Genomic DNA, 114,067 nt, shown 5'->3' with positions numbered 1-114,067 from the left:
GCCATGCGCTCTGGACGACGCTTGCGCAGCGCATCGACGCACTCGCCGCGCAGGACGATATTGCGGGAATCGTCGTCACGCATGGCACCGATACGCTCGAAGAAACCGCGTATCTGCTGCATCTGACGGTGAAGACCGCGAAGCCGGTCGTGCTGACCGCCGCGATGCGTCCGTCGAGCGCGCTTTCCGCCGATGGTCCGTTGAACCTGCTCAATGCGGTGACGGTCGCGGCTTGCGCGCAGGCGAAGGGGCAAGGCGTGCTCGTCGCGTTCAATAACCAGATTCACAGCGCACGCGATGTCACCAAGACGAGCACCTACGCCGTCGATGCGTTTCGCTCGCCGGAAGTCGGCGTGCTCGGCTTCGTTCAGGACGGACGCGTGGAGTTCCAGCGCGCGGTGACGAAGCCGCATACGCTGGCAAGCGAATTCGCGCTCGGCGCTCAATGGCCGATGGTCGAGATCGTGACGAGCTATGCGGGCGTATCGCGGGTGGCGGTGGATGCGCTCGTCGCGGCCGGCGTGAAGGGCATCGTCGTGGCGGGGACGGGAAATGGCTCGATCCACGCAAGCATGACGCAGGCGCTCGTCGATGCGGTGAAGGCAGGCGTCGCGGTCGTGCGGGCATCGCGCGTGGGTTCGGGACATGTCATGCGAAACGGCGCTGCATCGGATGATGCGCTCGGCAGCGTTAGCGCGGGCACGCTCAATCCGTATAAGGCGCGCGTGTTGCTGATGCTGGCGCTCGCCGCGGGAGTGGAGGAGGCGGGGGCGTTGCAGAGGGTGTTCGAGCGGTATTAATCGACACCCGTATCAAGCATGCGCCTGAAGCCATCCTTACTCCTCCTCTGCGGCGTCATTGCCATTATTAGTCCTGCTCTCGCACAACGGCTTCCCGACTTTCAGGACTGCCCTCGCGCCGTACAGTCAATCGAAAAAACACCCCGCCTCAACTTCCCGGATGCGCAAACCCGCAAATATCGCAGCGTTCTGCGCGATGCCGCAAACGGCCCCGTCGGCTTCGCCGGCCATTTTGTACTGGCGGAATCGGGCTGCGGCGCCGGGTGTGTCATGGCGGCAGCAATAGACAAACAGTCGGGGCGCATTGTGCCGCTGCCTTTCACCGTTTCCGACTGGCCGCTCGATGTGGACGAACCGATCGAATACCGTGCGAATAGCTGCATGGTGATCGTCAAGGGAAGCCGCAACGAGAGCAACGAACACGGCACTTACTACTACGCGTTCGACGGCACATCATTCCACTTGCGTGCGACCGCCCCTCGCCAATAGGCAAAACGCGAACCGGAGTTCGCGTTTCTCTTTCATTCACAAGCGGCAAAAGCAATCAGTTAGCCGGCGGAATGCGCAGCACCTGTCCCGGATAGATCTTGTCCGGGCTCTTGAGCATCGGCTTGTTGGCTTCCAAGATGAGATCGTTCTTCGCACCGCTGCCGTAGTATTTCTCCGCGATCTTCCACAGATTGTCACCCGATGCGACCGTGTGATATCGCGACTCAGGCGCAGCGTTAGGCACAGTCAACTGATCATCCACCTTGTCGACGTGCTGCACGTTCCCCGCCGCGACCAGAATCTTTTCCTTCGTGGCCTGATCGGGCGCCTGGCCCGAGACCGTGACCGTATGGGACGCGCCGTCATACTTGACCTGCAGGTTGTCTGCATTCAGTCCTTGCGAGCGGATATACGTCGCAATGGCTTCGCCGGCCTTCTGATTGAGCGTGGCAACATCGACAGGCGCACTCGCCGGCGCAGCCTGCGCCGATGGCGTCGTTGCACCGAACAGCTTTTCGCCTGCTTCCTTGATGAAACTGAGGATTCCCATTGTTCAACTCCTTGAAGAACCAAGTTGGCGCCGCTTGCGAAGTAGAGCCACGTTAGTCGCGCCCGGCATCGAATAGTTCTGAAGTTCAACAAGGGATTACGCCGCACGCTGCACGCGGCATCGATGGAAACGTCTCATGCAGCAATCCGACGCGGACACCCGACGGCAAACCGTCTGACCGACCAAGGCTTACCCGGCAACCGCCGGATGCCGCTCTCGGACCCCACTTGCCGCCCTCAGCCCAGAGCGGCATTTGTCCCGCGTGCCCATACGCGGGACGCCCCACGGTTCAGGCGGGAAGCATCACGCAGCTTTCGCTTGCTGCGGCTCTTCCGCCACCTGCCAGTTCGACATGATCTCGAGCGCACGCACGAGCGCCGAGTGATCCCAGGCTTTGCCGCCATTCGCCGCGCACACGCTGAACAACTGTTGCGCGCTCGCGGTATGAGGCAGGGCAAGGCCCATCTTGCGCGCGCCATCGAGCGCAAGATTCAGGTCTTTTTGATGCAGTTCGATACGGAAGCCCGGATTGAACGTGCGCTTCGTCATGCGCTCGCCATGCACTTCCAGAATGCGCGACGAGGCGAAACCGCCCATCAGCGCCTTGCGCACACGCTCGGGATCGGCGCCCGAACGCGATGCGAACAGCAGTGCTTCCGCGACCGCTTCGATGTTCAGCGCGACGATGATTTGATTCGCGACCTTGGTCGTCTGCCCCGCGCCGTTGTCGCCGATGAGCGAGATGTTCTTGCCCATCAGTTCGAAGAGCGGCTTCGCGATGTCGAACGACTTCTGCGGGCCGCCGACCATGATCGTCAGCTTGGCTTCGCGTGCGCCGACTTCGCCGCCGGACACCGGCGCATCGAGATAATCGCAGCCGAGCGCGTTGATCTTCTTCGCGAACTCCTGCGTATCGAGCGGACTGATCGAACTCATGTCGATCACGAGCTTGCCCCTGGTCAGGCCGTGCGCGACGCCATCGTCGGCGAACAGTACGTTGGCGACATCGGGCGTGTCGGGCACCATCGTGATGACGATCTCGCTGGCTTGCGCGACGGCCGCCGAGTCCGCGACGACTTGCGTTTGTCCACGGATATCGTCGGGGACCGGATACTTGCCGTTCACGACGAGCGTGTGGCCGCCCTTGAGAAGATTGCGCGCCATGTGCGCGCCCATGATGCCAAGCCCGATGAAACCGATCGTTGCCATACTGTGTGCTCCTCCTTTATTCAAGCGGTAACGGCAGCTTCGACACCGCCGATGTTTTGCAGCCAGCCCAGGCCCGCTTCGGTGCCATTGAGCGGCTTGTATTCGCAGCCGACCCATCCTTCGTAGCCGATCGAATCGAGCAGCCCGAACAGGAACGGGTAGTTGATTTCGCCCGTGCCCGGCTCGTTGCGGCCGGGGTTGTCGGCAAGCTGAATGTGCCCGATCGACGGCAGATTCTTCCTGATGGTCGCGGCCAGTTCGCCTTCCATGCGCTGGATGTGATAGATGTCGTACTGCAGGAACAGATTGTCTGATCCAACCGCGCGAATCACATCGAGTCCTTCCTGCGACCGGTTCAGCGCGAAGCCGGGAATGTCGTACGCATTGCACGGTTCGACGAGCAGCCTGATGCCTTCTCGCTTCAGCGCATCGGCGGCGAAGCGCAGGTTCTCGATGATCGTCGCGCGCGCCTGATCCGGCGATACGCCCGCCGCCGGAATCCCGACGAGGCAGTTCAGTTGCGGCACCTTCAGCGCCTTTGCATATTCGATCGCGCGCGGCACGCCTTCGCGAAACTCGGCGACGCGATCGGGCAGGCACGCGATGCCGCGCTCGCCCGCATCCCAGTTGCCTGCGGGAAGGTTGTGCAGGACGATTTGAAGGTCGTTGTCCTTGAGGCGCGTCTGAATGTCGCTGATCGAGAAGCCGTAGGGGAACAGGAACTCGACCGCTTTGAAGCCCGCGTTCGCGGCCGCGGCGAAGCGGTCGAGGAAGGGGACCTCAGTGAAAAGCATCGTCAGATTCGCGGCAAATTTCGGCATGTGTTGTCCTGATTGTCTTGCTGATGGTCGGTCAGTGGCGTAGCGCGTTCAATCGAGCGGCATCACGGCGGTTGGTGCATCGGCCTTGCTTTCGGCGAGTTCCTCGAACTCGTTGATCGCGTCGATCTCGGTGCCCATCGCAATGTTCGTCACGCGTTCGAGAATCATCTCGACGACGACCGGCACCTGATGCTCGGCTGCCATTGCCTGCGCCTGCTTCAGCGCCCCGGCGATGTCCTCCGGCTTGAACACGCGCAGCGCCTTGCAGCCGAGGCCTTCGGCGACCGCGACGTGATCCACGCCATAACCGTCGAGTTCGGGCGCGTTGATGTTGTCGAACGCGAGCTGCACGCAGTAGTCCATATCGAAGCCGCGCTGCGCCTGACGAATCAGGCCCAGATACGAGTTATTCACGACGACATGCACATAAGGCAGCTTGAACTGCGCGCCCACGGCCAGTTCTTCGATCATGAACTGGAAGTCGTAGTCGCCGGACAGCGCGACGATCTTGCGCTGCGGGTCCGCCGCACGCACGCCGAGCGCAGCCGGAATCGTCCAGCCGAGCGGGCCCGCCTGTCCGCAATTGATCCAGTTGCGCGCCTTGAACACGTGCAGGAACTGCGCACCGGCGATCTGCGAAAGGCCGATCGTCGTCACGAAGCAGGTGTCGCGATCGAACGCGAGATTCATCTCTTCGTAGACGCGCTGCGGCTTCATCGGCACGTTGTCGAAGTGCGTCTTGCGCAGCATCGTGCGCTTGCGCTGCTGGCAATCGGCGACCCACGCGCTGCGGTCCTTGAGCTTGCCCGCGGCCTTCCATTCCTTCGCCACTTCGACGAAGAGTTCGAGCGCCGCCTTCGCATCCGACACGATGCCGAGGTCCGGTCCGAACACGCGGCCGATCTGCGTCGGCTCGATATCCACGTGCACGAACTTCCGGCCCTTCGTATAGACCTCGACACTGCCCGTATGACGGTTCGCCCAGCGATTGCCGATGCCGAGCACGAAGTCCGACGCCAGCATCGTTGCGTTGCCGTATCGATGCGATGTTTGCAGGCCGACCATGCCGGCCATCAGCGGGTGATCGTCGGGAATCGCGCCCCAGGACATCAGCGTCGGGATGACCGGCACGCCGAGCGTCTCCGCGAACGTCACGAGCAGGTCTTCCGCGGCCGCGTTGAGCACGCCGCCGCCCGAGACGATGAGCGGCTTCTCGGCGTCGTTGAGCATCGTGAGCGCCTTTTCGACCTGCGCGCGCGTCGCCTTCGGCTTGTAGACCGGCAGCGGCTCGTAAGTCTCGATATCGAATTCGATTTCGGCGAGCTGAACGTCGATCGGCAGATCCACCAGCACCGGACCCGGACGGCCCGAGCGCATCAGATGGAACGCCTGCTGGAACACGCGCGGCACGAGCGCCGGTTCGCGCACGGTGACGGCCCACTTCGTGACCGGCTTCGCGATCGATTCGATATCGACCGCCTGGAAGTCTTCCTTGTACAGACGCGCGCGGGGCGCCTGGCCGGTGATCGCGAGAATCGGGATGGAATCGGCGGAAGCAGAGTAGAGACCCGTGATCATGTCCGTGCCCGCCGGCCCCGACGTGCCGATGCATACCCCGATGTTGCCGGGCGCGGCGCGCGTATAGCCTTCTGCCATGTGCGACGCGCCTTCGACGTGGCGCGCGAGCACGTGGCTGATGCTGCCCGAGCGCTTCATCGCCGAGTAGAACGGGTTGATCGCGGCGCCCGGCACGCCGAACGCGGTGTCGATGCCTTCTTTCTCCAGCACGAGAACGGCTGCGTCGACGGCTCTCATCTTGGCCATGATTGTCTCCTTCGTTTGTCTCTATCCGTGAATGCTGTCTGCATCGAAGCAGGGTTCCGTTACACTTTAGAACTGTGAAAAAGGTTTGATAAGATCAGCACGAGTCGCTTTTTCCCAAACTAAAAGTATCGAATGCAGATACTGTGCGGCTCGCTTCGGGGCCAGGAGACACGGAAATGGACCGCTTCAAGCAGATCGAAACCTTCGTGCGCGTTGCTGAGGCGGGCAGCCTCGCGGCTGCGGCGCTGGAAGAGGGCGTGTCGCCGGTGATTCTCGGGCGGCGCATCGACGCGCTCGAGAAGCGTCTCGGCGTCAAGCTGATGTATCGCTCGACGCGGCGTCTGGTGGTGAGCGAAGAGGGCGCCGCGTTTCTCGACCGCTGCAAGAATCTGCTCGCGGAGTGGGATCAGGCGGAGAACGAACTCGCGGCGGGGCGTCGCGCCGTGGGCGGGCATCTGATCGTGTCGGCGCCGGCGGCGTTCGGGCGCATGCACGTCGCGCCGCACGCGCCCGCGTTCATCGCCGACAAGCCCGAATTGCAGATGTCGTTCAATCTGACCGATCGCGTCGTCGATCTGGTGCGCGAGGGCTATGACCTGTCGATTCGCATCGGCGGAGCGGTCGATCCGAACTTCGTCGCGGTGAAGCTGGCGGGCAACCGGCGCGTCGTCTGCGGCACGCCGGCGTACTTCAGGAAGCACGGCAAACCGAAGACGCTCGACGACTTACCGAATCACAACTGCCTCGCGTTCAACCTGCAGGGCGGGCAGAACCGCGGCTGGTACTTTCAGCGCAATGGCAAGCTCGTGACCGTGCGCGTGGCCGGCAACCTCGATTGCAACGACGGCGAACTGCTGCATCGCTGGGTATCGGAAGGGCTCGGACTCGGCTGGCGATCCACATGGGAAATCCAGCGGCAACTGGAAGCGGGGGAACTGGAAACCGTGCTCGACGACTTCGAATTGCCCGCTTACGACATCCTCGCGGTCTACCCGCAACAGCGCTACGTGCCGGCGCGCGTGCGCTACTTCATTGATTATCTGAAGGAAATCTACGCGCAGCCCGGATACTGGAGCCGTCGCCTGACCCTGCCCGGCGAGCCGCAGCCGCTCTACGCCCAGTCAAGCTAACTGCTTGAAAAGGCGTTCGAAATCGCATTTGCGTGAGCGCATACAAAAAGCTATAATCTTCGGCTTCTCACTTGCCGCACCGGTCCGACGCCCGGGTGGCTTCTATCCACAAGGAGTGAATCTATGCGTCATTACGAAATCGTCTTCATCGTGCATCCGGATCAGAGCGAGCAAGTGCCCGCCATGATCGAGCGCTACAAGACCACGATCACGTCGCACGGTGGCCAGATCCACCGCGTCGAGGACTGGGGCCGCCGCCAACTGGCCTACATGATCGAGAAACTCGCGAAAGCTCACTACGTCTGCATGAACATCGAATGCGACCAGGCGACGCTCGAAGAACTGGAACACGCGTTCAAGTTCAACGACGCCGTTCTGCGCCATCTGATCGTCAAGATGAAGAAGGCCGAAACCGGCCCGTCGCCGATGATGAAGGAAGTGCAGCGCGAAGAAGCCAAGAAGGCGGCTGCTCAGCCGACCGAAGCGCAGGCTTAACGACAGCTCATCACTGTCAAGCCACCAGGAAACCAAAACGCTCTCGTGAACCGGCTGCAACTGACAGCAAGCGTCGTGGAACGCGAACCGGTGCGGTACACGCCCGCCGGCATCCCGATCGCAAGCTGCACGTTGCAACACGCAGCGGAAGTCGTCGAAGCGGGCATCGTCCGCAAGATCGAACTGACCCTGCAGGCGGTCGCGGCCGGCGAAGCGAGCGGCAAGCTGGAAAGCTGTCCGATGGGCGTCGAAACACGCTTCACCGGCTTTCTGGCGAAACGAAGCCGTAACGCGCGGACCCTGGTGTTTCACATCACAGAATTGCAGGACATTGGAAAGGACTGAACATGCCCCGCCCGACTGGTAAGAAATTCGACAAGCGTCGTCAGCAACAAAACCCGCTCTTCAAGCGCAAGAAGTTCTGCCGTTTCACGGCAGCCGGTGTCGAGTACATCGACTACAAGGACACGGAAACGCTGAAGGACTTCATCGGCGAAAACGGCAAGATCACGCCGGCTCGTCTGACTGGCACGAAGGCGCACTATCAGCGCCAGCTCGACACGGCAATCAAGCGCGCGCGTTTCCTGGCGCTCCTGCCGTACACCGACCTGCACAAGGCCTAATCAGACGACGCACTAAGGAAAGCCAAAAATGCAAATCATTCTTTTGGAAAAGGTCGTCAACCTGGGCAACCTGGGCGATATCGTCAAGGTCAAGGACGGCTACGCACGTAACTTCCTGATCCCCGGCAAGAAGGCTCGCCGCGCAACGAAGGACGCAATCGCCGAATTCGAAGTTCGCCGCGCCGAACTGGAAAAGAACGCCGGTGAAAAGCTGGCTGCTGCGCAAGCACAAGGCGAAAAGCTGAACGGTTTCACCGTGCAGATTTCGCAGAAGGCTGGCGTCGACGGCCGTCTGTTCGGTTCGGTCACGAACGCGGACATCGCTCAAGCGCTGAAGAAGCAAGGCTTCGCTGAAGTGGAAAAGGCGCAAGTGCGCCTGCCGCAAGGCCCGCTGAAGATGGTCGGCGACCATCCGATTCAAGTGGCGCTGCATACGGACGTCCTCGTCGACGTGACCGTGTCGGTGCTCGGCGAGCACGCGTAAGTCATCGTCGAGGCTTCGTGCCTCGCGAGCAGGAAAGAAGGGCAGGAACCTCCATTGGTTCCTGCCTTTTTTGTTGTCTGATTGAAGCACCGGCCGTCTGATTTCGTCGATAATTCCACCCCATGAACGCACCGTCAAAAGATCCGCAACTCGACGCGCTGAAGGTTCCGCCGCACTCCATCGAAGCCGAGCAATCGGTGATCGGGGGCCTGCTCCTGGACAATGCGGCATGGGACCGAATCGCCGACGTGATGGCGCAAAGCGACTTCTATCGCTATGACCATCGCATCATCTTTGAGCATATCGGCAAGCTGATCGCGGCGACGCGTCCGGCAGACGTCATCACCGTCTACGAATCGCTCAACATGGCCGGCAAGGCCGAGGAAGTCGGCGGGCTCGCGTATCTGAACGCGCTCGCGCAGAACACGCCGAGCGCGGCGAACATCCGGCGCTATGCCGAAATCGTGCGCGACCGCGCGGTACTGCGCCGCCTCGTTTCCGTCGCCGATGAAATCTCCGCCGACGCCTTCAATCCGCAAGGCAAGGAAGTCCGGCAGATCCTGGACGAGGCCGAATCGCGCGTGTTCTCCATCGCCGAGGACGGCGCGCGCGGCACGCAGGGCTTCCTTGAAATCGGCCCGCTCCTGACGCAAGTGGTCGAGCGCATCGACACGCTTTATCACACGGCCAATCCGAGCGATGTAACCGGCACGCCGACAGGCTTCGTCGACCTCGACCGCATGACCTCGGGCATGCACGGCGGCGAACTGATCATCGTCGCGGGACGTCCGTCGATGGGTAAGACCGCGTTCTCGATGAACATCGGTGAATACGTGGCGGTGGAGTATGGCCTGCCCGTCGCCGTGTTCTCGATGGAAATGCCCGGCACGCAACTGACGATGCGTATGCTTGGCTCGGTCGGCCGCCTCGACCAGCATCGCATGCGTACAGGCCGCCTCACCGACGAGGACTGGCCGAAGCTCACGCACGCGGTGCAGAAAATGAGCGAGGCGCAGCTTTTCATCGATGAAACCGGCGGTCTCAACCCGATGGAGCTGCGCTCACGCGCCCGCCGTCTGTCGCGGCAGTGCGGCAAGCTCGGGCTCATCATCGTCGATTATCTGCAGCTGATGTCCGGTTCCGGCAGCGGCGGCGAAAACCGCGCCACTGAAATCTCCGAAATCTCGCGTTCGCTCAAGAGTCTCGCAAAGGAACTCGATGTTCCCGTGATCGCGTTGTCGCAGTTGAACCGTGGTCTCGAACAGCGCCCGAACAAGCGTCCGATCATGTCGGACTTGCGCGAATCCGGCGCTATCGAGCAGGACGCGGACGTCATTCTCTTCATCTATCGCGACGAGGTCTACAATCCCGACAGCCCGGACAAAGGGACCGCCGAAATCATCATCGGCAAGCAGCGTAACGGTCCGATCGGGCCGGTGCGCCTGACCTTCCACGGGCAGTACACGAAGTTCGACAACTTCGCGGGCGTGCAGAACTTCTACGGCGGCGAGTAAGGCCCATCGGCCTTCCTTCGCTGCAAACTGTCAGACCGTTACGACACCTCGTTCGCGCGTCTCCATGGCGCGGTGCGCCGGCTGCACCGCGCGGGTACAATACGACGGTTTGATGACAGCCTCATTGACCCATCTATCGGGATTTTCATGTTCGGTCGTTTCATGCCCACCGAGGGCAAATTCTTCGAGATTTTCAACGCCCATGCGAAATGCATGGTCGACGCCAGCCGCGAGCTCGAACTGCTGATAGACAACCTCCCCGAAGCCGAGGTCCACAAGCAGAACGTCCAGGCGAACGAGAAGCGTGCTGACAAGCTCACGCACGAAACCATCGACCTGCTGCACAAGACGTTTATCACGCCGCTCGACCGCGACGAAATTCACAAGCTCATCACGACGATGGACGACATCCTCGATCTGATGGAGGACGTCGCCACGGCCATTTCGCTTTACGACGTGCGCGCGGTGACGTCGGAGGCGAGCCAGCTTGCGCATATCTGCACGGCCACCTGCTTGCGCGTGCAGACCGCGGTCAGCCTGCTCGAGGACATGAAGCGCGCGAGCGAGATCCTCAAGATCTGCGAAGAGATCGACCGTCTGGAGTCGGACGCGGACCGCGTGCTGCGCTCGGCCATGTCCAAGCTCTTCCGCGAGGAAGACGACGTGAAGACGCTCATCAAGCTCAAGGCGATCTACGAGCTTCTGGAGACGATCACCGACAAGTGCGAGGACGTCGCCAACATCATCGAAGGCATCGTGCTGGAAAACGCCTGATCATGCCGCCCGAGCCCGCATGCGCAAGCTGAAATTGCGCGGCGGGTCCTGACGACACAGACAGGCCCGTATTTGAGGCCAGTCAAAACAACACCAACTGATGCATTCGATTCAACTCGCCCTCTGGGCTGTCGCTACGCTCGTCATAGTCGCACTCGTGTTCGACTTCATGAACGGCTTCCACGACGCTGCCAACTCAATTGCGACGGTCGTATCGACCGGCGTGCTCAAGCCCCAGCAAGCCGTCGCGTTCGCGGCCGCGTTCAACGTTATTGCTTATTTCATTTTCCACCTGAAGGTCGCCGCGACTGTGGGCAAGGGGACGATCGACCCGAACATCGTCGATCACTACGTCATCTTCGGGGCGCTCGTCGGGGCCATCGGCTGGAACATCGTGACTTGGGTGTACGGCATTCCTTCGAGTTCGTCGCACGCGCTGATCGGCGGGCTGGTCGGCGCGGCGCTCGCCAAGTCGGGCTGGGGGTCGCTGAACTGGGACGGGCTGCTGAAGACCGTTGCGTTCATCTTCATTTCGCCGGTGCTCGGCTTCGTGCTCGGCTCCTTCTTCATGCTGCTCGTGTCGTGGATGTACTTCCGCACGCCGCCTTCGAAGGTCGACCGGCGCTTCCGCCGCCTGCAGCTCGTCTCGGCGGGCCTGTATTCGCTCGGTCACGGCGGCAACGATGCGCAGAAGACCATCGGCATCATCTGGATGCTGCTTATCGCCACCGGCTACTCCTCTGTCGGAGCCGACGCACCGCCGATATGGGTGATCGCGCTCTGTTACCTGTCGATGGGCCTCGGCACACTGTTCGGCGGCTGGCGTATCGTCCGCACGATGGGGCAGAAGATCACGAAGCTCAAGCCGGTCGGCGGCTTCTGCGCGGAGACGGGCGGGGCAATCACGCTGTTCGTCGCGTCGATGCTGGGTATTCCCGTTTCCACGACGCATACGATCACCGGCGCGATCGTCGGCGTCGGCGCGACGCAGAAGTTCAGCGCGGTGCGCTGGGGCGTCGCGGGCAACATCGTGTGGGCGTGGGTGCTGACCATTCCCGCGTCCGCCGCGCTTGCCGCTGCGGGCTGGTGGGTCGGCCATCACATTTTCTAGGCACCTGCTCTGCATTCGCCTGCGGCCCGGTCGTTCCGGGCCGCAGCGCATCAAATGATCGGCGACGAGACCCCGTCCATCGGGATGATCGCGCCCGACACATAGCTCGCGCGGCGGCTCGCCAGAAATAGCGCGACGTCGGCGATTTCCTCCGGTTTCGCGTAACGCCCGAGCGGCACTTTGGCCTGACTGTCGGCCAGCACCTGATCCCGCGTGACGCCTTGTCGCTGCGCCTCCAGTTCGAGCGCCTCTTCGACGCGCTCGGTGAGCGTCGCGCCCGGATTGATCGCGTTGATGCGGATGCCGAGCTTCGCGTAGTGATGCGCGAGGCCGACAGTGTTCAGCATCAGCGCCGCGTTGGCCGCGCCGCCCGCGATATGAATGTCCGTCGCGATCTTGCCGCCCATCCCGACGATATTGACGATCGCGCCAGGCTCCGCGTCCGGCTCGTTACGCACGCGCTCGGCCATGCGCTTCAGCACGACTTGCTGCGGATACACGTAGGAGAAGTATTTCGCGTCCATCGCGGCTTTGTAGGCGGCGGCATCGAGCGAATCGGGATCGTAGCGGCGGGCGGCGCCGGCGCTGTTGATCAGGACGTCGATGGGGCCGAGCGCTGCGCTCGCTTCCTCGACGACGTCCTCCGCGCTGTGCGCTTCGTGCAGATCCGCGCGGGCGAGATGGACGTGATGGCCGTCGGCGGCGAGCTGCTCGCGCGCCCGGGCGAGGTTGGCGGCGTCACGCGAGACAATCGCGACTTTGGCGCCTTCACGCGCGAATGCTTTCGCGCAGGCAAAGCCGATGCCCTTGCTGCCGCCCGTGATCAGGACGACCTTGCCAGCAAGACCCAGATCCATGGTGATTCGCTCCTGTCGGTTCTTTCGTGCCGCTGTTGAAGATGAACCGGAACACGATAGCAGAGAGGCGCGGCGGGCGTCAGTCGCTGCCGGCCGCGAAGCGGGCGATGGGGTCGTCGCTCTGGGCCGGACGCGCCGGGGCGAGCGAGCCGGTCGACGCGCGCATCACGCGGACTGGCGGCTCGGCGGGTTCGGCCGGAACGGTCGCTGTTGCGGTGGCCTGAGCCGCGCGAGCCTGCTGGCGTGCGGCGCGCGAGGTGGGCGGCGGCGGCTCGAAGGCGTCGGCGGCAGCCTGGATCGGATCGGGCGCGGCGTCGATGGCGACCGCGGCTTGCGCCTGTCGCCTGGCTGCGCTCGACGATGACGGCGGCGGCTCGAAAGCGTCGGCGCTGGCGGGTTGACGAGCGTACGAAGAAGCCGCTGTCGACGTTGTAACCGGACTCGGCGACGCCGATGGCGGCTCGAACGGGTCGACGGCAGCCGTTTGCCGCGCCGGTGCAGAAGCCGAAGCCGCCGCGACAGATTGACTTCGCGCCGCGCTCGACGACGAGGGCAGCGGCTCGAACGCATCGGCGCGAGCGGCGATCGGGGAGGGTATCGGGCTAGACGCCGGAGCCGCCTGTGACCGCGCCCCCGGCTGAGGTTGCGACGCGATATAAGTCGGCTGATCGAACGGCGTCGGCGCTGTTTTCGCCGGCGCGACACGGCGAATTCCGTCGAAACGCTTCGCCCAGTAGGGATTCGTCAGGTAATCGAGCCGCACGGTGCCGCCCGTCGAAGGCGCGTTCACGAACCGCAGCTTGCCCACGTAGATGCCGACATGGGAATGCGGCCGGCCTGTCGTGTTGAAGAAAATCAGATCGCCGGGCGCGACCTCGTCGGGTTGAATCGACTCGCCGCGTCCGCTCATCTCGGCGGTCGTGCGCGGCAGATTCACGGACGCGGCCCGATCGACGACATAGCGCACGAGCCCGCTGCAATCGAAGCCCGCGTCCGGCGTATTGCCGCCCCAGCGATACGGCACGCCGACGAGCGACATCGCCTGAATGGAAATTTCCTCGCGCCCGACGCTGTGATCGACGAAAGTGGGAAAGCCGGGCGGCGGCGCATAGGACCGGGACGCGGCGCCGCTGCTGGTGCCGCTCCCGGCCGTGGCAGGCTTGCGCGCAGCCTGCTGCGGCGCGGTTCCACACGCGGCAAGCATAACGGTGACGATGAGCGGCAGCCAGATTCGACGCATTTCGAGCATGCGGCGAGCCATGCTCGCCGGAACAAATCAATCCGCCGATACTAGCCCGCCGCACGGCCGTGCCGCAACAGGTCGTGACATTTCACTTTAAGTTTCCGCCCTAACTGTTGCGGCTTCGGGACGTTCGGCCGAAAAAAAGCCCGGTGGATTGCTCCACCGGGCTTTTGCAGCGAACGCGGTTCGACCGCTTAAAGAATATCCGAAGCGTAGTCCGCGAGACGCGAGCGCTCGCCGCGTGCCAGCGTCACGTGACCGCTATGCGTCCATCCCTTGAAGCGATCGACGACATAGGTAAGCCCGGAACTGCCTTCGGTCAAATACGGCGTGTCGATCTGCGCGATGTTCCCGAGGCAAACGATCTTCGTCCCCGGACCCGCGCGCGTGACGAGCGTTTTCATCTGCTTTGGCGTCAGGTTCTGCGCTTCGTCGATGATCACGTACTTGTCCACGAACGTGCGGCCACGCATGAAGTTCATGCTCTTCACCTTGAGGCGCGAGCGGATTAGTTCCTGCGTCGCGGCGCGGCCCCATTCGCCAGCGGCATCGTCGGTCTTTTGCAGGACTTCGAGGTTGTCGTCGAATGCGCCCATCCACGGCTGCATCTTCTCTTCCTCGGTGCCCGGCAGGAAGCCGATGTCTTCGCCGACCGGCACCGTCGCGCGCGTCACGATGATCTCGTTGTAGCGCTTGTCGTCGAGCACTTGCGCGAGGCCGGCGGCGAGCGCCATCAGCGTCTTGCCAGTGCCGGCCTGACCGAGCAGCGTGACGAAATCGACTTCCGGGTTCATCAGCAGGTTCAGCGCGAAGTTCTGCTCGCGATTGCGCGCCGTGATGCCCCACACGTTGTTCTTATGATGCCCGTAGTCACGCAGCGTCTGCAGGAGCGCGGTCTTGCCGTTCAACTCGCGCACGACCGCGTGGAACGACGGCTCGCCGTTCTGCGGCTCCAGATAGACGAACTCGTTGACGAGCATCGACGAGCAGAGCGGCCCGGTCACACGGTAATACGTGGTGCCGGTCTTGGTGTCCTGCCAGCTTTCCATGCCCTTCGCGTGCTTCGTCCAGAAGTCCTGCGGCAGCGGCCGGACGCCGGAGTAGAGCAGGTCCTTGTCTTCCAGAACCTGATCGTTGAAGTAGTCCTCAGCCGGCAGGCCGAGCGCATGCGCCTTGATGCGCATGTTGATGTCTTTCGACACCAGCACGACCTGACGATCCGGCCGCTCCTTCTGCAGCGCCCGCACGACGCCCAGAATCTGGTTGTCCGCCTTGCCGACGGGCAAACCCTCGACCGGCTCGATATCGGTGAGCGTCGTCTGGAAGTACAGGCGGCCGAGCGCGTCGCGATTGCCTTGCGCGGCAAGCGGGATGCCTTCGGACATCTGCCCGCCGTTGGCCACGAGACCATCGAGCGTGCGGCTCACCTGACGCGCGTTGCGCGCCACTTCCGACATGCCCTTCTTGTGATTGTCGAGTTCCTCCAGCGTCATCATCGGCAGATAGATGTCGTGTTCCTCGAAGCGGAACAGGGAACTCGGGTCGTGCATCAGCACGTTGGTATCGAGCACGAAAAGCTTGCGCAGTTCGTCCTCGACCGCGCCGCGCTGGCGGCGCCGGGTCTGCGTGCGGGAATCTTTCGCGGGTGCGGCGCTCGGGGCGGCAGGCGTCGTCGCGGGCTCTTCCGTGCGCGCTTCGCGTCTGGCGCGAGGCGCTTCGTTGCCGGCGTCGTCCGCCTGGCCGGCTTTGTCAGCCTCGTCGTTTTTCGCGCGCGCGTCCGGCACGCGCTGCAGCAGCGCGGCAGTCTGTTTCGTGCGGCGTCCGCGCGCAGCCGGCGCGGGCGTTTGCGTCGACGGTTCCGGCGCCGTCTGCGTCAGCACGTCGCTCGCGATGGCGCGCAGCGTATGCGCCGCATTGGCTGCCTGGGGACGCTCGCTGGCGACGGTCTCGACGGAGCCGTTGGCGTCGTCATCGCTCGTCGCGCCTTTTTTTACTTGCTTCGATGGCCGGGCTTTGGCCTTGTACTCGTCGGCCGGAAGGAGATGGCCGAGCTTGGCCGGGGCGGTAGGCAAAGGCATGGTGTTCCCTCAGAAGGAATCGGGTCATGTATCGTGCGCCGCCTGTCGCATCCTGCTCGTTCGCCCATCTAGCGTTTAGCGCTAAGTGTCCCGCAGTTTGCGCCTGGTGGCGCGCTTCGTTGTCGAAAACGCCGGTCGCCTAGGTTTCGATCTGCTCCTCGGTGCGTGACTCGCGACGCACAGGCCGCCGATCCACCCGGCCGCCGCGCGACGCCAATAAAAAAGCCGCCGTCCGTGTTACCGGAACCAGCGGCTGACTTCTCTTTCGGAGCGCCTGCGCCGTGCCCGTCCCACGTAGCCCGGGTCCATGCCGACGGCGCCGGAAGGCGCGCTGCGGCAGGCGCGAAGGCGAAGGGAATGGGGTGGACAGGCGCTCATTGCAAACCAATATAACGTGCCTCAAATCGCTTGTACAGCCTCGACGATAGCCTCTACGTGCCCCGGCACCTTGATGCCGCGAAACTCGCGGCGCAGCACACCTTCCGCGTCCACGAGAAACGTCGAACGCTCGATGCCGCGCACTTCCTTGCCATACATCTTCTTCATCTTGACGACGTCAAAGAGCGAGCAGATTGCCTCGTCGGAATCGGAGACGAGCGTGTACGGCAGCTCGAGCTTCGCCTTGAAGTTGTCGTGCGACTTCACGCTGTCGCGCGAGATGCCGACGATTTCCGCCCCTGCGGCCTTGAATTGCTCGTAGTGGTCGCGAAAGCCGAGACTTTCCGTCGTGCAGCCGGGCGTATTGTCCTTCGGATAGAAAAACAGCACGACCTTCTGGCCGCGCAGGCGCGAAAGCGTGAACTCGCCGCCCGTCGCGGGCGCGGTGAAGTCGGGAACGGGCTGGTCGACTGCGACTGGCACGTAGGTTTCTCCTGTTGTCGTTGATTCTTGTTGAGCGGGCGGGCGCGCGGCGCGATTTCGCTGTGCTTCGTTCAGCCGGGCTGGACGATCAGTTCGCCCGCACGGCCGGGAATCTCGCCCCACGTCACCGGATACGACGGCAGCGTGGCGCGATCCAGCGTCGCATGATAGTCGCCCATCGTGGCGAAGCTGTGTCCCTGCGCGCGCCAGCCGGCGAGCAATTGCTCGAACACCGGCGCGAGTTTCTGGCCTTCGAGTTCCGCATGCAGCGTGAACACCTGATCATGCGGGTTGTTCATCGTATGCCGCAAGACATGCGCCGCGACGTTGCTCACGTCGACGCCATCCACGCCCAGCACCTCGTCGAGCGTCGGGAGTGTGGTCGGCATCTGGATGTGATCGAGCGTGCGGCCATCCAGCACGGGAATATACGGCGTGTGCCCGCGTCCATCGGATGCATACCGCATGCCCCATGCGTCGATCTGCTCGAACGCATAGCCGTTCATCTGCCAGCCGGCCGCGCCGTGGGTGACGGGCGGTGCACCGAAAATCTCGATGAAACGCGCATGGCTCTGCTGCATCTGCGCGACGGTCCACGCACGGTCGCGCGCGCGCACGTTGTCCTGCCAGTAGACGTGATCCCACGTGTGGATGCCGCATTCGAAGCCGGCTTCGTGGATTGCGCGCATCTCCGATACCGCGTGCCTGCCGATGTCCGGCCCCGGCAGCAGCACGCCATACATGAGCGTCTTGATGCCGTAGTGCTCGACCACCGACGTGCGCGACACCTTCTTGAGAAAGCCCGGCCGGAACACGCGGCGCAGCGCCCAGCCGGTGTGATCCGGACCGAGGCTGAACAGGAAGGTCGCGCGGGCGCTGTATTTGTCGAGCAGACGCCCGAGATTGGGCACGCCTTCGCGGGTTCCGCGCAGCGTATCGACGTCGATCTTCAGGACGATGCGAGCCACCCGTCGTCCCTCAGTTCTGGTCGGCCTGTTCGACCAGCTTGCGGGCCTCGCCCACGATCCCGCGATACGCTTCGAAAATCTTGCGCAGCGCGTCGTCCATGGTGGCGTGCGGGGCCCAGCCGAGTTCCTGCATCGTGTTGTCGATCTTCGGCACGCGGTTCTGCACGTCCTGATAACCCGCGCCGTAGTACGCGCCCGACGATGTCTCGACGAGTTGCACCTGCTTCGCGGTCTCGGCGTATTCGGGGAACTCGTTTGCGAGCGTCAGCATCTTGTTCGCAAGCTCGCGCACCGAGAAGTTGTTTTTCGGATTGCCGATGTTATAGATCTTGCCCGTCGCGACGCCGCCCTTGTTCTCGATGATCTTCATCAGCGCGCCGATGCCGTCGTCGATGTCCGTAAAGGCACGCTTTTGCGCGCCGCCATCGACTAGACTGATGTTCTCGCCGCGCACGATGTGGCCGAGAAACTGCGTGACCACGCGCGACGAACCTTCCTTCGGCGTGTAGATGGAGTCGAGGCCCGGGCCGATCCAGTTGAACGGACGGAACAGCGTGAAGTTGAGGCCTTCCATGCCGTAGCCCCAGATCACGCGGTCCATCAACTGCTTCGAGCACGCATAAATCCAGCGCGGCTTGTTGATCGGGCCGTAGGAGAGCGTGGAGTTTTCCGGGTCGAACTGCTCGTCGGTGCACATGCCGTAGACCTCGGAGGTCGACGGAAACACCAGATGCTTGCCGTACTTCACGGCCGAACGGACGATCGGCAGGTTCGCCTCGAAGTCCAGCTCGAACACGCGCAGCGGCTGCTTCACGTAGGTCGCGGGCGTGGCGATGGCGACGAGCGGCAGGATCACGTCGCACTTCTTCACGTGATACTCGACCCACTCCTTGTTGATCGTGATGTCGCCTTCGAAGAAGTGCATCCGCTCGTGATTCGCGAGCTCGCCCAGGCGATCGGTTTGCATGTCCATCCCAAAGACTTCCCAGTCGGTGGTTTCGAGGATGCGCTTGGACAGGTGATGGCCGATGAAGCCGTTGACACCCAGGATGAGGACTTTTTTCATGAATGACGATTGGATTGAATGAGTCGGCCGTATTCGGCGGGATCGACGGCGCGTTCTTCGCCTAAGGGATGCGAAGCGGCGTCGAGCAGCCGATGGCGCAGTTCGTGCACGGCGATCACGCGGCCGTCGCCGCAGACGCCAAACAGCGCATTATCCGTCACCCTTAGGCCTGGCGGCAAACTCCGCAGTTCGGCGAGCTTCTGCGGCGGTGTGCCTGGCGCGCCGGTTTCGGGCACGAGGCGCGCGCGCGCGACGATGAAGCGATGCTCGCCGATATCCGTGAAAGCGCCGGGATAGGGCGGGGCGACGGCGCGAATCAGGTTGTAGACGCGCTGCGCCGGCTGCGTCCAGTCGATGCGCCCGTCTTCCGGCTTGCGCCCGCCGTAGTAGCTGCCGGCGGCGAGATCGTTCGGCAGATGCGGCGCTTCGCCGGCGAGCAACGCGGGCAGCACGCGCCAGAGCGTCTGCTCGGCGGCGACGACGGTTTTGTCGAAGACCTGGGCGGCCGTATCGTCGGGGAGGATAGGCACGGGCGTCTGCGCGACGATCGCGCCGGCGTCGGGCTTGGCCGCCATTTCGTGCAGCGTCGCGCCGGTCTCGGTCTCGCCGTTGATCACCGCCCAGTTGGTCGGCACGCGGCCGCGATACTTCGGCAGCAGCGAGCCATGCATGTTGTAAGCGCCGCATCTGGCGAGCGCGAGCAGCGCGACCGGCAGCATGTGCCGGTAATAGAACGAGAAGATGAAATCGGGCGCGGCTTTCGCGACGGCGTCGTGCACGTCGGGCGACTTGGGATCGGCGGGCGTGATGACGTCGATGCCATGCTCCGCCGCGACCTGCGCGACGCTGCCGAACCAGATGTTCTCGCTCGCGCTGTCCTCGTGCGTGACGACGAGCGCGACATCGACGCCACGCGCGAGCAGCACTTGCAGGCAGCGCACGCCGACGTTGTGATAGGCGAAGACGACGGCGCGCGGCTTCATCGGCCATTGTCCTCGCGGCTGACGACGGCGGCGATCGGCTGCATCACGTTTTGCATCGGCCTTTCCGCGACCGGCAAGCCGTCGCGCTGCTCGAGGATCGTCTGCACGAGATAGCGCGGCCGTGCGCGCACTTGCTGATAAATGCGGCCGATGTACTCGCCGAGCAGCCCGAGCGCGAAGATGATCACGCCGAGCATGAAAAACGTAATGGCGAACAGCGTGAACACGCCCTGGACTTCCGCGCCGAACATGAAGCGGCGAATCAGCAGCAGCACGAAGAGGCCCGCCGAGCCGACCGACAGGATCACGCCGATGAACGACAGCCATTGCAGCGGCACCACCGAGAAGCCGGTGACGAGATCGAAGTTGAGCCGGATCAGGCTGTAGAGCGAATACTTCGATTCGCCCGCAAAGCGCTCCTCGTGCGCCACGTCCACTTCGATCGGATTCTGCGCGAAGGTGTACGCGAGCGCGGGAATGAACGTGTTGATCTCGCCGCACCGGTTGATCGTGTCGATGATGTGCCGGCTATAGGCGCGCAACATGCAGCCCTGATCGGTCATCTTGATCTTCGTGATGCGCTCGCGCAGGCGATTCATCGCGCGCGACGCCTTCTTGCGCCACAGGCTGTCCTGACGCTGCTGACGGATCGTGCCGACGTAGTCGTAGCCTTCGCGCATCTTGGCGACGAGCTTGCCGATTTCTTCGGGCGGATTCTGCAGGTCGGCATCGAGCGTCACGACGATGTCCCCGCGCGATTGCTCGAAACCCGCGAGAATCGCCATGTGCTGCCCATAGTTGCCGTTGAGCAGGATCACGCGCGTGGTATCGGGACGCAAGTGGAACTGCTGCGCGAGCAGCGCGGCCGACTTGTCGCGGCTGCCGTCGTTGATGAAGATGACTTCATACGACGTGCCGAGCGCATCGAGCGCCGGGTAGAGGCGCTCGAACAGCGCGGCGAGGCCGTCCGCCTCGTTGTACACCGGAATGATGACCGAGACTTCGGGCGAATTCGCCGGAAAATCCGAATGACTCATGTGGCTGTGCATTTCGTTAACGGTTGAGGCCAAACTGTTCGCAGATTTCATCGACCGACTTCACGACGTGCGCGACATCGTCCTCGCTCATCAGCGTGAAGAGCGGCAGCGTGACCGTCGATGCGCCGTATCGCTCGGCGTGCGGGAACATGCCTTCCGCGAAGCCGCGTGCGCGATACAGCGAAAACAGATGCAGCGCCGGATAGTGCACGCCCGCGCCGACGCCGCGCTCCTTCAGCTGTTCCATGAATTGCGCGCGCGTCAGTTGCAGCTTGTCGAGCGGCAGCGCGATCTGGAACATGTGCCAGTTGCTGTCGGTGAAGTTGCGCGGCGGCAGTCCGACGCCGAGCCGCACCGCCGCGCCGCCTTCGAACGCGTCGAAGTAGGCGCGCGCCAGTTCGCGGCGCTTTTGGGTGAAACGTTCCACTTGCCGCAACTGCCCGAGACCGACGCGCGCCGCGACATCGGTCAGGTTGTACTTGCCGCCGAGCACGTCGCAGTCCATGCCGTCGAAGCCCGTGCGCGTGATGCCTTGCAGCCGGTACTTGCGCGCCAGTTCCGCTTCGTCCTCGTTGTTCATGATGAGCGCGCCGCCTTCGATCGACGTCACGTTCTTGTTCGCGTGAAAGCTGATCGACACCAGATCGCCGAACGAGCCAATCCGCTTGCCCTTCCACGTCGAGCCGAACGCCTGCGCCGCGTCTTCGATCACGCGCAGCTTGTGCTCGCGCGCAATCTCGTAGAGCCGGTCCATATCCACCGGCAAGCCCGCGAGATAGACCGGCATGACCGCTTTCGTGCGCGGCGTGATGGCCTTTTCTAGCAAGTTCAGGTCCATGTTGCGCGTGACCGGATCGATATCGACGAACACCGGCGTCGCGCCGACTTCAAGGATCACGTTCGCGGTCGAGACCCACGTCATCGGCGTGGTGATGACTTCGTCGCCCGCGCCGACGCCCGCGATGCGCAGCGCGATTTCCATCGTGCAGGTCCCGGAATTGAACGCGCGCACGGGGCGCCCGCCGAAATACGCCGACAACTCGGCTTCGAATTGCTGATTCTGCGGACCGGTCGTGATCCAGCCGGAACGCAGCACGTCGACGACGCCCTGAATGGTTTCCTCGTCGATCTCAGGCTTGACGAAGGGCAGGAACGGCCGCGAGGTCTGAGTCATGGAATGTTTGCTTAACAAAAAGGGAGTGAAACGGGAATCAGCCGCGCGCGAGCACGGCCACGCCGACGAGAATGATGCCGATACCGATGAGCCGCTGCACCGACAGCACTTCGCCGAACAGATACCACGCCGCGAATGCGTTGACGACGTAGCCGAGCGAGAGCATCGGATACGCGACCGACACATCGACCCGCGACAACCCGACGATCCACACGACGACGCTGACCACGTAGCACGCGAGCCCGCCGATGATGGGCCATTGCGTCGCGATCCGGAAACCGACGGGCAGAATGTTCGCCGGGGTCATATCGAAATGGCCGACGGCGTTGACGCCTGCCTTGAGCAGCAACTGGGCGCACGCGTTCAACAATACGCCGATGACGATGCAAGTGAAGGAAATCGGATTCATCGATTGGACAATAAGGATACTCGGTTCATTGGCGGATGCCGGCGTCATCGACGCGCGCCGTCACGGCTGCGGCTTCTCGACGATCACGCGCCGCGCATCGCGGGCGATGACCTGCATCGGCACCCCGCGCGCGAGCATTTCGTCGTAGCGCCCCGGCGGCAGCAGCGCCAGCGCGTAACGATCGGCGTTCCAGCGCCGCACCCAGTCGTCGATGGTCGGCAGCCACTTCTGCGGTTCCGTCGTGACGCCGAATCTCAGTTCGTCGGATTCCTGCACCATCGTCATCGTGCGGCCGAGGTAGAAGGGCATCGTGTGGTCGAGCTTCGCGATCGAATAGAAGGGCGTGTCGGGCGGCAGCTTGGTCATCGCGGCCTTGACGGCCGGCACCAGCTTCACGCCGGAACTTTCGGTGCCGAAGACATCGTGCCCCGTGCCGGCGATCGTGCCGAGCAGCAGCCACGCCGCGCCGAGTCCCGCCGCGCCCGCCAGCACGCTGCGGCGGTTTAGCCACAGCGCGAAGATGGTCACCACGAACGCCACCGCAAGGCCCGCATACACCCAGACCTGGAACGCGCGATACAACGCGTTCGGCGTGCCCGCGCTTCCCGCCCGGCCGAGGAAGATCGCGCCGAACGCCGCCGCGATCAGCAACACCGCGTAGCCGATCAGATGCCTGCGGTACTGGCTCTTCGTGAGCGACGGCAGATAGAGGCCGAGCACGAGCGCGATGGCCGGCGCGATCGGCAGCACGTACGACAGCAGCTTCGAATGCGACGCGCTGAAGAACAGGAAGATGAACGCCGACCAGACGAGCAGCATCGTGACGGGCGCGAAGCCGTTGGGCTGGCGCGGCGTCTGCACGCCGTGGCGCACGCTCTGCACCACGATCGACAGCCACGGCAGGAAGCCCACGATCAGCACGGGCACGAAGTAATAGAACGGCCCCGGACGGTTCTGCTCGGGCGTCAGATAGCGCTTGAACTGCTGCACGATGAAGAAGAAATCGAAGAACTCGGGGTTCTTCATCTGCACGAGCACGAACCACGGCGCGGCGACGATGAGAAACACGATCAGCCCGCTGCCGATATAAAGGCGCTTCCACAGCGCCCAGTCGCGCGACACGATCGAATAGATGACGAGCACCGCGCCCGGCAGGATAAGGCCGACGAGCCCTTTCGAGAGCACGGCGGCGGCCATCGCGGCCCAGCAGAGCCACATCCAGAGGCGCACCTGACGCGCGGGCAGGCCGGGGCGCTGGGCGAGCAGCAGGGCGCAGAGCGTGAGCTCCATCCAGAACGACAGGCCCATGTCCAGCGCGTTGAAGTGGCCCATCAGATTCCAGTAGGGGCACGTCGCGAGGATGACGGCGGCCGCGAAGCCCGTCATCGCGTTGAACACGCGCTTGCCGGTGAAGCCGATGAGCAGCACGCCGGCGAAGCCCGTCAGCGCCGTATAGAGGCGCGCCTGCCATTCGCCGATGCCGAACCACGCGAAGGTGAGCGCGTTGGCCCACGTCTGCAGCGGCGGCTTCTCGAAATACTTGTAGCCGTTGTAGCGCGGCGTGATCCAGTCGCCGGTGACGAACATTTCTCGCGCCATTTCGGCGTAGCGGCCTTCGTCGCTCGGAACGAGATGGCGCAGACCGAGCGGCGCGAACCAGATGATCGCGAGCGCGAGGACGAGAAGCGTGAGCGAAAGGCGTGTGAGCGGTAGCCGCGAAGGCGTATCGTTCATGAAGTCGACCTGTCCGATGCCGCGATGCGGCGCTAGTGAATCAAGAAGGGCTTTGACGTTGTCGTGCTGTCGTGCTGTCGTGCTGCCGCGCCCGCGTGCCGGGGCGCGACTGCGCGCGTTCCGCATCCTCAGGCATGAAAATACGGCGCAAGTTCTCGCGCACGCTGCTCGAAGTGGGAAACCCAACGGAAAGCCCGATGAAAGGGCATGGCGCCGCCGCGCATGAGGCCTCGGCGCGAGCGCGACGGACGCCGGGCGGGAGTGTATCGCACGGCCGCCCCGATTCGTCATTTTGGCGCACGGCTGCCACTGGGCGGCGTCCGGCCGCGCCGCGCGAGTGTCGCCGATGCTGGCTTAACGGACGCTTATCGGCGGCGAGTCGACGCTCACGCCTCGATCAGCAACGCGGCCGCGACGCGCCGGCCTTCGGACATCAGGATGTTGTAGGTCCGGCAGGCCGCGCCGAAGTCCATCGTTTCCACGCCGATGCGGTGCTTCGCGAGTTGCGCGACGAGGCGCGGATGCGGAAAGCGCAGCTTCGTGCCGCTGCCGAAAATCACGACTTCGGGCGCGGCCTCGACGAGGGCCTCGAAGTGTTCGGGGGTGAGCGCGTCGAACGACGAGACCGGCCAGTTCGTCACGGGCGCGTCGGGCATCACGAGGACGCTGCCTTCGTGCCGTTGCAGATTGATCGCGACGAAACCGTCTCCGTAACTCGTGATCGTATTGAGTGCGCCGCTCGATTCCTGATGAAGTTTCAAAACGAAGTTCCGGCAAGAGAAGAAGGGCGGACGCGGCTCCGAGGCAAGGCTGCGCGGCTAAGTTCGCGGCGCGCTTTGGTGCATTGCGGAACCGGGCCATAATCGGTAAATTATAACTTTCCGGCCGCACGGTCTGCTTGCGCGGCAACCGTTGCGCTCGCCTGCCGCCACAAGCCGCCATCGACACGCAATCCGGCCGGCAGCGCCCGCGCCCTATCTGGCGGGGCGTCATCCGCAGCGCCGGAAGGCGTGAAATCCTGGCCGTGTCGGTTCCGCACAACCCCGTATCACCCGCTTTCGTCGATACTTCCAAGCGGTGCGCCGGCGTCCGCGCGTATCGCCGCGGCGAGCCGCGCCGCAAAAACCGCAAGCACGCCGCAAGAACCGCACCGTATTTGTCCATCATCAGAGCCGCCCGCCGTGAAACCGATCCTCAAATCCAATAAGCTGCAAAACGTCTGTTACGACATTCGCGGACCCGTGCTCGAACACGCGAAGCGCCTCGAGGAAGAAGGGCATCGCATTATCAAGCTCAACATCGGCAATCTCGCGCCGTTCGGCTTCGAAGCGCCGGACGAGATCATTCAGGACATGATCCGCAATCTGCCGGGCTCGTCGGGCTATTCGGATTCGAAGGGCGTCTTCGCCGCGCGCAAGGCGATCATGCATTACACGCAGCAAAAGGGCGTGACGGGCGTGGAGCTGGACGATATCTACATCGGCAATGGCGCGTCCGAACTGATCGTGATGGCCATGCAGGCGCTCCTGAACGACGGCGACGAAGTGCTGCTGCCCGCGCCGGACTATCCGCTGTGGACGGCGGCCGTGAGCCTTTCGTCGGGAACGCCGCGCCATTACATGTGCGACGAGAGCAACGGCTGGATGCCCGATCTCGACGACATTCGCGCGAAGATCACGCCGAACACGAAGGCGCTCGTCGTCATCAACCCGAACAATCCGACCGGCGCGCTGTATTCGGACGAACTGCTGCAAGAACTGATCGGCATCGCGCGGGAGCACGGGCTCATCGTTTTCGCCGATGAGGTCTACGACAAGATCGTGTACGACGGCAAGACGCACACGTCGATGGCCGCGCTCTCGGAAGACGTCATCACGGTGACGTTCAACAGCCTGTCGAAGAGCTATCGCTCGTGCGGGTATCGCGCGGGCTGGATGGCGATTTCCGGGCTGATCGAAGAAAATCGCCGCCGCGCGAAGGACTATCTGGAAGGTCTCGGCATTCTGGCGTCGATGCGCCTGTGCCCGAACGTTCCCGGTCAATATGCCATTCAGACGGCGCTCGGCGGCTATCAGAGCATCAACGACCTGATTGTGCCGGGCGGGCGTCTTTTCAAGCAGCGCGACCTCGCGTACGACATGCTGACCGCCATTCCGGGCGTCACCTGCGTGAAGCCGCAGGCCGCGCTCTACATGTTTCCGAAGCTCGACCCGAAGATGTACCCCATCGCCGACGACCAGCAGTTCATCACCGACCTGCTGCTCGAAGAGCGCGTCCTGCTCGTGCAGGGCACGGGCTTCAACTGGCCGACGCCGGACCACTTCCGCGTGGTCTTCCTGCCGAACGTCGACGACCTGGCCGATTCGATCAATCGCATCGCGCGCTTCCTCGACGGCTATCGCAAACGGCACTCCGCTTAATCTCTCTATAAAGACTCGCGCAGTATGGAACCGATCAAAGTAGGACTCTTGGGCTTCGGCACGGTTGGCAGCGGCACGTTCACGGTGCTCAAGCGCAATCAGGAAGAAATCAAACGGCGCGCGGGACGCGGCATCGAAATCACGCGCGTTGCCGTGCGCACGCCGGCGAAGGCGCAGGCCGCAGAGGGCGTCGCGATTACCGATGACTTCCGCGCGGTCGTCGACGATCCTTCGATCGACATCGTGTGCGAAATGATCGGCGGAACCGGCTTTGCGCGCGAACTGGTGTTGCGCGCGATCGCCAACGGCAAGCATGTCGTGACGGCGAACAAGGCGCTGCTCGCGGTCCACGGCACGGAGATCTTCGAGGCGGCGCGCGCGAAAGGCGTGATGGTCGCGTTCGAAGCGGCGGTGGCGGGCGGCATTCCGATCATCAAGGCGCTGCGCGAAGGGCTGACGGCCAATCGCATCGAAGCCATCGCGGGCATCATCAACGGCACGACGAACTACATCCTGTCGGAGATGCGCGACCGGGGCATCAACTTCGCGACCGCGCTCAAGGGGGCACAGGAACTCGGCTACGCCGAAGCCGATCCGACCTTCGACATCGAAGGCGTCGACGCCGCGCACAAGGTCACGATCATGAGCGCGATCGCGTTCGGCGTGCCGGTGCAGTTCGATCGCGCGCACGTCGAGGGCATCAGCAAGCTTGCGGCCATCGACATCCGCTATGCGGGCGAGCTCGGCTATCGCATCAAGCTGCTCGGCATCGCGCGGCGCACGGAGAAGGGCATCGAGTTGCGCACGCATCCGACGCTGGTGCCGGAGAAGCTGCTGCTCGCCAACGTCGAAGGGGCGATGAACGCGGTCGTCGTCCAGGGCGATGCGGTCGGCACGACGCTCTACTACGGCAAGGGCGCGGGCGCGGAGCCGACGGCGTCGGCGGTGGTCGCGGATCTCGTCGACGTGACGCGCCTGCATACCGCCGATCCGGAGCATCGCGTGCCGCATCTCGCCTTCCAGCCGGATAGCCTGTCGAATACGCCGATCCTGCCGATCGAGGACATCACGAGCGGCTATTACCTGCGCCTGCGCGTGGCCGATGTGACCGGCGTGCTCGCCGACATCACGCGCATTCTCGCGCACAAGGGCATCTCCATCGACGCGCTCCTGCAGAAGGAATCCGAGCAGGTCGACGGCGGCAACAAGGGCGAGACGGACATCATCCTCATCACGCACGAGACGGTGGAAAAGAACGCGAACGCGGCGATCGCGGAGATCGAAGCGTTGTCCACGGTCGTCTCGAAGGTTACGAAACTGCGCATGGCAGTGCTGCACTAAACAGGTACGCGACATGAACTACATTTCGACGCGCGGCGCCGGCACGAACGAGCGCCACACGTTCTCGGACATTCTGCTGGGCGGCCTCGCGAAAGACGGCGGCCTCTATCTGCCGGCCGAGTATCCCCGCGTATCCGCCGATGAACTCGCGCGCTGGCGCACGCTGTCGTACGCGGACCTCGCGTTCGAAGTGCTGTCGAAGTTCAGCGACGACATTCCCGCCGACGACCTGCGCTCGCTCACGCGCAAGACGTACACCGCGCAGGTCTACAGCAATGTGCGCCACGAAGAAGCCGCCGTGCAGATCACGCCGCTGAAGACGCTGGGCGTCGAGAATGGTGCGCCGCTGTCGCTGCTGGAGTTGTCCAACGGGCCGACGCTCGCCTTCAAGGACATGGCGATGCAACTGCTTGGCAATCTCTTCGAGTACGCGCTGGCCAAGCACGGCGAGTCGCTGAATATTCTCGGCGCAACCTCGGGCGATACCGGCAGCGCCGCCGAATACGCGATGCGCGGCAAGACCGGCGTGCGCGTCTTCATGCTGTCGCCCCACAAGAAGATGAGCGCGTTCCAGACGGCGCAGATGTTCTCGCTGCAAGACCCGAACATCTTCAACCTGGCCGTGGAAGGCAACTTCGACCAGTGCCAGGACATTGTGAAAGCCGTCTCGAACGACCACGCGTTCAAGGCGAAGCACAAGATCGGCACGGTCAATTCGATCAACTGGGCGCGCGTCGTCGCGCAGGTCGTCTATTACTTCAAGGGCTATTTCGCCGCGACGAAGACCAATGACGAGCGCGTGTCCTTCACGGTGCCGTCGGGCAACTTCGGCAACGTGTGCGCGGGGCATATCGCGCGCATGATGGGGCTGCCGATCGAGCAGTTGGTCGTCGCGACCAACGAAAACGACGTGCTCGACGAGTTCTTCCGCACGGGCGTGTATCGCGTGCGGGGCGCGGCGGAGACGTATCACACCACGTCGCCGAGCATGGACATCTCGAAGGCGTCGAACTTCGAGCGTTTCGTGTACGACCTGCTCGGCCGCGATCCGGCGCGCGTGTTGCAGCTTTTTCGCGACGTCGAAGAGAAGGGCGGCTTCGATCTGGCGGCAAGCGGCGACTTTGCGCGCGTGAAGGAATTCGGCTTCGTGTCGGGCAAGAGCGGTCACGACGATCGCGTGCAAACCATCCGCGACGTCTTCGAGCGCTACGACACCATGATCGACACGCACACCGCCGACGGCGTGAAGGTGGCGCGCGAAAACCTCAAACCCGGCGTGCCGATGATCGTGCTCGAAACTGCGCAGCCGATCAAATTCGGCGAGACGATCCGCGAGGCGCTCAATCGGGAGCCGGAGCGTCCGGCGGCATTCGTGGGACTTGAAAAACTGCCACAAAGGTTCGATATCGTTCCGGCAGACGCAGCCGTCGTGAAGGCGTTCATCGCCGAGCGCACCTGAGTTTCCAGATTCGCCGCTGTGACGCGCGGGGCGCGGTCCGGAAAGGGCCGCGCCCCGCGCTGCTTTTATCGCGGCGCTGACGCTCTGTCTGCCGCGTGCGCGGTCCGGGCCGCCGCCCCGCTTGCGCCGCAACGCCGGAAAGCCCGGCTAAAAGCTGCTAAACTCTTAGGTTTTTCGTCGTACACCATTCAAAAGGACGCGCCGTGCTGTCTACCGCCAATATCACCATGCAATTCGGGCCGAAGCCTCTCTTCGAGAACATTTCGGTCAAGTTCGGCGAAGGGAACCGCTACGGCCTGATCGGGGCGAACGGCTGCGGCAAGTCGACCTTCATGAAGATCCTCGGCGGCGACCTGGAGCCGAGCTCCGGCAACGTCATGCTCGAGCCGAACGTGCGCCTCGGCAAGTTGCGCCAGGACCAGTTCGCGTACGAAGACATGCGCGTGCTCGACGTGGTGATGATGGGCCACACAGAAATGTGGGCCGCGATGACCGAGCGCGACGCGATCTACGCGAACCCCGACGCCACCGACGACGACTACATGCGCGCCGCCGAGCTGGAAGCGAAGTTTGCCGAATACGACGGCTACACGGCCGAAGCGCGTGCGGGCGAACTGCTGCTGGGCATCGGCATCAATATCGCCGATCACACCGGGCCGATGAGCAACGTCGCGCCGGGCTGGAAACTGCGCGTGCTGCTCGCGCAGGCGCTGTTCTCGAAGCCGGACGTGCTGCTGCTCGACGAGCCGACCAACAACCTCGACATCAACTCGATCCGTTGGCTGGAAGACGTGCTGAACCAGTACAACTCGACGATGATCATCATCTCGCACGATCGACACTTCCTGAACCAGGTCTGCACGCACATGGCGGACATGGATTACGGCACGCTGAAGGTCTATCCGGGCAATTACGACGACTACATGCTCGCCAGCACGCAGGCGCGCGAGCGTCAGCAGGCGGCGAACGCGAAGGCGAAGGAACGCGTGGCCGACCTTCAGGACTTCGTGCGCCGCTTCTCGGCGAACAAGTCGAAGGCGCGTCAGGCGACCAGCCGCCTGAAGATGATCGACAAGATCAAGATCGAAGAATTCAAGCCGTCGTCGCGGCAGAATCCGTTCATCCGTTTCGACTTCGAGAAGAAGCTGCATAACATCGCGGTCGTGGCCGATGGCATCACCAAGAAATACGACCGGACGATCTTCGAGAACTTCAGCCTGAGCGTGCAGCCGGGCGAGCGCATTGCGATCATCGGTGAAAACGGCGCGGGCAAGACGACGCTCCTCAAGTCGCTGAAGGGCGCCGTGGAACTGGACGGCGGCTCGGTCAAGTGGGCTGAGAACGCGAACGTCGGCTACATGCCGCAGGACACGTACGAAGAGTTTCCGAAGGACGAGACGCTGACCGAGTGGATCGACCAGTATCGTCAGGAAGGCGACGACGACCAGATGGTGCGCGGCACGCTCGGCCGGCTGCTGTTCAACGCGGACGACATCCGGAAGAACGTGAAGGTGCTGTCGGGCGGCGAGAAGGGCCGCATGATCTGGGGCAAGCTGATGCTCGGCCGCCACAACGTGCTGCTGATGGACGAGCCGACCAATCACATGGACATGGAGTCCATCGAATCGCTGCAGATCGCGCTGGACAAGTACGAGGGCACGCTGGTCTTCGTGTCGCACGACCGCGAGTTCGTGAGCGGGCTGGCGAACCGCATCATCGAAGTGCGCACGGATGGCACGCTGCGCGACTTCGGCGGCAATTACGAAGATTTCCTGACGAGCCAGGGCATTCAGTAAGAATCCGCAGGTTAAGACGCAGAATCGAAAAAAGCCGCTTGCGCGGCTTTTTTCGTTTGGAGCGCGGGTTTTGTCGTTGCCGGCAAGCCCGCAACTGCGCGTTCACTCCACCGAAAGGCGTCTCAAAGCTTGTCGTTTCTGAAGCGCATTGCCGTTCCCTCGCGCGTGATCCGCTCCCAGATCGCGCGCTTCTCTTCATCGTTCAGAAAGACCCAGTTCGATACTTCGCCGGCCGTGCGGCCGCAGCCTTTGCAGACGTCGTCGAAAAGCGTGGAGCAAACGCCGATGCACGGGCTGTCGGGGAGGTCGTGGAGAATCGAAGCCATGAGCGTAGAGGTCGGGAAAAAAAAGAATCAGCGGGCAATACTGTAGCCTATCCGCGCGATCCAGTGATGGCGCTGGTTGTAATCCAGAATGTCCTCGCCATAGCCGTTGAAGTAGCTGACGAACACGTATCCGCCCCAGGCGCTGCCGATCAGCTTGGCGAGCGGATATGTCACGTTCGAATCGATGCTGCCGTACCAGTGCTTCGTGCCCTTGCGCAGCGTGGTGGCGAGTTGCCAGCCGTCGGGGCTGCCGTATTTCACGAGAAAATCGACGTAGCCGCGATAGTCGGCGATATCCTCGTTGCCGCTCTTCGACAGGTAGTAATAGAACTTCGGCGACAGCGTCAGGTGATTGCTTGCGATATCGCCGAAGTCCCACGTCGGGCGCACGAACGCGATGTTGATCGCACGCGACTCGTCACCGCTCTTGCCATTCGATTCATGCCCGATGCCCGCCGCCACGCCCATGCGCGTGAAGAGCGGGCTTTTCCAGCCGGTGTCGTCGACGGAATAGAAGACTTGAGGTTGATAGCTCGTGTCGCGAAACGGAGCGGACGGCGCGGACAGGTTCCAGATGGACGTCTGCGTGTATGCGAAATAGAGGTTGTCGAGAAAGCCCCGCGAGCGCGGATCGTCGGGCAGATGCAGCCGGTACTTGAAGCTGAACTGGAACTTGGCGAGGTTGTCGCCGTTCTTGCCATCGGCGAAGTAGATCGGATCGAAGGTCGAGAAGCGGCCCGCGAGCATCGTATCGACGGTGGCCGGCGTCGTGTCGACCTGCGCAGCGGCGCTCGCCAGTTGCGCGGGCGTCGCCGCTTGCGCTTCGCGTTTTTCGGCCGCAACGACCTGCGTCTGGTTCTCGCCCCGGTTCAGCGTGACGAGCATCGGCGATACGTCGAATCCGACCGGATCGATCTTGACCGTGCCGCGCGCCGACTCGGGCCACGGCGCCGAATAACGCACCCGGCGATACTGCCCCGGCGCCAGGCGCAGACGATCGGGCGTCGCCGCATCGCGGGTCAGCGCGAGCGGCGCGGGCGGCAAATCGCCGTTCGTCAGTTGCACGGTGAGTTGTTTCGGCAGGTCGACGGTGAGCGGCTTTTTGTCGTCGTCGGTGTAGAGCAGCGTCAGCTCGAGCGGTTGCGAGGCAGCCGCTTCGCGCGGCGGTTGCAGCACTGCGACTGTCGCTTGCGCGTTGGTCGCCATTACGAGAAGCGCGAATGCGAGACGCGCGTGGCGTCGAACAGGCGGGAACGGGAGCATCGGTGAATCCAAAGCCATCAGGCGGGCATCCTTTGTCGAAGAGCGACGGTGCGCGACGAGCGTCATCGTAACTGCGCGTCGCGAAACCTGCCTGTTACAGCGCAAACGTCATTACCCGACCGCGGCCTGCCACAACATCGAGGCATTGAGCACCACGATGAGCCCCGCGCACGTCCACGCGAGCGCGAGCGGCACCCGCGCGACGCGCCAGCGGCCCATCAGACCCGCATCGGAGGCGAAGCGCACGAGCGGAATCACCGCGAGCGGCAATTGCAGGCTCAACACTACCTGCGTGGCGACCAGCAGCGCGTTCGAGCCGTGCTGGCCGAAGCTCGCCACAGCCGCGAGCGCCGGGCCGATCGCCAGTCCGCGCGTGAGCAGCGCCCGCGCCCAGCGAGCCATCTTCAGTTCGAGGAAGCCCTCCATCACCGCCTGGCCCGCGAGCGTGCCGGTGACGGTCGCGTTGAGTCCGCACGCGAGCAGGGCCGTCGCGAACGCGATGCCCGCCCAATGACTGCCGACGAGCGGCGCAATGAGCCGATGCGCGTCCGCCAGATCGTCGACCTGCGAATAGCCGGACGTATGGAACACCGCCGCCGCGACGATCAGCAGCGACGCATTGACGATGAACGCAATCGCGAGCGAGGCAAACGTGTCGATGTTCACGCCGGTGAGCGCATCGCCGATGGTCTCGTCGTCCCGCTGCGGCGCATGGTGCTTCACCAGCGACGAGTGCAGATACAGGTTATGCGGCATCACCGTCGCGCCGAGCACGCCGGCTGCGAGCCAGAGCATGCCGGCATCGCGCAGCAGCGCCGGCGGCGGCGCAAAGCCCATGAGCGCGTCGTGCCAGACGGGATGCGCGAGAACAAGCTGAACCACGAAGCAGAAGCTCACGAACAGAATCAGCGCGGTCACGGCGCGTTGCAGAGGCCGCTTGCCGCCGCGTTGCAGCGCGAGCATCGCGAAGGTGCCGACGGCAGAGCACAGCACGCCTGCCGTCAGCGAGAGTCCGAACAGCATCTGCAACGCGACCGCGCTGCCGACGACTTCGGCTACATCGCACGCAATGATCGCGACTTCGCACGCGAGCCACAAGACGACGGTCGTGCGCCGGCTATAGCGCTCGCGGCAAAGCTGGGCGAGGTCGCGCCCGGTGACGACGCCCACGCGCGACGCGACCCACTGCAGCAGCATGCCCATCAGGCTCGCGAGCAGGACGACGAAGAGCAGTTGATACCCGTAGCGCGCGCCGCTCGACAGCGCCGTCGCCCAGTTGCCGGGGTCCATGTAGCCCACGGCGACGAGCGAGCCTGCGCCGGCAAACGAGTACCAGCGGCCGCGTGCACGGCGAGGCCGGTCGTCGCGCGCGCCAGAGGCCGGCGACGGCGCGCCGGACTTGGCGTTGGATAGCTGGGCAAGCGCGGACGGATTGGTGTTCATGCGGACGTTGGCCTCGAATAGCGGTGCAACGGCGCACTCGGGCGGCGGCGGGAACGCCGTGCCACGGTAGCGTGCGTTGCGGGTGATGGCGACGCTTTTCGCGACGCACGTCGAAATGGCTAGCAACGACTGTTCCGCTGGCTATTCGTCAGGCTTGCGCGTTCCCTTTATTCGCGATGCCGGCGAGCGGCGCGGCACAGGAACGGCCGTCACGAATAATGACATCGCAGAGCGTCCGCACACTGTCGTTCCACTTGAGCAAAGTGGTTTTATCGGGTGCCGCACGGCGGGATTAGGGGCTAAAATGCGCGCACTTTCCGTGGGCGGCAACGGCCAGGCGCAGCGCGAGGAGCGCTCGCTTCGTGTGCTTTGCGCGACAGGCGGCGCATTATTTTTTGTCGGCCTTCGGTTTAATGGTAGTTTTCGGGTTTTTAGGGGCGCTGCGAGCGGCACGCGCACGACAGAATCGCGCGGCGACGTCGTCGACCAAGTCGGACAAGGGAGAAAAGAGATGAACGGAAAACTGGCGGCTTGCGCTTCGAAGCGAGTCAGGCTGGGACAACTCGCGGGTGCGCTCGCCTGCGCGGCGATGCTGCTTCCGCTCGCGGCATCGGCGAAAGACACGCAGCTCAACGTGTACAACTGGTCGGACTACATCGCCAAGGACACCATCCCCAACTTCACCAAGCAGACCGGCGTCAAGGTGAAGTACGACAACTACGACAGCGACGATACCCTGCAGGCCAAGCTGCTGACCGGCAATTCCGGCTACGACATCGTCGTGCCGACGAGCAATTACGCCGGCAAGCAAATCGCCGCGAACATCTTCTCGCCGCTCGACAAGTCGAAGCTGCCGAACCTGAAGTATCTCGATGCCGAACTGATGAAGCTCGTCGCGGGCGCGGACCCGGGCAACCAGTACTCGGTGCCCTGGGCTTACGGCACGACCGGCCTCGGCTATAACGTCGACAAGGCCAAACAGATTCTCGGCGCGAACACCGCGCTCAACAACTGGGACGTCCTCTTCAAGCCCGAGAACATCTCGAAGCTGAAGGCGTGCGGCGTCTCGGTGCTGGATGCGCCCGACCAGATGTTCGCGGCGGCGCTGCACTACCTCGGCAAGGATCCGATGAGCACGAATCCGGCCGATTATCGCGAAGCGCTCGCGATGCTCAAGAAGATTCGCCCGTACATCACGCAGTTCAACTCGTCCGGCTATATCAACGACATGGTCGGCGGCGATATCTGCTTCGCATACGGCTGGTCGGGCGACGTGGTGATCGCCAAGCATCGCGCGATCGAAGCGAAGAAGCCGTTCAAGATCGAGTACTACATTCCGAAGGGCGGCGCGCCCGTGTGGTTCGACGTGATGGCGATCCCCAAGGACGCGAAGAACAAGGAAGCCGCGCACGAGTGGATCAACTACATCGAGACGCCGCAGGTTCATGCCGCGATCACCAACGCGGTGTATTACCCGAGCGCGAACCTCGAAGCGCGCAAGTACGTGGACAAGGACGTGGCGAACGATCCGGCGGTGTATCCGCCGCAGGACGTCATCAAGACCTTGTTCCTGCTCAAGCCGTTGCCGCCGGAAATCCAGCGTCTGCAAACGCGGCTGTGGACCGAATTCAAGTCCGGCCGCTGAGTTGAAACAGCCGGTTATTCATTGAAATGACGAAGCCCTCGGACCTCCGGGGGCTTTGTTCGTGATCCGTCGAACGCCGGCGGAGTCGCGGACGACAGATGCAGGAGTCGAACAGGCAATCATGAGTGAGCAGTCGAGCGCGTTGAAGGCAGCGCCACAGTCGGGAAGCGCGTCATCCGGTCAGAGCACGGGCGACGACTTCGTGAGGATCGTCGATGTCGTGAAGAGGTTCGACGAAACAGTGGCCGTGAAGGGCGTGAATCTGTCGGTGAGAAAGGGCGAGCTATTCGCGCTGCTCGGCAGTTCGGGCTGTGGCAAGTCGACGCTTCTGCGCATGCTCGCGGGCCTCGAGTCCGTGACCGAAGGGCAGATTCTGATCGATGGCGAAGACCTCGCGAGCATGCCGCCGTATCGCCGGCCGGTGAACATGATGTTCCAGTCGTATGCGCTTTTTCCGCATATGAGCGTGGAGTCGAATGTCGCGTTCGGACTGAAGCAGGAGGGCGTGAAGGGCGGCGAGTTGAAAGACCGCGTGCACAACGCGCTGCAGCTCGTGCAGATGGCGCAGTATGCGAAGCGCAAGCCGCACCAGCTTTCCGGCGGACAGCAGCAGCGCGTCGCGCTCGCGCGCAGCCTCGTCAAGCGCCCGAAGCTGTTGCTCCTCGACGAACCGATGTCCGCGCTCGACAAACAGATTCGCCAGCGCACGCAGATCGAGCTCGTCAACATTCTCGATCAGGTGGGCGTCACGTGCATCATGGTGACGCACGACCAGGAAGAGGCCATGACGATGGCCAATCGCATCGCCGTGATGAGCGAAGGCCGGATCGTGCAGCTCGGCACCCCGCACGAAGTCTATGAGTATCCGAACAGCCGCTTCTCGGCGCAGTTCATCGGCTCGACGAATCTATTCGATGGGAACGTCGTCGAGGACGAGCCGGATCATATCTTCATCGAATCGCCGGAACTGCCCGTGCGCCTCTATGTGAGCCACGGCATCACCGGGCCGCTCGGCATGCCGGTGACCATCTCGGTGCGGCCGGAGCGCATCGCGCTCACGCGCAAGCCGCCCGAGGGCGCGTTCAACTGGGGCCGCGGCAAGGTGACGAACATCGCGTATATGGGCGGCTATTCGCTCTATCACGTGATGCTCGAAAGCGGCAAGACGGTGGTCGCGAACGTGACGAGCCTCGCGCTCGGCGAGATCGATTCGCCTACCTTCGACGACGAAGTCTACGTGCGATGGAGCGCGCAGGCGGGCGTGGTGCTGACATCATGAAGATCGCCGAGCGTCTGGGTCTGTCGGGCCGCACCGCGGTCATCGCCGGGCCGTACCTGTGGCTGCTGCTGCTGTTTTTCGTGCCGTTCCTGCTGGTCGTGAAGATCAGTTTCGCGGACAGCCAGCTCGGCATTCCGCCGTACACGGAACTGCTGACGATGAAAGAGGGCGTGATGAACATCGCGCTCGATTTCTCGCACTACGCGTTTCTGCTGACCGACAGCCTGTACTTCGCGACGTACATGAATTCGCTGCTGGTCGCGGCGGTATCGACGGTGCTGTGCCTGCTGATCGGCTATCCGATGGCGTATTACATTGCGCGGTCGAATCCGGAAACGCGCAATCTGTTGATGATGGCCGTGATGCTGCCGTTCTGGACGTCGTTTCTCATTCGCGTGTATGCGTGGATCGGCATTCTGAAAAACAACGGATTGCTAAACAATTTCCTGATGTCGATCGGTCTGATTCATTCGCCGATCGAGCTGTATCACACGAACATCGCGGTGTATATCGGCATGGTGTACTCGTATCTGCCGTTTCTCGTGATGCCGCTTTACGCGCATCTCGTCAAAATGGACCTGACCTTGCTCGAGGCCGCCTACGATCTCGGCGCGAAGCCGTGGAAGGCGTTCTTGCAGATCACGCTGCCGCTGTCGAAGAACGGCATCATCGCGGGCTGTCTGCTCGTGTTCATCCCGGCGGTGGGCGAGTACGTGATTCCCGAACTGCTCGGCGGCGCGGATACGCTAATGATCGGCCGGGTCATGTGGAACGAGTTCTTCGATAACGCCGACTGGCCGATGGCCTCCGCCGTCACCTGCGCGATGGTGCTGTTGCTGCTCGTGCCGATGGCGCTCTTTCAGCACTTCCAGGCGAAGCAACTGGAGGAGAAGCGATGATCAAGCCGAGCCGTTCGCTGCAGGTCACCTCACTCGGGATCGGGTTCGCGTTCCTGTATATCCCGATCATCAGCCTGATCGTCTATTCGTTCAACGATTCGCCGCTCGTCACGGTGTGGACGGAGCCTTCGTTGAAGTGGTATCGCGCATTGTGGACCGACGAGGAACTCATCAACGCGGCGTGGCTGTCGCTGCGAATCGCGTTTCTGACGGCGTGCGCGTCGGTCGTGATCGGCACCTGGGCGGGCTTCGTGCTCGCGCGCATGGGGCGGTTTCGCGGCTTCACGCTGTACACGGGCATGATCAACGCGCCGCTCGTGATTCCCGAAGTCATTCAGGGCATTTCGCTCCTGCTGCTGTTCGTCGAAATGGCGAAGCTGATCGGCTGGCCGGCGGGACGCGGACTGTTCACGATCTGGGTCGGGCACGTGATGCTGTGCATTTCCTACGTGGCGATCATCGTGGAATCGCGGGTGCGGGAGTTGAATCCGTCGCTGGAAGAAGCGGCGCTCGACCTCGGCGCAACGCCGCTGCGCGTGTTCTTTTCGATCACGCTGCCGCTGATTTCGCAGGCGCTCGTCGCGGGCTGGCTCTTGTCGTTCACGCTGTCGATCGACGATCTCGTGCTATCGGCGTTCCTGTCCGGACCCGGCTCGACGACGCTGCCGCTCGTCGTGTTCTCGCGTGTGCGTCTCGGGCTGAATCCGGAGATGAATGCGCTCGCGACGTTGTTTATCGCGCTGGTCACGGCGGGCGTGATCGCGGCGAATTACTTCATGCAGCGAAGTGAGAGAAGGCGGCTCGCAGCGGTGATGTGATCGCGAAGCGGCCCCTTCATGACGGGCCGCTTCGTCTCGTGGCGATCAGGCGTGGGCCAGGTGCCGTCCGAAGGTCGCGGCATCGGTGTTGGTCCCGCACAGCAGCACGCCGACGCGCTTGCCTTGCAGGCGTTCACGCAACGGGCCGAGCAGGGCGGCCGTGGCCGCCGCGCACGCCGGTTCCACCGCGAGCTTCAACTCGTTGAACAACTGCTGCATCCCGTGCCGCAATGCGTCGTCCGACACGGTGACGACTTCATCGATATGGCGCCGGCACAACTCGTAGCTGTACTGCTCGGTATGCGGCGCCATCAGCGAATCGGCAATGCTGTGCATCGCGCCCATCTTCACCGTATGGTTGGCGGCGAAGCTGCGGCTCATCGCGTCCGAACCTTCCGGCTCGACGCCGTACACATGCAGCGACGGATTGGCGAGACGCATTGCCGTCGATACCCCCGCAGCCAGCCCGCCACCGCCGATCGGCAGAATCACCGCTTCGAGATCCGGCGCCTGTGACGTCCATTCATAGCCGAGCGTCGCCGTGCCCAGCACCGTGCGATAACCATTGAACGGATGCACGAAGAAGCGTCCTTCTTCGGCTTCGATGCGCCGCACGATCTCGAACGCTTCGGCGACGTTATCCGCAAACACGACGTCCGCGCCGAAGCGGCGGCATAGCGCGACGCGCGCCGGGCTCGCGTTCTTCGTGATGACGACCTTAGCGCTCACTTCCATGCGTTGCGCCGCATACGCGACCGCGACCGCATGATTCCCCGCTGATACGCAGGTCACGCCGGCAGTGCGCTCGTCGCTGTCGAGTGCAAGGAGGTTCGAAAACGCGCCGCGCGCCTTGAAGGTGCCGCTCGCCTGCAGCAGTTCGAATTTGAACGTGACCGGCGTGCCTTCGAGCGTCGGAAAGTCGTGACGTTCGAAGACAGGCGTGCGCGCGACCCAGGGCATGAGCGCCATGTGCTGCTCGGCGATGTCGTCGAGCGTTGGGATGGGCGTGCCGTCGATCGTATTGTCGGAATGCTGCGTGGCTGTGGACATGGCTCTTGTTGATCCGAAGATTCAGCGCGCCTGCGCTTCCACCGACATGCTGTGAATGAACTTGCCGAGGAACGCTTCGCACGCGGCAAGCTGCTCGAGCGAGACGTACTCGTTCGCCTTGTGAGCCTGTTCGATGTTGCCCGGCCCGCACACGATGCTCGGCACGCCGGCGAGCGCGAAGAGTCCCGCTTCGGTGCCATAGGCGACCTTGCGCTTCTCCTGATTCTCGGTGAGCGCGCGCACGAGTTGGGTGATGGCGGCCTGCTCGGTCGCGTCGAGTCCGGGCGCGGATGCGATCTTCGAGAATTCGATGGCCGCGTTGCCGTTCTCCTTGAGCATCGTCGGCACGAGTGTCTCGCGTGCATACGATTCGATGCGGGCGAAGATGCGCTCGGGGTCCATCGTCGGCAAGTTGCGGAATTCGAAGTCGAAACTGCATTCGGCGGGCACGGTGTTGATCGCGTTGCCGCCCTTGATCGTGCTCGTTTGCGCGGTGGTGAAGGGCACGTCGTAGAGTTCGTCGAACGGGCCTTGGGCGCGGAATTCGTCGGCCACATCGCGAATGAAGCAGATCAGCCGCGCGGCGTATTCGATTGCGTTCAGGCCTTTCGGCGTCAGCGACGAATGCGCTGCCGCGCCGCGCACGCAGCATCGGAATGCGTTGATGCCTTTGTGCGCGATGATGGGGCGCATCGACGTGGGTTCTCCGACGATGCAGCCGTCGGGCCGCACGCCACGCTTTTGCAGGTCCGCGATCATCAGCGGGGCGCCGGCGCAGCCGATTTCTTCGTCGAAGGAGAGTGCGAAGTGGATGGGCTTGGCGAGTCTGGTTGCCTGCATCGTCGGGAGCATGGCGAGGGACGCGCCGATGAAGCCTTTCATGTCGCACGAGCCGCGTCCGTAGAGCAGGCCGTCGCGCACTTCGGGCTTGAAGGGATCGCTCGCCCAGTCCTGTCCGTCGACGGGCACGACATCCGTATGACCTGAGAGCACGATGCCGCCGTTCGTCTCGCCGTCATGCGCCGGCACGGTCGCGAAGAGGTTGGCCCACTTGCCGCGCGGATCGGTCGTGATCGTCGATTCGATGCCCGCGGCTCGCAGTTCGTCGCGCACGGTTTCGATCAGGCCGAGGTTGGGATTGCGGCTCACCGTGTCGAAGGAGATCAGCCGTTTTGTCCACGGCAGGGATTTCAGGTCTTGCGAATCGGAGGCTTCGAGATGCGCCGAGGCAGCGATCTGTGACATTTTTTTACTCCTGCGGGTAGGGGTTGATCATAGCGCAAAGTTTTGGTGCTGGCCTGTATAGGGGGCTTTGGGCGTGGGCGTTTTTTTGCGTGGCGGTTCTTCTTATCTGTGAACTTGTATTCGTGTCGGTCTATTAGTGCGCCCCTCCCCGGGGCGGGGGTCACTTTCTTTGCTGCTGCAAAGAAAGTAACCAAAGAAAGCAGCTTTTTTCTGAACCGCCCAATGCACTGACCTGCGTGGCCACTTCGTAGAACATCGGTGGCACTCAGCTTGTAGACAGCCTTGAATCACCTTCCGCGCCCGCTGAGCACCACGTCCTCCGAGCCCCTTGGCTCGTCAACACCAACGTACGCAACACGCCACACATTAAAAGACGCCTAGAACGCAATTCCAAACCCAAAAAGTACAAACCTAAAATCACAAGCCACAAGCCAGAAGCCACCGCAAGGCCAACGGTCACAAGAAAGCGGCAGGCACCCGTGAGCAAGAAGCAGATTCGCTTTGCGCCAGCGAGTGCCTGATGGCGCAAGAGTCTTTATTGACGATGAATGTCCGCGTAGCGGGTGGGTTCCGCCTGATGCCCAGCGTCCTGCTGGTTCAAACGAGCCAAGGGGCTCGGAGGACGTGGCGCTCAGCGCGCGTGGAAGATATTCAAGTCTGCTAATTAATTCGAGTGCCACCAACGTTCTACGGAGTGGGCACGCAAGTTAGTGCATTGGGCGGTTCAGAAAAAAGCTGCCTTCTTTGGTTACTTTCCTTGCATGGGACCCGAGTAAGGCGCTAAAGCGCCAACTCTGGTCCACAGCACAGAAAGTGACCCCCGCCCCGCGGAGGGGCGCACTAACAGACCGACACGAAAAACCGAAGACCGAAAAACCTCACCGCGTAGCGACAACCGCAGCCTGCCGAACCGGCGCCCCCAACGCGCGCAGCGTCTCCTTAACCGTAGAAATCCTCACAGCAAGATCCGGACTGCGAGATTCGATCCGCAACTTGTCCTGCCCAGCGAGCTTGATGTGCTTATGCTTCTGCACCATCTCGATGATCCGCATCGCATCGATCGGCGGATTCGGCACGAACTGCATCGAAATAGAAAGCTCCGCCGCATCGATCTTCGATATGCCAAGCGGCTTCGCCGCAAGCCGCAACCGATGCGTCTCCACCAGCGCATGCGCCTGCGCCGGCAGCTTGCCGAAGCGGTCCACGAGCTCTTCGAGAATGCCATCGATCGCATCGCTCGATTCGCAATTCGCCAGCCGCTTGTACAACGACAAGCGCTCCTGCACATCGCCACAGTAATCAGCAGGAAGAATCGCCGGCGCGTGAAGATTGATCTCCGTCGTCGCAGCCAGCGGCGCATTGAGATCAGGCTCGCGGCCATCCTTCAGCGCGCGCACCGCATCGTTGAGCATGTCCGTATAAAGCTGGAAGCCAATCTCGTGAATCTCGCCCGATTGCTTGTCGCCCAGCACTTCGCCCGTGCCGCGAATCTCGAGGTCGTGCATCGCCAGATAGAAGCCCGAGCCGAGTTCCTCCATCTGCTGGATCGCCTCCAGACGACGCTGCGCCTGCTTCGTCAGCGATTGCGGATCATGCACCAGCAAATACGCATACGCCTGGTGATGCGATCGTCCAACGCGCCCGCGCAACTGATGCAACTGCGCAAGACCGAACTTGTCCGCGCGATGCATGAGAATCGTGTTCGCACTCGGCACGTCGATGCCCGTCTCGATGATCGTCGTGCACAACAGCACGTTCGCGCGCTGCCCGACGAAATCGCGCATCACGCGCTCGAGTTCGCGCTCGTGCATCTGTCCATGCGCCACCGCAATACGTGCCTCGGGCACCAGCGCTTCGAGCATCGCGCGCCGGTTCTCGATCGTCTCGACTTCGTTGTGCAGGAAGTACACCTGTCCGCCGCGCTTCAGTTCGCGCAGCATCGCCTCGCGAATCACGCCATCGTCCTCGCGCCGCACGAAAGTCTTGATCGCAAGGCGCTTTTGCGGCGCAGTCGCGATCACGGAGAAATCGCGCAGGCCCTCGAGCGCCATGCCGAGCGTGCGGGGAATCGGCGTGGCGGTGAGCGTCAGTACATCGACTTCGGCGCGCAACGCCTTGAGCGCCTCCTTCTGACGTACGCCAAAGCGATGCTCCTCGTCGATGATCACGAGCCCCAGCCGCTTGAACTTCACATCGCTCGACAAGAGCTTGTGCGTGCCGATGACGATATCGACGGTTCCTTCGTTGATCTGCTGCACCGCCGTCGACACTTCCTTGCTGCTCCGGAAACGCGATAGCTCCGCGATACGCACCGGCCAGTCGGAGAAGCGGTCCGTGAACGTCTGCGTGTGCTGTTCGGCAAGCAGCGTCGTGGGCGAAAGTATCGCTACCTGCTTGCCGCCCATCACCGCGATGAACGCCGCGCGCAACGCAACCTCCGTCTTGCCGAAGCCCACATCGCCGCAGACGAGGCGATCCATCGGCTTGCCGCTCGTCATGTCGGCAATCACGGATGCGATCGCCGCCGCCTGGTCGGGCGTCTCCTCGAAGCCGAAGCTCTCCGCGAACTTCGTGTAGTCGCGCGGTTCGAGCTTGAACGCAAAGCCTTGGCGCGACGCCCGGCGCGCATACAGGTTGAGCAGTTCGGCGGCCGTGTCGCGAATCTGCTGCGCAGCCTTGCGCTTGGCTTTGTCCCACTGACCCGAACCTAGCTGATGCAGCGGCGCGCTATCCGGATCGGCGCCGCTGTAGCGCGAAATCACATGCAGTTGCGCGACCGGCACATACAGCTTCGATTCGTTCTGGTACTCGAGATGTAGAAACTCAGTCTCGCCTTCGCCGAGATCCATCGACACGAGTCCCATGTACCGGCCGATGCCATGCTGGGCATGCACGACCGGATCGCCGACCTTGAGTTCGGCGAGGTCGCGCACCATCGATTCGACGTTGCTCGCCTGTTCCTGACGACGGCGCCCCGCGCGGCGCGCAAGCGGGCCGTATAGTTCGGTCTCCGTAACGATGGCGAGCTTTTCCGCCGGCAGCGCAAAGCCATTGGCCAGCGGCGCGATGCCGAGCGTGAACTTGGCGTCGGACGCGAGCCACTCCTGAAACGTATCGTGCGACTCGCCGCGCAAGCCGTTATCCGCGAGCAGTTGCTGGATCGTCTCGCGGCGGCCCGCCGATTCCGCGACCAGCATCACGCGATTCTCGGTCTGATCGAGATAATGGCGCAGCGCGAGCAGCGGCTCGTCGGCGTGACGATCGATCGCGAGACCCGGCAAAGGCACGGCCCAGCCGCCTTCGGGCGTCGCCGGGAACTTCAGTTGCGCGAATGGCTTCGCAAACGTGAAGAAGTCGTCGTCGGTCAGGAAAAGACGGCGCGGTTCGAGGAGCGGCCGTTCGCGGTCGTGCGAAAGGAAGTTGTAGCGCTGCTTCGTGTCGTGCGTGAAGCGCTTGATCGCAGCATCGAGATCGCCGATGAATGCAAGCTGCGAGCCTTCCGGGAGATAGTGGAAGAGCGTCGCGGTCTCGTCGAAAAAGAGCGGCAGATAATATTCGATGCCGGCCGACGGCACGCCATTGCCGATGTCCTTGTAAATCTGCGAGCGGCTCGGATCGCCCTCGAAGACTTCGCGCCAGCGGCTGCGAAACGCGGTGCGCGCCGCTTCGTCGAACGGAAATTCGCGGCCCGGCAACAGGCGCACGTCCTTCACCGGATACAGGCTGCGCTGCGTGTCGGGATCGAAAGCGCGGATGGAATCAACCTGATCGTCGAACAAGTCGATGCGATACGGCAGCGGCGAGCCCATCGGATAAAGGTCGATCAGCGAGCCGCGCACGCAATATTCGCCGGGACGCACGACCTGGCTCACGTGCTCGTAGCCCGCGAGCGTCAGTTGCGCCTTCAGCTTCGCTTCGTCGAGGCGCTCGCCCTGCGTGAACGAGAACGTATAGGCCGCGAGAAACGAGGCCGGCGGCATGCGGTACAGCGCGGTCGTCGCGGGAACGATGAGGATGTCGCAGCGTCCTTCGCCGAGATCGTGCAGCGTGGCGAGGCGCTCGGAGACCAGATCCTGGTGCGGCGAGAACGTGTCGTAGGGCAGCGTTTCCCAGTCGGGCAACAGGCGCACGCGGGCATCCGGCGCGAAGTAGGGCAGTTCGGCGGCGAGGCGCTGGGCATCGACCGCGCTCGCGCAGAGCACCGTCAAAAGCGGCACGGCTTCGAGATGAGCGGCGCGATAACGGGCGATGGCGAGCGCATCCGAGGAGCCGGAAGCGCCGTCGAACACGAAACGCTGGCCTGCCTTGACGAGCGCGATGGGAGACTGGGACTGCGCGTTGACGGCTTTCGAGGACATAAGGTGTGCATTGAACCGTCCGCGCGCAGCGTCAAAAGCCGCGCGCCGGACGTGGTCGCGAAAGACCTATTATAAAATCCGGGCTTCACTTTGACTTGGCCACATGATTCTCTCGTGACTTCGCCCGCCGCCCCGTCTACCACTGCGCGTCTGTTCGCGCTGATTCCCTGCGCCGGAACCGGCAGCCGATCCGGCGCGCCGATGCCGAAGCAATACCAGACGGTCGCGGGCCGGCCGATGCTCGGCTACACGCTTGCCGCATTCGACGCGTGTCCCGAATTCTCGCAGACACTCGTCGTGCTCGCACCGGACGATCATCATTTCGACGCGCGCCGCTTCGCCGGGCTGCGTTTCGTCGTGCAGCGCCGCGGCGGGGCGTCGCGGCAGGCGTCGGTGTACAACGGACTCGTCGCGCTGCGCGAATTCGGCGCGCGCGACGACGACTGGGTGCTCGTGCACGACGCCGCGCGTCCCGGCATCACGCCGGAACTGATTCGCAAGCTCGTCACGGAACTGCGCGACGATCCTGTCGGCGGCATTCTCGCGCTGCCGGTCGCAGATACGCTCAAGCGCGTCGCACCGAACATGCCCGATGCGCCGTCGGGCGGCCCGCGCATCGCCCGCACCGAATCGCGCGATGGCCTGTGGCAGGCGCAGACGCCGCAGATGTTCCGCGTCGGCATGCTGCGCGAAGCGATCGAGCGTGCGCGTCACGACGGCCACGATCTCACCGACGAAGCCAGCGCAATCGAATGGCTCGGTCACTCGCCGAAGCTGGTGCAGGGCAGCCTGCGCAACTTCAAGGTCACTTATCCGGAAGACTTCGGTCTCGCCAGCGCGATCCTTTCCGCGCCGGTGTAATGGCCGCAACGACCGGTCACTCACTCATTACAGCAAGGTTGCATCGATGGATTTCAGAATCGGACAAGGATACGACGTGCATCAGCTCGTCGAAGGACGCGAGCTCATCATCGGCGGCGTGAAGGTTCCGTATGAACTCGGCCTGCTCGGCCACTCCGACGCCGACGTGCTCTTGCATGCCATCACCGATGCGCTGTTCGGCGCAGCCGCGCTCGGCGATATCGGCCGGCATTTTCCGGACACGGCGACCGAGTTCGCCGGCGCGGACAGCCGCGTGCTGCTGCGCGAAGCTGCGAAGCGCGTGTCGGAAGCGGGCTTCGCGATCGCCAACGTGGACAGCACGGTCATCGCTCAGGCGCCGAAGCTGGCGCCGCATATCGAGGCGATGCGCGCGAATATCGCGGCGGATCTCGACCTGTCCATCGATCGCGTGAACGTGAAGGCGAAAACCAACGAAAAGCTCGGTTATCTCGGCCGCAAGGAAGGCATCGAGGCGCAAGCCGCCGTGCTGCTGCGCCGTACGTCGATCGACCATTGAGCGGCACACGCCGCGCTCGTGAAGCGCGGCGCTGGACGGCTTACTTTCCCTCGGCCGCGATCGTCAGCGCGACTGCGCCGATCACCGCGGCGATGCGGCCTACGTCGCGCAGTTGCGTCAACGTCATGCCTTCGGTCACGAGATTTTCGTAGTGCGACTTTACGCAGAAGTGGCACTTGCCGATGATCGACGCCGCGAGCGCGTACATCTCGAAGCGCCGCTTGTCGACGCCGCCATGCGACGCATACGCGTTCATCCGCAATCCGGCGGGCTGGGTCTTGAGTTCGGCGTTGTCGGCCATCTCCAGATACGGATACCAGACGTTGTTCATGCCCATCAGCGCGGCGGCGGTTAGCGCGGCATTCGTTTCTTCCGGCGACAGCACGCCCGCGTTGCGGATGATCCCCACGAGTTTCGTCGCTTTGGCGGCATACGCGGCGGCGAGCGCAACGCCGACCGCGTCATTGCCTTGCAGCGACGAACGCGCGATCGTGCCGTCGATGTTCAGGCGAATGTCCTTCGCGTAATCGGGGACCAGTTCCTTGATCGAGGAAAGGAATTCCACTGACTTCTCCTATTCGGTGGCAAGCGATGGCGACAAAAAACCCGCCGGCTTCCGAGCGTGGGCTCGAAAGAGGGCGGGCTTCATGCATGAGGCTCGATGTTTCGCGCGCTTAGAGCGTCGCGCCGCCGACCGCGCGGTTGCACGGGCAGAGCTCGTCGGTCTGCAGGCCGTCGAGAATGCGCAGCACTTCTTCGGGATTGCGCCCCACGTTCAGATTGTTCACGGACACGTGTTGAATGACGTTGTCCGGATCGACGATGAACGTCGCGCGCAGCGCCACGCCCGCTTCCTTGTCACGCACGCCGAGCTGATCGATGAGTTCGCCCTTCACGTCGCCGAACGAATAGTGGTTCAGCTTGTTGAGGTCCTTGTGCTCGCGACGCCATGCCAGCTTCACGAACTCGTTGTCGACGCTGCCGCCCATAAGAACCGCGTCACGGTCTTCGAAATCGTTCGCGAGCTTGCCGAATTCGACGATTTCGGTCGGGCAGACGAAAGTGAAGTCCTTCGGATAGAAGTAGATGATCTTCCACTTGCCCGGGAAGGACTGCTCGGTAATTTCCTCGAACGCCGACTGTCCGTTTTCTTCGTGGTGATTGAAACCCGGCTTTGCAGCGGTGACGGTGAATGCTTCGACTTTATCGCCAACGGTCTTCATGCAAACGCTCCTGTGTTCGTTGAATGGACAACTCAAGCCAAACTACCGGAAAGCCGTAACGCGCGCATGACACCGTCCTGGGCGTTCACCGTGCGTCGAACCGAAACATGATAACCCCGCGAATTCGCGGCTTCAAAAGTTTATGCCTAATGAAGCGGATAGGTTTTTCAAATGGGCGCCGCTCAGTCACGCGGACCGTCGAACCGTGCGCCCTTCATTTGCGGGAAGTCGATGGTCACTTCGAAGCCGGGTAGCGGCGTGCGATTGCGCAGTCTCAGCGTGCCGCGCTGACGCGTGACGAGCCGCTGGACGATCGCCATGCCGAGGCCCGTGCCGTTCGCCTGCGTGCGCGCCGTGTCGACGCGATAGAACGGCCGCGTGATCAGCCCGATCTGGTCGTCGGGGATACCGCGTCCTTCGTCCATCACCGACAGTTCGACCCGGCCATGCGCGACGCGCGTTTGCAGCGTGATTCGCGCAATATCGTCGCGCTCGCTGCGGCCGTATTTACGCGCGTTCTCCAGCAGATTGCCGACGACACGGCGCGCGTCGGTCGGATCGCCCTCGATGATCGCGCCGGGCGCGAGGTCCGTGCGCATCACGACGCCATCGTCGGCCTGAAAGCGCACGGCCAGCTCGCTCGCGATCATCGACAGATCGACGGCCTCGGGCATACGCTGCATCGGCCGGGCATAGTCGAGGAAGCGCCCGATGATCATGTCCATCTGCTCGATGTCGTCGATCATCGCGAGCTTCGTCGCTTCGTCGGACGGGCTCATTTCGGTTTCGAGCCGCAGACGCGCGAGCGGCGTGCGCAGGTCGTGCGAGATGCCCGCGAGCATCAGCGCGCGATCGGCCTCCAACTGCTCGAGGTTCTGCACCATCTGATTGAAGCTGCGATTGGTCTCGGCGGCGACGCCCATGCCGCGGTCGGGCAGCGGTTCCGGCGACTGTCCCGAGCCGACTTTGCGCGCCGCGAGCGCGAGACGTGCGAACGGACGGTTCACGAGACTCGTGATGAACGCCGCGCCGAACAGCGACAGCGCGAGCGCGAACACGCCCCAGCCGGCCCATTGAAGGCCCGTGACGGTGTCGAGCTGGTCGCGGTCGAGCGCGACCCAGTAGTCGTCGTCGTCGATCTTGAAGCTGATCCACACGCCGGGAATATCGTTCACCGACTGCGCGATGATCGTGTCGTTGCCGAGCCGCCCGCGCACGTCGCGCTCGATCAGCCGGTTGAGCGATTCGTCGGGTTGCAGGCGATATTTGTCGGTCGTCTCGCGCGGATACACCCGCACGCCCTCATTGCTTTCGAGGTCCTGAAGCAGCGCGCGGCGCAGGTCGGGATCGGAATAGAGAAGGGCAGTGCGCGTGAGTTTGACGACGGCGACGAGCTGAAGCGCCACGCGCTGCGCGCGCGGCTCCCGCTCGATTACGCGAAAGCTCTGGAACCATGCAGTGAGGCTGACCGCGATGAGCAGCGCGATCAGCGCGAAGGTTCGCCAGAACAGGCCGCCGAACGCAAGCGCCAGTAGCCGCCTGTCGATGCGCATGGGTCTATCGGGTTCCGCCCGGTGAAGAAGATGAAGCGTATCGAACTCGCTTGAAGAGCGTGTGCAGGCTCAAGCCGCGCCGTCGGGAATGAAGACGTAACCGAGACCCCACACCGTCTGGATGAAGCGCGGGCTGCTCGGATCCGGCTCGATCAGCTTGCGCAGACGCGAGATCTGCACATCGAGGCTGCGGTCGAACACTTCGTATTCCCGGCCGCGTGCAAGCTCCATCAGCTTTTCACGCGAAAGCGGCTGGCGCGGATGACGCGCGAACACCTTCAGCACCGAAAATTCGCCGGTGGTCAGCGGAATTTCCTGGCCGTTCTTCGTGAGCGTGCGCGTGGCGAGATTCAGCGCGAATTCGCCGAACTCGAACACTTCCGTCGTTTCCGACGGCGCGCCCGGCAGTTCGGACGGCGTCTGGCGACGCAGCACCGCATGGATGCGCGCAACGAGCTCGCGCGGATTGAACGGCTTCGGCAGATAGTCGTCGGCGCCCATTTCGAGGCCGACGATGCGATCCACGTCTTCACCCTTCGCGGTGAGCATGATGATCGGCGTGCGATCGTTGCTGCCGCGCAGACGACGGCAGATGGAAAGGCCGTCTTCGCCGGGCAGCATCAGGTCGAGCACCAGCAAGTCGAAGCGCTCGCGCACCCACAGCTTGTTCATCGACGGCGCGTTTTCGGCGACGTACACGTTGAAGCCCTGTTCGCCGAGATAGCGCCGCAGAAGATCACGCAGGCGAGGATCGTCATCGACTACGAGGATTTTTGAAGGGTTCTTGGTTTCCATGGAGGCATCTTAGCGCGTTTGTTCAAACGCCGAGTTTGTAACAAAAGCGAGTGTAACAGTTAGTTACAAAATTTACGGAGCCCGTGGCACGCCTCTTATCATCCGTGCGTACACTGCTTTACCTTGGCCCGCCATTCGGTAGATACTCCATTACACCTATGCGTCGCGCGGCGTGTCGCGCCTGTGCGAAAGTGTGAAAAGAATGAGGCTGTCCGGTTGTCGAGCAACGAAGGGAACAACATGAAGGGAGCGCGGCAGCGCGGACCTGTGCGCAGCAGGCGCATTTCCAGTAAGACGCTACTCGCAAGTGCGCTCTATGCCGCGCTGAGCGCGCCGCATGCCTATGCGCAACCTTCGACTTCCACCGGTTCCACGGGCGCGTTCAACCGCACCGTTCTTACACAGGATAGCCGCTCGGACGGCAAAATCGTCCGCGCGCAGCAGCGCAGCGGCAAAGGTTCGGGCAAGCGCGACCGCGACAGCAAGTCGGCCGTGCTGCAACCCGTGCAGCAGGTCGACGACACTCCGCCCGCGCGTCCGCCGCGGCACACCGTCATGACCGCCGACGAGCGCCGGCTCTTGCGCCAGCACATCGAAGAGGCCGTGCGCGATCTTTATAAACGCTGAACCTGACCCAGGGCGAACGCGATGAACCGACGTGAATTCCTGTCGATCGCGGGCGCGCTGGCGGCAGGGCCGATGCCGGCGGCAGCCGCGCTGACGACAGCGCGTCCGGACGGTCCAGTCAAGGCGCTGATTTTCGTCGATTTCAACGGCGGCAACGACGGCCTCAACACGGTCATTCCCATCGCGGACGAGCGTTATCGCGCGCTCCGGCCGACACTGCACATTCCGCGCGACAAGGCGTTACGTATCGACGAGCGCACCGGGCTCCATCCGTCGCTGCGTCCGTTGATGCCCGCGTGGAATGCCGGCGAATGGGCGATCGTGCAGGGCGTCGGCTATGCGCAGCCGAGCCGCTCGCATTACCGCTCGCAGCAGATATGGAACACGGCGTCGGACGCGGGGGATTATCTTCGGGAAGGCTGGCTCGCGCGGTCGGTTGCATCGCAAATGCATACGTTCGGCACCGCGGAGGCCGGGCCGTTTCCGGCTGGCGTCAACATGCCGCAGATGAACTTGCCTTTCGATATGCGTTCGTTTGCCGCATCCTGCGAGGCCGCTGTGCGTGTGGTTCGCGGCAGCCGTGCGCAGCACGGCGTCACTGTGATTCGCCTCGCGCTGAACGGCTTCGATACGCACGAGCATCAGGCGGCGCGCCATGCATCGCTGCTCGCGCAGTTCGCCGATGGCGTCGCCTCGCTGCGTCAGGCATTGACCGCGAGCGGTGACTGGCGCCGCACGCTCGTGATGACTCGTTCGGAGTTCGGACGATCGGCGCACGAAAACGAGGCTCGTGGCACCGAGCACGGCGCAGCCGCGCCGCACTTCGTGCTGGGCGGCGCGGTTCGCGGCGGGCTGTTCGGCGACGCGCCGAACCTCGATCAGCTCGACGCGGACGGCGGCGTGCAGGCGTCCGTCGACTTTCGACGGTTTTGCGCGACGGCGCTCGACGCGTGCTGGAGCATCGCGTCGGCGCCAGTCATCGGGCAGTCGTTCGAACCGCTGCCTTTTGTGCGCGCGTAGCGGCTATCGCGTACGCCAGGTAATCCACAGTTTGCGGATCGGCGTGAGGGAGATGCGCTGATGCAGCACCTGAAAGCCTTCCCGTTCGATCTCATCGAAGCGAGCCAGCGCAAGCGCGGCCTGCGCGCGCAACACGCGCTGCGACGAGCGCTCGGCAGGCGGTATCGCGGCGAGCGCCTCGTGCAGTGAACGGCGGGCGCGTTCGGTCTGGAAGCGCATCAGGTCGGAAAACGCGTCGCTGTACTTGCGATTGATGATGTCCGCCGCCGTCACGTTGAAACGCTGCAACTCGTCGATGGGCACGTAGATGCGCCCGTTGCGCGCGTCGTCACCGATATCCTGCACGCGCTCGGCGAGCAATAGTGCGGCGCCGAGCGGCGCGGCCCATGAGGCGGCCTGCTCGGGATCGCGCGCCGTGGCGCTCGCGACGGCCGTGCCGAACGCGCCGCCGGTCTGATCCAGATAACGCCGCAGCCCGGGCCAGTCGAGGTAGCGCGCCTGATCGAGGTCCATGCCGAAGCCATCGACGAGCATCGGCAGCGATGCGCGCACCGCCCGATCGAGCGCGCTGCCGGGCGGGCAGTGCGCCTGCAGCGCTTTGGTGACCGGATGCGTCGGCTCGCCGGCGTCGAGCTTGCCGAGTTCGGCTTGCCACCAGGCGTGCTTGGTGCGGCCGATGGTAGGGTCGCTGGTTTCCTTCACCGTCTCTTCCAGTTCCCGATAGAGCGCGTACAGCGCGGTCACGAGCGGCTGGCGCGCGACGGGCGCGCGGCGCAGCGCGTAGTACGCACTGGAGCCTTCGGGGGCGGCTTTTTTCTGGCAGTAGTCGTTGAAGTTCACGAAGGGGACTTGTGGGGTGTGCGATGGATGCGAAGCGGCGGCCATTTTATCCGCCCGGGAGATGCAGCGCAGCCTGAGCGATCCAGACCACACTGGCTGGGCGATTGCGCCGAGTCGATGTGCGCCGGCCCACTGACGGCGATCATCGCCCGCGCAACACTGCGCAAAACACGCGAGAAGCGCGAACCCATCGGAGACGGCGATGCCCCTGAGCAAGACGGAGAACAAGCAGTTCGGCGACAAGTGCGTGCCGTTCCTGGTGAGAAGCGTGGCGAAGGACTTCGGCTTCGACTTTCGCGTGTGTCCGCGGCAGATGAGCGTATCGCCAACGCTCGGGCTGCACATCACGGCTGCGCGCCGTGCCGACGCGAAGCTGTCGTATCCGCTGAACGTGTTCGTACACTGGGAGCAGTCGAGCGTGCGTCGGTTTCTTTCACATGTCGACAGGCCGATTGCCGCCGCGCAGGCCAGCGAGCGGGTCGCGGAGGAAATCAGGAAGCGAATCGGGCAGACGGGCGTCGACTTCGCGGGGCGATCGCAGGCGAAAGGCGAAGTGTTGATGGTCGCGGTAGGCGATATCGTGCTGTAGCGCGCGACGCCGGGACCGGAAATGAAAAAACCCCTTCGGCGATCAAAGGGGTTCGTATGGTGCGAGGAGGGGGACTCGAACCCCCACACCATTGCTGGCGTCAGGACCTAAACCTGGTGCGTCTACCAATTTCGCCATCCTCGCAGCACGGGGGCTGTACAACCACCGTGTTCGGCACCGGTCCACTGTGCCAAGCCGCGCATTCTAACGCATTCGTCAGGCGATGTCTGCCAAATTGCATCGCACGCGGGCATCGGCTGCGCGGCGCATGGTCCGTACGCGAAGGACGAATGGCAGTCGATATCCGCCATGCGCGCCTGGCGATTGCGGCCCGGCAGCCCTCTGCCTAGAATCACGTCATTCCTCGCCTTTCGCATTCTTCCCGCTCATGACCCGCAACGCGCGCAATCGCTTCGTCGCATGGCTCGGCATCGCCGCCATGTGGCTGGCTATTGTCGCGCCGGTCATCAGCCAGAGCATCGCCGCTCGCAATGCCGCGCTCGATACCGAAGCCGCCGCGTTCTGCACCGTCGATACGCTCCCCAGCGTCTTCTCGACCGCCGACGAGCACGCTCACCACCACGCAGACGCGGATGCCGACGACGACGCAGACGCCGACGAACCCGCAGCCCACGCGTCTCACGCGGGCGCTGGCGAACACGCGGGCCACCTCGATGCCTGCTCGTATTGCGGACTGCTCGCGCATCATTTGCCGGTGGTTCTTGCGGCTTCGCATGCCGTCGCATCGATGGAGCGCGTCGCGCGCGTCGCGCCAGTCGTGCCGATCCGCATCGTCACGACGAAGTCTTTCAACGCCGCTTCACCGCGCGCGCCTCCTGTCCTCTCCTGAAGCCGTCTCCCGTCGGATCGCGTAGTCGTTCGTCCGGCGCATGAGCGCGCGGGCGACGCGGTCGCTCGCCAGCTCATTCAGGAATCCACGATGTTCACGCTCCTCACGCGAGCGCGCCGGCATTCGCGCCGTCGCGCCGTCACGCCATCGCGCGCGGCTCTGCCGTTGTCGCTCCTGGCGCATGCGGCCTGGTCCGCCACGCCCGCCGCCGCCACGGCCGCGCCCACCGCCGCCAATTCGCCCGAAGCCGAACCCGAAACCACGCTTGCGCCCGTCGTCGTGACGGCGCAGTCATCGTCGGCAGTACGCTCTCCGCTCGATCCGAACCTGCCCGCCAGCGTCAACACGGTGACCGCCGACCAGTTCCAGTACTGGAACGTCACGACGCCCGAAGACGTGCTGAAGTACGCGCCGAACATGGCCGTGCGCAAGCGTTTCATCGGCGATCCGAACGCGACCATCTCCGTGCGCGGCACGAGCAACGCGCAAACGGCGCGCGGCCTCGTGTACGCGGACGGCTTGCTGCTCAGCAACTTCCTCGGCAATACGTGGTCGTTCGCGCCGCGCTGGTCGATGGTTTTCGCCGACGACATCGCCCGCACCGACGTTATCTACGGGCCGTACTCGGCGCTTTATCCCGGCAACTCGATCGGCGCGACCGTCGCCATCACCACCCGCATGCCGACGCAGTTCGAAGCCGACGCGAAGGTGCAGGCGTTCACGCAACACTTCGATCTGTTCGGCATCAACCGCAGCTTCAACGGCACGAACACAACGGGCAAAGTGGGCGACCGCATCGGCAGGTTCTCGTTCCTGATCGGCTTCGATCACCTGGAGAACACCGGCCAGCCGCTCCAGTTCGCCACTTTCGCTCAATCGCGCACGCCCGCCACCGCCGCCGATACGCCCGTCACCGGCGCGCGCTTCTACAACGACCAGTTCAACGCGCGCACAGCGGTTGTCGGCACGACGGCCGAAGGCATCGAGCGAACGTTTCAGGACCAGTTGCGCGTAAAGCTCGCCTACGACCTGACGAACACGCTGCAGGCCGGCTTCACGCTCGGCTACTGGCATCAGAAGTACAACAGCGACACGACGACCTTCCTGCGCGATGCCGCCGGCAATCCGGTCTATAGCGGCCGCGTGAACATCGACGGCTTCGAATACAACCTGCCCGTCGCCACGTTCGCGCCGAGCATGGGGTCGAGCGAAAACTTCCTCTACGGCTTGTCGCTGCGCACGCACGACGATACGGGCTGGAACGCGGAAGCCGTCGCTTCGTACTTCGACATCACGCAGAGCATCGCGCGCACGGCGAATTCCGGCGTGCCCGGCGACGGCCCCGGCACGCTCACGGATGGCTCCGGCTCGGGATGGAAGTCGCTCGACCTGCGCACGAGCTGGACACCGTCGGCGAGCTCGGGACTGGCCGCGCACGCCGTATCGTTCGGCTATCACTACGACGACTATTTTCTCGACAACGTGACGTCGAACACGAGCGCGTGGCGCGATGGCGGGGGCGTGTCCTTCGCCAATGCGTTCGCCGGCCGCACGCGCACGCAAGCCCTGTACGCACAGGACGCGTGGCGGTTCCTGCCGCGCTGGGCGTTCACCTATGGCGTGCGTTACGAGAACTGGAATGCCTACGACGGCTCTCGCGCGCTCGGCGCCACGTCGCTCGCTTATGGCGATGTCAGCCAGAGCCACTGGTCGCCGAAAGCATCGCTGTCATTCGACGCGACCAACGATCTGACGCTGCGGGCATCCATCGGGCGCGCGTATCGGTTTCCGACCGTCGGCGAGTTGTTCCAGGGGCAAATCAACGGCGTGTCGATCATCAACAGCAATCCGAACCTTCAGCCGGAGAACGATCTTTCCAAGGAACTCACCGCCGAATGGACGCAGGGCTACGGCCTCTACCGCTTCACGCTCTTTCAGGACGACGTAAAAAACACGATCCTGAGCCAGACGAACACGACCGTCATTCCGAACGTCACGAACTTCCAGAACATCGGCAAGGTGCGGTCGCGCGGAGCCGAAGCGAGCTACGAAGGGCAGGACGTGTTGCTGCGCGGCCTCGATCTCGCCGCGAACGTGGCGTACACGCAGTCGAAGATCATCGAGAACAGCACTAACCCGGCGTCGGTCGGCAAGTACTTCTATCGCATTCCGTTGTGGCGTTTGAACGCGGTGGCGACGTATCGCGCGACCGCGAAGATGGCGGGCACGCTCGCGCTGCGCTACTCGGGCCGCCAGTACAACACGCTCACCAACACCGACGTCAATCCGAACACCTATGGCGGCACGAGCACGTATGCCGTCGTCGATGCGAAGTTGACCTACAAGCCGACGAAGACGACGCAACTGGGCGTGGGCGTCGACAACCTGTTCGATCGACGCTACTACGTCTTTCATCCCTATCCGGGCCGCACGTTCTACGTGGAAGGGCGCATCGGCATCTGAAGCCAGTTTGTTCTCAACTCAAAAATTCGACAGGAAACGTCATGCACGCACCTCAATCCACACTCGCCGAACCGGATGGCGACGTCATCGCCGAGCGCCGCACGCTCTGGCGCTGGCACTTTTATGCGGGACTCTTCGTGATGCCGCTGCTGATCGTGCTGGCGATCACCGGCACGCTGTATTGCTTCCAGCCGCAAATCGAGCCGATGTTGTATCGCGACCGGACGATCGTCGCCGATACCCACGCTCCGCGTCTTTCGCAGGATGCGCTGCTCGCAAAGGCGATCGCCGCCGAGCCGCGCGATGCAGTGGCGACGCTCGCACAGATCGAGACCGATCCCACGCGCAGCGCCGAGTTCGTGTTCCGGCTGCCGTCGGGCGAGAGCGAGAGCGTCTACGTCAATCCGTATGACGGCGCGGTGCTCGGAACGCTGAGCGTCGAGCACCGGTTGATGAAGCAGATTCGCAACCTGCATCGCGGGCTGATGCTCGGCAAGACCGGCGAACTGCTCATGGAACTGGCCGGCTGCTGGACGCTCGTGATGATCGGCACGGGCGTCGCGCTGTGGTGGCCGTGGGGCAGGGCGAGCCGCCGTGCGGCCGGCGTGTGGCTGCCGCGCTTGTCGCTCAAAGGGCGCGCGTGGTGGCGCGACCTGCACGCGGTGGGCGGCGTGTGGCTCGCCATCGGCGCGCTGTTCTTCGTGTTGAGCGGCCTGCCGTGGTCCAACTCGTGGGGCAAGCAGTTCAAGGCGCTGGCGACATCGGCATCGCTCGGCTATCCGAAAGGCGCGTGGGGCGAGGCGCACGTGCATTCGACCGCGCCCGGCAAGGCGTCGCCCGGAGGCGGCGAACACGCGATGCACGGCATGGCGATGAAGATGGACGATCTGCCGCTGCACCAGACGCCGTGGGCCGTGGGCGCGACTGCGGTGCCGGACAGCGTAAGCCATGCGGCTGCGTCGCGTGTGCCGCTCGACGATGTAGTCGCGCTGGCGGCGAAGCACGGTATCGCCGATGACTACGGCATCGCGTTGCCGTCATCCCCGACCGGCGTGTACACGGTGTCGTACTTTCCCGCCGATCCGCAAGCGGAGCGCACGTTGCACATCGATCAGTACACCGGCCGCGTGCTGTCCGATATTTCCTATCAGAGCTACGGAGCGATCGCGCAAGTCATCTCGTACGGCACGTCGCTGCACATGGGACGCTACTTCGGGATGGCCAATCAGATCATCTGTTCCGCGATTTCGCTCGGACTGGCGGCGCTTTCGGTGACCGGCTTCGTGATGTGGCTCAAGCGCCGTCCGTCGCGCACGCTCGGCGCGCCGTCGCGTCCGGCCAGGCGCCCGCCGATGCGCGCATGGCGCGGCGGGCTGGCGCTCGTGGGCGTCGTGTTTCCGCTGATGGGGGCGACGATGCTTGCCGTGTGGTGTCTGGATCGACTGGCGTTCGGACGTCGATCCGGGGCGCAGGCGCGAGCCTGACGCGCCGCGCTCCCGCGATGCTCAGACTGAGCCGAATCGCAAGCGTGTGAGCTGCTCCGCTTCGTTCGCCAGCAAGCGGGCGGCGTCGCGGATCGCGACATCGAGGGTGATCGGACCCGGCGCGGGCGAGAAGCATCCGCTGAAAAACTCCGACAGACGCGGCAGCGCCGCCGAATCGACGGCGCCCGACAGCAGCGATGCCGTCACACCCGCGGCCCGCGCATGCTTGCAGGCGATGAAAGGCGCCTTCCCGTGCAGCGTCTGCACGTCCGAGCGGCCTTCGCCGGTGATGAGCCAGTTCGCGCCGGCGAGGGCATCGTCCAGGCCGATCTCGCGCGCCACGACTTCCGCGCCGGTCTCGAAGCGCGCGCCGAGCATGTGCAGCGCAAAACCGAGCCCGCCGGCCGCGCCCGCGCCCGGTTCGTTGCGCTTGACCACGCCCATCGCCGGTTCGAGCCGATCCGCGAAATGGGCGAGGGCGGCGTCGATCGCCGCGATCTGCTCGGGCGTCACGCCTTTCTGCGGGCCGAACACGGCGGTCGCGCCATGCTCGCCGGTGAGCGGGTTATCGACATCGGACATGCCGACGAACTCCGCTTCTTTCACACGCGGATCAAGCCCCGTTGCATCGACACGCGCGATGTTCGCGAGCGACGACGGCGTCGGCGGCAATTCCTGACCGTCCGCATCGAAGAGCTTCAGCCCGAGGCCGACGAGCAGGCCCGCGCCGCCATCGTTGGTGCTGCTGCCGCCTAGCGCGACGAAGAAGCGGCGCGCGCCCGAGTCGAGCAGGGCGCGGATCGCCTCGCCCATGCCGAGCGTGCTGCGCTCCGTGACCGGCACGGCCATGCCGTCGGGGTCCGTGATGCCGACCACTTCCGCCGTTTCGATGATCGCGCTGCCATCGGCAAGCAGACCTGTCGCCGCATCGCGCCGGGCGGACGCCGCGCCGCGCACGTTCAGGAGACGCCGCTCGCCGCCGGCGGCGAGCATCGCGTCGAGCGTGCCTTCGCCGCCGTCGGCCATCGGACGAATGCGGATTTCCGCGTCCGGCCGCGCCCGCCTGATACCTTCCGCGATGGCGTTCGCGACGCCTTCGGCGGAGAGCGATCCCTTGAACGAATCCGGAGCGATGACGACGACGGGAGCGGGCGCGGATGGCGTGACGTTAGGCATGGTGTCTCGATGTTCTGATAGTAAAAGGTCGCTGAAGAGTCGATTGAAATGCTGCGGGCACGCCCCATTTATGCTGTTCTGGCATGCCTGTGATTCGCCGCGGCAATGCATGCCGCCTTCGCGAGCGGATTGCGCGGCAAAGCTTATCAGCGCGCTGCGCGCAGCAAAATAGCCGCGGCCTCATAGCGGGCATTGTGCTTCGGCCCGGCTTGCCGCGAAAACGCGGATTTACGCGAAAAGTCGGCGTTAAAACGGCCGAAAGCGCCTGAAACTCAGCATGGCCGTTCCCGCAGGCAAAGGCAGTTTGATTTGTTTGCTAGAATGGCTGGCTCTGTTGGCTGACTCGCTCGGCGACGGTCCGGGCGTTTTCTGAATGGCGCGTTTTCTCGCGCTCCGCGAACGTCGGCCGTTGAAGAGAAGAGCGCCGGCGGCCCTCCACGGACCCGCGCCTTTAGAACCGCGGAAGAACCGAACACCGAACATCGAATTACTCTAGGACGATTGAAGCCATGGCTAACGTAGTTGAAAACCTCGGCAAGCTCGAACGCCGCCTGACCATTTCCCTGCCGAAAGACTCGATTCAGAAGGAAGTGGAGTCGCGCATCCGCCAGCTGGCCAAGAACGTGCGCATGCCGGGTTTCCGCCCGGGCAAGGTGCCGCTCAAGATGGTCACGCAGCAGTACGCCGGCCAGGTCGAGGCCGAAGTGCTGAGCGACAAGGTCGGCAAGGAGTTCTTCGATGTCACGCGCGCCGAGAACCTGCGCGTCGCGGGCCAGCCGAGCTTTGCGCCCAAGGGCGAAGCGGCTGAGGATGCCTACGCATTCGACGCGACCTTCGAGGTCTATCCGGAAGTCAAGCTGGGCGACGTCGCGACCGCTGAAATCGAGCGCACCGTGACGACCATCTCCGAAGCGGAAGTCGACCGCACGCTCGAAATCCTGCGCAAGCAGCGCGTTCATTTCCACGCACGCGGCGAAGGCGGCGAGCACGGCGACGGCGGCACGGACACGGCAGCCAAGGACGGCGACCGCATTACGCTAGACTTCGTCGGCAAGCTCGATGGCGTCGAATTCGAAGGCGGCAGCGCACAGGACTTCGCGTTCGTGCTCGGCGAAGGCCGCATGCTGCCGGAGTTCGAACAAGCTGCGACGGGCCTGAAGGTCGGCGAATCGCGCGAATTCGACCTCAAGTTCCCGGACGACTATCACGGCAAGGACGTCGCCGGCAAGACGGCACAGTTTACGATCACCGTGAAGAAGATCGAATGGCCGCATCTGCCGGAAGTCGACGCGGACTTCGCGAAGTCGCTCGGCATCGAAGACGGCGATCTCACGAAGATGCGCGCCGAAATCAAGGACAACCTGGAGCGTGAAGCCAAGCGCCGCACGCAGCAGATCGTGAAGAACCAGGTCATGGACGCGCTGCTCAAGATTTCCGAGCTGGACGTGCCGAAGGCGCTCGTCGAGCAGGATCAGCAGCGTCTGGTCGAAATGGCGCGTCAGGACCTGCAACAACGCGGCGTGCCGAACGCAGCGGATGCGCCGATTCCGGCCGAAATGTTCGCCGAGCAGGCAGAGCGCCGCGTGAAGCTGGGCCTGGTTCTCGCCGAACTGGTGAAAGCCAACGATTTGCAGGCAAAGCCGGAGCAGATCCGCGCTGAAGTCGACGAGTTCGCGAAAAGCTACGAAGACCCGAAGGAAGTCGTCCGCTGGTATTATTCGAACCAGCAGCGCCTCGCCGAAATGGAAGCGTACGTCGTGGAAAGCAACGTCGTCGAATTCGTGCTCGGCAAGGCCAAGGTGACCGACAAGGAAGTCAGCTTCGAAGAACTGGCCAGCGCAACGGCGCAGGCCTGACGCGAACGGCCAAGGGGCGTGCGGTGTCGTCGATGGCGGCCCGCACGCCTTTTTTGCATTAAAGTTCGAGCGTGCCCATGCCGTTTGAATGGCTGTCCCTTCGTCGTTCAGTATCCCTATTCCGAACAAGGAAATTGCATGACCTTTCGCGCTGAATTGCTCGACACGTTGGCGTCCCATGCTCCGCGGGACTTCGAAGCCCAGGCGCTCGGCCTCGTTCCGATGGTCGTGGAGACGAGCGGCCGTGGCGAACGTGCCTATGACATCTACTCGCGCCTGCTCAAAGAGCGCGTGGTTTTCCTGGTTGGCGAAGTCAACGACCAGTCGGCGAATCTCGTCGTCGCGCAGCTGCTGTTTCTCGAGAGCGAGAATCCCGATAAGGACATCAGCCTGTACATCAACAGCCCGGGCGGTTCGGTCTCGGCCGGCATGGCCATCTACGACACGATGCAGTTCGTGAAGCCGGACGTTTCCACGCTGTGCATGGGCCTTGCTGCGAGCATGGGCGCGTTCCTGCTGGCGTCGGGTGCGAAGGGCAAGCGCGTGGCGCTGCCCAATGCCCGCGTGATGATTCACCAGCCGCTCGGCGGCGCACGCGGCCAGGCGTCCGATATCGAAATTCAGGCGCGGGAAATTCTGTACCTGAAGGAACGTCTCAATCAGCTGCTGTCGCATCACACGGGTCAGCCGGTCGAGCGCATTGCGCGCGACACGGATCGCGACAACTTCATGTCCGGCGACGACGCGCAAGCCTACGGCATCGTCGACCAGGTGCTGCACAAGCGTCCCTGAAGGCGTCCGGAGCGGCGCTGCATCGGGCCTGCCAATCAAGGCCGGTCGAACTCGGACGACGGATGCGGCGCAACGCCAAAACGCCCTTCGGCCGGGCCGCGCGGGGTAATCTGCGTGCCCGGATCGATGGGCGTATCATGTAACAAGAGTGTCCGGAGGCTTACACATCTATGGCGGACAAGAAAGGTTCCAGCAGCGAAAAGCTGCTGTATTGCTCGTTTTGCGGAAAGAGTCAGCATGAGGTGAAGAAGCTCATCGCTGGCCCGTCGGTATTCATTTGCGATGAATGTATCGACCTGTGCAACGAGATCATTCGCGACGAGGCGGCCGGCGCGGCGGAAGAGGCCGGGCTGACCAGGTCCGACCTGCCGAGCCCGCAGGAAATCAGCGATATCCTCAATCAGTACGTGATCGGCCAGGAACGCGCGAAGAAGATTCTCGCGGTGGCCGTGTACAACCATTACAAGCGGCTCAAGCATCTCGACAAGAAGGACGACATCGAGCTGTCGAAGAGCAACATCCTGCTGATCGGGCCGACCGGCTCCGGCAAGACGCTGCTCGCGCAGACGCTCGCGCGCATGCTGAACGTGCCGTTCGTCATCGCGGACGCCACCACGCTTACCGAAGCGGGGTATGTCGGCGAGGACGTCGAGAACATCATTCAGAAGCTGCTGCAGAACTGCAACTACGAAGTCGACAAGGCGCAGCGCGGCATCGTCTATATCGATGAAATCGACAAGATCAGCCGCAAGTCGGACAACCCGTCCATCACGCGCGACGTGTCGGGCGAGGGCGTGCAGCAGGCGCTTCTGAAGCTGGTCGAAGGCACGATGGCGTCGGTGCCGCCGCAAGGCGGGCGCAAGCATCCGAACCAGGATTTCATCCAGGTCGATACGACCAACATCCTGTTCATCTGCGGCGGCGCATTCGACGGGCTGGAGAAGGTCATCACGGATCGCACCGAGAAAACCGGGATCGGTTTCGGCGCGAGCGTGAAGAGCAAGCAGGATCGCGACGCCGGCGAAGTGCTGCGCGAAGTCGAGCCGGAAGACCTGATCAAGTTCGGCCTGATTCCGGAACTGATTGGCCGTCTGCCCGTCGTGGCGACGCTCGGCAAGCTGGATGAAGCCGCGCTCGTCAAGATTCTGATCGAGCCGAAGAACGCGCTGGTGAAGCAGTATCACAAGCTCTTCGCAATGGAGCGCGTGGAACTGGAGATTCGCCCGGCTGCGCTGCAGGCCATCGCGCAAAAGGCGATTCGCCGCAAGACCGGCGCGCGCGGACTGCGTTCGATTCTGGAACAGGCGTTGCTCGATGTGATGTACGAGTTGCCGACGATGAAGGGCGTGTCGAAGGTTATCGTCGATGACAACACCATCGACGGCGACGGCAAGCCGCTGCTGATTTATGAAGACGCACCCAAAGTAGCAGGGTCGAATTAATTCGGGCTGTGTGTCGGCGAAAGGCCGTTCATGGCAACGTGAACGGCCTTTGTTTATTTTTTCGGTTTATCTTGTGGACGTTTGCTGACGATCTTGGACTACCGACTTTTCACTTCCGATAAAGGCTTGCAATAGCTCTTAACGGCCTTACTTACGAACGAACCGATTCCATTCATGGGGAAATGAAATGTCAGGAACCCAACTCCTCCCGCAGGAACGCATTACGCTGCCGCTGCTCCCGCTGCGCGACGTAGTCGTATTCCCGCACATGGTAATTCCGCTCTTCGTTGGGCGGCCCAAGTCGATCAAGGCGCTCGAAGCCGCTATGGAAGGCGGCAAGCACATCATGCTCGTCGCCCAGAAAACCGCGGCGAAAGACGAGCCGACCGAAAAGGACATGTACGAAGTAGGGTGTGTCGCCAACATCCTGCAAATGCTGAAGCTGCCGGACGGCACGGTGAAGGTGCTCGTCGAAGGCTTGCAGCGTGCGAAGACGCTTTCCATCGAAGAACAGGAAACGCAGTTTTCCTGCGATGTGATGCCGCTCGAACCGGACCACGCGGATAGCGCCGAAACCGAAGCGCTGCGCCGCGCGATCGTCTCGCAGTTCGATCAGTACGTGAAGCTGAACAAGAAGATTCCGCCGGAGATCCTGACGTCGCTGTCGGGTATCGACGAAGCGGGTCGTCTGGCTGACACCATCGCCGCGCATTTGCCGCTCAAGCTCGACCAGAAGCAGCACATTCTCGAGATGTTCCCGGTCATCGAGCGTCTGGAGCATCTGCTCGCGCAGCTGGAAGCCGAAATCGACATTTTGCAGGTCGAAAAGCGCATCCGCGGGCGCGTGAAGCGCCAGATGGAGAAGAGCCAGCGCGAGTACTACCTGAACGAGCAGGTCAAGGCCATCCAGAAGGAACTGGGCGAAGGCGAAGAAGGCGCGGATCTCGAGGAACTCGAGAAGCGCATCACTGCCGCGCGCATGCCCAAGGAAGCCAAGAAGAAGGCCGACGCCGAACTGAAGAAGCTGAAGCTGATGTCGCCGATGTCCGCGGAAGCGACCGTCGTGCGCAATTACATCGACACGCTGATCGGCTTGCCGTGGCGCAAGAAGAGCAAGGTCAACAACGACCTGTCGAACGCCGAGCGCGTGCTCGATGAAGACCACTTCGGCCTCGAGAAGGTCAAGGAACGCATTCTCGAGTATCTCGCGGTCCAGCAACGCGTCGAGAAGGTGAAGGCGCCGATTCTGTGCCTCGTCGGGCCTCCGGGCGTCGGCAAGACCTCGCTCGGGCAGTCGATCGCCCGCGCAACGAATCGCAAGTTCGTGCGCATGGCGCTCGGCGGCGTGCACGACGAGTCCGAGATTCGCGGTCACCGTCGCACGTATATCGGTTCCATGCCCGGCAAGATTTTGCAGAGCCTGGCCAAGGTCGGCGTGCGCAATCCGCTCTTCCTGCTCGACGAAGTCGACAAGATGGGCATGGATTTCCGCGGCGATCCGGCATCGGCGCTGCTCGAAGTGCTGGATCCGGAACAGAACCATACGTTCGCGGATCACTACATCGAAGTGGACTTCGACCTGTCGGACGTGATGTTCGTGGCGACGTCGAACTCGCTGAACATTCCGCCGCCGCTGCTCGACCGGATGGAAGTCATTCGCCTCTCGGGTTACACCGAGGACGAGAAGGTCAGCATCGCGCAGCGTTATCTGCTGCCGAAGCAGAAGCGCAACAACGGCCTGAAGGAAGGCGAGATCGACGTCACGGAACAAGCTATCCGCGACATCATTCGCTACTACACGCGTGAAGCGGGCGTTCGTTCGCTCGAGCGTGAAGTGTCGAAGATCTGCCGCAAGGTCGTGAAGATGCTGCTGCTGAAGAAGGCGGAAGGCGCGGTGAAGGTCGACGGCTCGAATCTCGATACCTTCCTCGGCGTGCGCAAGTACGACTTCGGTCTCGCCGCGAAGGAAAATCAGATCGGCCAGGTGACGGGTCTCGCGTGGACGGAAGTCGGCGGCGATCTGCTGACGATCGAAGCGGCGGTGATGCCCGGCAAGGGCGGCGTGATCCGTACCGGTTCGCTCGGCGACGTGATGAAGGAATCCGTCGAAGCGGCGCGCTCGGTCGTGCGTTCGCGTTCGCGCCGTCTTGGCATCACGGATGAGTCTTTCGAGAAGAAGGACATCCACATCCACGTGCCGGAAGGCGCGACGCCGAAGGACGGTCCGTCCGCCGGTATCGCGATGACCACGGCGCTGGTGTCGGTGCTGACGGGCATTCCGGTTCGCGCGGATGTCGCGATGACGGGCGAAATCACGCTGCGCGGCGAAGTGCTGCCGATCGGCGGGTTGAAGGAGAAGCTGCTGGCGGCGCATCGCGGCGGCATCAAGCTCGTGCTGATCCCCGAGGAAAACACGAAGGATCTGGCCGACATTCCCGACAACGTGAAGAACGCCATCGAGATCGTGCCGGTGCGATGGATCGATCGCGTGCTCGAACTGGCGCTGGAACGTCTGCCGGAGGCGCTGCCTGAAGAGGAAGCGAAGGCGACGCCGGTCGCTGCGGAAACGCAGAAAGACCAGCCCGCATCGGGCGATGTCGTGAAGCACTGAGGCATCGCGTCGAAGCGCTGTTTTAAGAACCCGCGGGCATCCGTCCGCGGGTTTTTTATTGGCGCTTCATTTGATGCCCATGATGGCGAACAAAGCGGCAGAATTTCCTCATTCTCCACTGGCAAACGCCAAAACAATGCGCTAGACTAGCGGACTCGCTGGATACGGAACTTCTAACCGGGCCGTACAAGCGGGCGCGAGCCGAAAGAATGGCGGAACGGGTGCTTAGCTCAGTTGGTAGAGCGGCGCCCTTACAAGGCGTAGGTCGGGAGTTCGAGCCTCTCAGCACCCACCAGTTTCCCATTCATCGTTTCGTGGCGCATCGAATTAGGAGCGGTAGTTCAGTTGGTTAGAATACCGGCCTGTCACGCCGGGGGTCGCGGGTTCGAGTCCCGTCCGCTCCGCCAAGTTAATCGAAAGTCCCGCAAGCTTCGCCGCTTGCGGGATTTTTGTTTTGCGCGTGCATAGTTAAACGTCCTAACGGCCTGATGCGCGCATCGGCCGATGCATCACGGTGTTCACCAACCGGCTGCAAGTGACTGATAACAACGCCTCGCGACCGTCCTCGGGTGCGAATCATCCCCGCCTTTCGCCTTTTCCCGTCCCACTGTTGTAATATCGGGCGTTTTGTCTAATACGCAGCGTTAAGCATGCTCCAATTCTTCCGCAGTCACCAGCGCCTGGCGATGGCCTTGCTGATGCTCTTCATCTTGCCCGGTCTGGGCATCGTGGGGATTCAGGGCTTCAACAGCTTCTTCGACGAAAACGCGTACGTCGCCAGCGTGAACGGTCACAAGATCACGCGCGCCGAATACGATAGTGCGTTCAGGCAGCAGGTCGAACGCGCCCGCTCGATGCTGGGCGCGCAGTTCGACGCCAAGATGTTCGATACGCCCGAGACGCGCAGCGCAATGGTCGATAGCCTCGTGCAACAGCGCACGCTGTCGGACGAGACGCAACGCCTGCATCTGACCGCATCGGACGACGCCGTGCGCCGTGCGCTGCTGGCCGATCCCGGCATCGCGTCGCTGCGCAAGCCGGACGGCACCATCGACGTCGAGCGATACAAGCAGTTGCTCGCAATGCAGGGCATGACGCCCGCGCAGTACGACGAGCGCATGCGCTACACGATCGCCAATGAGCAGATTCCGGCCAGCATTCAGCAAACGTCGTTCACGTCGAAGGCGCTCGCTCAGAACCTGACCGAACTCGCCGAGCAGCGCCGCGCCGTGCAGGGCCTGCTGCTGCGCACCGCCGACTTCGCCGCGAAGGTCCAGCCGACCGACGCGCAGTTGCACGCTTATTACGACGCCCATCGCAACGATTTCGCGACGTCGGAGACGGCCACGATTCAATATCTCGTGCTGTCGCCGTCCACGCTCGCGGCTGCATCGAAGCCGAGCGACGCCGATCTCAAGAAGTATTACGACGACAATATCCAGCGCTATCGCACCGAAGGCGAGGTCCGCGCGAGCCATATTCTCGTGAATGCGCCGAAGGACGCGAGCGCAGCCGACAAGGCGAAAGCGAAGCAGAAGGCCGAGTCGCTGCTTGCGCAGGTGAAGGCGCATCCGGATCAGTTCGCGCAAGTCGCGCAGAAAGATTCGGAGGACCCGGGCTCGGCGAGCAAGGGCGGCGATCTGGGCTACTTCACGCGCGGGCAGATCGCGGGCGGCAAGGCTTTCGACGACGCTGCGTTCAGCCTGAAGAAGGGCGAGGTGAGCAACATCGTCGAATCGGACTTTGGTTATCACATCATCCAGGCGACGGACGTGAAGCCTGCCGCGACCAAGCCCTTCGATGAAGTGAAGGATGCGATCGCGAAGGACTACGCCGCGCAAGAAGGATCGAACGCGTTCTCCGCAGCCGCGACGGGACTGAACGACATCGTCTATGAAAAGGCCAAGTCGCTTCAACCGGCGGCGGACAAGTACAAGCTGACGATCCAGACCGCGACGGTCACGCCGAAGCCGAACCCGCAACTGCCGCAGGACAACCCGCTCAACAATGCGAAGTTCCTCGCCGCCGTGTTCGCGCCGGACTCGGTGAAGGAACACAACAATACGCAAGCCATCGATGTCGGCAACAGCACGCTGATCGCAGCGCGTGTGACCGACTACAAGGCGTCCACCGTTCCCGCGTTCGACGCGGTGAAGGACGCGGTGCGCGGCAAGGTCGTGGCCGACATGGCGAGCGCGCAGGCACGCAAGCAAGGCGAGGCCAAGCTCGCGGAACTGCAGAAGTCGAAGTCGCCCGAAGGCTTTACGTCGGCGATCACGGTATCGCGCAACGATGCACAAGGTCTGCCGCCCGCGGCCCTCGGCGCCGTCTTCAAGGCCGATGCCTCCAAGCTGCCCGCGTACGTGGGCGTCGATCTGGGTGCGGACGGCTATGCGATCTATCGCGTGAACGGCATCGAGAAGGCCGCGCCGGTCGCGGCGGACCGTCTGGCCGGTGCGCAGCAGCAGATCGCGCAGCGCTATGCCGAAGCCGAGATGACCGCGTATATGGGCTCGCTCAAGGCACGTTCGAACGTCAAGCTGAGCCACGCGCCGGCGCCGTCCTCGAACTAAGGCGCAGCGGCATCAGCGAAGGCTGAAACAAGAAGCCCCGCTTCCGGAAGGAAGCGGGGCTTTTTTATCGGCGTCACCGGGATCGCACGCCGGTGACGCGTGACATTGGCGCGCTTACAGGCAAGCCTGGATGTCGCCGGTCGTGTCGCTGCCGGCCGCACCCGCGGCGCGGAAGCCGACCCACGAGCCCGGACCCGACCACGACGGGCGCACCACGGCTGCTGCGCCGTTCGGCGGCTGCTGCCCCGGAACGAACACGTCGAGCGCCTGGTCATTGGCGAGCGTGTCTTGCGAGATGACCTGCTGCTGCGATTTCTGCGCCCACTTCTCGGCGACGCATTGCGCAACCACCTTCGGCGCCTTCTGGCTCGTGCCGACTTGCTGCACGCCTGCAGGCGGCTGTGCGGCGCAAGCCGAGATCGCAACGGTCAATGCGAGCAGGGAGAAATATTTCACGTGACCTCCTTGTTGATTCGCTCCGTACTGAGCGGTGATATTAGAGTGAGTGACGCGAAAGTCTCAGAGTACTGAATCGTGGCCGTCTTTTTCGCGCTTGGTCGAAGGGCTGGCGCGGCTGGCATCCGGTTACTGCGACGCGCCCGCAGCCAGCAACGGTTTCAACGTTGGCCAGACGTTGTTCAATAGCAAAGGCTGGGCCTGAACGGTGGGGTGAATCTGGTCTGACTGGAACATCGACGGCTTGTCTTCGATGCCCGCGAGCAGAAATGGCACGAGCGATACCTTCTTGTCTTTCGCGATGCGCTCGTACACCGCATGGAACTTCTGCGAATAGTCGGGGCCGTAATTGGGCGGAACGTACATGCCGACGAGCAGCACCTTCGCATGGGCGGCCAACGACGCATCGACGATGCCGCGCAGGTTCGCCTCCGTGGTTGCGAGCGGCACGCCGCGCAACGCATCGTTCGCGCCGAGTTCGACGATCACCACAGCCGGCTTGATGCGCGTGAGCACCGCGGTCAGCCTCGCGCGTCCACCGCTCGTGGTGTCGCCGCTGATGCTCGAATTGGCGACGCTATAATCGAAGCGCTCTTTTGCCAGCCGCTCGCGCAGCAGATTGACCCAGCCGGTATCGCGCGGCAGGCCGTATTCCGCCGACAGGCTATCGCCCAGCACGACGATCGCGGGCTTTGTCGGCGGCGCTTGGGCGGCTTGTGCTTCCGCAGCGTTCACGCTCGACGATGCGGCCGCCGCGAACATCGCGCTCGCGACAGCGGCCCAGACGAAACCACGCGCGCTCCAGTTATTTTTCAAGGTGTCCATGCAAAACGATATCGAGCCGGTCATCGAAGTACGGGGATTAAGCAAGCGGGTGAAGGACGCAACGGGCGAGCTCACGATTCTCGATCAGATCGATCTGTCCATCGCGAAGGGCAGCAGCGTGGCGATCGTCGGGGCATCGGGCTCGGGCAAGTCGACACTCCTCGGCCTGCTCGCGGGATTGGACAGCGCGAGCGAGGGCTCGGTTCGCCTGTTGGGCAAGGAGCTGACGACGCTCGATGAAGACCAGCGCGCCGCGCTCAGAAGCGGCGCGGTCGGCTTCGTATTTCAGTCATTCCAGTTGATGCCGCATCTGACCGCGCTCGAGAACGTCATGCTGCCGCTCGAACTGCGCGCCGAGATGCCGCATGATCAGATCGCGCAGCGCGCCCGGTCGCTGCTGGAGCAAGTCGGGCTTTCACAGCGTACGGGCCATTATCCGAAGCTGCTATCCGGTGGCGAGCAGCAGCGCGTGGCGCTGGCGCGCGCCTTCGTCACGCATCCCGCAGTCCTGTTCGCCGATGAACCCACGGGCAGCCTCGACGCCGGCACGGGCTACGCGATCATCGACCTGATGTTCGAGATGAACAGCCGCAACGGCGCGACGCTCGTGCTCGTCACCCACGATGCCGAACTCGCCGAACGCTGCGACGCGACGGTGACGATCGAAGCGGGGCGGCTCGTCAACGGCCTGAGCGTCTAGCCGCAGACGAGCCGCCGCCGGTATCGGCGTTCAGCGCTTGAGCGCCTTGCGCGCGCGTTCGATCAGCGCGGACGTCGACGAATCATGCTTCGATGCATCGACGCTCGCAGCGGTGATATCCGCTTCGACGACCTTGCCGAGAATCTTGCCCAGCTCCACGCCCCACTGGTCGAACGAGTTGACGTTCCACACCGTTCCCTGCACCAGCACCTTGTGCTCGTAAAGCGCGATGAGCGCGCCAAGCGATTGCGGCGTGAGCGCATCGAGCATGATGGTCGTCGTGGGCCGGTTGCCCGGGAAGCTCAGATGGGTCGCGAGCGCCTCCTTGCCCGGACCTGCGACCTTCTTCGCTTCTTCGAGCGTGCGGCCGAGCATCAACGCTTCGCTCTGCGCAAAGCAGTTGGCGAGCAGTTTCGCGTGATGATCGACGAGCGGATGCTCGGGCGTCAGCACGGCGATGAAGTCGATCGGAATGAGCGTCGGCCCCTGATGCAGCATCTGGAAGAACGCGTGCTGGCCGTTCGTGCCCGGCTCGCCCCAGATCACCGCGGCCGTGGGGTAATCGACCATGCCGCCGTCGAGCGTCGCGGACTTGCCGTTGCTCTCCATCTCCAGTTGCTGCAGATACGACGGCAAATAGTGCAGCGCCTGCGAGTAAGGCGCGATCAGATCGCTCTGCGAGCCGAAGAAGTTGCGATACCAGATGCCGATCATCCCCATCAGCACCGGCAGATTCTCGGCCAGCGGCGCTTCGCGGAAATGGCGGTCCATCTGATCCGCGCCTTCGAGCAGCGCGTCGAAGTTCTTCGGCCCGACCGACAGCATGATCGACAAGCCGACCGCCGACCACAGCGAATAGCGGCCGCCGACCCAGTCCCACATCTCGAAGACGTTTTCCTTCGCGATGCCGAACTTCACGACTTCCGCCGGATTCGCCGACACACCGACGAAATGCTTCGACAGTTGATCTTCCGGACAGCCCTGCTGAATGAACCAGTTGCGCATCGAATGCGCGTTGGTCATGGTTTCGAGCGTGGTGAACGTCTTCGACACGATGATCGCGAGCGTCTCTTCCGCGTCGATCTGCTCGAGCACGTTGTAGAGATCGGCGCCATCGACGTTGGAGACGAAATGCGTATCCAGTTCCTTCGACGCCAGATGATGCAGCGCATGCACGACCATCTTCGGCCCGAGATCGGACCCGCCGATGCCGATGTTCACCACATGGCGAATGCGCTTGCCGGAGTAGCCGGTCCACGAGCCGTCGCGGACCTTGTCGGCGAACGCGGCCATCTTCGCTTTTTCGGCTTGCACCTGCTGATGGAACGGCGCGTCCGGCGACTGGGCGCGCAAGGCGGTGTGCAACACGGCTCGTTCTTCGGTGATGTTGACAATGTCGCCATTGAACATCGCGTCGCGGCGCTTCGTGACGCCGGCCTGCTCGGCCAGCTGAATCAGCAGTTCGAGCGTCGCGTCGGTGATGCGGTTCTTCGAGAAATCGATGGTGAGTCCGCCGCCGTCGAACGTCAGGCGCTCCGCGCGCGTCGGTGCGGTGTCGTTTTGCGGCGCGAACCAGTCGCGCAGGCGCTCGCCGGAGATGGCATCGTAATGCGATTGGAGCGCCGACCAGGCGGGAAGCGAATTGAGCGTCATAGCGGTCCGATAGTCGTGATTAACAGAAAACTTTGGTGCGATGCGGTTCGGCCAGGGGCGTACCTCTGCGGCCATCGAGGTTCGTCGAACGCAGCCCGTGCCGCCGCGGATGCCCGAATCAAGGGAGCAAAAGGAAACAAAGGGAGTATAGCGACGATGCGTGAACGGATGCTTGCAACGCGTCACACGCTGGCGGCGTAGAAGCGGCGATTGATGAGCTTGCGCACTTGCGGCGCGAGTTCGCCGGCGGTGAGTCCGGCGGGCCCCGTGCCTTCCGCGGACAGCGTCTGTGCCGCCAGCCCGTGCAGATAGACGCCCGCGAGCGCGGCTTCATGCGCCGGCAGCTTTTGCGCGAGCAATGCTCCGATGAGACCGCCGAGCACGTCGCCGGTGCCGCCGGTCGCGAGTCCGGCGTTGCCGGTCGGATTCACCGCGACGCGGCCATCCGGCGATGCGATCACCGTTCCCGAGCCTTTCAGCACGGCGACGGCGGCATAACGCGCCGAAAGCTGGCGCGCGGCGGCGATGCGGTCCGCCTGCACGCCCTTCGCATCCGTTTGCAGCAGGCGCGCGGCTTCGAGCGGGTGCGGCGTCAGGATGCACGGATCGCCCGCTTGCCCGCGCGCGGCGACTTCGCGGGCGAGGGCGTCGTCTTCGGCGACGAGGTTGAGCGCATCGGCGTCGAGCAGCTTCGGCATGTCGAGCTTCAACACGTCGGCGAGCACTTTCTTCGCGCGATCGCTTTTGCCCATGCCGCAGCCGATGGCCAGCGCGTCCATCTTGTCGAGCGCGAAGCCGTCGACGTGATGCAGCATGAGTTCGGGATGCGGCGGATCGTAGGGCGGGCCGCCTTCGCCGAGAAACGCGACGTGGACCTTGCCCGCGCCGCCATAGAGCGCCATGCGGGCGGCCAGAATCGGCGCGCCGCACATGCCGGTGTCGCCGCCGACGACCGCGAGCGTCCCGAACGTGCCCTTGTTGGTCGCGTAGTCGCGCGGCGGCAGATGCGCGCGAAACAGCGACGTCGCGTTGAGCACGACGGACGGCGCCGCGAGCGGCTCCACGTCCAGCGTCGCGACATGCAGCCTGCCGCACAAATCGCGGCCCTGCGCGGTGACGAGGCCCGGCTTCGCACCGATGAAGGTCATCGTGACAGTCGCGCGCACCGCCTCGCCGCCGCCGACGGGCGTGCCGGTATCGCTGTCGAGGCCGCTCGGCACGTCGAGCGCCAGCACGCGGCCCGACTCGCGTCCGCGACGCGACATGCGCGCCGCGATGTTGGCGAAGACGCCATCGAGCGCACGCGTGAGGCCGATGCCGAACATCCCGTCGACGAGCCAGCCGAGGCCATCGAACGAGGCGGGCGGCTCGCTTTCGATCGTGACGCCGGCGGCGCGTGCGGCGTCGAGCGCCCAGCGCGCGTCGTCGGGTTTGACTTCGCTCGGCATGCAGACGCGCACGGCAACGCCCGCGCGATGCAGCCGTTCAGCGACGACGAGCGCATCGCCGCCGTTGTTGCCGGGGCCGGCCACGATCCAGACGGGGAGCGTGGCCGCGTCCGGATCGCGGGCGAGGGCGTCGAGCAGATAGTTCGCGGCGGCTTCGCCTGCACGCGCCATCAGCGTATGCGGCGGCAGCGCGGCGGCGGCGCGCGCCTCGACCGTGCGCAATTCGTTCAGCGTGAGCAGCGCGAGGGCGTCGTCGGGTGTGAAGTAGGAAGCGGTCATGGTGGCGCGGAGCAGATGAGCGGGCGGTCGACGGAAGGCGATCCGGCTCGCACCGTTCATGCCACCCCGCGCGGCTCAGAAGCGTTCGATGTTGAGCGCCGCGAGCGTGTCGGCGGGGATGTCGGGCGTCACACCCGAGACCAGATCCGCGACCACTTTAGCAGAGCCGCAGGCGAGGCCCCAGCCGGCCGGGCCATGCGCCGCGTTCACGAAAAGGCGCGGATGCTGCGTCGTGCCGACGACCGGCAGGCCATCGACGGACAAGAGGCGCAAGCCGTCCCACGCGCGCGCCGCCGAGACGCGCGCCGCGCCCGGAATCCAGTCGTGCGTGCCCTGGCCGAGCACATCGTGCGCGCGGCGGGCGAGGGCGGCGTCGATCGGCTTGTCGGTTTTCGAGAGGCTCTGGAAGACACCCGCGCCGCCGACGCGCAGGCGCTGATGCACGCGCGTCATCGTGATGCGCTTCACGGAATCGACGACCGTCGTATGCGGCGCGCGCTCGTCGTAGGCGACCGGCGCGGTCAGCGTATGCACCCGCACCGGATAGAGCGACGACGTCGACCGGAAGCCGCTCAGCAACGCGGGCGTATCGGCGCCGGCCGCGACGACGATGGCATCGGCGGAAATCAGTTCCACCTCGCTCGGGCGCTTCACGCTGCCCTTCGCGCCCGACAATTCGACCACCGCGCGGCGCTCCTCCAGACGCACCGCGGCGACATCCCGGTTCATGCGGAACTGCACGCCGCTGTCTTCGAGAAGTTGCTTCAGCTGTTTCGTGAAATGGGGGCAATTGGCGGTGCGCTCGGCGGACAGCAGCACGCCCCCGGCGAATGCCGGATCGTCGGGCACTGACGGCTCGAAGGCGACGCATTCCTCCGGCGTCAGAACCCGATGCGGCACGCCGACGTCTCTCAGCAAGTCGATCGCCGGCTGCGCGTCCTCCAGCTCGCGGGCATTGCGGAACACGTGCAGCAGGCCGACGCGCTGCTCGAACTCCAGTTCGTGTTTCGTTTCGATTTCGGCGATGCAACGCCGCGACAACGCGACGAGCGGCTGAAGCAGCGCATATTGCGCGGCGAAGGCCTCCGGCTTGCGCAGCCGCCCGAGCTGCTTCAGAAAATCGCGGGCCGCGCCGTCGAAGCCGGTCTTGACCAGCATGCCGCTTTGTTTCGCGCGGGACGACGCCATGAACGTCGGGCCGAACCAGACGTCGAGCGGCGAGGGCAGCAGCGCGCCGCCCTGGCCGTAGGTCGCACCCTGGGCGACGGTCGCGTGGCGCTCGATCACGCAGACGCGATGCCCGGCCGAATGCAACTGATAGGCGGTGGCGATGCCGGCGATTCCTCCGCCGATGACGATGACATCCATGATTTTTTGTGCCCGAAGGCGGGTATAGCACGGCCGGGGCGGCGCATCGCGCGCCGGAGAAGCCGCATGTTCTAACGGCAGGACGGCGAGCACGGCGGCATGCCGCGCCCCTGGAAAGCGCGCCATGATAGCGCCAAATTCGCTGCCTAGGGACCGCCAATCGGGCCTTGCCGACGGTGCGGCCTGGGCGTCCGGCTATTTCGGGAAACGCGCCGAAGAACGCGCGTCGCCCGCGGCGTGGACACGACAGGCCGCTCGCGCCGCAGCCGTCCGATTTCGAGACGCATCCGGGTTATAATCGCGGTCTTCCTTTCGCCTCACGCCGCTTTGCACACTCGGCGCTCCGAGTGCCGTCGAGCGGCTCACAGACGTCATCGACGCATCGTCACAATGGCCCACTTCTCGTGTTTTCCCGGCGCTTCGGCTCTCTCCGATTTCCGTCAGACCCGTCTTCTTGAAACGCTCGTCAAAATCGATGCGAATATCGTCGGCGTGCGCGGGCAATTCCTGCATTTCGTCAACTCGTCGGAGCCGCTCTCCGATGAGGACACGAACCGCATCCACGCGCTGATGCACTACGGCGCCCCGTTCGAGGAACCGAAGGAACGCGGTCACGTCGAGACCTTCATGGTCGTGCCGCGTTTCGGCACGGTGTCGCCGTGGGCGAGCAAGGCCACCGACATCGCGCATCATTGCGGACTGACGCAGGTGCGGCGCATCGAGCGCGGCGTCGAATATTCCGTCGTCATGAAAAGCGGGCTGCTCGGCGGCAAGAAGACGCTGTCGGACGAAGCGCGCGCCCAAGTGGCCGACGCGCTGCACGACCGAATGACGGAAAACGTCGCGGCGTCGCGCGATCAGGCACTGCATCTTTTCGACGAACTGCCCGCGAAGCCGCTGCAAACGGTCGACATCATCGGCACGGGACGCCGCGCGCTCGAAGCTGCGAACATGGAACTCGGGCTCGCGCTGGCGGACGACGAGATCGACTATCTGGTGGACGCGTTCAAAGGGCTGAAGCGCAATCCGACCGACGTCGAGCTGATGATGTTCGCGCAGGCCAACAGCGAGCATTGCCGCCACAAGATCTTCAACGGCGAATGGACTATCGACGGCGAGAAGCAGGACATGTCGCTGTTTCAGATGATTCGCAACACCGAGAAGCTGAATCACGAAGGGACGATCGTCGCGTATTCCGACAATTCGGCGATCATGCAGGGCGGCATCGCGGAGCGCTGGTTCCCGCGCGGCGACAGCGAGCACTACGGGCGCCACGTCGAGCTGACGCACACGCTGATGAAGGTCGAGACGCATAACCACCCGACGGCCATCTCGCCGTTCGCCGGCGCGGCGACGGGCTCGGGCGGCGAAATCCGCGACGAAGGCGCGACGGGACGCGGCGCGCGTCCGAAGGCCGGTCTCGCAGGCTTCACGGTCTCGAATCTCGACTTGCCCGATGCGCGGCAGAAGTGGGAGAACGCCCGCGACTGCGCAACGCCGCTGCCGTCGCGCAACCCCGCCGATCAGCACGAGCCGTATGGCCGGCCGGAGCGCATCGCATCGCCGTTGCAGATCATGATCGACGGCCCGATCGGCGCCGCCGCGTTCAACAACGAATTCGGCCGCCCGAACCTCGGCGGCTACTTCCGCACCTACGAGCAGAACGCCGCGGGCCGCGTGTACGGCTATCACAAGCCGATCATGATCGCCGGCGGCATCGGCAATATTTCGGATCAGCACACGCACAAGCACGACTTGCCTGCGGGCACGCTGCTGATTCAGATCGGCGGGCCGGGCATGCGCATTGGCATGGGCGGGGGCGCGGCGTCGTCGATGGCGACCGGCGCGAACACCGCCGAACTCGATTTCGATTCGGTCCAGCGCGGCAATCCGGAAATCCAGCGCCGCGCGCAGGAAGTCATCAACGCGTGCTGGCAGCAGGGTAAGCGCAATCCGATTCTGTCGATTCACGACGTCGGCGCGGGCGGCATCTCCAATGCATTCCCCGAACTCGTCGATGGCGCGGGCAAAGGCGCGCGCTTCGATCTGCGCAAGGTCCAGCTCGAGGAAACCGGCCTGTCGCCGCGCGAAATCTGGTCGAACGAAGCGCAAGAGCGTTATGTGCTGGCGATCGCGCCGGCCGATTATCCCGCGTTCGAAGCGATCTGCGAGCGCGAACGCTGCCCGGTCGCGGTCGTCGGCGTGGCGACGGACGAGCGTCAGCTCAAAGTCGTCGACGATGACAACGCAGGCCAGCCGCCCGTCGACATGCCGATGGACGTGCTGCTCGGCAAGCCGCCGAAGATGCATCGCGACGTCAAGCGCGAAACCGCGCGTTTCGAGCCCGTCGACGTGACGGGCCTGCTGCTGTCCGAAATCGCGGTCGATGTGCTCAAGCATCCGAGCGTCGCGAGCAAGTCGTTCCTCATCACCATCGGCGACCGTTCGGTGGGCGGCACGACCGCGCGCGACCAGTTCGTCGGGCCGTGGCAAGTGCCCGTCGCGGATTGCGCGATCACGACGATGGACTACGCGGGCTTCCGCGGCGAAGCCATGACGATGGCTGAACGCACGCCGCTCGCCGTGATCGACGCGCCCGCATCCGGCCGCATGGCGGTGGGTGAGGCGGTGACGAACATCGCGTCCGCGCCGATCGAATCGCTGAACAAGCTGAAGCTGTCGGCCAACTGGATGGCCGCGTGCGGCAGCGCGGGCGAAGACGCCGCGCTGTACGACACCGTGAAAGCGATCGGCATGGAACTGTGCCCGGCGCTCGGCATCAGCATTCCGGTCGGCAAGGATTCGCTGTCGATGCGCACGAAGTGGCAGGATGCACGCGGCGCGCAGAAGGAAGTGGTGTCGCCGGTGTCGCTGATCATTTCGGCGTTCGCGCCGGTCGAGGACGTGCGGCGTCACCTGACGCCGCAACTCGCCGCCGATACGGACACCGTGCTGATCGCGATCGACCTTGGCCGCGGGCGCAATCGTCTTGGCGGCAGCATCCTCGCGCAGGTCACGCAGCAAATCGGCGATACGACGCCGGACGTCGACGATCCCGAAGACCTGAAGCGCTTCTTCGCCGCGATCCAGGCGCTCAACGCCGATGGCAAGCTGCTCGCTTATCACGACCGCTCGGACGGCGGCCTCTGGGCGACGGTCTGCGAAATGGCGTTTGCGGGCCACGTGGGGGTGTCGCTGAACGTCGACATGCTGACGCTCGACGCGAATCACGAGTTCGATTACGGCGACGCGAAGGACTGGACCAAGCAGACGAGCGGCCGCCGCGACGATCGCACGCTGCGCGCGCTCTTTACCGAAGAACTGGGCGCGGTGGTTCAGGTGCGCGCATCGGACCGCGACGCGGTGCTCGCCGCGCTGCGCGAACACGGGCTGTCGGCGTGCTCGCATGTCATCGGCAAGCCGAACGAGCGCGATGCGATCGAAATCTATCGCGACGCCAAGAAAATCTACGATGCGCCGCGCGTCGAGCTGCATCGTGCGTGGAGCGACGTGAGCTGGCGCATTGCGCGTCTGCGCGACAACCCCGCGTGCGCCGACGCCGAATACGACGCGCTGCTCGATGCAAACGATCCGGGTCTGTCGCCGGTGCTGACCTTCGATCCGGCGGAAGACGTCGCGGCTCCCTTCATCGCGACGAACAAGCGCCCGCGCGTGGCGATCCTGCGGGAGCAGGGCGTGAACTCGCATCTGGAGACGGCGTACGCATTCGATCGCGCCGGCTTCGACGCGCACGACGTCCACATGAGCGACCTGCTCGAAGGCCGCGCGACGCTTGCCGATTTCGCGGGCGCGGTGGCATGCGGCGGCTTCTCGTATGGCGACGTGCTCGGCGCGGGCGAAGGCTGGGCGAAGACGATCCGCTTCAATCCGCGTCTCGCGGACATGTTCGCGGCGTTCTTCGGCCGCCAGGACACGTTCGCGCTCGGCATTTGCAACGGCTGCCAGATGTTGTCGAGCCTGGCGTCGATCATTCCCGGCGCCGAAGCATGGCCGAAGTTCACGCGCAACAAGTCGGAACAGTTCGAGGCGCGCTTCTCGCTCGTCGAAGTGCAGAACTCGCCGTCGATCTTCTTCGCGGGCATGGAAGGCTCGCGCATTCCGGTGGCGGTCGCGCACGGCGAAGGTTTCGCGGACTTCTCGCAACAGGGCGATGCAGCCAGCGCGCTCGTGTCGATGCGCTACGTCGATCATCGCGGCAACGCCACGGAAAGCTATCCGCTCAACCCGAACGGATCGCCGCAGGGCATCACGTCGGTGACGACGCCCGATGGCCGTTTCACGGTGCTGATGCCGCACATGGAGCGTGTGCATCGCAATGTGCAGATGAGCTGGACGCCCGATGACTGGACCACGGACGCCAGCCCGTGGCTGCGCGTGTTCCAGAACGCGCGGCGGTTCATGGGCTGAGCTGCGCGTCGATGACGCGTTGAAACAGGACGGTTCACCCGAGCCCGCCTGACGCCCTCGAGAAAGTCGGACTCCTGTTCGACGTTCCCGAGGGCTTTTTGCATCCGGCGGCGATGACTTGTCGCGGCTGACAGGAAGTGATATCGGTGGGCAGGACGCCGCGCGTTTCAGCGAGTGAGCGTCGATATCCGGAGGCCATCGCATGGCAGGATTCGTCGCTCATCCAGCGTTTCTTTTCGTGGTGCTTCTCGTGGGTTTCATCGCGGCGGTGGCCCTCGGAGGTTTCGTTCGCCGACGCATCCGCGAACTCTCCGCCGAAGAACGCGAAGACTTCAACGTCGTTCAGACCGCAACGCTGACCCTGCTTGCGCTGCTGATCGGTTTTTGTCTCTCGATGGCCGTTGGCCGCTACGACACGCGCAAGACGCTCGAAGAAGCGGAAGCGAACGCGATCGGCACGGAGTACGCGCGAGCGGACCTGGCGGGTGCGCCCGTCGATAGCCGTATCAAAAGCTTGCTGATCGACTATGCGCGGCTACGAGCCGCTTATTACCGGGCGAGCGATCGCGCCCGCATGACGCAGATTGGAATCGAAACAGCGGCGCTGCAGACTCGACTGTGGGACCTCGCGAAGCAGGTCGCCAAGGATCAGCCGACGCCGATCGGCGGCATCGTCGTAACGGGCATGAACGATGTGCTCAACTCGCAGGATTATTCGGAAGCAGCCCGAATCAATCACATTCCGTTGGGCGCGTGGTTTCTCTTGATCGCCATCGGAGGCTTTGCGTGCGTCGTGCAAGGTTACGGTGCGCGAGGCGCGCTTCGGAAAGGATGGCTCATCACGATCCTGCCGGTGACGGTTTCATTGTCCGTCGCGCTTATCGCCGATATCGACAGCCCGCAGAGCGGCATCATCCGCGTGCAACCGCAGAATCTGAGCAGGCTTCTGCTGTCCTTGGGCGCGTAGCGGACCGCGCTCCAGGCGCAAGAAACGACAAAGCCGCCCGAGGGCGGCTTCGCTTCGCAACGCGTGACTGCCGAAGCGCGCTTACTTGATCACGGCCTTCTTGCGCAGTTCCTCTTCGAAATCCTGCAGCTTCTGCTGCTGCATCTGCTGCGCGATCTGCGCCTTGACCTGATCGAACGGCGGCGGGGCGACTTCGCGGCTATCGTCCAGACGAATGACGTGCCAGCCGAACTGCGTCTTCACCGGCGCGGCCGTCACTTCGCCCTTCTTGAGCTTCTCCGCCGCTGCGCCGAATTCCGGCACGTAAGCCGACGGCGACGACCAGTCCAGATCGCCGCCATTCTTGCCCGATCCCGGGTCCTTCGAATACTGCTTCGCGAGATCCTCGAAGCTCGCGCCGCCCTTGATCTTCGCGATCAGGTCTTTCGCCTGCGCTTCGTCTTCCACGAGGATGTGATGCAGATGCAGTTCCTTGCCGCCGCCCGTCTGCTTCACGAGCTGGTCGTAGCGTGCCTTGACTTCGGCATCGCTCGGCTTGTTCTTGGCGACGAAGTTCTCGATCAGCGCGCGCAGCACCACGGTCTGCTGCGCGACGGCGATTTGCGCCTTCACGTCCGGGCGCATTGCGATGCCTTCGCGTCCGGCTTCCTGCATCAGGATCTCGCGGTTGATGAGTTCCTCACGCACGGCCTGCTGCAGTTGCGGCGAATCCTGCTGACCCTGCTGGACGAGCTGCTTCACGAGCGCATCGGCGCGCGCCGTGGGAATCGGCGTGCCGTTGACGACGGCGATGTTTTGCGCAAACGCGGGAGCCGCCGCGCATGCCGCCAGCAACACCCAGACGCGGGTTTTTTTCAAAGTCATCGGAGGTTCCTAACTGAGCAAACTGACGCCTTAACAGGCGAGATTAGCGAAGATAAACCAGGCGCCGGTCCGAGCGAACCGGCACGCCGTGAATTCATTGGAATTGTTCTGCGAACTCTTGCGGCGTGAATGCCCGGATGGCGAGCGCATGCACGCCGCGCCGCATTTCATCGGCCAGCGCATCATACACCAGCCGATGCCGAGCCACGCGCGCCTTGCCGGCAAAGCGTTCGGAGACGACCGTCACCGTGTAATGGCTGCCCGCCGCCGCACCGGCATGGCCCGCATGCGCGGCGCTGTCGTCCTCGATGTGCACGGCCTGCGGTTCGAGCGCGGCGGTGAGAAGCGCTTCGAGATGGGTGATCTTCTCTTGCGCGCTTGCGTTGATGAAGTCGAACGATTCGCTCATTGCTTGTCCTCCTCCTTCATGTATTTCGCGAGCCAGAAGCTCTGCGCGACGATGAACAGCACGAGACAGCCCGTCGCGCCGAAGAGCTTGAAGTTGACCCACTGATCGGTGGTGAAGTTATACGCGACGAACAGGTTCACGACGCCCAGCAGCGCGAAAAACACCGCCCACGCGACGTTCAACTGTCCCCACACGCGATGCGGCAAGACGATCTGCTTGCCCATCATCGCTTCGATGAGATTCTTCCTGAAGCCGATCTGCGCGACGATCAGCGCGAACGCGAACAGCCAGTAGAGCGCGGTCGGCTTCCATTTGATGAAGGTGTCGTTATGCAACACGAGCGTCGCGCCGCCGAACACGACGACCACGCCGAGACTGACCCACAGCATCGGATCGACCTTGCGGTGACGGAACGCGACCCACGCGATCTGCACGAGCGTCGCGGCGATCGCGACGGCGGTCGCCGTGTAGATGCCCCAGATCTTGAATGCGACGAAAAAGAGGATGATCGGAAACAGATCGAACAGGAATTTCATTGGCGGCCGGAAGTGGTGGGCATCAGATAGTGCGGGTGCAGGAGACACGGCAGCGATAAGCGAACGCCCGCTCGAAAAGCGGGCGTGGATGACACGCGATGCAAGCGCATCGATACCTGCGAGCCCTTACTTGGGTTCGAATTGTAGCGCAGCCGAATTGATGCAATACCGCAGGCCAGTCGGCGCCGGGCCGTCTTCGAACACGTGGCCGAGATGCGCGCCGCAGTTCTTGCAGAGCACTTCGATGCGCAACATGCCGTGCGTGCGATCGGTCTTTTCCTGGATCACTTCGCCGTTGATCGGCTTGAAATAGCTCGGCCAGCCGCAGCCGGCATCGAATTTCGTATCGGACTCGAAAAGCGGCGTGCCGCAGCACACGCAGTCGTAGATGCCACGCTCGAAATGATCCCAGTACTCGCCGGTGAACGGCCGTTCCGTCGCGGCGTGGCGCGTCACGCGATACTGCGTTTCGCTCAGTTCGCTGCGGTAGGCGTCGTCGTCCTTTTTCAGCGGATAGTCGGCGGCGGCGGGGGTGTCGTCTCTGTTCATAAGTATCCTTGGTCGTTTCTTGCGTCCGGTGGACAACGAAGATGGGGGCGGCGGGATGAAGCGCAACTCACGAAGAGCAGCTCACTTCGAGATCGCCCGCCCAGTCTGGCGGAAGGCCGGCGTATGCCTCGTATTCCGGTTGCTCGTCGTACGGGCGGCGCAGCACATCCAGAAGACGTTCGACCTCCGAGAAGTCCTTCTCGTTCGCCTGGCGAATCGCCTGTTCGGCAAGATGATTGCGCAGCACGTACTTCGGGTTCACGCGATTCATCGCCGCGGCGCGCGACGCATCATCGCGCGATTCATGTGCAAGCCGCTCGCGATAGCGCACGGCCCACGCATCGAAAGCCGCGCGGTCGAGAAAGAGGTCGCGCACGGCCGCATCGTTCGATGCATCCGCCTTCGATACCTTCGACAGATTGCGGAACGTCAGCGTGAAATCCGCGCGATTCGCATGCATGATTTCGAACAGGGCGTTGGCGAGCTTGTCGTCGTCATCGCGGTTGGTTTCAAGCCCGAGCTTCGCGCGCATCTTCGCTTCGAGCGCCGGCGCGAACGCGGTCTTGTACTGCTCGAGCACCTTCTGCGCCTCTTCCACGACGCGTTCCGCGCGGCCTTCCTCCGGCAAATTCGCGCCAAAAAGCGGCACCAGCGCCTGCGCGAGGCAGAACAGGTTCCAGTAACCGACTTGCGGCTGACGGCTATAAGAATAGCGGCCCTGCGTATCGGAGTGATTGCAGATGTGATGCGCGTTGAAGCCGTCCATGAAACCGAACGGACCATAGTCGATGGTCAGGCCGAGAATCGACATGTTGTCCGTGTTCATCACGCCGTGGCAGAAGCCGACGCCCTGCCAGTGCGCCATCAGTTCGGCGGTGCTTCGCACGGCTTCACCGAGCAGCGCGAGATAGGGGTCGTCCGCCTCGCGGCACTGCGGATAGAAGCGGTCGATGACGTGATCGGCCAGCGCCTTCAGTTCGTCGACGCGATCGTTCGAATAGAAATGCTCGAAGTGCCCGAAGCGCACGAAGCTCGGCGCAATACGCGTGGCGATCGCCGCGGTCTCGATGGTTTCGCGGCGCACCGGCATGTCGGAGCCGATGACGGCGAGCGCGCGCGTCGTCGGGATGCCGAGATGATGCATCGCCTCGGAGCACAGAAATTCGCGGATCGACGAGCGCAGCACGGCGCGGCCATCGCCCATGCGGGAATAGGGCGTGCGGCCCGCGCCCTTCAGTTGCACTTCGAGGCGCGCGCCGGCGTGTTCGACTTCGCCGAGCGTGATCGCGCGGCCATCGCCCAACTGGCCCGCCCAAACGCCGAACTGATGCCCCGAATACACGGCGGCGTAGGGCATGGCGTCGCGCGGCCACTGCGGCGTCGGATTGCCGGCGAAGTACGCGGCGAATGCGGCGTGTTCCGGGCCGGAAGCGACGCTTGCATCGAAGCCGAGCGAATCGGCGGCTTCGCGCGAAACAGCGACGACGTAAGGATCGGGAACGGGCGTGGCGGGAAGGCGGGTCAGGAACGCGGAACCGAGCGCGGCGAAGGAACCGGGACGGCCGCTCCGGACGGCATCGGCGATGCGCTGCATGGAGCCGGCAGAGGACGCGAGTTCATCGGCTTCGTCGGTCGTTGCGCGCACCGCATTGCTTGGGGAAAACGACATATTGAGCGCCTCAGAGTTAAACGATATTGTAATTCCGCGCCCGCCGGCCTGCAGGACCGCCCTCGCGGCGGCAACCATGACGGTCACCATCGCGTAGCCAACCGCATTCCACTCGTCGAGGACTTTCCTTATGGCGGCACCGCTTTACGGTCAGATGATGGATGTACCGCTGCTCGCGTCGTCCCTGTTGGCTCATGCAGCACGGCATTTCGGCGATACGGAGATCGTGTCGCGCCGTATCGAAGGCGATGTTCACCGTTACACGTATCGCGATTGCGAGAAACGGGCGAAGCAGCTCGCGCAGGCGCTCGGTGCGCTGGGCGTTGAACAAGGGGAGCGCATCGGCACGCTGGCGTGGAACGGTTATCGGCATCTCGAGTGTTACTACGGCGTGAGCGGCATGGGCGCCGTCTGCCATACGATCAACCCGCGTCTCTTTCCGGATCAGGTCGCGTTCATCATCGACCACGCCGACGATTCCTACGTGTTCTTCGACATGACGTTCCGGCAGCTCGTCGAGAACATCGCGCCGCAATGCCCGAACGTCAAAGGCTGGATCGCGCTCGGCGACGCTGCATGCATCGCCGAACATCTCGGCGACATGAGCGTGCCGGTGATGAGCTACGAGAGTCTCATTGCGCCGCACGACGGCCTCTATGACTGGCCGGTGCTCGACGAGCGCCAGGCATCGTTTCTCTGCTACACGTCGGGCACGACCGGCAATCCGAAGGGCGCGCTGTACTCGCATCGGTCGACGGTGCTGCATGCGTATGGCGCCGCGCTGCCGGACGCGATGGGTGCATCGTCGAGCGACGCGATCCTGCCCGTCGTGCCGATGTTCCATGTCAACGCGTGGGGCATTCCGCACGCGGGGCCGCTCGTCGGCGCGAAGCTGGTGTTTCCCGGCAAGGACCTGGACGGCCAGTCGCTCTATGAATTGATGGAAGCGGAAGGCGTCACGTATTCGGCGGGCGTGCCGACCGTCTGGCTCGGCTTGCTCGCGTACATGAAGCAGGCGGGCAAGCGCTTTTCGACGTTGAAGCGCACGGTGATCGGCGGTTCGGCCTGTCCGCCGGCGATGCTGCGCGCTTTCGAAGACGAATACGGCGTCGAAGTAATCCACGCGTGGGGCATGACGGAAATGTCGCCGCTCGGCACGCTGGCGCGCCTGAGCTTCAGGCAGAAGCAGCGTTCGCCGGAGGAGCAGCGCGCATCGCGCGAGAAGCAGGGACATGCGCTTTTTGGCGTCGATATGAAAGTGGTCGGCGACGATGGCCGCGAGCTTCCCTGGGACGGCGCATCGTTCGGCGATCTGCACGTGCGCGGCCCGTGGGTCATCGACCGCTATTTCCGCCGCGACGATTCTCCGCTCGTCGACGGCTGGTTCCCGACGGGCGACGTCGCGACCATCGATGCCGATGGCTTCATGCACATCACCGATCGCAGCAAGGACGTGATCAAGTCGGGCGGCGAGTGGATCAGTTCGATCGACCTGGAGAACATCGCGGTGTCGCATCCGCAGGTGGCGGAGGCGGCGTGCATCGCGTGTTCGCATCCGAAGTGGACCGAGCGGCCGATGATCGTCGCGGTGCGTCGCCCTGGTGCGACGCTCACGCGCGAGGAACTGCTCGCGTTTTACGAAGGCAAGGTCGCGAAGTGGTGGATTCCCGATGACGTCGTGTTCGCCGACGAGTTGCCGCATACGGCGACCGGCAAGCTGCAGAAGGTGCGGCTGCGGGAGTTGTATCGGGAGCACGTGCTGCCGGGGGTGGAGGAGAGGACGGTCTAGCCGTCTTTGTCCCGCCGGGCAGGGTTGGTCGGATTAAGTCACTAGCGAAAGCCGATACTTTGCAGCGACCATGCTGGCCTCTTGGCGACAGTCGAGAGGCCGCTTTGTCGTTCGCCCCAATACGGCCGCTTCAGCCCCATCGCCGGTCCGCGAATCCGTTCTGGCGAAGCCTCAACGATGCCGATTCATGTGAGCGTGCAGGACGCAGGGACGTTCGACGCGGCCCGCCTGTACTGCTTCGCCACCGGCAGCACTTCACCGACGTACTCGCGGCGATTGCCTGAGCGATGTAGGCGGCGCGCGGGCATTTCTAACGCATGGTCAGACGGTGTTTTGTAAATTGCGGCTCAATCGCCCACAATGCCTCATCGGCGCAACACACAGGAGCGATACATGCCCGTGCAGTACACCATCCGCGACAACGTCGCCGTCATCACGCTCGACAACCCGCCCGTCAACGGGCTCGGGCATTCGACGCGCCTCGGCATCGTCGAAGGCGTGGAGCGCGCGCGCGACGATGCGAACGTGGCGGCCGTCGTTATCATCGGCGCGGGCAAGGCGTTCTCGGGCGGCGCGGACATCACCGAATTCAACACGCCCAAAGCCACGCAGGAACCGACGCTCGCCACCGTCATCAAGACCGTCGAGAACAGCGAAAAGCCGGTGATCGCCGCGATCCACGCTATCGCGATGGGCGGCGGCCTCGAACTCGCGCTCGGCGCGCACTACCGCGTGGCCGCGCCCGGCGCGCAGATCGCGCTGCCCGAAGTGAAGCTCGGCCTGTTGCCCGGCGCGGGCGGCACGCAACGTCTGCCGCGTGCGGTCGGTCTCGAAACCGCGCTCGACATGATCGTGTCGGGCGCGCCAGTCAGATCGGAGCAGCTCGCGCACACCGCGCTCTTCGACGAAATGGCCGAAGGCGATCTGCTCGATGCCGCCGTGCGCTTCGCCGCGCGCATCGCACAGACGAGGGGGCCGCATCCGAAAGTGCGCGACCGTGACATCGCGCATACGGATGCCGAGCGCATCATCCGGTCCGCTCGCGAGAAAATCGCGCAGACCGCGAAGCATTTCCCCGCGCCGCACAAGTGCATCGACGCGATCGAACGCGGCGTGAACGAAGGCTTCGAGCGCGGCCTCGCGTTCGAGCGCGAGTGCTTTCTCGCGCTCGTGCAGACGCCCGAGAGCCGCGCCTTGCGGCACGCGTTCTTCGCGGAACGCGCGGCGGGCAAGATCGCCGATGTGCCATCGAATACGCCCGCGCGGAAAATCGAGCGCATCGGCGTGATCGGCGCGGGAACGATGGGCGGCGGCATCGCGATGAACTTCGTCAACGCGGACCTGCCCGTCGTGCTCCTGGACACAACGCAGGACGCGCTCGATCGCGGCATCGCCACGATTCGCCGCAACTTCGAAGCGCAAGCGAAGAAAGGCAAGCTAACGCACGAACAGGTCGAAGCGCGAATGCGGCTCATCACCCCGACGCTCGCTTACCGCGATCTGTCCGAAGCCGATCTCATCGTCGAAGCGGTGTTCGAAGACATCGACGTGAAAGAGCGCGTGTTCCGTCAGCTCGATGACATCGCCAAGCCCGGCGCGATCCTCGCATCGAACACGTCGACGCTCGATCTCGACCGCATCGCCGCGTTCACGAAGCGCCCGGGCGATGTCGTCGGCATGCACTTCTTCAGCCCCGCCAACGTGATGAAGCTGCTCGAAGTGGTGCGCGGCGCGAAGACGGAGAAAGACGTGCTCGCGAGCGTGATGCAGCTCGCGAAAAAAGTCCGCAAGACGGCAGTCGTCGCGGGCGTGTGCGATGGCTTCATCGGCAACCGGATGATCGAGCAATACCTGCGCCAGGCGCTGTTCATGCTGGAAGAAGGCGCGCTGCCCGCGCAGATCGATCGCGCGATCGAGCAGTTCGGCTTCGCGATGGGGCCGTTTCGCATGAGCGATCTTGCGGGCAACGACATCGGCTGGGCCATCCGCAAGCGCCGCTACCGCGATCAGCCGCAGATGCGTTATTCGCAGATCGCGGACCGGCTTTGCGAAGCGGGCCGCTTCGGCCAGAAAACCGGCGCGGGCTGGTACGACTATGCGGACGGCTCCCGCGAAGCGAAGCCATCGCGCATGGTCGACGACATGATCGCCGCGTATTCGAAAGAGCGGGGCATCGAACGGCGCAGCATCGGCGACGAAGAGATCGTCGAACGGCTACTGTATGCGCTCGTCAACGAAGGCGCGAAGATTCTCGACGAGGGCATCGCGAGCAAGGCATCGGATATCGACATCGTTTATCTCACCGGCTACGGTTTCCCGCTATGGCGCGGCGGCCCGATGTTCCATGCCGACGCCACCGGTCTCCAGAACGTCGAGCGCGCAGTGCGCCGATACGCCGGACAGCCCAACGGCGATGCGTGGCAACCCGCCGCGCTCCTCACCCGACTCGCGGCCTCGAACGGCCGCTTCAACGCCTGATGCAAGCGATATGAAATCCGTGGAAGATGTGCTTCTCGTCGTCGACGTGCAATACGACTTCATGCCGGGCGGGGCGCTGGCTGTCGCGCGTGGCGACGAAGTGGTGCCGGTCGTCAACCGGCTGGCGCGAGCGTTCTCGCACGTGGTGCTGACGCAGGACTGGCATCCGGCGTCGCATGTTTCGTTCGCGGCGAATCATGCAGGCCGCGCGCCGTTCGAGACGATCGCGTTGCCCTATGGCGAACAGGTGCTCTGGCCAACGCATTGCGTGCAGGGCACGGACGGCGCGGCGCTGCATCGCGACCTCGATGCGCCGCACGCGCGGCTAATCGTTCGCAAGGGTCATCACGAGAAGGTGGACAGCTATTCGGCATTCCTCGAAGCCGACCGCACGACATCCACGGGCCTTGCGGGCTACTTGCGCGATGTCGGCGCACAGCGCGTCTGGCTCGCGGGACTCGCCACCGACTATTGCGTCGCGTGGTCCGCGCTCGATGCGCGCGCCGCCGGTTTCGAAGCGCACGTGATCGAAGACGCCTGCCGCGCGATCGACCTGAACGGCTCGCTCGACAAGGCCTGGAGCGACATGCGGGCCGCGGGCGTAACGCGCGTGCAAGCGGCGCAGGTCAACGCGGCGTGAGCCGCCGCGGACAACGAGGATTTGCTACGCTTGCAGCTTCGTCAGACAACAGGAGCCGCCGTGCTGCGTCACATCGTCATGTGGAAACTGAAGGACTTCGCCGAGGGCGCGGACCGCGCTGAAAACGCGCAGAAGCTAAAGGCGAAGCTCGAAACCTGCCGCAGCATCGTGAAGGGGCAAGGACACTTCGAAGTCGGCACCGCGCAACCGGGTTTCGATTGCACCTACGACGTCGTGCTCGTCTCGGATTTCGACGACAAAGCATCGCTCGACGCCTACCAGAATCATCCGCGCCATCTGGCGTTGAAGGACTTCGTGGCGGCGATTCGCGAAGCGCGCCAGTGCGTCGACTACGAAGTGTGACCGCAATGACTGATACTAAAACAAGCCACGGCCCGGCGCTCGAAAGCCCGTTTATCGACTTGCTCGGCGTCGAGCTCGTGAAGGCCATCGATGGCGAGAGCGAAGTGCGTCTGCCGCTCGGCGACGCGCATCTCAACACATGGGGCATCGCGCATGGCGGCGTGACCATGACCCTGCTCGATGCGGCGCTCGCGATCGCGGCGCGCAGCGTGGCGGGTGACGGCATCGGCGTCGTCACCGTCGAAATGAAGGTCAACTTCATGCAGCCGGGACGCGGCGAGTTGCGCGGTTATGGCCGCGTGCTGCATCGCTCGACGACGATGGCTTATTGCGAAGGCGAAGTCCGCGATAGCGAAGGGCACTTCGTCGCAAAGGCGCTCGGCACGTTCAAGTACATGAAGCGGCTCGCCGTCGGGCGCGACGTCGTGAGACAGAAGCTGCGCTCCGATCCAAAGGCGACGCCCGGACCGAGCGACGCGTGACGAGCTGTGCGGCGCGCCGCTGGTCCGGCCGCGCCTGACTGAAGTTCACGCAGCCGCCGTTGCTTCGTCCTCACGGATAACGCCACAGATCAGGAGAACCATTGGATCGCTTCGAAGACAAGGTCGCCGTCATCACCGGCGCGGGAAGCGGCTTCGGCCGTGAGTTTGCGCTCATGGGCGCGTCGCTCGGCATGAAGCTCGTGCTCGCCGATATCGACGACGCCGCGCTCGCCGCAACCGTCGATGCCGTCCGCGCGCAAGGCGGGCAGGCGCAGGGCGTGCGCACCGACGTGTCGGATGCGGACGAGGTCGATGCGCTCGCCCGCGCCACGCTCGATGCCTACGGCGGCGTGCATCTGCTTTTCAACAACGCGGGCGTCGGCGCGGGCGGCTTCGTCTGGGAGAACAGCCCGAAGGACTGGCAATGGGTGTTCGGCGTGAACGTGATGGGCGTCGCGAACGGGCTGCGCGCTTTCACGCCGATCATGCTGAAGCAGGGCGAGCCCGCGCATATCGTCAATACGGCGTCCGTGGCCGGCTTGCTCGCGGCGCCCGCGATGGGCGTCTACAACGCATCGAAGCACGCGGTCGTCGGGCTGACGGAGACGCTGTATCACGATCTGCGGCTCGCACGTGCGCCGGTCGGCGTGTCGCTGCTGTGCCCGGCGTTCGTGCCGACGGGCATCGCCGATGCCGAACGCACGCGCCCCGATGCGCTCGCCAACGATGCGCCGCTGACCGCATCGCAAAAGATGGCGGCGCGGCAACTGACGCGGGCGGTGGAAGGCGGGCGGCTATCGGCGCGCGATGTCGCCGCGCTCACCTTCGACGCCGTGCGGGAAGGGCGCTTTTACGTCATCACGCATCCGAACATCATGCCGTCGATTCAACTTCGGCTCGACGATATCGCGCAGTTGCGCAGCCCGACCGATCCGATGTCGCACAGACAAGAAGCGAAGAGATCGGATTAACGGGTTCGTGGCATCATCGTGCCCTTTGAACGCTTCTTTCGCCGATGCCGCTCAACCCCAAGATCGCGCAAATTCTCGAGATGGTCGCGCGCGCGAACCGTCCGCCGTATCACACGCTGACGCCAGCCGAAGCGCGCGCCGCCTACGCGATGAGCGCGCCGATTCTCGACATCGCGCCGCTGCCGATGCACAGCATCGAAGACATGCGTATCGGCACACGCGACGGCGCTGAGATCGGCGTGCGCGTCTATCATCCGGTCGCGCCGAGCTGGGCGGAACCGGCGGCGGCGCTGTTGTATCTGCATGGCGGCGGCTTCACGGTCGGCAGCATCGCGACGCATGACGCGCTCTGCCGCAAGCTCGCGCACGATGCGGGCTGCGCGGTGGTATCGGTCGATTACCGGCTCGCGCCCGAGCATCGCTTTCCAATAGCCGTGAACGATGCGTTCGACGCGCTTCAATGGCTCGTGCAGGAAGCGGCGCTGCTGGGCATCGATGCAGCGCGGCTCGCGATCGGCGGCGACAGCGCGGGCGGCACGCTCGCCACGGTCTGCGCAGTGCTCGCACGCGATGCGGGCATCCCGTTGCGGCTGCAACTGCTGATTTATCCCGGTACGAGCGCGCGGCAGGACAGTGCATCGCATGCGCGGCTCGCCGAAGGCTATTTGCTGTCGGGCGAAACGATTCAATGGTTCTTCGCGCAATATCTGCGTGACGATCGCGACCGTGACGACTGGCGTTTCGCGCCCCTCGACGCGGCGGGCGGTCATCCGGACTTCGCAGGCGTTGCGCCGGCGTGGATCGCGGCGGCGGACCACGATCCGCTCTACGACGAGGACATCGCGTATGCCGCAAAGCTCGAAGCGGCCGGCGTGCGAGTCACACTGGCGCGCTACGAAGGCATGATCCACGAGTTCTTCAAGATGGGCGGATTCGTGCCCGAAGTGGCGCGCGCACATGCGGATGCGGTGGCGGCGTTGAGGGAGGCGTTGGGCTGAGGGAGGCGGTTGATTGTTTGGATGTCTGACATGCCGCGCAAACCGCTCGTCCGCATCTGTCTCAATGCTTCTGCGCTTTTACTTCTCGCACTCGTCGTTGTCTTCAACGCAGCCAACCTGATCGAAGCGTACGGCAGCGGTGCGCCGTTCTACTCGCGCACCGTCAACATGGACAAATGAGTCGATCCGTTGCCGCTTCTCGCCCTCGTCGATGCGCTCACCGTGCTGCTCCAGTTCGCCACCGTCCGAATGCTTCGACGCAAGCCCTGAGCGCGCGGCAGTCACGAAGCGATATCGAAGTCGAACGCCCGCTCGAAGCTGCCCGGCCTCACGATGCGATGCGAGCCATCGTCGTCGCTGCGCTCCTTGATCTGAATCGACATGCCACGCTCGTTCGGCGTGACGCGCAACGCCGTGGTGCTGCGCGTGCCGTACTCGGGCGTCTCGATGAACGCCGCCGACAGCACGCGCTCTCGCTCGATCGACAAGCCCGTCGACGGCAGCAGCGCATCGTCGGCGATGCGCGGATCCCGTAGCGTTTCGATCAGCACGTCGAGTTCCGGATGTTCATCGGCGTGGATCAGGTCGGCCAGCGCGTCGCGTTGCGCGACGAGTTTCGGCCACGGCGTATTCAGCAAGCTGTTCGACAAGCCATGCACGCCCGCCCCGAGCAACGAGGGCGGCGCGTCGGCGCGGTTGCCGTACCAGCCGAGCTCGCGCCGCGTGAAATCGCCGCAAAGCAAGTTGAACCCGTTATAGCGATGCCCGCATTCCGCGACGCGCTCCAGATAATCCATCGGCGCGACGCGTTCGCCCAACAAAAACGCGCTTACCAGCGTGCCGCGCGTGGGCGCATCGGCGCGCATTTCGGCAGGCGAGCGGAAGTTCGTCAGCGCGGCGAACCGGCCATCGCGGCTCACGCCGAGCCACGTGCCGCCGCCCGTCAGATCGCGGCCAGCAAGCACGCCGGGGGCGTCGGTCCACCAGTGCATCGGCTCGGCCTCGCGGCGGAAGAATTCATCGCGATTCGCGGCCAGCGTCAGCAAGGCGCGCTCGCCGTGCGGCTGCGCGTCCGCCGTTGCGTCCGGCTGCCAGTCGAAAACGATGAGGCACATGCGCTTACACGTCCGACGGAAACGCGTACGGCAGCGGCAGAAATTCAAGCGCGGGACCATCGGCGGAACCGACATGCACCGCGCCGTCTTCGAGCGCCGCCAGCTTGATCTCGACCAAGCAATCGACGCCGCCCGTTTCCGACGGCGCCACGTTCACGACGAGCCCGCACGGCTGCCCCGGATCGGCGGAATGAAAAAGCTCCGCGCCGGGCGTCGCGGTTTCGGCGCGCGCGAGGGCAGTGCGCCGCTTGATTGTGCCGCGATACTGGCTGCGCGCGACCACTTCCTGACCCGGATAACAGCCTTTCTTGAAGTTGACCCCGCCGAGCACGTCGAAATTGACCATCTGCGGGACGAATTGCTCGACCGTCGCCTGCGTGATGCGCGGTTCGCCCGCGTGAATATCCAGCCAGTCCCAGAGCGCGGCCGGCGCGCGGTGCAGTTTGTCGCCGAGGCTCGCGAGCCGCGCTTCGACATCCGCTTTCGGGCCGATCCACAGAAAGCGCGGACGATTTTCCGCATCCGGCACGCGGATCAGCGCGCCATGCGGGCCTTCTACCTTCACGTGGATGCCATCTGGCAGCGCGTCGAAGATGCCGGAGAGCGCCGCGCGGACATCGCCCGCAAAGCCGACGGCGGCGACTTCGGCCGTCGCGTCCGAAAGCTTCGCCTTCGCGCGCAGCACGAACATCGACAGGCGCTTTTGCACGGGCGCCTGGATGTCGCTCGACATCAGCAGGCGAACCGCGTCGGACGTGCGCCACATCAGGAACGAGCCGAGCAGGCGGCCCTTCGCGGAACAATAGCCCGCGAGCCGCGCGGTGGATGCGTCGAGATGCTGCACGTCGTTCGTGAGCTGGGTGTGCAGGAAGGCGGCGGCGTCTTCGCCTTTGACATCGATCACGCCGAACTGCGTGAGCGGAATAAACACGCCGGCGGTCCGGACGGCTTCGAAATCGGCGGCGGCGAGGGAAGGAGTCTGGAGATTCATGTGTCGGGAAGAGTCGATGCCAGCGGTGCGGCCGGGAGTCCGTGAATGGCGAACCAAACCGGTCAGCGGCCTTCGCGCAGGCGGGCAAGTTATTATATTGGTCTTATCCCAAGCGTGTTTCGCATGACTTTCCTGAAGAAATGCATCGTGGCGGCGGTGTTCGTCGTCATGCTCGCAGCAGCCGTCGCAGGCGGCGTGTATTACTGGGCCAACCGGCCGATGACGCTTTCGCCCGCCGAACTCGACGTCACCATCAAGCCTCACAGCAGCTTGCGCAGCGTGAGCGCGCAACTGAATCGCGGTGGCGTGCCCGTCGAGCCCGAGCTTTTCGTGCTGATGACGCGCGCGCTCGGCCTGTCCGCGCAGCTCAAATCCGGCAATTACGCGTTCAAGAGCGGCGTCACGCCTTACGAAGTGCTGCAGAAAATCGCCCGTGGCGATGTGAACGAATACGTCGCGACCGTCATCGAAGGCTGGACGCTGCAGAAAATGCGCAGCGAGCTGGACGGCAATCCCGCGCTCACGCACGACACGGCCGGCATGAGCGACATCGACATTCTGAAGGCGATCGGCGCGACGGAAGTCGACAAGATCTCCGCCGAAGGGCTCTTTTTCCCGGACACCTATCTCTTCGACAAAGGCACGAGCGATCTCGCCGTCTACAAGCGCGCCTATCGCACGATGCAGCGGCGGCTGACCGAAGCATGGAACACGCGCGCGCCGAATCTGCCTTACAAGACGCCGTATGACGCGTTGATCATGGCGTCGATCGTCGAGAAGGAGACGGGGCGCGCGGCGGACCGGCCGCTCGTGGCGGCGGTATTCGCGAACCGGCTGCGCATCGGCATGCCGCTGCAGACGGACCCGACCGTGATCTACGGGCTCGGCCCGGACTACGGCGGCCGTCTGAAGAAAAAAGACCTGCAGACGGACACTCCGTACAATACCTACACGCGCATGGGTCTGCCGCCGACGCCGATTGCGCTGCCGGGCGTGGCCGCGCTGAACGCCACGCTGAATCCCGCCGCGAGCAGCGCGCTGTATTTCGTCTCGCGCGGGGACGGCAGCAGCTTCTTTTCCGACAATCTGGGCGACCACAACAAGGCCGTCGACAAGTACATCCGGGGTCAATGATGGCGCGTGGCAGGTTCATCACGTTCGAAGGCATCGACGGCGCGGGCAAGACCACGCATCTCGACTGGTTCCGCCAGCAGCTCGACGGCAAGATCGCCGCGAGCGGCCGCCGTGTCGTGACGACGCGCGAGCCGGGCGGCACCGCGCTCGGCGAAACGCTGCGCGGCATTCTGCTGAATCAGCCGATGGACCTCGAAACCGAGGCGCTCCTGATGTTCGCGTCGCGTCGCGAGCATCTTGCGCAAGTGATCGAGCCGGCGCTCGCACGCGGCGACTGGGTGCTGTCGGACCGGTTCTCCGATGCGACTTTCGCCTATCAGGGCGGCGGGCGCGGCCTGCCGCGCGACAAGCTCGAGGCGCTCGAACGCTGGGTGCAGGGCGGTTTTCATCCGGACCTCACGGTGCTCTTCGACGTGCCTACCGACACCGCGAGCGAGCGGCGCTCGGCTGCCCGCGCGCCCGACAAGTTCGAAAGCGAATCGGAGGCGTTCTTCGAGCGCACGCGCGCCGAATATCTGCGCCGCGCGGCGGAATCGCCGGAGCGCTTCGTCATCGTCGATTCGACACAGCCGATCGATACCATCCGCAAGCGGCTCGAAGACGTGGTCGCCGGACTCTGATTTCTCACCAGCCTCTACGATGATCTATCCCTGGCAAACCGACGACTGGCAACGCCTCCAGCAACTACGCGCGCACTGGCCGCACGCGCTCTTGCTGCACGGAGAAGCGGGCATCGGCAAGCTGCATTTCGCGCAGCATCTCGCGCAGGGCCTCTTGTGCGAGACGCCCGCCGCCAACGGCGAGCCTTGCGGCACGTGCCCAGCGTGCCTGTGGTTCTCGCAGGGCAATCACCCGGATTACCGCGCCGTGCTGCCCGAAGCCCTCGCGGGTCTCGCCGGCGACGATGCATCCGCCGATAAAGCCGACGACGGCGACAGCAAGAAGACACGCGCGCCCAGCAAGGAAATCAAGATCGAGCAGGTCAGGGCGCTGCTCGATTTCTGCGGCGTCGGCTCGCATCGCGGCGGCTTGCGTGTGGTGCTTCTGTATCCGGCCGAGGCGCTCAACGTCGCGGCGGCCAACGCGCTTCTGAAGACGCTCGAAGAACCGCCGTCGGGCGTCGTGTTCCTGCTGGTGTCGGCGCGCATCGACAGGCTGTTGCCGACCATCATCAGCCGATGCCGTCAATGGCCGATGAGCGTCCCGAATGCCAGCGACGCCCGCGCGTGGCTCGCGTCGCAAGGCGTCGACGATGCCGCCGGGCTGCTCGCCGAAGCCGGTGGCGCGCCGCTCGCCGCGCTCGCGCTCGCCAGCGACGAACACCGCGCGCTGCGTGACTTCACGCTCGCGCAACTGGCGGCCGGCCCGAACTGCGACGCCTTCGCGTGCGGCGAAAATCTGCAAAAGCTGCCCGTGCCGATGGTGCTCGGCTGGCTGCAACGCTGGCTGTACGATCTGCTCGCGCAGCGCACCGCCGGCCGTCCGCGCTATTTCCCCGGCGCGGGGAAAACGCTCGCCCGCTGCGCGCAGAGCGCCGATCCCGCCGCGCTCGCCCGCTACATCAAGACGGTCACGCGCCAGCGCGCGGTAGAAAATCATCCGCTGAACGCGCGGCTCGTGTTCGAGGAGCTGTTCCTCGCCTATCGCGGCATCTTCACTCACTGACTCGTTGCATCTTCCGATTAGCACGCCCATGAGCCTCACGTATCGCGACGCCACGCTCGACGACTTGCCCGCCATCGTCGCCATCTACAATTCGACGATCGCCTCGCGGCAGGTGACGGCGGACCTCGACCCGGTCAGCATCGAAAGCCGGCTCGCCTGGTTCCACTCGCACGGGCCGCACGCGCGGCCGCTGTGGGTCGTCGAAGAGGGCGGCGACGTCATCGCGTGGCTGAGTTTTTCCGACTTCTATGGCCGGCCCGCCTATGCGCGCACCGTCGAAGTGAGCATTTATCTGCATGACCGGGCGCGCGGCAAGGGCCTCGGCAAGAAGCTGCTGCAGGAAGCGCTCGACAAAGCGCCGTCGCTCGGCGTCGATACCGTCCTCGGTTTCGTGTTCGGGCACAACGAGCCGAGCATGCGGCTTTTCGCCAATTTCGGCTTCACGGCGTGGGGCACGCTGCCGCGCGTCGCGATGCTCGATGGCGTCGAGCGCGATCTCGTCATTCTGGGCTTGCGGCTCGACGGCGCGGCAAAGCCGGGCGTCGCGGCTGCGGCCTAGAAAGTATTCGCTGCAAAGGAGCACGGATGTTCGTCGATTCTCACTGTCACATCAATTTCGAAGGCCTCGCCGACCGTCTGCCCGACGTCCTCGACAAGATGCGCGAGCACGCGGTCACGCATGCGCTGTGCGTGTCCGTCGATCTGGAAACGCTGCCCTCCGTGCTCGCGATTGCCGAGCAGCATGACAACGTGTACGCGTCGGTCGGCGTGCATCCGGATCACGAGGACATGAGGGAGCCGAGCGTCGCGGAACTCGTCGAACTGGCCGCGCATCCGAAGGTGTGCGCGATCGGCGAGACCGGGCTCGATTACTATCGGCTGGAAGGGCGCAGCATCGCCGATATGGAATGGCAGCGCGAACGCTTTCGCACGCACATTCGCGCCGCGCACGCGACGGGCAAGCCGCTCATCATCCACACGCGGTCGTCGTCGGAAGACACGCTGCGCATCATGGAAGAGGAACGGGCGAGCGTACCGGGCGGCGTGATGCATTGCTTCACCGAGCCGTGGCACGTCGCGCAAGCGGCGCTCGCGCAGGGCTTCCATATCTCGCTGTCGGGCATCGTCACGTTCAAGAAGGCGACCGACGTGCAGGACGTCGCGCGGCGCGTGCCGCTCGACCGGCTGCTGATCGAAACGGACTCGCCGTATCTCGCGCCGGTGCCGTATCGCGGCAAGCCGAATGAACCTGCTTACGTCAGTTATGTCGGACGCTTCATCGCGCAATTGCGCGAAGAGACGGATGAAGCGGTTGCGCAGGCCACCACCGACAACTTTTTCCGGCTGTTCAAGATCGCCCGGCCGGCAGCTTCGGCCTGAGCGTCTCCAAAGCGAAGCGCGGCGAATTCCCTGTATTGAAGCAATGCGAAGGTCCACCATGAACAATTCCCCGATGATTTCCACTCTCTCCACGACGAACCGCGCCCGGCGCGCGACGGTGCGCGGCCTTTTTGCGGGCGCGCTCGTCGCGGCGTGCGCGTTTGCGCAGCCGGTGTGGGCCGCGTCCGTGGATTCGCTCATCAAGGCGGTCAAATTCGACGACGTCTCGGCGGTCAAGAAACAACTGGCGCAGGGCGCGGACCCGAATACGGTCGACAACACCGGCGCGCCGATCCTCGTCATCGCGGCGCGGGAGAAGTCGGATAAAGTCGGCCAGCTTCTTGCCGATAACCCGAACATCGACCTCGAAAAAGCCGATCCGGCCGGCGAAAATGCAATGATGCTCGCCGCGCTCAACGGCGACGCGACGTTCGTGAATCTGCTGATCGCGAAAGAGGCGGAAGTGAACAAGAAGGGCTGGACACCGCTGCATTACGCGGCGACCAACGGCCATGACGACGTCGTCAAGATTTTGCTGGACCATTCGGCCTATATCGACGCGGGATCGCCGAACGGCACGACACCGCTGATGATGGCCGCACGCGGCGGTCATCTGTCGACATGCAAGCTGCTGCTCGATGAAGGCGCGGACTTGCGCGTGAAAAATCAGCTCGGCATGACCGCGGTGGATTTCGCACGCAAGTACAACGAACGCGATGTCGCCGAAGGCCTGCAGGCGCGCCTCGATGCAATGCAGGGCGGCGCTCCGCAAAGCGGCGCAAATGGGTCAAAATAACGCGGATCGACGCGCAATATCGTCACGCCGACATGAATCCGGGCAAGGGCGGCCGGGCCTGACCGCCTTCGCCCATCAAGCCGCGGATCAACATACAAGGAAGATCATGCTGCGGGAATTCGTCATCGCCTGTGCACTCGCGACGCCGGTTTGCGCGTTCGCGTTCACGGGCAACGATCTCAACACGCTCTGCACGAAGACCGATCCCAACTCGCGCACGGCCTGCGCCGCCTATATCGAAGGCGCAGCGGACGGCATCTACAACACGATCGAGGCGATCGGCGGGACCACGGGGCCGCAGGTCGGCCAGTACTTCTGCCTGCCCACCGATGTGAAGCCGCAACAGTTGACGGATGCGGTGCGCAAGTACATCGCCGATAACCCCGACAAGGCAGCCTTCAACGCAACGACGATGGTCTCGCTGGGCCTCGGTAAAGCGTTTCCGTGCAAGGCGGAGCGTTGAGCATGTGTTAGGCGGCTGGCGGCGAACTCACACGGCTCGCCGCCGGCCGTCGCGTTGTTTTTCGAAGCAAGCCCTCGTGCCGATGGCCCGACGGGGGCTGTCCCACGCCGCCCGCGCTTCTCTTTCCCGTCGTTCAATGCGCTCGCCGCGCACCGCGTTGAAACCCGCACGCCGTTTGCTAGTCGAAAAGCTGGAAGCGGGCCGCTCGTGTCCCGCAGCAGACAATAAAACGCAAGAGGAATGCATATGAGCCGTCTCGTCGTCGTATCCAACCGGGTCGCCACGCCGACCGAAACCAAGGGCTCCGCGGGCGGGCTCGCCGTGGGCGTCTTCGGCGCGCTGAAGGACAGCGGCGGCGTCTGGTTCGGCTGGAGCGGAGACGTGGTGAGCGAGACCGTCGCGAATCAGGGGCCGTCGCTCGAGCAGGACGGCGCGGTCACGTTCGCCACCGTCGGGTTGCCGAAGAAGGACTACGACCAGTACTACCGCGGTTTCTCGAACGCGATGCTGTGGCCCGTGTTCCACTATCGCAACGATCTCGCCGTCTATGACCGCGACGAATACGCCGGCTACCGCCGCGTGAACTCGTGGCTCGCGCACAAGCTCATCAAGCTGCTGCAACCGGACGATGTCATCTGGGTCCACGACTATCACCTGATTCCGTTCGCCGAAGCGTTGCGCAGCGAGGGCATCACGAATCGCATCGGCTTCTTTCTGCACATTCCGTTTCCGTCGCCGCAGATTCTCTTGAACATTCCGCCGCATGAAGAACTCGTGCGGTCGCTGTGCTGCTACGACGTCGTCGGCTTCCAGACCGAAGGCGATCAGATCGCGTTCCACGATTACATCGTGCGCCACGCCCACGGCAAGGCAACGAGCGACGGGCAGGTCGAAGCGTTCGGCCGAAAGTTGAAGACGGGCGTGTATCGCATCGGCGTGTTCCCGGACGAGATCGCCGAGCAGGCCGAGCGCGGCGAGGCGCGTCAGGACGTGATGGACCTGAAACAGAGCCTCGAAGGCCGCAAGCTCATCATGAGCGTCGACCGGCTCGATTATTCGAAGGGACTCGTCGAACGCTTTCGCGCGTTCGAGCATTTTCTGGAGAAATCGCCGGAGTGGCGCGGCAACGTCACGCTCGTGCAGATCGCGCCGCCCACGCGCTCGGACGTCGAGACCTATCAGCAGATCCGGCAGAACCTCGAGTACGAAGCAGGGCGCATCAACGGGCGCTTTTCGGGCCTCGATTACACGCCGATCCGCTATCTGAATCAGCGATACGACCGCTGGAAGCTGATGTCGCTGTTTCGCGAGTCGCAAATCGGGCTGGTCACGCCGCTGCGCGACGGCATGAATCTCGTCGCGAAGGAGTATGTCGCCGCGCAGAATCCCGACGACCCCGGCGTGCTCGTGCTCTCACAGTTCGCGGGCGCGGCGGGCGAATTGTCCGGCGCGGTGATGGTGAACCCGCATGACGTCGTCGGCATGAGCGACGCCCTCGCGCGCTCGCTCGCGATGCCGCTTGCCGAGCGGCAGCAACGCTACGAGGCGAACATGGCCGCGCTGCGCAAGTACGACCTCGGCGTCTGGCGCGACAATTTTCTCGCCGATCTACGCGACGTCCGGCGCAAGTAACAGCCGCGCGAAACGAGTGTTTCCCGCCTGTAACAAGGTGTTGAAAGTGCAAGGAAGCGCTGTTTCGCCGCCGTTCGCCCGCGATAATGGCTTCTCGCGAATCGACGCCTAGGGCAACACCTCGTTAGCCCGCTTACACCCTGCTGTCATACTCGAAGCGCGTGGCAGAGAGGCCGCGCGTCGAGTTCGGGTGGACGTCGAAAATGCATGGAGACGAACGATGAGAATTGCCCAGATCGCCCCGCTGACCGAATCGGTGCCGCCGAAGCTCTATGGCGGCACGGAGCGTGTCGTGTCGTATCTGACTGAAGCGCTCGTCGAACTGGGGCACGAGGTCACGCTGTTTGCCACCGGCGATTCGCAGACCACCGCGAAGCTGGAATCGGTCTGGCCGCGCGCGCTGCGGCTCGATCCCGCGATTCGCGACCGCATCGCGCCGCATATGCTGCTGATGGAAATGGTGCGGCGCCGGGCCGAAGAGTTCGACGTCCTGCATTTCCACATGGACTATTACTCGTTCTCGCTCTTCAACCGGCAGGAGACGCCGTTCGTCACGACGATGCACGGCCGCCTCGATCTGCCGGAGCAGCAGCCCGTGTTCGATACCTTCAACACCGCGCCGGTCGTGTCGATTTCGGATGCGCAGCGGCATCCGTTGCCGCAGGCGAAATGGGTGTCGACGGTCTATCACGGGCTGCCGGAAAAGCTCTACGTGCCGCAGCCCGTCGAGCACAAGTATCTGGCGTTCCTCGGGCGCATTTCGCCGGAAAAGCGCGTCGATACGGCGATCCGCATCGCCGGGCGCTGCGGCCTGCCGATCAAGATCGCCGCCAAAGTCGATGCCGCCGATCACGAGTATTTCGAGCGTGAAATCGCGCCGCTTCTCGAATTGCCGTATGTCGAATACATCGGCGAAATCAACGATAGCCAGAAGGCGGAGTTTCTCTCGGGCGCACTCGCGCTGCTGTTTCCGATCGACTGGCCGGAGCCTTTCGGCCTCGCCATGATCGAAGCAATGGCCTGCGGCACGCCTGTCATCGCGTTCAATCGCGGGGCCGTGCCGGAAGTGGTGGACGAGGGCGTGTCGGGCTTTATCGTCGAAGACGAGATCGGCGCGGTCGCGGCCGTCAACCGGCTGCATACGCTGCCGCGCGAGGGTGTGCGAAGACGCTTCGAGGAACGCTTCACGTCGCATCGGATGGCGCGGCAGTATCTGGATGCGTATCGGGCCGTGGTGCGTGCGCAGAAACGCTCGCGGTTCAAGCTGATCGACAGCGCAACGACGTAAAAAAACCGCCGTGTGGCGCGACCCTCGCGTCGCGCCACACGGCGGTCATGCTTGCTGCCGTGAAGGATGAAACGCCCGTTACATCTTGAGGCGCGTGACCTTCGTGCCTTGCAGCGAGACATCGGCCATCAGCCCCGCGTTGGTCAGCACGAATGCTTCGACCGGCGCGGTGGCGGTGGTCGTATCGACGGCGCCGTTTGCGCCCATCTTCACGAGCGCAACCGATGCATCGACGCCTGCAGCCCAGCCGTCCGAATTGCGGAATTTGTCGAGCGCGTCCTGGGTCATGAACAGGAAGATGATCGCCTTCGACTGCGCGCCCGCCTGCAGGCCGAACGAGCCCGACGTCGTGCTGTAATAGCCGACGGTGCTGCCGCCCACGCGCAGCGAACCCTTGCCGTACTGGGCGCCGACGATGAAGCCGGCCTGAATCACCGACGGGAAGACGAGAATGCCGCGCGACTTCGCGACCAGTTCGCGCGAGCCGGGAACCGTCGTGTAGAGACGCTGGATGGTGCCGTCGACGTCAGCGTCGATGGAACGGCGGTCATCGGCGGAACTGGCGGCTTTTTCAGCGCCCGTGTTCGAATTGGTCGTGCAACCGGCAAGCGCGAGGCCTCCCAGCGCCAACACGGCCGTCGACTTGAGCATGAAGTTTCGTCTTTGCATCATTGTTCTCCATCGTGGAATTAGGAAACCCCATAGAGCGGGAGGGTGAGGCACGCCAAGTTATAGCACAGCGACAACGAAACGCGAGACCCGGCCGATGAGCGCGAGTCACACGAACCGGACATCGGCGATGTCCATCCATTGCATGCTGCCAGCGGCAAAACGTCAAGTTTTCCGAACGTTATCTGAAAGGTCATCGATCGACTGGTCAGTTTGCCGCAAGCGTCGCATCTGCCATGCACTAATTGCGCCGCACCCTTTTGCGCGTGTTACAGGAACGCCGCCGTTGGCAGTAGCAACGACCGTACCCGGCGCATACTCAGGGATGGCTCGTCGTTTTTACTTCCGTAGGATGAGTCGGTGCAACGGGGCGCGGCGCCTGCGCGGGCCGCCTGAGCGCACGGCGGATTGCGCCGATCGTCATGCCGACAACGAGTAAGAACGCGGCAGGCGTTACCCAGTAGCCGACGAAGGCGTGCCAAAGATAACCGGCGAGCGTCGCCTTGCGATGCGCGTATTCGTCGAGCGCTTCCTGATGCTTCTGCGCATTGGCGAGCAGGATGTCGGCGGGGCAGCCGGCGGCGCGCGCCTCGTCCGGATCGCCGTGACACCGGCCCGCGGCGCCCGTTGCGCGCTGTGCATCGGACAACTCCCACGTGGCAAGCGACTTCTGAAGATCGACCTTGTTGTAGGCCATCTCCTCGCGCGCCTCGTTGACCGCGACGATCATCACGGGCACGGCCCAGAAGGTGATCGTCAGGAGCCACCGGCGGAACCAGCGGTTCTTGTGCTTCCATGCCATCCGTGCCTCCTTGCGAAGCGGGACGCTGCGCTAGACGAGCGGCGGCCGATGGCGTATTTCTTGTATTGTCGAAGGGCCGCCTTCGCGCCATCTTAGGAGAAAAAGACGGCGGCGCGAATCACTTGCGTGGTTGCAGTGCAATATAGGCCGGCAAGCAGGGAAAAGACGACAGGCCGCGCGAACGGCGCGGCCCGGATCGAGAGGGGTGCTTAGCCCTTGTTGCTCAGACAGCTTTTCATGAAGGCCTTGCGGTCGTCGCCGCTCTTGCCGGTCGCCTGCGTATTGCACGCCGTCATGCGCTGCTGCTGAGTCATCGGTTCCGAAGCGGCCGCAGCCGGAGCGCTCGACAGGCAGCTCTTCATGAACGCCTTGCGATCGTCGCCTTTCTTGCCGGACGCCTGCGAATTGCACGCCGTCATGCGCTGCTGCTGCGTCATCGGCGCGGAAGCTTCAGCAGGCGCCGACGCCGATGCCGATGCCGACAAACAGCTCTTCATGAAGGCCTTGCGGTCATCGCCTTTCTTGTCGGCCGCCTGCTTGTTGCATTCGGACATCTTCGATTGCTGGCTGTTAGCAGCAAAAGCCGTGTTCGCGCCGAGTGTGAGACTCAGCACGGCGATGAGCGCAGTAGCTCGCATGTTCATGGGGACGCTCCCTGAGTAAGTGACATCTTGTTAGGACAGCGAGTATCGATGACCCGCCCGCGCATTATGGCAAACCGGGTTCCTGCAAAGTGTGCGATAAGGTGACATTCGACGCCGCTGCAACATTACGCTTGCATCGTCCTTTCGCGAGGATGAGCGACCGGCGGTTTCCGTAAGGTCGAGTCATTGGTTCGGCGCATTGCGCGCCAATTCTTCCACGATAGAAGGAGCCGCCTCATGTCCACGCCGCTCGCCGATCACTACAAGGGCTTCGAAATCCGCGTACAGGCCATGCGCCGCGCGCACGAGCGCGGCGAGCCCGACGACGGTCCGCGCCACTTCGACATCTTCGTGACCATTTCGCGCAGCGCGGCGGGCGAAAGCGGACGCGAGGCCATGTTCGGCGTGCCCGCCCAGGAACCGTTCGACAGTCCGATCGATGCCACGCGCGCCGGTATCGAATATGGACGCAAGATCGTCGACAACGAAGTGGAAGGCGAATCCGTCGAGGGGCTTTGAGCGGCGTATCGCGTGGCGCGTCTGGAGCACTTCCTACACGTTAGTCCCATTTGACCGCTCGCCGGGCAGCTACGAGAATCGACGGCGGGCAAACGTTGCAATCCGCAGTTCCGGCCACTTCGCCCGTCCGACAACACCAATGAAAGCACTGGAGGAGATCCGCATGGAATCAACCGTTCGCCGCCGCGTTCTGTCGGCTGCCGTCGCGCTGGCCGTGTGCGCCGCGCTGCCGTTTGCATCGTCGTCCGCGTTCGCGCAGGGCGCGGCCAAGCCGAAAGTCGCGCTCGTGATGAAGTCGCTCGCCAACGAGTTCTTCCTGACGATGGAAACCGGCGCGAAGGAATACCAGCAGAAGAACGCCGCGAAGTTCGATCTCATCACCAACGGCATCAAGGACGAAACGGATACCGCCGCGCAGATCCGCATCGTCGAGCAGATGATCGTCTCCAAGGTCGATGCGCTCGTCATCGCGCCGGCGGATTCGAAGGCGCTCGTGCCGGTCATCAAGAAGGCGGCGGATGCCGGGATCATCGTCGTGAATATCGACAACCGGCTCGATCAGGACGTGCTGAAGTCGAAAGATCTGAACGTGCCGTTCGTCGGACCGGACAATCGCAAGGGCGCGCGTCAGGTCGGCGACTATCTCGCGAAGCACCTCAAGAAGGGCGATGAAGTGGGGATCATCGAAGGCGTGTCGACCACGACGAACGCGCAGCAGCGCACCGCCGGCTTCAAGGACGCGATGGACGCCGGCGGCATGAAAGTGGTCGCGCTGCAATCGGGCGACTGGGAAATCGACAAGGGCAACGCGGTCGCCTCGCAGATTCTCAACGCGAATCCGAACGTCAAGGCGCTCCTGTGCGGCAACGACAACATGGCGATCGGCGCGGTGTCGGCGGTGCGCGCCGCGGGCAAGGCCGGCAAGGTGCAGGTGGTCGGCTACGACAACATCAACGCAATCAAGCCGATGCTGAAGGACGGCCGCGTGCTCGCCACCGCTGATCAATACGCCGCGAAACAGGCGGTGTTCGGCATCGACGTGGCGCTCAAGGCCATCGCGGGCCATCAGAAGCAATCGACATTGTCGACCGTGGTGGAAACTCCGGTCGACCTGGTCACGAAGTAAGTCGCAAGGCCGCGAGCGTGGGGGCGCGAACCGACCGTCCTCAAGTTCGCGGCCATCGTGCCGTTAAAACGCGCACGGGCGCGGACGAAAGACGCAGCCCGAAAGTTTGAAGAAAGCGAGTTTGAAGCAAGCGAGGATGCTGACCCAGCTTTGACCGACCCTACGCCAATATGAACGATGCGGACCCCTGCGTGCTGACGGTCGCGGGCATCGGCAAGACCTATGTCGAGCCGGTGCTGACCGACGTTTCGCTTGGGCTCAGGCCCGGCGAGGTGCTCGCGTTGACGGGCGAGAACGGCGCAGGGAAGAGCACGCTGTCGAAGATCATCGGCGGTCTCGCCGATCCGACCACCGGCGCGATGACGCTCGCGGGCCACCCGTATGCGCCCCAGAGCCGCACCGATGCAGAAGCGCTCGGCGTGCGGATGGTCATGCAGGAACTGAATCTGCTGCCGACGCTGTCTGTCGCCGAAAACCTGTTCCTGAACCGGCTGCCGCAGAAGGGCCGCGTGAAGTTCGGCTGGATCGACCGCAAGCGTCTTGCCGACGACGCCCGTCACGCGATGGCGCAAGTCGGGCTGGATGCGATCGATCCGGACACGCTTGTCGGCGATCTCGGCATCGGTCATCAGCAGATGGTGGAGATCGCCCGCAATCTGATTGGCGATTGCCGCGTGCTGATTCTCGACGAGCCGACCGCGATGCTGACCGCCCGCGAAGTCGATCTGCTGTTCGAGCAGATCGCGCGGCTGAAGGCGCGCGGTGTGGCGCTCGTGTACATCTCGCATCGGCTGGATGAATTGCGGCGCATCGCGGAGCGGGCAGCCGTCCTGCGCGACGGACGCCTCGTCCATATCGGACCGATGGACGCGCTGTCGAGCGAGCAGCTCGTTACGCTGATGGTCGGGCGTGAGCTTGGCGAGCGCATCGATCTGGGCGAGAAGCGCCTGGGCGATGTCGTCTTGAAAGTGGACGGCCTGACGCGCGGCCAGGCGGTGCGCGACGTTTCGTTCGATGTCCGCGCAGGCGAGATTTTCGGCGTAAGCGGGCTGATCGGCGCGGGCCGCACGGAACTGATGCGCCTCATTTACGGCGCGGATCGCGCGGACGCGGGCACGGTGTCGATCGCCCGCAACGGGCAAACGTTGCAGCCGGTGCACGTGCAGTCGCCGTCGGACGCGGTGAGGCACGGCATTGCGCTCATCACGGAGGACCGCAAGGGCGAGGGCCTGCTGCTCGCCCTGCCCATCGCCGCGAACGTTTCACTCGGCAATGTGGGCGCGGTGGCGCGCCATGGCGTGATCGACGCGCGCCGCGAGGCAACGCTTGCGCAGCGGCAGATCGACGCAATGCGCGTGCGCACGTCCGGACCGGCGCAGGCCGTGTCGGAACTGTCGGGCGGCAATCAGCAGAAAGTGGTGATCGGCCGCTGGCTCGCGCGCGAAGGCCGCGAAGCGTGCCGCGTGCTGCTGTTCGACGAACCGACGCGCGGCATCGATGTCGGCGCGAAATTCGACATCTACGGATTGATGGGCGCGCTGGCTCGCGAAGGCCGGGCGCTTGTGGTGGTATCGAGCGATCTGCGCGAGCTGATGCTGATTTGCGACCGCATCGGCGTGATGTCGGCGGGAAGGATGACGGGCGTTTTCGATCGCGACAGCTGGACGCAGGACGCGCTGCTCGCTGCGGCGTTCGCGGGCTATGCAAAGCGCGAGGCGATGCTGCACGAGCCGCTCGTGCCCGATGCGAAGCCGCCGGAACAAGACACTTTCGTGGAGCATTGAATGACGGGCCAGACCGACGCGAAGCTCTCAGCCGATGCACCGAAGACGGCGAAGGGCGCCGGCACGCGCCTCGGGTTCTCGAATTACATCGGACTCGCGGGCGCGCTGGCCGCGATGATCGCGCTGTTTTCGGTGCTGAGTTCGCACTTTCTGACGTACGACACGTTCAGCACGATCGCGAACCAGATACCGGATCTCGTCGTGATGTCGATCGGCATGACCTTCGTGCTGATCATCGCGGGCATCGACCTTTCGGTGGGGTCGGTGCTGGCGCTCGGTGCGTCGGTGGTGAGCGTCGCGGCCCTCAAGTGGCACTGGCCGGCGTTTCCGGCGGCGTTGATCGGCCTTGCCGCCGCCGCGCTGACGGGCACGGTCACGGGCCTCGTGACGGTCGCATGGCGGATTCCGTCGTTCATCGTGTCGCTCGGCGTGCTGGAAGCGGCGCGCGGCCTCGCGTACCAGATGACGAATTCGCGCACCGCGTATATCGGCGACGCGTTCGACTTTCTCTCGAATCCGATCGCGTTTGGCATCTCGCCCGCGTTCCTGATCGCGGTCGCGGTGATGATCATTGCGCATTGGGTCTTGACTCGGACGATTTTCGGCCGATATCTGGTAGGGATAGGCACGAACGAGGAAGCGGTCCGGCTCGCGGGCGTGGACCCGCGGCCGTACAAGGTAATCGTTTTCACCCTGATGGGCGCGCTTTCCGGGCTCGCGGCGCTGTTTCAGATCTCGCGCCTCGAAGCCGCCGATCCGAACGCGGGCGCGGGAGTGGAGCTTCAGGTGATCGCGGCGGTGGTGATCGGCGGAACGAGTCTGATGGGCGGGCGCGGCTCGGTCATCAGCACGTTTTTCGGCGTTCTGATCATCTCGGTGCTCGCGGCGGGGCTTGCGCAGATCGGCGCGAACGAGCCGACGAAGCGAATCATCACGGGCGCGGTGATCGTGGTGGCAGTGGTGCTGGACACGTATCGCAGCAGGCGCAAGCGCGCCTGAGGGCAGTATCGGCAGGACGTCGCCGTGCAGCGTGGCGACGAAAAAAGAGGAACCGGGCGTTTCCGTTTGCACGCGTGGAGCAACGGGGAGCGGCAATTGCGTACGGGAGGGCCGTGCGCACGGAACGTATCCGGTCGACAAGAGCAGTTGGACCAGAAAAGCGAAGGACGATGTATGGCGACGATCAAAGACGTGGCAGCCATTGCCGGGGTGTCGTTTACGACGGTGTCCCACGTAGTGAACAATTCGAGGCCGGTGTCCGCCGATGTGCGGGCGAAGGTCGAGCGGGCGATTCGCGAGCTGGACTACGTGCCGTCGGCGGTTGCGCGATCGCTCAAGGCGCGCTCGACGGCGACCATCGGCCTGCTCGTGCCGAACGCGACGAATCCGTACTTCGCGGAACTGGCGCGCGGCGTCGAGGACGGCTGCGCGAAGAACGGCTACTGCGTGTTCTTCTGCAACTCCGACGACGATCCCGCCAAGCAGCGCAACTATCTGCGCGTGTTGCAGGAAAAGCGCATCGACGGGCTGGTGATCGCATCGGCGGGCGAGGATGCGGTGCTTGCGCAATGCCTCGCGAACGCGCGCGAGCCGCTTCTGATCGTCGATAGAAACATCGAGGGCATCTCGGCCGATCTCGTGCAGATCGACCACGAAAAGGGCGCGTATTGCGCGACGAGGCATCTGCTGCAACTCGGCCATTCGGATATCGGCTGCATCACGGGTCCGGCGGGAACGGCGGTGAGCGCAATGCGCCTGCACGGCTTCATTCGCGCGATGGCCGAAAGCGGCGTCGGAATCGGTCCGGACGCGATCGTGCAGAGCGACTTTTCGGCGACGGGCGGCTACGCGGCGGCCTCGCAACTTTTCGATTCAATGAGGCCCACCGCGATCTTCGCGTGCAACGACATGATGGGTATCGGTGCGCTGCGTGCGGCGGCGGAACGCGGGATTCGCGTGCCGGAGGATTGCTCGATCATCGGTTTCGACGACGTCGAGCTGTCGCGCTACACGTATCCCGCGCTGTCGACGGTCGGCCAGTCGGTGCGCTCGCTCGGCGAGATGGCCGCGCAGACGCTGATCGAGCGCATTACGGGTAAGCTGCCGGGTCCGACGCGCCGCCGCGTCGTGCCGCCGCGCCTCGTGCGCCGCGAATCGACGGCGGTGGCCCCGCAGACGTTCCGCGCCGCGCGTGGCCGGACCGTCGCGGTGAACGCCGAATAACCCTTCGATCGACAAACACTCAACACGATGACCGACAAAGCCAAGCCGAACCCTGCCTCGCGCGGCCGCGTGACCGTGGTCGGCAGCCTCAACATGGATCTCGTCGCGCGCGCGCCGCGCCTGCCGCTGCCGGGCGAAACGCTCGCGGGGCACGCGTTCGCGCAGGTGCCGGGCGGCAAGGGCGGCAATCAGGCAGTCGCGGCGGCGCGCCTCGGTGCGCAGGTTGCGATGATCGGCTGCGTCGGCAACGACACGAACGGCGCGACGCTCAAGAGCAGCCTCGAAGCGGAAGGCATCGACTGCACGGCGCTAGCCACGAGCGAGCACGCGCCGACGGGCGTGGCGCTCATCATCGTCGATGACGCGAGCCAGAACGCGATCGTCATCGTCGCGGGCAGCAACGCCGAGGTGACGCCTGAGCGCATCGGCGCGCAGGAGGAGATGCTGGCGCAGGCGGATGTCATCGTCTGCCAACTCGAAACTCCGACCGAAACCGTGCGCGCGGCGCTCGCCGCGGGGCGAAGGCTCGGACGCACGACGATTCTCAACCCCGCGCCCGCCGCGAGCGCCTTGCCCGCCGACTGGTTTCCCCTCGTCGACTATCTCATTCCGAATGAACTCGAAGCCGGCACGCTGACCGGCGCTCCGATCTCCACGCCCGACGATGCGCGCCGCGCAGCGCACGCGCTGAAGGCGAAGGGCGCGCGCAACGTCATCGTGACGCTGGGCGGGCAGGGCGTGTATGCGCTGCTTCATGGCGATGACGATGGCCGGCATTTGCCCTCACCGAAGGTCGAGGCCGTGGACACCACCGCCGCCGGCGATACGTTCATCGGCGGATTTGCGGCGGAGCTTGCACGCGGCAGCGCCGTCGCCGATGCGATCGCGTTCGGCCAGCGCGCCGCCGCGCTCGCCGTGACGCGCGAAGGCGCGCAGCCGTCGATTCCGCATCGGAACGAAGTGTCGAAATAAGCGACGCCTGCTTCGCGGCGAAGGCGGGGACGCGCTCACATCGTCCGTTCACGATTCGTTCAAGCGTCGTGCGTCGCGTGGTTACATGACGCCAGCAAGGGCAAACGCAAATCGATCCGGCAGCCCGTACACTGTTGCACTGTGTGTCATCGTTCACACGAGGATAGCAACATGACCGGATCGACACTCGCCGCCAAGCTCGTTGCAGCGCGGCGTCAGCATCAACTGATCGACTCGCTCGAAGAGCGCGATCTTCCCCCCGACGCGCACACCGCCTACGCCATCCAGCACGAAGTCCTGCGCGATACGAAAGCGCGCATCGGCGCCTGGAAGATCGGCGCGCGCGCACCCGATTCGCTTGCCACGGGCGCACCCATCGATGCGGAATGCGTATATGTGTCGCCCGCGCGCCTGCCTTGCAGCAGCTTCTTTCGCGTGCTGGTGGAACTCGAGATAGCGTTTCGCTTCGCCTATGCCTTGCCCCCGAAATCCGAGCCCTATACGCGCGCCGAAGTGTTCGCGGCAATCGGCGGCATGGCGGTCGCGCTCGAAGTGGTCGATAGCCGTTTCGCGCAATGGCCCAATCTCGACCCGCTTGCACAGCTTGCGGATGCGCAGAATAACGGCGCGCTCATCACGAGCGGCATGGAGCCTTACGACGTGGTCGCACCGGGCTTCGATTTTCTCGCGCCGCGGCTCGAACTCACTCTCGATGGCGTGGGGATTGCTCCGGCTACGCTAGGCAATCCTGCGGGCGATCCTCGCGAATTGCTGCCCTGGCTCGTCAACCATTGTTCCCGCATGGGTTTGACCGTCGAGCCCTTCTGGACCATCACCACCGGATCCTATACGGGCGCGTATCGCGTGGAGGGGCCGTCGATGGTGCATGGCGCGATTGACCGCATCGGCGAACTCGAACTCGTGCTCACGTGACCGATGTCATCTGTGCGCAACAGGAAGCGCATCGAGCGATGCGTTCGCCCCACGCCACCACTTTGGCGGAACGAGGCTGTTGGAACACAACGAAAGCGCGATGCAGCGAACACGGCAATGCTGACATCGGGACTGAGGATTGTAGGTGAACGAAAATAACTCACCAAGCTAGTGATTGTTCGAAGGAGCTTCGAAGCAAATCATATTAGCTAGTGCGTGAAAAAAAATTCGAAAGGGTTTAGGATGAATTCAAGCGATGTCGTTTCGATAACGCGCGTCGGGACGACCAAGGCTTTCTGACTTCGGCGAGGAGGTAGCATGGATATCTACAGCAGTTTCGCGACCCGCTTCGAAAAAACGCGCGAGGAAGAGTTCTCGCTGGAAGAGTATCTCGCGCTCTGCAAGGAAGATCCTGCCACATACGCAACAGCCGGCGAACGCATGCTGACGGCCATCGGTGAACCCGAAATGGTCGACACGCGTCTCGATCCGCGGCTGTCGCGCGTGTTTGCAAACAAGGTCATCAAGGTGTATCCGGCGTTCCGCGAGTTCTACGGAATGGAAGAGGTGATCGAGAACGTGGTGTCGTATTTCCGGCACGCTGCGCAGGGTCTCGAAGAGAAGAAGCAGATCCTGTATCTGCTGGGTCCGGTGGGCGGCGGCAAGTCGTCGATCGCCGAACGTCTGAAGCAACTCATGGAGCGCGTGCCGTTCTATTCGCTGAAGGGCTCGCCCGTCAACGAATCGCCGCTCGGCCTTTTCGATTACGACGAAGACGGCCCCGTGCTCGAAGAGCAATACGGCATTCCGCGCCGCTACCTCAAAAGCATTCTTTCGCCGTGGGCGGTCAAGCGCCTGCATGAATACAACGGCGATATCCGCAAGTTCCGCGTCGTGCGCCGCTATCCGTCGATCCTGCGGCAAATCGGTATCGCCAAGACGGAGCCGGGCGACGAGAACAACCAGGACATCTCCTCGCTCGTCGGCAAGGTGGATATCCGCAAGCTCGAAACGTATTCGCAGGACGACGCCGATGCGTACAGCTACTCCGGCGGCCTGTGCCTGGCCAATCAGGGCTTGCTCGAATTCGTCGAAATGTTCAAGGCGCCGATCAAGGTGCTGCATCCGTTGCTGACCGCGACGCAGGAAGGCAACTTCAAGGGCACGGAAGGCTTCGGCGCCATCCCGTT

General features: G+C 63.8%; 101 protein-coding genes, 3 tRNA genes and 2 pseudogenes (2 of these 106 running past the window's edge). 61 read left to right on the top strand and 45 right to left on the bottom strand.

Features of this window, described 5'->3' with window-relative positions:
- Both LDZ21_RS07270 and LDZ21_RS07265 read left to right on the top strand, forming a co-directional pair.
- Nucleotides 1-800, top strand: the 3' portion of a protein-coding gene (locus LDZ21_RS07270; protein ID WP_244792374.1) for an asparaginase. Its footprint begins 202 nt before the window's first position; the window shows 800 of its 1,002 coding nt (coding positions 203-1,002); its start codon lies beyond the left edge, outside the window; its stop codon occupies nucleotides 798-800.
- Between the two features lie 18 nt (nucleotides 801-818).
- Nucleotides 819-1,289: a hypothetical protein gene (locus tag LDZ21_RS07265; protein WP_244792372.1), complete on the top strand. Its 471-nt coding sequence runs from the start codon at nucleotides 819-821 to the stop codon at nucleotides 1,287-1,289.
- A 55-nt stretch (nucleotides 1,290-1,344) separates the two neighbouring features.
- Here LDZ21_RS07265 and lysM read toward each other — a convergent pair whose 3' ends face one another.
- The 4 genes from lysM to gcl all read right to left on the bottom strand — a co-directional run bounded on the left by lysM (nucleotide 1,345) and on the right by gcl (nucleotide 5,693).
- Complete coding sequence (gene lysM, locus LDZ21_RS07260; RefSeq protein ID WP_244792370.1) at nucleotides 1,345-1,839, bottom strand: peptidoglycan-binding protein LysM; 495 nt, start codon at nucleotides 1,837-1,839, stop codon at nucleotides 1,345-1,347.
- A 303-nt stretch (nucleotides 1,840-2,142) separates the two neighbouring features.
- On the bottom strand, nucleotides 2,143-3,048 hold the full coding sequence (locus LDZ21_RS07255) for a 2-hydroxy-3-oxopropionate reductase (RefSeq protein ID WP_244792369.1): 906 nt from the start codon (nucleotides 3,046-3,048) through the stop codon (nucleotides 2,143-2,145).
- Between the two features lie 20 nt (nucleotides 3,049-3,068).
- Nucleotides 3,069-3,869, bottom strand: coding sequence for a hydroxypyruvate isomerase (hyi, locus tag LDZ21_RS07250; RefSeq protein ID WP_244792367.1), 801 nt, complete (start codon nucleotides 3,867-3,869; stop codon nucleotides 3,069-3,071).
- A 48-nt stretch (nucleotides 3,870-3,917) separates the two neighbouring features.
- Nucleotides 3,918-5,693: a glyoxylate carboligase gene (gene gcl, locus LDZ21_RS07245; RefSeq protein ID WP_244792365.1), complete on the bottom strand. Its 1,776-nt coding sequence runs from the start codon at nucleotides 5,691-5,693 to the stop codon at nucleotides 3,918-3,920.
- Nucleotides 5,694-5,869: 176 nt separating this feature from the next.
- Between gcl and LDZ21_RS07240 the strand changes: the two genes are divergently transcribed.
- The 8 genes from LDZ21_RS07240 (at nucleotide 5,870) to LDZ21_RS07205 (ending at nucleotide 11,824) form a co-directional block, all read left to right on the top strand.
- Nucleotides 5,870-6,823, top strand: a complete 954-nt coding sequence (locus tag LDZ21_RS07240) for a LysR family transcriptional regulator (protein ID WP_244792363.1) — start codon at nucleotides 5,870-5,872, stop codon at nucleotides 6,821-6,823.
- Nucleotides 6,824-6,946: 123 nt separating this feature from the next.
- Nucleotides 6,947-7,318 carry a 30S ribosomal protein S6 gene (gene rpsF / locus LDZ21_RS07235; protein ID WP_035967471.1) on the top strand — a complete coding sequence of 124 codons (372 nt, stop codon included), beginning with the start codon at nucleotides 6,947-6,949 and terminating at the stop codon, nucleotides 7,316-7,318.
- Between the two features lie 45 nt (nucleotides 7,319-7,363).
- The gene (gene priB / locus LDZ21_RS07230; RefSeq protein ID WP_014191232.1) at nucleotides 7,364-7,663 is read left to right on the top strand and encodes a primosomal replication protein N; all 300 of its coding nucleotides are present in this window, start codon (nucleotides 7,364-7,366) and stop codon (nucleotides 7,661-7,663) included.
- A gap of 2 nt (nucleotides 7,664-7,665) precedes the next feature.
- A complete protein-coding gene (gene rpsR / locus LDZ21_RS07225; RefSeq protein ID WP_007000150.1) occupies nucleotides 7,666-7,941 on the top strand; it encodes a 30S ribosomal protein S18 in 276 nt (91 codons plus the stop codon).
- A 28-nt stretch (nucleotides 7,942-7,969) separates the two neighbouring features.
- A complete protein-coding gene (gene rplI / locus LDZ21_RS07220; RefSeq protein WP_035967470.1) occupies nucleotides 7,970-8,425 on the top strand; it encodes a 50S ribosomal protein L9 in 456 nt (151 codons plus the stop codon).
- 122 nt (nucleotides 8,426-8,547) lie between these two features.
- The gene (locus tag LDZ21_RS07215; protein ID WP_035967468.1) at nucleotides 8,548-9,939 is read left to right on the top strand and encodes a replicative DNA helicase; all 1,392 of its coding nucleotides are present in this window, start codon (nucleotides 8,548-8,550) and stop codon (nucleotides 9,937-9,939) included.
- Nucleotides 9,940-10,086: 147 nt separating this feature from the next.
- A complete protein-coding gene (locus tag LDZ21_RS07210; protein ID WP_035967466.1) occupies nucleotides 10,087-10,713 on the top strand; it encodes a DUF47 domain-containing protein in 627 nt (208 codons plus the stop codon).
- 100 nt (nucleotides 10,714-10,813) lie between these two features.
- Nucleotides 10,814-11,824, top strand: coding sequence for an inorganic phosphate transporter (locus LDZ21_RS07205; protein ID WP_035967464.1), 1,011 nt, complete (start codon nucleotides 10,814-10,816; stop codon nucleotides 11,822-11,824).
- Nucleotides 11,825-11,874: 50 nt separating this feature from the next.
- Here the strand turns inward: LDZ21_RS07205 and LDZ21_RS07200 are convergent, their stop codons facing one another.
- The 12 genes from LDZ21_RS07200 to LDZ21_RS07145 all read right to left on the bottom strand — a co-directional run bounded on the left by LDZ21_RS07200 (nucleotide 11,875) and on the right by LDZ21_RS07145 (nucleotide 24,995).
- Nucleotides 11,875-12,681 carry an SDR family oxidoreductase gene (locus tag LDZ21_RS07200; protein ID WP_244792361.1) on the bottom strand — a complete coding sequence of 269 codons (807 nt, stop codon included), beginning with the start codon at nucleotides 12,679-12,681 and terminating at the stop codon, nucleotides 11,875-11,877.
- A gap of 79 nt (nucleotides 12,682-12,760) precedes the next feature.
- Nucleotides 12,761-13,921, bottom strand: coding sequence for an NlpC/P60 family protein (locus tag LDZ21_RS07195; protein WP_244794792.1), 1,161 nt, complete (start codon nucleotides 13,919-13,921; stop codon nucleotides 12,761-12,763).
- A gap of 197 nt (nucleotides 13,922-14,118) precedes the next feature.
- Nucleotides 14,119-16,002, bottom strand: a complete 1,884-nt coding sequence (locus LDZ21_RS07190) for a PhoH family protein (RefSeq protein ID WP_244792359.1) — start codon at nucleotides 16,000-16,002, stop codon at nucleotides 14,119-14,121.
- A gap of 399 nt (nucleotides 16,003-16,401) precedes the next feature.
- Nucleotides 16,402-16,863 (bottom strand): peroxiredoxin, encoded by a 462-nt coding sequence (locus LDZ21_RS07185; protein WP_244792357.1) that lies wholly within the window; start codon nucleotides 16,861-16,863, stop codon nucleotides 16,402-16,404.
- 71 nt (nucleotides 16,864-16,934) lie between these two features.
- Nucleotides 16,935-17,831: a polysaccharide deacetylase family protein gene (locus tag LDZ21_RS07180; RefSeq protein WP_244792355.1), complete on the bottom strand. Its 897-nt coding sequence runs from the start codon at nucleotides 17,829-17,831 to the stop codon at nucleotides 16,935-16,937.
- Nucleotides 17,832-17,841: 10 nt separating this feature from the next.
- Nucleotides 17,842-18,897: a bifunctional UDP-4-keto-pentose/UDP-xylose synthase gene (locus tag LDZ21_RS07175; protein WP_052005905.1), complete on the bottom strand. Its 1,056-nt coding sequence runs from the start codon at nucleotides 18,895-18,897 to the stop codon at nucleotides 17,842-17,844.
- Nucleotides 18,894-19,880, bottom strand: coding sequence for a formyltransferase (locus LDZ21_RS07170; RefSeq protein ID WP_244792353.1), 987 nt, complete (start codon nucleotides 19,878-19,880; stop codon nucleotides 18,894-18,896). The genes LDZ21_RS07175 and LDZ21_RS07170 overlap by 4 nt, the downstream gene beginning before the upstream one ends.
- Nucleotides 19,877-20,917 carry a glycosyltransferase gene (locus LDZ21_RS07165; RefSeq protein ID WP_035967456.1) on the bottom strand — a complete coding sequence of 347 codons (1,041 nt, stop codon included), beginning with the start codon at nucleotides 20,915-20,917 and terminating at the stop codon, nucleotides 19,877-19,879. The genes LDZ21_RS07170 and LDZ21_RS07165 overlap by 4 nt, the downstream gene beginning before the upstream one ends.
- Before the next feature lie 16 nt (nucleotides 20,918-20,933).
- Nucleotides 20,934-22,091: a DegT/DnrJ/EryC1/StrS family aminotransferase gene (locus LDZ21_RS07160; protein WP_244792351.1), complete on the bottom strand. Its 1,158-nt coding sequence runs from the start codon at nucleotides 22,089-22,091 to the stop codon at nucleotides 20,934-20,936.
- Nucleotides 22,092-22,128: 37 nt separating this feature from the next.
- Nucleotides 22,129-22,500 carry a DMT family transporter gene (locus tag LDZ21_RS07155; protein WP_035967454.1) on the bottom strand — a complete coding sequence of 124 codons (372 nt, stop codon included), beginning with the start codon at nucleotides 22,498-22,500 and terminating at the stop codon, nucleotides 22,129-22,131.
- 60 nt (nucleotides 22,501-22,560) lie between these two features.
- Nucleotides 22,561-24,234: a glycosyltransferase family 39 protein gene (locus LDZ21_RS07150; protein WP_244792349.1), complete on the bottom strand. Its 1,674-nt coding sequence runs from the start codon at nucleotides 24,232-24,234 to the stop codon at nucleotides 22,561-22,563.
- A gap of 386 nt (nucleotides 24,235-24,620) precedes the next feature.
- Nucleotides 24,621-24,995, bottom strand: a complete 375-nt coding sequence (locus LDZ21_RS07145; RefSeq protein ID WP_244792347.1) for an Mth938-like domain-containing protein — start codon at nucleotides 24,993-24,995, stop codon at nucleotides 24,621-24,623.
- Nucleotides 24,996-25,415: 420 nt separating this feature from the next.
- On the opposite strand from LDZ21_RS07145, the gene LDZ21_RS07140 reads away from it, so the two are divergent.
- The 4 genes from LDZ21_RS07140 (at nucleotide 25,416) to LDZ21_RS07125 (ending at nucleotide 31,250) form a co-directional block, all read left to right on the top strand.
- Entirely contained in the window at nucleotides 25,416-26,654 is a 1,239-nt protein-coding gene (locus tag LDZ21_RS07140; protein ID WP_174447237.1) for a pyridoxal phosphate-dependent aminotransferase, read from the top strand.
- Between the two features lie 24 nt (nucleotides 26,655-26,678).
- Nucleotides 26,679-27,995 (top strand): homoserine dehydrogenase, encoded by a 1,317-nt coding sequence (locus tag LDZ21_RS07135; protein WP_244792345.1) that lies wholly within the window; start codon nucleotides 26,679-26,681, stop codon nucleotides 27,993-27,995.
- 13 nt (nucleotides 27,996-28,008) lie between these two features.
- Complete coding sequence (thrC, locus tag LDZ21_RS07130) at nucleotides 28,009-29,454, top strand: threonine synthase (protein ID WP_244792343.1); 1,446 nt, start codon at nucleotides 28,009-28,011, stop codon at nucleotides 29,452-29,454.
- A gap of 203 nt (nucleotides 29,455-29,657) precedes the next feature.
- Nucleotides 29,658-31,250 carry an ABC-F family ATPase gene (locus LDZ21_RS07125; protein WP_244792341.1) on the top strand — a complete coding sequence of 531 codons (1,593 nt, stop codon included), beginning with the start codon at nucleotides 29,658-29,660 and terminating at the stop codon, nucleotides 31,248-31,250.
- A 122-nt stretch (nucleotides 31,251-31,372) separates the two neighbouring features.
- On the opposite strand, the gene LDZ21_RS07120 is transcribed toward LDZ21_RS07125, so the two are convergent.
- From LDZ21_RS07120 to LDZ21_RS07110, 3 genes are all read right to left on the bottom strand, one after another.
- Nucleotides 31,373-31,576 (bottom strand): DUF1289 domain-containing protein, encoded by a 204-nt coding sequence (locus LDZ21_RS07120; RefSeq protein ID WP_035967438.1) that lies wholly within the window; start codon nucleotides 31,574-31,576, stop codon nucleotides 31,373-31,375.
- A gap of 27 nt (nucleotides 31,577-31,603) precedes the next feature.
- Entirely contained in the window at nucleotides 31,604-32,782 is a 1,179-nt protein-coding gene (locus tag LDZ21_RS07115) for a phospholipase A (protein ID WP_244794791.1), read from the bottom strand.
- 168 nt (nucleotides 32,783-32,950) lie between these two features.
- Nucleotides 32,951-34,282 carry an Nramp family divalent metal transporter gene (locus LDZ21_RS07110; protein ID WP_244794790.1) on the bottom strand — a complete coding sequence of 444 codons (1,332 nt, stop codon included), beginning with the start codon at nucleotides 34,280-34,282 and terminating at the stop codon, nucleotides 32,951-32,953.
- A gap of 589 nt (nucleotides 34,283-34,871) precedes the next feature.
- Here LDZ21_RS07110 and LDZ21_RS07105 point away from each other — a divergent pair.
- The 4 genes from LDZ21_RS07105 to LDZ21_RS07090 all read left to right on the top strand — a co-directional run bounded on the left by LDZ21_RS07105 (nucleotide 34,872) and on the right by LDZ21_RS07090 (nucleotide 38,923).
- Nucleotides 34,872-35,927 (top strand): polyamine ABC transporter substrate-binding protein, encoded by a 1,056-nt coding sequence (locus tag LDZ21_RS07105; protein ID WP_244794789.1) that lies wholly within the window; start codon nucleotides 34,872-34,874, stop codon nucleotides 35,925-35,927.
- 121 nt (nucleotides 35,928-36,048) lie between these two features.
- Nucleotides 36,049-37,206, top strand: coding sequence for an ABC transporter ATP-binding protein (locus LDZ21_RS07100; protein WP_244792339.1), 1,158 nt, complete (start codon nucleotides 36,049-36,051; stop codon nucleotides 37,204-37,206).
- On the top strand, nucleotides 37,203-38,105 hold the full coding sequence (locus LDZ21_RS07095; protein ID WP_035967480.1) for an ABC transporter permease subunit: 903 nt from the start codon (nucleotides 37,203-37,205) through the stop codon (nucleotides 38,103-38,105). Before LDZ21_RS07100 ends, LDZ21_RS07095 begins: the two co-directional genes overlap by 4 nt.
- Complete coding sequence (locus LDZ21_RS07090) at nucleotides 38,105-38,923, top strand: ABC transporter permease subunit (protein WP_244794788.1); 819 nt, start codon at nucleotides 38,105-38,107, stop codon at nucleotides 38,921-38,923. The genes LDZ21_RS07095 and LDZ21_RS07090 overlap by 1 nt, the downstream gene beginning before the upstream one ends.
- A gap of 45 nt (nucleotides 38,924-38,968) precedes the next feature.
- Here LDZ21_RS07090 and LDZ21_RS07085 read toward each other — a convergent pair whose 3' ends face one another.
- From LDZ21_RS07085 to mfd, 3 genes are all read right to left on the bottom strand, one after another.
- Entirely contained in the window at nucleotides 38,969-39,973 is a 1,005-nt protein-coding gene (locus LDZ21_RS07085) for a threonine/serine dehydratase family protein (RefSeq protein WP_244792336.1), read from the bottom strand.
- A 21-nt stretch (nucleotides 39,974-39,994) separates the two neighbouring features.
- A complete protein-coding gene (argE, locus tag LDZ21_RS07080; RefSeq protein WP_244792334.1) occupies nucleotides 39,995-41,218 on the bottom strand; it encodes an acetylornithine deacetylase in 1,224 nt (407 codons plus the stop codon).
- 878 nt (nucleotides 41,219-42,096) lie between these two features.
- On the bottom strand, nucleotides 42,097-45,576 hold the full coding sequence (gene mfd, locus LDZ21_RS07075; RefSeq protein WP_244792332.1) for a transcription-repair coupling factor: 3,480 nt from the start codon (nucleotides 45,574-45,576) through the stop codon (nucleotides 42,097-42,099).
- Nucleotides 45,577-45,777: 201 nt separating this feature from the next.
- Here mfd and ispD point away from each other — a divergent pair, with 201 nt between their 5' ends.
- Nucleotides 45,778-46,437: a 2-C-methyl-D-erythritol 4-phosphate cytidylyltransferase gene (gene ispD, locus LDZ21_RS07070; RefSeq protein WP_229753808.1), complete on the top strand. Its 660-nt coding sequence runs from the start codon at nucleotides 45,778-45,780 to the stop codon at nucleotides 46,435-46,437.
- 46 nt (nucleotides 46,438-46,483) lie between these two features.
- A complete protein-coding gene (ispF, locus tag LDZ21_RS07065; protein WP_035967426.1) occupies nucleotides 46,484-46,975 on the top strand; it encodes a 2-C-methyl-D-erythritol 2,4-cyclodiphosphate synthase in 492 nt (163 codons plus the stop codon).
- Nucleotides 46,976-47,015: 40 nt separating this feature from the next.
- Here the strand turns inward: ispF and LDZ21_RS07060 are convergent, their stop codons facing one another.
- The 4 genes from LDZ21_RS07060 to ompR form a co-directional block, all read right to left on the bottom strand.
- A complete protein-coding gene (locus LDZ21_RS07060; RefSeq protein WP_244792330.1) occupies nucleotides 47,016-47,540 on the bottom strand; it encodes a carboxymuconolactone decarboxylase family protein in 525 nt (174 codons plus the stop codon).
- Nucleotides 47,541-47,649: 109 nt separating this feature from the next.
- Nucleotides 47,650-48,198: a peroxiredoxin gene (locus tag LDZ21_RS07055; protein WP_035967424.1), complete on the bottom strand. Its 549-nt coding sequence runs from the start codon at nucleotides 48,196-48,198 to the stop codon at nucleotides 47,650-47,652.
- Between the two features lie 182 nt (nucleotides 48,199-48,380).
- Nucleotides 48,381-49,751, bottom strand: a complete 1,371-nt coding sequence (locus LDZ21_RS07050) for a two-component system sensor histidine kinase GluS (RefSeq protein ID WP_035967422.1) — start codon at nucleotides 49,749-49,751, stop codon at nucleotides 48,381-48,383.
- 69 nt (nucleotides 49,752-49,820) lie between these two features.
- Complete coding sequence (gene ompR / locus LDZ21_RS07045) at nucleotides 49,821-50,546, bottom strand: two-component system response regulator GluR (RefSeq protein ID WP_008349770.1); 726 nt, start codon at nucleotides 50,544-50,546, stop codon at nucleotides 49,821-49,823.
- 240 nt (nucleotides 50,547-50,786) lie between these two features.
- On the opposite strand from ompR, the gene LDZ21_RS07040 reads away from it, so the two are divergent.
- Both LDZ21_RS07040 and LDZ21_RS07035 read left to right on the top strand, forming a co-directional pair.
- A complete protein-coding gene (locus LDZ21_RS07040; RefSeq protein ID WP_244794787.1) occupies nucleotides 50,787-51,173 on the top strand; it encodes a hypothetical protein in 387 nt (128 codons plus the stop codon).
- A 21-nt stretch (nucleotides 51,174-51,194) separates the two neighbouring features.
- Nucleotides 51,195-52,193 carry a DUF1501 domain-containing protein gene (locus LDZ21_RS07035; RefSeq protein ID WP_244792328.1) on the top strand — a complete coding sequence of 333 codons (999 nt, stop codon included), beginning with the start codon at nucleotides 51,195-51,197 and terminating at the stop codon, nucleotides 52,191-52,193.
- A 3-nt stretch (nucleotides 52,194-52,196) separates the two neighbouring features.
- Here LDZ21_RS07035 and LDZ21_RS07030 read toward each other — a convergent pair whose 3' ends face one another.
- A complete protein-coding gene (locus tag LDZ21_RS07030) occupies nucleotides 52,197-53,033 on the bottom strand; it encodes a squalene/phytoene synthase family protein (RefSeq protein WP_244792326.1) in 837 nt (278 codons plus the stop codon).
- A gap of 202 nt (nucleotides 53,034-53,235) precedes the next feature.
- Here LDZ21_RS07030 and LDZ21_RS07025 point away from each other — a divergent pair, with 202 nt between their 5' ends.
- On the top strand, nucleotides 53,236-53,622 hold the full coding sequence (locus LDZ21_RS07025; RefSeq protein WP_244792324.1) for a DUF5594 family protein: 387 nt from the start codon (nucleotides 53,236-53,238) through the stop codon (nucleotides 53,620-53,622).
- Nucleotides 53,623-53,679: 57 nt separating this feature from the next.
- Here LDZ21_RS07025 and LDZ21_RS07020 read toward each other — a convergent pair.
- Nucleotides 53,680-53,766 (bottom strand) — tRNA-Leu (locus LDZ21_RS07020).
- A gap of 244 nt (nucleotides 53,767-54,010) precedes the next feature.
- Between LDZ21_RS07020 and LDZ21_RS07015 the strand changes: the two genes are divergently transcribed.
- The 3 genes from LDZ21_RS07015 (at nucleotide 54,011) to LDZ21_RS07005 (ending at nucleotide 58,419) form a co-directional block, all read left to right on the top strand.
- Nucleotides 54,011-54,472: a DUF2946 family protein gene (locus LDZ21_RS07015; RefSeq protein WP_244792322.1), complete on the top strand. Its 462-nt coding sequence runs from the start codon at nucleotides 54,011-54,013 to the stop codon at nucleotides 54,470-54,472.
- 90 nt (nucleotides 54,473-54,562) lie between these two features.
- The gene (locus LDZ21_RS07010; protein ID WP_244792320.1) at nucleotides 54,563-56,935 is read left to right on the top strand and encodes a TonB-dependent receptor; all 2,373 of its coding nucleotides are present in this window, start codon (nucleotides 54,563-54,565) and stop codon (nucleotides 56,933-56,935) included.
- Nucleotides 56,936-56,976: 41 nt separating this feature from the next.
- Nucleotides 56,977-58,419, top strand: a complete 1,443-nt coding sequence (locus LDZ21_RS07005) for a PepSY-associated TM helix domain-containing protein (RefSeq protein WP_244792318.1) — start codon at nucleotides 56,977-56,979, stop codon at nucleotides 58,417-58,419.
- Between the two features lie 21 nt (nucleotides 58,420-58,440).
- Here the strand turns inward: LDZ21_RS07005 and LDZ21_RS07000 are convergent, their stop codons facing one another.
- A complete protein-coding gene (locus LDZ21_RS07000) occupies nucleotides 58,441-59,595 on the bottom strand; it encodes a glycerate kinase (RefSeq protein ID WP_244792316.1) in 1,155 nt (384 codons plus the stop codon).
- Nucleotides 59,596-60,104: 509 nt separating this feature from the next.
- On the opposite strand from LDZ21_RS07000, the gene tig reads away from it, so the two are divergent.
- From tig to LDZ21_RS06965, 7 genes are all read left to right on the top strand, one after another.
- Nucleotides 60,105-61,451 (top strand): trigger factor, encoded by a 1,347-nt coding sequence (gene tig / locus LDZ21_RS06995; protein ID WP_244792314.1) that lies wholly within the window; start codon nucleotides 60,105-60,107, stop codon nucleotides 61,449-61,451.
- 138 nt (nucleotides 61,452-61,589) lie between these two features.
- The gene (gene clpP, locus LDZ21_RS06990) at nucleotides 61,590-62,243 is read left to right on the top strand and encodes an ATP-dependent Clp endopeptidase proteolytic subunit ClpP (RefSeq protein WP_014191278.1); all 654 of its coding nucleotides are present in this window, start codon (nucleotides 61,590-61,592) and stop codon (nucleotides 62,241-62,243) included.
- A 170-nt stretch (nucleotides 62,244-62,413) separates the two neighbouring features.
- Entirely contained in the window at nucleotides 62,414-63,685 is a 1,272-nt protein-coding gene (clpX, locus tag LDZ21_RS06985) for an ATP-dependent Clp protease ATP-binding subunit ClpX (RefSeq protein WP_035967405.1), read from the top strand.
- Between the two features lie 187 nt (nucleotides 63,686-63,872).
- Nucleotides 63,873-66,296 (top strand): endopeptidase La, encoded by a 2,424-nt coding sequence (gene lon, locus LDZ21_RS06980; protein WP_244792312.1) that lies wholly within the window; start codon nucleotides 63,873-63,875, stop codon nucleotides 66,294-66,296.
- A 219-nt stretch (nucleotides 66,297-66,515) separates the two neighbouring features.
- Nucleotides 66,516-66,591 (top strand) — tRNA-Val (locus tag LDZ21_RS06975).
- A 35-nt stretch (nucleotides 66,592-66,626) separates the two neighbouring features.
- A tRNA-Asp gene (locus LDZ21_RS06970) sits at nucleotides 66,627-66,703 on the top strand.
- A 243-nt stretch (nucleotides 66,704-66,946) separates the two neighbouring features.
- Complete coding sequence (locus LDZ21_RS06965) at nucleotides 66,947-68,869, top strand: SurA N-terminal domain-containing protein (RefSeq protein ID WP_244792310.1); 1,923 nt, start codon at nucleotides 66,947-66,949, stop codon at nucleotides 68,867-68,869.
- Nucleotides 68,870-68,983: 114 nt separating this feature from the next.
- Here the strand turns inward: LDZ21_RS06965 and LDZ21_RS06960 are convergent, their stop codons facing one another.
- Nucleotides 68,984-69,325 carry a hypothetical protein gene (locus LDZ21_RS06960; RefSeq protein WP_244792309.1) on the bottom strand — a complete coding sequence of 114 codons (342 nt, stop codon included), beginning with the start codon at nucleotides 69,323-69,325 and terminating at the stop codon, nucleotides 68,984-68,986.
- A 129-nt stretch (nucleotides 69,326-69,454) separates the two neighbouring features.
- Nucleotides 69,455-70,150, bottom strand: coding sequence for an arylesterase (locus LDZ21_RS06955; RefSeq protein WP_244792307.1), 696 nt, complete (start codon nucleotides 70,148-70,150; stop codon nucleotides 69,455-69,457).
- On the opposite strand from LDZ21_RS06955, the gene LDZ21_RS06950 reads away from it, so the two are divergent.
- Nucleotides 70,149-70,850 carry an ABC transporter ATP-binding protein gene (locus LDZ21_RS06950; protein WP_035967395.1) on the top strand — a complete coding sequence of 234 codons (702 nt, stop codon included), beginning with the start codon at nucleotides 70,149-70,151 and terminating at the stop codon, nucleotides 70,848-70,850. The genes LDZ21_RS06955 and LDZ21_RS06950 overlap by 2 nt on opposite strands.
- 30 nt (nucleotides 70,851-70,880) lie before the next feature.
- Here the strand turns inward: LDZ21_RS06950 and pgi are convergent, their stop codons facing one another.
- From pgi to LDZ21_RS06935, 3 genes are all read right to left on the bottom strand, one after another.
- Nucleotides 70,881-72,503, bottom strand: coding sequence for a glucose-6-phosphate isomerase (pgi, locus tag LDZ21_RS06945; RefSeq protein ID WP_035967393.1), 1,623 nt, complete (start codon nucleotides 72,501-72,503; stop codon nucleotides 70,881-70,883).
- Nucleotides 72,504-72,685: 182 nt separating this feature from the next.
- Complete coding sequence (locus tag LDZ21_RS06940; RefSeq protein WP_244792305.1) at nucleotides 72,686-74,230, bottom strand: NAD(P)H-hydrate dehydratase; 1,545 nt, start codon at nucleotides 74,228-74,230, stop codon at nucleotides 72,686-72,688.
- Nucleotides 74,231-74,305: 75 nt separating this feature from the next.
- Nucleotides 74,306-75,598 carry an FAD-dependent oxidoreductase gene (locus tag LDZ21_RS06935; RefSeq protein ID WP_244792303.1) on the bottom strand — a complete coding sequence of 431 codons (1,293 nt, stop codon included), beginning with the start codon at nucleotides 75,596-75,598 and terminating at the stop codon, nucleotides 74,306-74,308.
- Between the two features lie 390 nt (nucleotides 75,599-75,988).
- Between LDZ21_RS06935 and purL the strand changes: the two genes are divergently transcribed.
- Nucleotides 75,989-80,026: a phosphoribosylformylglycinamidine synthase gene (purL, locus tag LDZ21_RS06930; RefSeq protein WP_244794786.1), complete on the top strand. Its 4,038-nt coding sequence runs from the start codon at nucleotides 75,989-75,991 to the stop codon at nucleotides 80,024-80,026.
- Nucleotides 80,027-80,228: 202 nt separating this feature from the next.
- Nucleotides 80,229-80,993: a bestrophin-like domain gene (locus LDZ21_RS06925; RefSeq protein ID WP_244792301.1), complete on the top strand. Its 765-nt coding sequence runs from the start codon at nucleotides 80,229-80,231 to the stop codon at nucleotides 80,991-80,993.
- 81 nt (nucleotides 80,994-81,074) lie between these two features.
- Here the strand turns inward: LDZ21_RS06925 and LDZ21_RS06920 are convergent, their stop codons facing one another.
- The 5 genes from LDZ21_RS06920 to LDZ21_RS06900 form a co-directional block, all read right to left on the bottom strand.
- Nucleotides 81,075-81,857 (bottom strand): peptidylprolyl isomerase, encoded by a 783-nt coding sequence (locus tag LDZ21_RS06920; protein ID WP_035967388.1) that lies wholly within the window; start codon nucleotides 81,855-81,857, stop codon nucleotides 81,075-81,077.
- A gap of 94 nt (nucleotides 81,858-81,951) precedes the next feature.
- Nucleotides 81,952-82,266 carry a BolA family protein gene (locus LDZ21_RS06915; protein WP_244792299.1) on the bottom strand — a complete coding sequence of 105 codons (315 nt, stop codon included), beginning with the start codon at nucleotides 82,264-82,266 and terminating at the stop codon, nucleotides 81,952-81,954.
- Nucleotides 82,263-82,802 carry a septation protein A gene (locus LDZ21_RS06910; protein ID WP_035967386.1) on the bottom strand — a complete coding sequence of 180 codons (540 nt, stop codon included), beginning with the start codon at nucleotides 82,800-82,802 and terminating at the stop codon, nucleotides 82,263-82,265. The genes LDZ21_RS06915 and LDZ21_RS06910 overlap by 4 nt, the downstream gene beginning before the upstream one ends.
- 126 nt (nucleotides 82,803-82,928) lie before the next feature.
- Nucleotides 82,929-83,351 (bottom strand): peptide-methionine (R)-S-oxide reductase MsrB, encoded by a 423-nt coding sequence (gene msrB, locus LDZ21_RS06905; protein ID WP_035967385.1) that lies wholly within the window; start codon nucleotides 83,349-83,351, stop codon nucleotides 82,929-82,931.
- A 67-nt stretch (nucleotides 83,352-83,418) separates the two neighbouring features.
- Complete coding sequence (locus LDZ21_RS06900; protein WP_425306850.1) at nucleotides 83,419-85,020, bottom strand: protein adenylyltransferase SelO; 1,602 nt, start codon at nucleotides 85,018-85,020, stop codon at nucleotides 83,419-83,421.
- Between the two features lie 130 nt (nucleotides 85,021-85,150).
- Between LDZ21_RS06900 and LDZ21_RS06895 the strand changes: the two genes are divergently transcribed.
- From LDZ21_RS06895 to LDZ21_RS06860, 8 genes are all read left to right on the top strand, one after another.
- Nucleotides 85,151-86,809, top strand: a complete 1,659-nt coding sequence (locus tag LDZ21_RS06895) for a 3-(methylthio)propionyl-CoA ligase (protein ID WP_244792297.1) — start codon at nucleotides 85,151-85,153, stop codon at nucleotides 86,807-86,809.
- A gap of 393 nt (nucleotides 86,810-87,202) precedes the next feature.
- Nucleotides 87,203-89,287: a 3-hydroxyacyl-CoA dehydrogenase NAD-binding domain-containing protein gene (locus LDZ21_RS06890; RefSeq protein ID WP_244792295.1), complete on the top strand. Its 2,085-nt coding sequence runs from the start codon at nucleotides 87,203-87,205 to the stop codon at nucleotides 89,285-89,287.
- 10 nt (nucleotides 89,288-89,297) lie between these two features.
- Nucleotides 89,298-89,927: a bifunctional nicotinamidase/pyrazinamidase gene (gene pncA, locus LDZ21_RS06885; protein WP_244792293.1), complete on the top strand. Its 630-nt coding sequence runs from the start codon at nucleotides 89,298-89,300 to the stop codon at nucleotides 89,925-89,927.
- Nucleotides 89,928-89,987: 60 nt separating this feature from the next.
- Nucleotides 89,988-90,290, top strand: a complete 303-nt coding sequence (locus tag LDZ21_RS06880) for a Dabb family protein (RefSeq protein ID WP_035966270.1) — start codon at nucleotides 89,988-89,990, stop codon at nucleotides 90,288-90,290.
- 5 nt (nucleotides 90,291-90,295) lie between these two features.
- A complete protein-coding gene (locus tag LDZ21_RS06875) occupies nucleotides 90,296-90,772 on the top strand; it encodes a PaaI family thioesterase (RefSeq protein WP_244792291.1) in 477 nt (158 codons plus the stop codon).
- Nucleotides 90,773-90,873: 101 nt separating this feature from the next.
- On the top strand, nucleotides 90,874-91,743 hold the full coding sequence (locus tag LDZ21_RS06870) for an SDR family oxidoreductase (RefSeq protein WP_244792289.1): 870 nt from the start codon (nucleotides 90,874-90,876) through the stop codon (nucleotides 91,741-91,743).
- A 44-nt stretch (nucleotides 91,744-91,787) separates the two neighbouring features.
- The gene (locus LDZ21_RS06865) at nucleotides 91,788-92,741 is read left to right on the top strand and encodes an alpha/beta hydrolase (RefSeq protein WP_244792287.1); all 954 of its coding nucleotides are present in this window, start codon (nucleotides 91,788-91,790) and stop codon (nucleotides 92,739-92,741) included.
- A 30-nt stretch (nucleotides 92,742-92,771) separates the two neighbouring features.
- Nucleotides 92,772-92,921, top strand: a complete 150-nt coding sequence (locus tag LDZ21_RS06860; protein ID WP_244792285.1) for a hypothetical protein — start codon at nucleotides 92,772-92,774, stop codon at nucleotides 92,919-92,921.
- Nucleotides 92,922-93,022: 101 nt separating this feature from the next.
- Here the strand turns inward: LDZ21_RS06860 and LDZ21_RS06855 are convergent, their stop codons facing one another.
- Both LDZ21_RS06855 and ygfZ read right to left on the bottom strand, forming a co-directional pair.
- Nucleotides 93,023-93,856: an NRDE family protein gene (locus LDZ21_RS06855; RefSeq protein WP_244792283.1), complete on the bottom strand. Its 834-nt coding sequence runs from the start codon at nucleotides 93,854-93,856 to the stop codon at nucleotides 93,023-93,025.
- 4 nt (nucleotides 93,857-93,860) lie between these two features.
- Nucleotides 93,861-94,847, bottom strand: a complete 987-nt coding sequence (gene ygfZ, locus LDZ21_RS06850; RefSeq protein WP_244792281.1) for a CAF17-like 4Fe-4S cluster assembly/insertion protein YgfZ — start codon at nucleotides 94,845-94,847, stop codon at nucleotides 93,861-93,863.
- Nucleotides 94,848-94,970: 123 nt separating this feature from the next.
- Here ygfZ and mltG point away from each other — a divergent pair, with 123 nt between their 5' ends.
- The 9 genes from mltG to LDZ21_RS06805 all read left to right on the top strand — a co-directional run bounded on the left by mltG (nucleotide 94,971) and on the right by LDZ21_RS06805 (nucleotide 103,205).
- Nucleotides 94,971-95,981: an endolytic transglycosylase MltG gene (gene mltG / locus LDZ21_RS06845; protein ID WP_244792279.1), complete on the top strand. Its 1,011-nt coding sequence runs from the start codon at nucleotides 94,971-94,973 to the stop codon at nucleotides 95,979-95,981.
- The gene (gene tmk / locus LDZ21_RS06840; protein WP_244794784.1) at nucleotides 95,981-96,601 is read left to right on the top strand and encodes a dTMP kinase; all 621 of its coding nucleotides are present in this window, start codon (nucleotides 95,981-95,983) and stop codon (nucleotides 96,599-96,601) included. The genes mltG and tmk overlap by 1 nt, the downstream gene beginning before the upstream one ends.
- A 19-nt stretch (nucleotides 96,602-96,620) precedes the next feature.
- The gene (locus tag LDZ21_RS06835) at nucleotides 96,621-97,646 is read left to right on the top strand and encodes a DNA polymerase III subunit delta' (RefSeq protein ID WP_244792277.1); all 1,026 of its coding nucleotides are present in this window, start codon (nucleotides 96,621-96,623) and stop codon (nucleotides 97,644-97,646) included.
- 28 nt (nucleotides 97,647-97,674) lie between these two features.
- On the top strand, nucleotides 97,675-98,205 hold the full coding sequence (locus tag LDZ21_RS06830; protein ID WP_244794728.1) for a GNAT family N-acetyltransferase: 531 nt from the start codon (nucleotides 97,675-97,677) through the stop codon (nucleotides 98,203-98,205).
- A 26-nt stretch (nucleotides 98,206-98,231) separates the two neighbouring features.
- Nucleotides 98,232-99,026 (top strand): TatD family hydrolase, encoded by a 795-nt coding sequence (locus tag LDZ21_RS06825; RefSeq protein ID WP_244794727.1) that lies wholly within the window; start codon nucleotides 98,232-98,234, stop codon nucleotides 99,024-99,026.
- A 58-nt stretch (nucleotides 99,027-99,084) separates the two neighbouring features.
- Nucleotides 99,085-99,822: an ankyrin repeat domain-containing protein gene (locus LDZ21_RS06820; protein ID WP_229753807.1), complete on the top strand. Its 738-nt coding sequence runs from the start codon at nucleotides 99,085-99,087 to the stop codon at nucleotides 99,820-99,822.
- Between the two features lie 106 nt (nucleotides 99,823-99,928).
- The gene (locus tag LDZ21_RS06815) at nucleotides 99,929-100,285 is read left to right on the top strand and encodes a Rap1a/Tai family immunity protein (RefSeq protein WP_035966257.1); all 357 of its coding nucleotides are present in this window, start codon (nucleotides 99,929-99,931) and stop codon (nucleotides 100,283-100,285) included.
- A gap of 246 nt (nucleotides 100,286-100,531) precedes the next feature.
- Entirely contained in the window at nucleotides 100,532-101,917 is a 1,386-nt protein-coding gene (gene otsA, locus LDZ21_RS06810) for an alpha,alpha-trehalose-phosphate synthase (UDP-forming) (protein ID WP_035966256.1), read from the top strand.
- Between the two features lie 220 nt (nucleotides 101,918-102,137).
- Nucleotides 102,138-103,205: a glycosyltransferase family 4 protein gene (locus LDZ21_RS06805; RefSeq protein ID WP_035966255.1), complete on the top strand. Its 1,068-nt coding sequence runs from the start codon at nucleotides 102,138-102,140 to the stop codon at nucleotides 103,203-103,205.
- Nucleotides 103,206-103,283: 78 nt separating this feature from the next.
- On the opposite strand, the gene LDZ21_RS06800 is transcribed toward LDZ21_RS06805, so the two are convergent.
- The 4 genes and pseudogenes from LDZ21_RS06800 to LDZ21_RS06785 form a co-directional block, all read right to left on the bottom strand.
- Nucleotides 103,284-103,874, bottom strand: coding sequence for a BPSL1445 family SYLF domain-containing lipoprotein (locus LDZ21_RS06800; RefSeq protein WP_035966309.1), 591 nt, complete (start codon nucleotides 103,872-103,874; stop codon nucleotides 103,284-103,286).
- Between the two features lie 319 nt (nucleotides 103,875-104,193).
- Complete coding sequence (locus tag LDZ21_RS06795) at nucleotides 104,194-104,676, bottom strand: hypothetical protein (RefSeq protein WP_244794726.1); 483 nt, start codon at nucleotides 104,674-104,676, stop codon at nucleotides 104,194-104,196.
- Between the two features lie 209 nt (nucleotides 104,677-104,885).
- A pseudogene (locus LDZ21_RS06790) lies at nucleotides 104,886-104,948 on the bottom strand (PsiF family protein); the annotation flags it as partial.
- Nucleotides 104,949-105,008: 60 nt separating this feature from the next.
- Nucleotides 105,009-105,320 (bottom strand): annotated as a pseudogene (locus LDZ21_RS06785) (PsiF family protein); the annotation flags it as partial.
- Between the two features lie 237 nt (nucleotides 105,321-105,557).
- Here LDZ21_RS06785 and LDZ21_RS06780 point away from each other — a divergent pair.
- The 8 genes from LDZ21_RS06780 to LDZ21_RS06745 all read left to right on the top strand — a co-directional run.
- Nucleotides 105,558-105,839: a hypothetical protein gene (locus LDZ21_RS06780; protein WP_035966250.1), complete on the top strand. Its 282-nt coding sequence runs from the start codon at nucleotides 105,558-105,560 to the stop codon at nucleotides 105,837-105,839.
- A 163-nt stretch (nucleotides 105,840-106,002) separates the two neighbouring features.
- A complete protein-coding gene (locus LDZ21_RS06775; RefSeq protein WP_244794725.1) occupies nucleotides 106,003-106,965 on the top strand; it encodes a sugar ABC transporter substrate-binding protein in 963 nt (320 codons plus the stop codon).
- Between the two features lie 170 nt (nucleotides 106,966-107,135).
- Nucleotides 107,136-108,749 (top strand): sugar ABC transporter ATP-binding protein, encoded by a 1,614-nt coding sequence (locus LDZ21_RS06770; protein WP_244794724.1) that lies wholly within the window; start codon nucleotides 107,136-107,138, stop codon nucleotides 108,747-108,749.
- Nucleotides 108,750-109,748 (top strand): ABC transporter permease, encoded by a 999-nt coding sequence (locus LDZ21_RS06765; protein ID WP_244794723.1) that lies wholly within the window; start codon nucleotides 108,750-108,752, stop codon nucleotides 109,746-109,748.
- 174 nt (nucleotides 109,749-109,922) lie between these two features.
- Entirely contained in the window at nucleotides 109,923-110,972 is a 1,050-nt protein-coding gene (locus LDZ21_RS06760) for a LacI family DNA-binding transcriptional regulator (RefSeq protein ID WP_244794722.1), read from the top strand.
- Between the two features lie 27 nt (nucleotides 110,973-110,999).
- Nucleotides 111,000-111,944: a ribokinase gene (gene rbsK, locus LDZ21_RS06755; RefSeq protein WP_244794721.1), complete on the top strand. Its 945-nt coding sequence runs from the start codon at nucleotides 111,000-111,002 to the stop codon at nucleotides 111,942-111,944.
- Nucleotides 111,945-112,115: 171 nt separating this feature from the next.
- Complete coding sequence (locus LDZ21_RS06750) at nucleotides 112,116-112,877, top strand: 2-keto-4-pentenoate hydratase (RefSeq protein ID WP_035966244.1); 762 nt, start codon at nucleotides 112,116-112,118, stop codon at nucleotides 112,875-112,877.
- Nucleotides 112,878-113,195: 318 nt separating this feature from the next.
- Nucleotides 113,196-114,067: the beginning of a PrkA family serine protein kinase gene (locus LDZ21_RS06745; protein WP_035966243.1), read on the top strand. Its footprint extends 1,051 nt past the window's final position; 872 of the gene's 1,923 nt are visible here — the first part of the coding sequence; it begins with the start codon at nucleotides 113,196-113,198; its stop codon lies beyond the right edge, outside the window.

Origin of the sequence: Caballeronia grimmiae (genome assembly GCF_022879615.1) — a bacterium.
In the GTDB taxonomy this organism is placed as follows: domain Bacteria; phylum Pseudomonadota; class Gammaproteobacteria; order Burkholderiales; family Burkholderiaceae; genus Caballeronia; species Caballeronia grimmiae.
This window is presented reverse-complemented; position numbering and strand designations above follow the sequence as displayed.

Excerpts from the sequence above, each read along its gene's own strand:
- clpX (WP_035967405.1), top strand. The coding sequence starts at position 62,414 with ATGGCGGACAAGAAAGGTTCCAGCAGCGAAAAGCTGCTGTATTGCTCG.
- LDZ21_RS07085 (WP_244792336.1), bottom strand. The coding sequence starts at position 39,973 with ATGTCCACAGCCACGCAGCATTCCGACAATACGATCGACGGCACGCCC.
- thrC (WP_244792343.1), top strand. The coding sequence starts at position 28,009 with ATGAACTACATTTCGACGCGCGGCGCCGGCACGAACGAGCGCCACACG.
- LDZ21_RS06805 (WP_035966255.1), top strand. The coding sequence starts at position 102,138 with ATGAGAATTGCCCAGATCGCCCCGCTGACCGAATCGGTGCCGCCGAAG.
- otsA (WP_035966256.1), top strand. The coding sequence starts at position 100,532 with ATGAGCCGTCTCGTCGTCGTATCCAACCGGGTCGCCACGCCGACCGAA.
- LDZ21_RS06770 (WP_244794724.1), top strand. The coding sequence starts at position 107,136 with ATGAACGATGCGGACCCCTGCGTGCTGACGGTCGCGGGCATCGGCAAG.
- LDZ21_RS07135 (WP_244792345.1), top strand. The coding sequence starts at position 26,679 with ATGGAACCGATCAAAGTAGGACTCTTGGGCTTCGGCACGGTTGGCAGC.
- LDZ21_RS06875 (WP_244792291.1), top strand. The coding sequence starts at position 90,296 with ATGACTGATACTAAAACAAGCCACGGCCCGGCGCTCGAAAGCCCGTTT.
- LDZ21_RS07095 (WP_035967480.1), top strand. The coding sequence starts at position 37,203 with ATGAAGATCGCCGAGCGTCTGGGTCTGTCGGGCCGCACCGCGGTCATC.
- LDZ21_RS06775 (WP_244794725.1), top strand. The coding sequence starts at position 106,003 with ATGGAATCAACCGTTCGCCGCCGCGTTCTGTCGGCTGCCGTCGCGCTG.
- LDZ21_RS06815 (WP_035966257.1), top strand. The coding sequence starts at position 99,929 with ATGCTGCGGGAATTCGTCATCGCCTGTGCACTCGCGACGCCGGTTTGC.
- LDZ21_RS06835 (WP_244792277.1), top strand. The coding sequence starts at position 96,621 with ATGATCTATCCCTGGCAAACCGACGACTGGCAACGCCTCCAGCAACTA.
- mfd (WP_244792332.1), bottom strand. The coding sequence starts at position 45,576 with ATGTCCTCGAAAGCCGTCAACGCGCAGTCCCAGTCTCCCATCGCGCTC.
- LDZ21_RS07000 (WP_244792316.1), bottom strand. The coding sequence starts at position 59,595 with ATGCCTAACGTCACGCCATCCGCGCCCGCTCCCGTCGTCGTCATCGCT.
- rpsR (WP_007000150.1), top strand. The coding sequence starts at position 7,666 with ATGCCCCGCCCGACTGGTAAGAAATTCGACAAGCGTCGTCAGCAACAA.
- LDZ21_RS06895 (WP_244792297.1), top strand. The coding sequence starts at position 85,151 with ATGGCGGCACCGCTTTACGGTCAGATGATGGATGTACCGCTGCTCGCG.
- LDZ21_RS07010 (WP_244792320.1), top strand. The coding sequence starts at position 54,563 with ATGTTCACGCTCCTCACGCGAGCGCGCCGGCATTCGCGCCGTCGCGCC.
- LDZ21_RS07195 (WP_244794792.1), bottom strand. The coding sequence starts at position 13,921 with ATGCGTCGAATCTGGCTGCCGCTCATCGTCACCGTTATGCTTGCCGCG.
- LDZ21_RS07015 (WP_244792322.1), top strand. The coding sequence starts at position 54,011 with ATGACCCGCAACGCGCGCAATCGCTTCGTCGCATGGCTCGGCATCGCC.
- LDZ21_RS07175 (WP_052005905.1), bottom strand. The coding sequence starts at position 18,897 with ATGAAAAAAGTCCTCATCCTGGGTGTCAACGGCTTCATCGGCCATCAC.
- LDZ21_RS07165 (WP_035967456.1), bottom strand. The coding sequence starts at position 20,917 with ATGAGTCATTCGGATTTTCCGGCGAATTCGCCCGAAGTCTCGGTCATC.
- rbsK (WP_244794721.1), top strand. The coding sequence starts at position 111,000 with ATGACCGACAAAGCCAAGCCGAACCCTGCCTCGCGCGGCCGCGTGACC.
- LDZ21_RS06965 (WP_244792310.1), top strand. The coding sequence starts at position 66,947 with ATGCTCCAATTCTTCCGCAGTCACCAGCGCCTGGCGATGGCCTTGCTG.
- LDZ21_RS07205 (WP_035967464.1), top strand. The coding sequence starts at position 10,814 with ATGCATTCGATTCAACTCGCCCTCTGGGCTGTCGCTACGCTCGTCATA.
- msrB (WP_035967385.1), bottom strand. The coding sequence starts at position 83,351 with ATGAACAGAGACGACACCCCCGCCGCCGCCGACTATCCGCTGAAAAAG.
- LDZ21_RS07040 (WP_244794787.1), top strand. The coding sequence starts at position 50,787 with ATGAAGGGAGCGCGGCAGCGCGGACCTGTGCGCAGCAGGCGCATTTCC.
- LDZ21_RS06800 (WP_035966309.1), bottom strand. The coding sequence starts at position 103,874 with ATGCAAAGACGAAACTTCATGCTCAAGTCGACGGCCGTGTTGGCGCTG.
- LDZ21_RS07035 (WP_244792328.1), top strand. The coding sequence starts at position 51,195 with ATGAACCGACGTGAATTCCTGTCGATCGCGGGCGCGCTGGCGGCAGGG.
- tmk (WP_244794784.1), top strand. The coding sequence starts at position 95,981 with ATGGCGCGTGGCAGGTTCATCACGTTCGAAGGCATCGACGGCGCGGGC.
- LDZ21_RS07055 (WP_035967424.1), bottom strand. The coding sequence starts at position 48,198 with ATGAAGACCGTTGGCGATAAAGTCGAAGCATTCACCGTCACCGCTGCA.
- LDZ21_RS06860 (WP_244792285.1), top strand. The coding sequence starts at position 92,772 with ATGCCGCGCAAACCGCTCGTCCGCATCTGTCTCAATGCTTCTGCGCTT.
- LDZ21_RS07170 (WP_244792353.1), bottom strand. The coding sequence starts at position 19,880 with ATGAAGCCGCGCGCCGTCGTCTTCGCCTATCACAACGTCGGCGTGCGC.
- LDZ21_RS07210 (WP_035967466.1), top strand. The coding sequence starts at position 10,087 with ATGTTCGGTCGTTTCATGCCCACCGAGGGCAAATTCTTCGAGATTTTC.
- purL (WP_244794786.1), top strand. The coding sequence starts at position 75,989 with ATGGCCCACTTCTCGTGTTTTCCCGGCGCTTCGGCTCTCTCCGATTTC.
- LDZ21_RS06935 (WP_244792303.1), bottom strand. The coding sequence starts at position 75,598 with ATGGATGTCATCGTCATCGGCGGAGGAATCGCCGGCATCGCCACCGCC.
- LDZ21_RS06925 (WP_244792301.1), top strand. The coding sequence starts at position 80,229 with ATGGCAGGATTCGTCGCTCATCCAGCGTTTCTTTTCGTGGTGCTTCTC.
- LDZ21_RS06765 (WP_244794723.1), top strand. The coding sequence starts at position 108,750 with ATGACGGGCCAGACCGACGCGAAGCTCTCAGCCGATGCACCGAAGACG.
- lon (WP_244792312.1), top strand. The coding sequence starts at position 63,873 with ATGTCAGGAACCCAACTCCTCCCGCAGGAACGCATTACGCTGCCGCTG.
- LDZ21_RS06920 (WP_035967388.1), bottom strand. The coding sequence starts at position 81,857 with ATGACTTTGAAAAAAACCCGCGTCTGGGTGTTGCTGGCGGCATGCGCG.
- LDZ21_RS06910 (WP_035967386.1), bottom strand. The coding sequence starts at position 82,802 with ATGAAATTCCTGTTCGATCTGTTTCCGATCATCCTCTTTTTCGTCGCA.
- LDZ21_RS07240 (WP_244792363.1), top strand. The coding sequence starts at position 5,870 with ATGGACCGCTTCAAGCAGATCGAAACCTTCGTGCGCGTTGCTGAGGCG.
- tig (WP_244792314.1), top strand. The coding sequence starts at position 60,105 with ATGGCTAACGTAGTTGAAAACCTCGGCAAGCTCGAACGCCGCCTGACC.
- LDZ21_RS07100 (WP_244792339.1), top strand. The coding sequence starts at position 36,049 with ATGAGTGAGCAGTCGAGCGCGTTGAAGGCAGCGCCACAGTCGGGAAGC.
- LDZ21_RS07265 (WP_244792372.1), top strand. The coding sequence starts at position 819 with ATGCGCCTGAAGCCATCCTTACTCCTCCTCTGCGGCGTCATTGCCATT.
- LDZ21_RS07200 (WP_244792361.1), bottom strand. The coding sequence starts at position 12,681 with ATGGATCTGGGTCTTGCTGGCAAGGTCGTCCTGATCACGGGCGGCAGC.
- LDZ21_RS06890 (WP_244792295.1), top strand. The coding sequence starts at position 87,203 with ATGCCCGTGCAGTACACCATCCGCGACAACGTCGCCGTCATCACGCTC.
- rpsF (WP_035967471.1), top strand. The coding sequence starts at position 6,947 with ATGCGTCATTACGAAATCGTCTTCATCGTGCATCCGGATCAGAGCGAG.
- ygfZ (WP_244792281.1), bottom strand. The coding sequence starts at position 94,847 with ATGAATCTCCAGACTCCTTCCCTCGCCGCCGCCGATTTCGAAGCCGTC.
- LDZ21_RS07160 (WP_244792351.1), bottom strand. The coding sequence starts at position 22,091 with ATGACTCAGACCTCGCGGCCGTTCCTGCCCTTCGTCAAGCCTGAGATC.
- LDZ21_RS06940 (WP_244792305.1), bottom strand. The coding sequence starts at position 74,230 with ATGACCGCTTCCTACTTCACACCCGACGACGCCCTCGCGCTGCTCACG.
- LDZ21_RS06780 (WP_035966250.1), top strand. The coding sequence starts at position 105,558 with ATGTCCACGCCGCTCGCCGATCACTACAAGGGCTTCGAAATCCGCGTA.
- LDZ21_RS07105 (WP_244794789.1), top strand. The coding sequence starts at position 34,872 with ATGCTGCTTCCGCTCGCGGCATCGGCGAAAGACACGCAGCTCAACGTG.
- LDZ21_RS06955 (WP_244792307.1), bottom strand. The coding sequence starts at position 70,150 with ATGGACACCTTGAAAAATAACTGGAGCGCGCGTGGTTTCGTCTGGGCC.
- LDZ21_RS06865 (WP_244792287.1), top strand. The coding sequence starts at position 91,788 with ATGCCGCTCAACCCCAAGATCGCGCAAATTCTCGAGATGGTCGCGCGC.
- LDZ21_RS07025 (WP_244792324.1), top strand. The coding sequence starts at position 53,236 with ATGCCCCTGAGCAAGACGGAGAACAAGCAGTTCGGCGACAAGTGCGTG.
- LDZ21_RS07215 (WP_035967468.1), top strand. The coding sequence starts at position 8,548 with ATGAACGCACCGTCAAAAGATCCGCAACTCGACGCGCTGAAGGTTCCG.
- LDZ21_RS07255 (WP_244792369.1), bottom strand. The coding sequence starts at position 3,048 with ATGGCAACGATCGGTTTCATCGGGCTTGGCATCATGGGCGCGCACATG.
- LDZ21_RS06820 (WP_229753807.1), top strand. The coding sequence starts at position 99,085 with ATGAACAATTCCCCGATGATTTCCACTCTCTCCACGACGAACCGCGCC.
- LDZ21_RS06900 (WP_425306850.1), bottom strand. The coding sequence starts at position 85,020 with ATGTCGTTTTCCCCAAGCAATGCGGTGCGCGCAACGACCGACGAAGCC.
- LDZ21_RS07120 (WP_035967438.1), bottom strand. The coding sequence starts at position 31,576 with ATGGCTTCGATTCTCCACGACCTCCCCGACAGCCCGTGCATCGGCGTT.
- clpP (WP_014191278.1), top strand. The coding sequence starts at position 61,590 with ATGACCTTTCGCGCTGAATTGCTCGACACGTTGGCGTCCCATGCTCCG.
- ispF (WP_035967426.1), top strand. The coding sequence starts at position 46,484 with ATGGATTTCAGAATCGGACAAGGATACGACGTGCATCAGCTCGTCGAA.
- LDZ21_RS06830 (WP_244794728.1), top strand. The coding sequence starts at position 97,675 with ATGAGCCTCACGTATCGCGACGCCACGCTCGACGACTTGCCCGCCATC.
- LDZ21_RS06855 (WP_244792283.1), bottom strand. The coding sequence starts at position 93,856 with ATGTGCCTCATCGTTTTCGACTGGCAGCCGGACGCAACGGCGGACGCG.
- LDZ21_RS06750 (WP_035966244.1), top strand. The coding sequence starts at position 112,116 with ATGACCGGATCGACACTCGCCGCCAAGCTCGTTGCAGCGCGGCGTCAG.
- LDZ21_RS07115 (WP_244794791.1), bottom strand. The coding sequence starts at position 32,782 with ATGGCGACCAACGCGCAAGCGACAGTCGCAGTGCTGCAACCGCCGCGC.
- LDZ21_RS07190 (WP_244792359.1), bottom strand. The coding sequence starts at position 16,002 with ATGCCTTTGCCTACCGCCCCGGCCAAGCTCGGCCATCTCCTTCCGGCC.
- argE (WP_244792334.1), bottom strand. The coding sequence starts at position 41,218 with ATGTCACAGATCGCTGCCTCGGCGCATCTCGAAGCCTCCGATTCGCAA.
- LDZ21_RS06950 (WP_035967395.1), top strand. The coding sequence starts at position 70,149 with ATGCAAAACGATATCGAGCCGGTCATCGAAGTACGGGGATTAAGCAAG.
- gcl (WP_244792365.1), bottom strand. The coding sequence starts at position 5,693 with ATGGCCAAGATGAGAGCCGTCGACGCAGCCGTTCTCGTGCTGGAGAAA.
- LDZ21_RS06795 (WP_244794726.1), bottom strand. The coding sequence starts at position 104,676 with ATGGCATGGAAGCACAAGAACCGCTGGTTCCGCCGGTGGCTCCTGACG.
- ompR (WP_008349770.1), bottom strand. The coding sequence starts at position 50,546 with ATGGAAACCAAGAACCCTTCAAAAATCCTCGTAGTCGATGACGATCCT.
- LDZ21_RS06825 (WP_244794727.1), top strand. The coding sequence starts at position 98,232 with ATGTTCGTCGATTCTCACTGTCACATCAATTTCGAAGGCCTCGCCGAC.
- LDZ21_RS07050 (WP_035967422.1), bottom strand. The coding sequence starts at position 49,751 with ATGCGCATCGACAGGCGGCTACTGGCGCTTGCGTTCGGCGGCCTGTTC.
- lysM (WP_244792370.1), bottom strand. The coding sequence starts at position 1,839 with ATGGGAATCCTCAGTTTCATCAAGGAAGCAGGCGAAAAGCTGTTCGGT.
- pncA (WP_244792293.1), top strand. The coding sequence starts at position 89,298 with ATGAAATCCGTGGAAGATGTGCTTCTCGTCGTCGACGTGCAATACGAC.
- LDZ21_RS06760 (WP_244794722.1), top strand. The coding sequence starts at position 109,923 with ATGGCGACGATCAAAGACGTGGCAGCCATTGCCGGGGTGTCGTTTACG.
- LDZ21_RS06915 (WP_244792299.1), bottom strand. The coding sequence starts at position 82,266 with ATGAGCGAATCGTTCGACTTCATCAACGCAAGCGCGCAAGAGAAGATC.
- LDZ21_RS07150 (WP_244792349.1), bottom strand. The coding sequence starts at position 24,234 with ATGAACGATACGCCTTCGCGGCTACCGCTCACACGCCTTTCGCTCACG.
- LDZ21_RS07155 (WP_035967454.1), bottom strand. The coding sequence starts at position 22,500 with ATGAATCCGATTTCCTTCACTTGCATCGTCATCGGCGTATTGTTGAAC.
- LDZ21_RS07110 (WP_244794790.1), bottom strand. The coding sequence starts at position 34,282 with ATGAACACCAATCCGTCCGCGCTTGCCCAGCTATCCAACGCCAAGTCC.
- pgi (WP_035967393.1), bottom strand. The coding sequence starts at position 72,503 with ATGACGCTCAATTCGCTTCCCGCCTGGTCGGCGCTCCAATCGCATTAC.
- hyi (WP_244792367.1), bottom strand. The coding sequence starts at position 3,869 with ATGCCGAAATTTGCCGCGAATCTGACGATGCTTTTCACTGAGGTCCCC.
- mltG (WP_244792279.1), top strand. The coding sequence starts at position 94,971 with ATGACTTTCCTGAAGAAATGCATCGTGGCGGCGGTGTTCGTCGTCATG.
- rplI (WP_035967470.1), top strand. The coding sequence starts at position 7,970 with ATGCAAATCATTCTTTTGGAAAAGGTCGTCAACCTGGGCAACCTGGGC.
- ispD (WP_229753808.1), top strand. The coding sequence starts at position 45,778 with ATGCCGAAGCAATACCAGACGGTCGCGGGCCGGCCGATGCTCGGCTAC.
- LDZ21_RS07005 (WP_244792318.1), top strand. The coding sequence starts at position 56,977 with ATGCACGCACCTCAATCCACACTCGCCGAACCGGATGGCGACGTCATC.